This window comes from Flavobacterium sp. DG1-102-2, assembly GCF_033042555.1.
Taxonomy (GTDB): domain Bacteria; phylum Bacteroidota; class Bacteroidia; order Flavobacteriales; family Flavobacteriaceae; genus Flavobacterium.
In genome coordinates this window covers 114,553-229,895 of the sequence record NZ_JAWLIK010000003.1, presented here as the reverse complement: position 1 = coordinate 229,895, position 115,343 = coordinate 114,553, and the positions used below count along the sequence as shown (strand labels likewise).

Annotated in this window: 114 protein-coding genes, 1 other RNA gene and 1 riboswitch (2 of these 116 only partly in view); of the genes, 69 read left to right on the top strand and 46 right to left on the bottom strand. The window is 40.9% G+C overall.

What is annotated here, in order from left to right:
- From R1T16_RS06360 to R1T16_RS06330, 7 genes are all read left to right on the top strand, one after another.
- Positions 1–1,426, top strand: partial view of a hypothetical protein gene (locus R1T16_RS06360; RefSeq protein ID WP_317500260.1) — the 3' portion only. 434 nt of this gene lie to the left of the window's left edge; the window shows 1,426 of its 1,860 coding nt (coding positions 435–1,860); its start codon lies beyond the left edge, outside the window; it ends in the stop codon at positions 1,424–1,426.
- Between the two features lie 93 nt (positions 1,427–1,519).
- A complete protein-coding gene (locus R1T16_RS06355) occupies positions 1,520–2,425 on the top strand; it encodes an ABC transporter ATP-binding protein (RefSeq protein ID WP_317500259.1) in 906 nt (301 codons plus the stop codon).
- Between the two features lie 6 nt (positions 2,426–2,431).
- The gene (locus R1T16_RS06350) at positions 2,432–3,271 is read left to right on the top strand and encodes an ABC transporter permease (RefSeq protein ID WP_317500258.1); all 840 of its coding nucleotides are present in this window, start codon (positions 2,432–2,434) and stop codon (positions 3,269–3,271) included.
- A 132-nt stretch (positions 3,272–3,403) separates the two neighbouring features.
- Positions 3,404–5,002: a T9SS type B sorting domain-containing protein gene (locus R1T16_RS06345; protein WP_317500257.1), complete on the top strand. Its 1,599-nt coding sequence runs from the start codon at positions 3,404–3,406 to the stop codon at positions 5,000–5,002.
- Positions 5,003–5,042: 40 nt separating this feature from the next.
- On the top strand, positions 5,043–10,541 hold the full coding sequence (locus R1T16_RS06340) for a T9SS type B sorting domain-containing protein (RefSeq protein WP_317500256.1): 5,499 nt from the start codon (positions 5,043–5,045) through the stop codon (positions 10,539–10,541).
- Positions 10,542–10,579: 38 nt separating this feature from the next.
- A complete protein-coding gene (locus R1T16_RS06335) occupies positions 10,580–13,087 on the top strand; it encodes a T9SS type B sorting domain-containing protein (protein ID WP_317500255.1) in 2,508 nt (835 codons plus the stop codon).
- Positions 13,088–13,116: 29 nt separating this feature from the next.
- On the top strand, positions 13,117–13,527 hold the full coding sequence (locus tag R1T16_RS06330; RefSeq protein ID WP_317500254.1) for a hypothetical protein: 411 nt from the start codon (positions 13,117–13,119) through the stop codon (positions 13,525–13,527).
- Positions 13,528–13,689: 162 nt separating this feature from the next.
- Here the strand turns inward: R1T16_RS06330 and typA are convergent, their stop codons facing one another.
- Positions 13,690–15,489, bottom strand: a complete 1,800-nt coding sequence (typA, locus tag R1T16_RS06325) for a translational GTPase TypA (RefSeq protein WP_317500253.1) — start codon at positions 15,487–15,489, stop codon at positions 13,690–13,692.
- Between the two features lie 504 nt (positions 15,490–15,993).
- Here typA and R1T16_RS06320 point away from each other — a divergent pair.
- From R1T16_RS06320 to R1T16_RS06290, 7 genes are read left to right on the top strand one after another with little or no spacing between them, the layout of a single operon-like run.
- Entirely contained in the window at positions 15,994–16,905 is a 912-nt protein-coding gene (locus R1T16_RS06320; RefSeq protein WP_317500252.1) for a MerR family transcriptional regulator, read from the top strand.
- 42 nt (positions 16,906–16,947) lie between these two features.
- The gene (locus R1T16_RS06315; RefSeq protein WP_317500251.1) at positions 16,948–18,444 is read left to right on the top strand and encodes a phytoene desaturase family protein; all 1,497 of its coding nucleotides are present in this window, start codon (positions 16,948–16,950) and stop codon (positions 18,442–18,444) included.
- Complete coding sequence (locus R1T16_RS06310; protein ID WP_317500250.1) at positions 18,441–19,280, top strand: phytoene/squalene synthase family protein; 840 nt, start codon at positions 18,441–18,443, stop codon at positions 19,278–19,280. Before R1T16_RS06315 ends, R1T16_RS06310 begins: the two co-directional genes overlap by 4 nt.
- A 10-nt stretch (positions 19,281–19,290) precedes the next feature.
- Positions 19,291–19,737 (top strand): sterol desaturase family protein, encoded by a 447-nt coding sequence (locus R1T16_RS06305; RefSeq protein WP_317500249.1) that lies wholly within the window; start codon positions 19,291–19,293, stop codon positions 19,735–19,737.
- 42 nt (positions 19,738–19,779) lie between these two features.
- A complete protein-coding gene (locus tag R1T16_RS06300; RefSeq protein WP_317500248.1) occupies positions 19,780–20,382 on the top strand; it encodes a hypothetical protein in 603 nt (200 codons plus the stop codon).
- 34 nt (positions 20,383–20,416) lie between these two features.
- Complete coding sequence (locus R1T16_RS06295) at positions 20,417–21,193, top strand: hypothetical protein (protein ID WP_317500247.1); 777 nt, start codon at positions 20,417–20,419, stop codon at positions 21,191–21,193.
- Between the two features lie 23 nt (positions 21,194–21,216).
- Positions 21,217–21,759: a tetratricopeptide repeat protein gene (locus R1T16_RS06290; RefSeq protein ID WP_317500246.1), complete on the top strand. Its 543-nt coding sequence runs from the start codon at positions 21,217–21,219 to the stop codon at positions 21,757–21,759.
- A 145-nt stretch (positions 21,760–21,904) separates the two neighbouring features.
- On the opposite strand, the gene R1T16_RS06285 is transcribed toward R1T16_RS06290, so the two are convergent.
- Genes R1T16_RS06285 through R1T16_RS06265 form a run of 5 tightly spaced genes read right to left on the bottom strand, consistent with a single transcriptional unit; the run spans position 21,905 to position 24,520 of the window.
- Positions 21,905–22,444 carry a DUF4252 domain-containing protein gene (locus R1T16_RS06285; RefSeq protein WP_317500245.1) on the bottom strand — a complete coding sequence of 180 codons (540 nt, stop codon included), beginning with the start codon at positions 22,442–22,444 and terminating at the stop codon, positions 21,905–21,907.
- 5 nt (positions 22,445–22,449) lie between these two features.
- Positions 22,450–22,977, bottom strand: a complete 528-nt coding sequence (locus R1T16_RS06280; RefSeq protein ID WP_317500244.1) for a DUF4252 domain-containing protein — start codon at positions 22,975–22,977, stop codon at positions 22,450–22,452.
- A gap of 44 nt (positions 22,978–23,021) precedes the next feature.
- Positions 23,022–23,543 carry a DUF4252 domain-containing protein gene (locus R1T16_RS06275; RefSeq protein WP_317500243.1) on the bottom strand — a complete coding sequence of 174 codons (522 nt, stop codon included), beginning with the start codon at positions 23,541–23,543 and terminating at the stop codon, positions 23,022–23,024.
- Between the two features lie 4 nt (positions 23,544–23,547).
- Positions 23,548–24,024 (bottom strand): hypothetical protein, encoded by a 477-nt coding sequence (locus tag R1T16_RS06270; protein ID WP_317500242.1) that lies wholly within the window; start codon positions 24,022–24,024, stop codon positions 23,548–23,550.
- Positions 24,005–24,520, bottom strand: a complete 516-nt coding sequence (locus R1T16_RS06265) for a sigma-70 family RNA polymerase sigma factor (RefSeq protein ID WP_317500241.1) — start codon at positions 24,518–24,520, stop codon at positions 24,005–24,007. Before R1T16_RS06265 ends, R1T16_RS06270 begins: the two co-directional genes overlap by 20 nt.
- Before the next feature lie 117 nt (positions 24,521–24,637).
- Between R1T16_RS06265 and R1T16_RS06260 the strand changes: the two genes are divergently transcribed.
- Entirely contained in the window at positions 24,638–26,104 is a 1,467-nt protein-coding gene (locus R1T16_RS06260) for a S41 family peptidase (RefSeq protein ID WP_317500240.1), read from the top strand.
- Between the two features lie 82 nt (positions 26,105–26,186).
- Here R1T16_RS06260 and R1T16_RS06255 read toward each other — a convergent pair whose 3' ends face one another.
- Together R1T16_RS06255 and R1T16_RS06250 are read right to left on the bottom strand one after the other, a co-directional pair.
- Entirely contained in the window at positions 26,187–27,233 is a 1,047-nt protein-coding gene (locus R1T16_RS06255; RefSeq protein ID WP_317500239.1) for a DUF5074 domain-containing protein, read from the bottom strand.
- Between the two features lie 3 nt (positions 27,234–27,236).
- A complete protein-coding gene (locus R1T16_RS06250) occupies positions 27,237–29,066 on the bottom strand; it encodes a TonB-dependent receptor plug domain-containing protein (protein ID WP_317500238.1) in 1,830 nt (609 codons plus the stop codon).
- Between the two features lie 29 nt (positions 29,067–29,095).
- Positions 29,096–29,306: riboswitch (cobalamin riboswitch) on the bottom strand.
- A 53-nt stretch (positions 29,307–29,359) separates the two neighbouring features.
- On the opposite strand from R1T16_RS06250, the gene R1T16_RS06245 reads away from it, so the two are divergent.
- From R1T16_RS06245 to R1T16_RS06220, 6 genes are all read left to right on the top strand, one after another.
- Positions 29,360–30,496, top strand: coding sequence for an ABC transporter substrate-binding protein (locus R1T16_RS06245; RefSeq protein WP_317500237.1), 1,137 nt, complete (start codon positions 29,360–29,362; stop codon positions 30,494–30,496).
- A 5-nt stretch (positions 30,497–30,501) separates the two neighbouring features.
- Positions 30,502–31,533 carry an iron ABC transporter permease gene (locus R1T16_RS06240; protein ID WP_317500236.1) on the top strand — a complete coding sequence of 344 codons (1,032 nt, stop codon included), beginning with the start codon at positions 30,502–30,504 and terminating at the stop codon, positions 31,531–31,533.
- 3 nt (positions 31,534–31,536) lie between these two features.
- Positions 31,537–32,328 carry an ABC transporter ATP-binding protein gene (locus tag R1T16_RS06235; RefSeq protein WP_317500235.1) on the top strand — a complete coding sequence of 264 codons (792 nt, stop codon included), beginning with the start codon at positions 31,537–31,539 and terminating at the stop codon, positions 32,326–32,328.
- A 72-nt stretch (positions 32,329–32,400) separates the two neighbouring features.
- Positions 32,401–32,661: a hypothetical protein gene (locus R1T16_RS06230; RefSeq protein ID WP_317500234.1), complete on the top strand. Its 261-nt coding sequence runs from the start codon at positions 32,401–32,403 to the stop codon at positions 32,659–32,661.
- 2 nt (positions 32,662–32,663) lie between these two features.
- The gene (locus R1T16_RS06225) at positions 32,664–33,173 is read left to right on the top strand and encodes a hypothetical protein (RefSeq protein WP_317500233.1); all 510 of its coding nucleotides are present in this window, start codon (positions 32,664–32,666) and stop codon (positions 33,171–33,173) included.
- Between the two features lie 25 nt (positions 33,174–33,198).
- Positions 33,199–33,606, top strand: coding sequence for a hypothetical protein (locus tag R1T16_RS06220; protein WP_317500232.1), 408 nt, complete (start codon positions 33,199–33,201; stop codon positions 33,604–33,606).
- A 95-nt stretch (positions 33,607–33,701) separates the two neighbouring features.
- Here the strand turns inward: R1T16_RS06220 and R1T16_RS06215 are convergent, their stop codons facing one another.
- Positions 33,702–34,241 carry a YceI family protein gene (locus tag R1T16_RS06215; RefSeq protein WP_317500231.1) on the bottom strand — a complete coding sequence of 180 codons (540 nt, stop codon included), beginning with the start codon at positions 34,239–34,241 and terminating at the stop codon, positions 33,702–33,704.
- 318 nt (positions 34,242–34,559) lie between these two features.
- On the opposite strand from R1T16_RS06215, the gene R1T16_RS06210 reads away from it, so the two are divergent.
- Complete coding sequence (locus R1T16_RS06210) at positions 34,560–34,754, top strand: hypothetical protein (RefSeq protein ID WP_317500230.1); 195 nt, start codon at positions 34,560–34,562, stop codon at positions 34,752–34,754.
- Between the two features lie 17 nt (positions 34,755–34,771).
- Positions 34,772–35,242 (top strand): hypothetical protein, encoded by a 471-nt coding sequence (locus tag R1T16_RS06205; protein ID WP_317500229.1) that lies wholly within the window; start codon positions 34,772–34,774, stop codon positions 35,240–35,242.
- Positions 35,243–35,355: 113 nt separating this feature from the next.
- Here R1T16_RS06205 and R1T16_RS06200 read toward each other — a convergent pair whose 3' ends face one another.
- The 8 genes from R1T16_RS06200 to R1T16_RS06165 all read right to left on the bottom strand — a co-directional run bounded on the left by R1T16_RS06200 (position 35,356) and on the right by R1T16_RS06165 (position 40,675).
- On the bottom strand, positions 35,356–35,793 hold the full coding sequence (locus R1T16_RS06200; protein ID WP_317500228.1) for a DUF6526 family protein: 438 nt from the start codon (positions 35,791–35,793) through the stop codon (positions 35,356–35,358).
- Between the two features lie 13 nt (positions 35,794–35,806).
- Positions 35,807–36,424 (bottom strand): N-acetylmuramoyl-L-alanine amidase, encoded by a 618-nt coding sequence (locus R1T16_RS06195; RefSeq protein WP_317500227.1) that lies wholly within the window; start codon positions 36,422–36,424, stop codon positions 35,807–35,809.
- A gap of 84 nt (positions 36,425–36,508) precedes the next feature.
- Positions 36,509–37,066, bottom strand: a complete 558-nt coding sequence (locus R1T16_RS06190) for a YdeI/OmpD-associated family protein (protein ID WP_317500226.1) — start codon at positions 37,064–37,066, stop codon at positions 36,509–36,511.
- Between the two features lie 10 nt (positions 37,067–37,076).
- On the bottom strand, positions 37,077–37,766 hold the full coding sequence (locus R1T16_RS06185; RefSeq protein WP_317500225.1) for an HAD family hydrolase: 690 nt from the start codon (positions 37,764–37,766) through the stop codon (positions 37,077–37,079).
- 34 nt (positions 37,767–37,800) lie between these two features.
- Positions 37,801–38,187, bottom strand: coding sequence for a nuclear transport factor 2 family protein (locus tag R1T16_RS06180; protein WP_317500224.1), 387 nt, complete (start codon positions 38,185–38,187; stop codon positions 37,801–37,803).
- Between the two features lie 5 nt (positions 38,188–38,192).
- Complete coding sequence (locus tag R1T16_RS06175) at positions 38,193–38,753, bottom strand: putative glycolipid-binding domain-containing protein (RefSeq protein WP_317500223.1); 561 nt, start codon at positions 38,751–38,753, stop codon at positions 38,193–38,195.
- Positions 38,754–38,912: 159 nt separating this feature from the next.
- Positions 38,913–39,887 carry a hypothetical protein gene (locus tag R1T16_RS06170; RefSeq protein ID WP_317500222.1) on the bottom strand — a complete coding sequence of 325 codons (975 nt, stop codon included), beginning with the start codon at positions 39,885–39,887 and terminating at the stop codon, positions 38,913–38,915.
- A 134-nt stretch (positions 39,888–40,021) separates the two neighbouring features.
- A complete protein-coding gene (locus R1T16_RS06165; protein ID WP_317500221.1) occupies positions 40,022–40,675 on the bottom strand; it encodes a hypothetical protein in 654 nt (217 codons plus the stop codon).
- Positions 40,676–40,828: 153 nt separating this feature from the next.
- Between R1T16_RS06165 and rmuC the strand changes: the two genes are divergently transcribed.
- From rmuC to R1T16_RS06150, 3 genes are all read left to right on the top strand, one after another.
- On the top strand, positions 40,829–42,223 hold the full coding sequence (gene rmuC, locus R1T16_RS06160) for a DNA recombination protein RmuC (protein ID WP_317500220.1): 1,395 nt from the start codon (positions 40,829–40,831) through the stop codon (positions 42,221–42,223).
- A 3-nt stretch (positions 42,224–42,226) separates the two neighbouring features.
- A complete protein-coding gene (locus R1T16_RS06155; protein WP_317500219.1) occupies positions 42,227–42,778 on the top strand; it encodes an acyl-CoA thioesterase in 552 nt (183 codons plus the stop codon).
- Positions 42,779–42,852: 74 nt separating this feature from the next.
- Positions 42,853–43,935, top strand: coding sequence for a hypothetical protein (locus R1T16_RS06150; RefSeq protein ID WP_317500218.1), 1,083 nt, complete (start codon positions 42,853–42,855; stop codon positions 43,933–43,935).
- A gap of 13 nt (positions 43,936–43,948) precedes the next feature.
- Here the strand turns inward: R1T16_RS06150 and R1T16_RS06145 are convergent, their stop codons facing one another.
- The 7 genes from R1T16_RS06145 to R1T16_RS06115 all read right to left on the bottom strand — a co-directional run bounded on the left by R1T16_RS06145 (position 43,949) and on the right by R1T16_RS06115 (position 48,259).
- Entirely contained in the window at positions 43,949–44,647 is a 699-nt protein-coding gene (locus R1T16_RS06145; protein ID WP_317500217.1) for a TlpA disulfide reductase family protein, read from the bottom strand.
- A gap of 98 nt (positions 44,648–44,745) precedes the next feature.
- Positions 44,746–45,153 (bottom strand): hypothetical protein, encoded by a 408-nt coding sequence (locus R1T16_RS06140; protein WP_317500216.1) that lies wholly within the window; start codon positions 45,151–45,153, stop codon positions 44,746–44,748.
- Between the two features lie 77 nt (positions 45,154–45,230).
- Positions 45,231–45,551 (bottom strand): hypothetical protein, encoded by a 321-nt coding sequence (locus tag R1T16_RS06135; protein ID WP_317500215.1) that lies wholly within the window; start codon positions 45,549–45,551, stop codon positions 45,231–45,233.
- Positions 45,551–46,510, bottom strand: coding sequence for a zinc-binding alcohol dehydrogenase family protein (locus R1T16_RS06130; RefSeq protein ID WP_317500214.1), 960 nt, complete (start codon positions 46,508–46,510; stop codon positions 45,551–45,553). Before R1T16_RS06130 ends, R1T16_RS06135 begins: the two co-directional genes overlap by 1 nt.
- Before the next feature lie 74 nt (positions 46,511–46,584).
- The gene (locus R1T16_RS06125) at positions 46,585–47,073 is read right to left on the bottom strand and encodes a Crp/Fnr family transcriptional regulator (RefSeq protein WP_317500213.1); all 489 of its coding nucleotides are present in this window, start codon (positions 47,071–47,073) and stop codon (positions 46,585–46,587) included.
- 106 nt (positions 47,074–47,179) lie between these two features.
- Positions 47,180–47,641, bottom strand: a complete 462-nt coding sequence (locus R1T16_RS06120) for a GyrI-like domain-containing protein (RefSeq protein ID WP_317500212.1) — start codon at positions 47,639–47,641, stop codon at positions 47,180–47,182.
- Positions 47,642–47,719: 78 nt separating this feature from the next.
- Positions 47,720–48,259, bottom strand: coding sequence for a DUF2892 domain-containing protein (locus tag R1T16_RS06115; RefSeq protein ID WP_317500211.1), 540 nt, complete (start codon positions 48,257–48,259; stop codon positions 47,720–47,722).
- A gap of 179 nt (positions 48,260–48,438) precedes the next feature.
- On the opposite strand from R1T16_RS06115, the gene rpmH reads away from it, so the two are divergent.
- The 3 genes from rpmH (at position 48,439) to R1T16_RS06100 (ending at position 53,840) form a co-directional block, all read left to right on the top strand.
- Positions 48,439–48,600 carry a 50S ribosomal protein L34 gene (gene rpmH, locus R1T16_RS06110; protein ID WP_057669770.1) on the top strand — a complete coding sequence of 54 codons (162 nt, stop codon included), beginning with the start codon at positions 48,439–48,441 and terminating at the stop codon, positions 48,598–48,600.
- A gap of 167 nt (positions 48,601–48,767) precedes the next feature.
- The gene (carB, locus tag R1T16_RS06105) at positions 48,768–51,620 is read left to right on the top strand and encodes a carbamoyl-phosphate synthase large subunit (RefSeq protein ID WP_317500210.1); all 2,853 of its coding nucleotides are present in this window, start codon (positions 48,768–48,770) and stop codon (positions 51,618–51,620) included.
- A gap of 177 nt (positions 51,621–51,797) precedes the next feature.
- Positions 51,798–53,840 carry a CotH kinase family protein gene (locus R1T16_RS06100; protein WP_317500209.1) on the top strand — a complete coding sequence of 681 codons (2,043 nt, stop codon included), beginning with the start codon at positions 51,798–51,800 and terminating at the stop codon, positions 53,838–53,840.
- A gap of 71 nt (positions 53,841–53,911) precedes the next feature.
- On the opposite strand, the gene R1T16_RS06095 is transcribed toward R1T16_RS06100, so the two are convergent.
- Positions 53,912–54,805, bottom strand: a complete 894-nt coding sequence (locus R1T16_RS06095) for a lytic transglycosylase domain-containing protein (protein ID WP_317500208.1) — start codon at positions 54,803–54,805, stop codon at positions 53,912–53,914.
- A 15-nt stretch (positions 54,806–54,820) separates the two neighbouring features.
- Positions 54,821–55,489 carry an alpha/beta hydrolase gene (locus R1T16_RS06090; protein WP_317500207.1) on the bottom strand — a complete coding sequence of 223 codons (669 nt, stop codon included), beginning with the start codon at positions 55,487–55,489 and terminating at the stop codon, positions 54,821–54,823.
- Between the two features lie 117 nt (positions 55,490–55,606).
- Here R1T16_RS06090 and R1T16_RS06085 point away from each other — a divergent pair, with 117 nt between their 5' ends.
- From R1T16_RS06085 to R1T16_RS06065, 5 genes are read left to right on the top strand one after another with little or no spacing between them, the layout of a single operon-like run.
- Entirely contained in the window at positions 55,607–56,326 is a 720-nt protein-coding gene (locus tag R1T16_RS06085; RefSeq protein ID WP_317500206.1) for a pirin family protein, read from the top strand.
- Positions 56,327–56,328: 2 nt separating this feature from the next.
- The gene (locus R1T16_RS06080; protein WP_317500205.1) at positions 56,329–56,613 is read left to right on the top strand and encodes a GNAT family N-acetyltransferase; all 285 of its coding nucleotides are present in this window, start codon (positions 56,329–56,331) and stop codon (positions 56,611–56,613) included.
- A gap of 14 nt (positions 56,614–56,627) precedes the next feature.
- Positions 56,628–57,344: a 3-ketoacyl-ACP reductase gene (locus tag R1T16_RS06075; protein WP_317500204.1), complete on the top strand. Its 717-nt coding sequence runs from the start codon at positions 56,628–56,630 to the stop codon at positions 57,342–57,344.
- 6 nt (positions 57,345–57,350) lie between these two features.
- Positions 57,351–57,986 carry a class I SAM-dependent methyltransferase gene (locus R1T16_RS06070; RefSeq protein WP_317500203.1) on the top strand — a complete coding sequence of 212 codons (636 nt, stop codon included), beginning with the start codon at positions 57,351–57,353 and terminating at the stop codon, positions 57,984–57,986.
- A 24-nt stretch (positions 57,987–58,010) separates the two neighbouring features.
- On the top strand, positions 58,011–58,544 hold the full coding sequence (locus R1T16_RS06065; RefSeq protein ID WP_317500202.1) for a hypothetical protein: 534 nt from the start codon (positions 58,011–58,013) through the stop codon (positions 58,542–58,544).
- 70 nt (positions 58,545–58,614) lie between these two features.
- On the opposite strand, the gene mtaB is transcribed toward R1T16_RS06065, so the two are convergent.
- Positions 58,615–59,985 (bottom strand): tRNA (N(6)-L-threonylcarbamoyladenosine(37)-C(2))-methylthiotransferase MtaB, encoded by a 1,371-nt coding sequence (gene mtaB / locus R1T16_RS06060; protein ID WP_317500201.1) that lies wholly within the window; start codon positions 59,983–59,985, stop codon positions 58,615–58,617.
- An 88-nt stretch (positions 59,986–60,073) separates the two neighbouring features.
- Here mtaB and R1T16_RS06055 point away from each other — a divergent pair, with 88 nt between their 5' ends.
- The 5 genes from R1T16_RS06055 to R1T16_RS06035 all read left to right on the top strand — a co-directional run bounded on the left by R1T16_RS06055 (position 60,074) and on the right by R1T16_RS06035 (position 64,770).
- Positions 60,074–61,675, top strand: coding sequence for an ABC transporter substrate-binding protein (locus R1T16_RS06055; RefSeq protein ID WP_317500200.1), 1,602 nt, complete (start codon positions 60,074–60,076; stop codon positions 61,673–61,675).
- A gap of 121 nt (positions 61,676–61,796) precedes the next feature.
- Positions 61,797–62,216, top strand: coding sequence for a PepSY-like domain-containing protein (locus R1T16_RS06050; protein WP_317500199.1), 420 nt, complete (start codon positions 61,797–61,799; stop codon positions 62,214–62,216).
- A gap of 86 nt (positions 62,217–62,302) precedes the next feature.
- Positions 62,303–62,974 carry a response regulator transcription factor gene (locus R1T16_RS06045; RefSeq protein WP_317500198.1) on the top strand — a complete coding sequence of 224 codons (672 nt, stop codon included), beginning with the start codon at positions 62,303–62,305 and terminating at the stop codon, positions 62,972–62,974.
- Positions 62,974–64,251: a HAMP domain-containing sensor histidine kinase gene (locus R1T16_RS06040; RefSeq protein WP_317500197.1), complete on the top strand. Its 1,278-nt coding sequence runs from the start codon at positions 62,974–62,976 to the stop codon at positions 64,249–64,251. The genes R1T16_RS06045 and R1T16_RS06040 overlap by 1 nt, the downstream gene beginning before the upstream one ends.
- Positions 64,252–64,326: 75 nt before the next feature.
- Entirely contained in the window at positions 64,327–64,770 is a 444-nt protein-coding gene (locus R1T16_RS06035; RefSeq protein WP_317500196.1) for a PepSY-like domain-containing protein, read from the top strand.
- A 51-nt stretch (positions 64,771–64,821) separates the two neighbouring features.
- Here R1T16_RS06035 and R1T16_RS06030 read toward each other — a convergent pair whose 3' ends face one another.
- From R1T16_RS06030 to R1T16_RS06020, 3 genes are all read right to left on the bottom strand, one after another.
- Entirely contained in the window at positions 64,822–65,442 is a 621-nt protein-coding gene (locus tag R1T16_RS06030; protein ID WP_317500195.1) for a thermonuclease family protein, read from the bottom strand.
- A 37-nt stretch (positions 65,443–65,479) separates the two neighbouring features.
- Positions 65,480–66,658, bottom strand: a complete 1,179-nt coding sequence (locus tag R1T16_RS06025) for a GlmU family protein (RefSeq protein WP_317500194.1) — start codon at positions 66,656–66,658, stop codon at positions 65,480–65,482.
- A gap of 231 nt (positions 66,659–66,889) precedes the next feature.
- Entirely contained in the window at positions 66,890–67,162 is a 273-nt protein-coding gene (locus tag R1T16_RS06020; protein ID WP_317500193.1) for a type B 50S ribosomal protein L31, read from the bottom strand.
- Between the two features lie 251 nt (positions 67,163–67,413).
- Here R1T16_RS06020 and R1T16_RS06015 point away from each other — a divergent pair, with 251 nt between their 5' ends.
- The 7 genes from R1T16_RS06015 to R1T16_RS05985 all read left to right on the top strand — a co-directional run bounded on the left by R1T16_RS06015 (position 67,414) and on the right by R1T16_RS05985 (position 75,120).
- Positions 67,414–68,004: a DUF4199 domain-containing protein gene (locus R1T16_RS06015; protein ID WP_317500192.1), complete on the top strand. Its 591-nt coding sequence runs from the start codon at positions 67,414–67,416 to the stop codon at positions 68,002–68,004.
- Between the two features lie 6 nt (positions 68,005–68,010).
- Positions 68,011–68,961, top strand: a complete 951-nt coding sequence (locus tag R1T16_RS06010; protein ID WP_317500191.1) for a glycosyltransferase family 2 protein — start codon at positions 68,011–68,013, stop codon at positions 68,959–68,961.
- Positions 68,962–69,012: 51 nt separating this feature from the next.
- Entirely contained in the window at positions 69,013–70,740 is a 1,728-nt protein-coding gene (locus R1T16_RS06005; protein ID WP_317500190.1) for a phospho-sugar mutase, read from the top strand.
- On the top strand, positions 70,740–72,566 hold the full coding sequence (locus R1T16_RS06000; protein ID WP_317500189.1) for an ABC transporter ATP-binding protein: 1,827 nt from the start codon (positions 70,740–70,742) through the stop codon (positions 72,564–72,566). The genes R1T16_RS06005 and R1T16_RS06000 overlap by 1 nt, the downstream gene beginning before the upstream one ends.
- 142 nt (positions 72,567–72,708) lie before the next feature.
- Positions 72,709–73,683 carry a T9SS type A sorting domain-containing protein gene (locus R1T16_RS05995; protein WP_317500187.1) on the top strand — a complete coding sequence of 325 codons (975 nt, stop codon included), beginning with the start codon at positions 72,709–72,711 and terminating at the stop codon, positions 73,681–73,683.
- Between the two features lie 104 nt (positions 73,684–73,787).
- Positions 73,788–74,411, top strand: coding sequence for an HAD family hydrolase (locus tag R1T16_RS05990; protein ID WP_317500186.1), 624 nt, complete (start codon positions 73,788–73,790; stop codon positions 74,409–74,411).
- A gap of 10 nt (positions 74,412–74,421) precedes the next feature.
- Positions 74,422–75,120 carry a hypothetical protein gene (locus tag R1T16_RS05985; RefSeq protein WP_317500185.1) on the top strand — a complete coding sequence of 233 codons (699 nt, stop codon included), beginning with the start codon at positions 74,422–74,424 and terminating at the stop codon, positions 75,118–75,120.
- A 41-nt stretch (positions 75,121–75,161) separates the two neighbouring features.
- Here R1T16_RS05985 and R1T16_RS05980 read toward each other — a convergent pair whose 3' ends face one another.
- Genes R1T16_RS05980 through R1T16_RS05970 form a run of 3 tightly spaced genes read right to left on the bottom strand, consistent with a single transcriptional unit; the run spans position 75,162 to position 80,121 of the window.
- Positions 75,162–75,893, bottom strand: a complete 732-nt coding sequence (locus R1T16_RS05980) for a hypothetical protein (protein WP_317500183.1) — start codon at positions 75,891–75,893, stop codon at positions 75,162–75,164.
- 45 nt (positions 75,894–75,938) lie between these two features.
- Positions 75,939–78,392 (bottom strand): TonB-dependent receptor plug domain-containing protein, encoded by a 2,454-nt coding sequence (locus tag R1T16_RS05975; RefSeq protein WP_317500182.1) that lies wholly within the window; start codon positions 78,390–78,392, stop codon positions 75,939–75,941.
- A gap of 10 nt (positions 78,393–78,402) precedes the next feature.
- Complete coding sequence (locus R1T16_RS05970; protein WP_317500180.1) at positions 78,403–80,121, bottom strand: M23 family metallopeptidase; 1,719 nt, start codon at positions 80,119–80,121, stop codon at positions 78,403–78,405.
- Positions 80,122–80,298: 177 nt separating this feature from the next.
- Between R1T16_RS05970 and R1T16_RS05965 the strand changes: the two genes are divergently transcribed.
- The 5 genes from R1T16_RS05965 to R1T16_RS05945 all read left to right on the top strand — a co-directional run bounded on the left by R1T16_RS05965 (position 80,299) and on the right by R1T16_RS05945 (position 83,615).
- Positions 80,299–80,589: a hypothetical protein gene (locus R1T16_RS05965; RefSeq protein ID WP_317500179.1), complete on the top strand. Its 291-nt coding sequence runs from the start codon at positions 80,299–80,301 to the stop codon at positions 80,587–80,589.
- Between the two features lie 9 nt (positions 80,590–80,598).
- Positions 80,599–80,892, top strand: a complete 294-nt coding sequence (locus R1T16_RS05960) for a cell division protein ZapA (RefSeq protein ID WP_317500178.1) — start codon at positions 80,599–80,601, stop codon at positions 80,890–80,892.
- Between the two features lie 59 nt (positions 80,893–80,951).
- A non-coding RNA gene (gene ssrS, locus R1T16_RS05955) (6S RNA) lies at positions 80,952–81,057 on the top strand.
- Between the two features lie 51 nt (positions 81,058–81,108).
- Positions 81,109–82,671: a ribonuclease Y gene (gene rny, locus R1T16_RS05950; protein ID WP_317500177.1), complete on the top strand. Its 1,563-nt coding sequence runs from the start codon at positions 81,109–81,111 to the stop codon at positions 82,669–82,671.
- 344 nt (positions 82,672–83,015) lie between these two features.
- Positions 83,016–83,615 (top strand): outer membrane beta-barrel protein, encoded by a 600-nt coding sequence (locus R1T16_RS05945; protein ID WP_317500176.1) that lies wholly within the window; start codon positions 83,016–83,018, stop codon positions 83,613–83,615.
- Between the two features lie 72 nt (positions 83,616–83,687).
- On the opposite strand, the gene R1T16_RS05940 is transcribed toward R1T16_RS05945, so the two are convergent.
- On the bottom strand, positions 83,688–84,305 hold the full coding sequence (locus R1T16_RS05940; RefSeq protein WP_317500175.1) for a porin family protein: 618 nt from the start codon (positions 84,303–84,305) through the stop codon (positions 83,688–83,690).
- A 92-nt stretch (positions 84,306–84,397) separates the two neighbouring features.
- Here R1T16_RS05940 and R1T16_RS05935 point away from each other — a divergent pair, with 92 nt between their 5' ends.
- The 10 genes from R1T16_RS05935 to R1T16_RS05890 all read left to right on the top strand — a co-directional run bounded on the left by R1T16_RS05935 (position 84,398) and on the right by R1T16_RS05890 (position 98,003).
- Entirely contained in the window at positions 84,398–85,315 is a 918-nt protein-coding gene (locus R1T16_RS05935; protein WP_317500174.1) for a site-specific tyrosine recombinase, read from the top strand.
- A 75-nt stretch (positions 85,316–85,390) separates the two neighbouring features.
- Entirely contained in the window at positions 85,391–86,914 is a 1,524-nt protein-coding gene (locus R1T16_RS05930; RefSeq protein WP_317500172.1) for a PAS domain-containing sensor histidine kinase, read from the top strand.
- Positions 86,901–87,296: a two-component system response regulator gene (locus R1T16_RS05925; RefSeq protein ID WP_317500171.1), complete on the top strand. Its 396-nt coding sequence runs from the start codon at positions 86,901–86,903 to the stop codon at positions 87,294–87,296. Before R1T16_RS05930 ends, R1T16_RS05925 begins: the two co-directional genes overlap by 14 nt.
- Before the next feature lie 115 nt (positions 87,297–87,411).
- A complete protein-coding gene (locus R1T16_RS05920; protein ID WP_317500170.1) occupies positions 87,412–88,008 on the top strand; it encodes a TetR/AcrR family transcriptional regulator in 597 nt (198 codons plus the stop codon).
- Positions 88,009–88,207: 199 nt separating this feature from the next.
- Positions 88,208–89,353: an efflux RND transporter periplasmic adaptor subunit gene (locus R1T16_RS05915; protein WP_317500168.1), complete on the top strand. Its 1,146-nt coding sequence runs from the start codon at positions 88,208–88,210 to the stop codon at positions 89,351–89,353.
- 31 nt (positions 89,354–89,384) lie between these two features.
- A complete protein-coding gene (locus R1T16_RS05910; RefSeq protein ID WP_317500167.1) occupies positions 89,385–92,594 on the top strand; it encodes an efflux RND transporter permease subunit in 3,210 nt (1,069 codons plus the stop codon).
- 118 nt (positions 92,595–92,712) lie between these two features.
- Positions 92,713–94,125, top strand: coding sequence for an efflux transporter outer membrane subunit (locus R1T16_RS05905; protein WP_317500166.1), 1,413 nt, complete (start codon positions 92,713–92,715; stop codon positions 94,123–94,125).
- A 273-nt stretch (positions 94,126–94,398) separates the two neighbouring features.
- On the top strand, positions 94,399–94,944 hold the full coding sequence (locus R1T16_RS05900; RefSeq protein WP_317500165.1) for a porin family protein: 546 nt from the start codon (positions 94,399–94,401) through the stop codon (positions 94,942–94,944).
- A gap of 135 nt (positions 94,945–95,079) precedes the next feature.
- The gene (gene aroQ / locus R1T16_RS05895; protein WP_317500164.1) at positions 95,080–95,496 is read left to right on the top strand and encodes a type II 3-dehydroquinate dehydratase; all 417 of its coding nucleotides are present in this window, start codon (positions 95,080–95,082) and stop codon (positions 95,494–95,496) included.
- A gap of 8 nt (positions 95,497–95,504) precedes the next feature.
- Positions 95,505–98,003: a DUF5686 and carboxypeptidase regulatory-like domain-containing protein gene (locus tag R1T16_RS05890; protein ID WP_317500163.1), complete on the top strand. Its 2,499-nt coding sequence runs from the start codon at positions 95,505–95,507 to the stop codon at positions 98,001–98,003.
- Positions 98,004–98,116: 113 nt separating this feature from the next.
- On the opposite strand, the gene R1T16_RS05885 is transcribed toward R1T16_RS05890, so the two are convergent.
- From R1T16_RS05885 to R1T16_RS05875, 3 genes are all read right to left on the bottom strand, one after another.
- The gene (locus R1T16_RS05885; RefSeq protein ID WP_317500162.1) at positions 98,117–98,386 is read right to left on the bottom strand and encodes a hypothetical protein; all 270 of its coding nucleotides are present in this window, start codon (positions 98,384–98,386) and stop codon (positions 98,117–98,119) included.
- Between the two features lie 11 nt (positions 98,387–98,397).
- Entirely contained in the window at positions 98,398–99,156 is a 759-nt protein-coding gene (locus R1T16_RS05880) for an NYN domain-containing protein (protein WP_317500161.1), read from the bottom strand.
- Positions 99,157–99,441: 285 nt separating this feature from the next.
- On the bottom strand, positions 99,442–100,017 hold the full coding sequence (locus R1T16_RS05875) for a cytochrome b/b6 domain-containing protein (protein WP_317500160.1): 576 nt from the start codon (positions 100,015–100,017) through the stop codon (positions 99,442–99,444).
- A 204-nt stretch (positions 100,018–100,221) separates the two neighbouring features.
- Here R1T16_RS05875 and R1T16_RS05870 point away from each other — a divergent pair, with 204 nt between their 5' ends.
- The 3 genes from R1T16_RS05870 (at position 100,222) to R1T16_RS05860 (ending at position 106,908) form a co-directional block, all read left to right on the top strand.
- A complete protein-coding gene (locus R1T16_RS05870) occupies positions 100,222–102,693 on the top strand; it encodes a DUF5686 and carboxypeptidase regulatory-like domain-containing protein (RefSeq protein ID WP_317500159.1) in 2,472 nt (823 codons plus the stop codon).
- A 76-nt stretch (positions 102,694–102,769) separates the two neighbouring features.
- Entirely contained in the window at positions 102,770–105,244 is a 2,475-nt protein-coding gene (locus tag R1T16_RS05865) for a DUF5686 and carboxypeptidase regulatory-like domain-containing protein (RefSeq protein ID WP_317500158.1), read from the top strand.
- Between the two features lie 17 nt (positions 105,245–105,261).
- A complete protein-coding gene (locus R1T16_RS05860; RefSeq protein ID WP_317500157.1) occupies positions 105,262–106,908 on the top strand; it encodes a S41 family peptidase in 1,647 nt (548 codons plus the stop codon).
- A 55-nt stretch (positions 106,909–106,963) separates the two neighbouring features.
- Here the strand turns inward: R1T16_RS05860 and R1T16_RS05855 are convergent, their stop codons facing one another.
- The 9 genes from R1T16_RS05855 to R1T16_RS05815 all read right to left on the bottom strand — a co-directional run bounded on the left by R1T16_RS05855 (position 106,964) and on the right by R1T16_RS05815 (position 112,532).
- Positions 106,964–107,377 carry an SRPBCC family protein gene (locus R1T16_RS05855; RefSeq protein WP_317500156.1) on the bottom strand — a complete coding sequence of 138 codons (414 nt, stop codon included), beginning with the start codon at positions 107,375–107,377 and terminating at the stop codon, positions 106,964–106,966.
- Positions 107,378–107,407: 30 nt separating this feature from the next.
- Positions 107,408–108,112 (bottom strand): SIMPL domain-containing protein, encoded by a 705-nt coding sequence (locus R1T16_RS05850; RefSeq protein WP_317500155.1) that lies wholly within the window; start codon positions 108,110–108,112, stop codon positions 107,408–107,410.
- Between the two features lie 28 nt (positions 108,113–108,140).
- Positions 108,141–108,539 (bottom strand): cytochrome c oxidase assembly factor Coa1 family protein, encoded by a 399-nt coding sequence (locus R1T16_RS05845; RefSeq protein ID WP_317500154.1) that lies wholly within the window; start codon positions 108,537–108,539, stop codon positions 108,141–108,143.
- A 2-nt stretch (positions 108,540–108,541) separates the two neighbouring features.
- Positions 108,542–109,036, bottom strand: coding sequence for a hypothetical protein (locus tag R1T16_RS05840; protein ID WP_317500153.1), 495 nt, complete (start codon positions 109,034–109,036; stop codon positions 108,542–108,544).
- Between the two features lies 1 nt (position 109,037).
- Positions 109,038–109,520: a hypothetical protein gene (locus R1T16_RS05835; protein WP_317500152.1), complete on the bottom strand. Its 483-nt coding sequence runs from the start codon at positions 109,518–109,520 to the stop codon at positions 109,038–109,040.
- A 78-nt stretch (positions 109,521–109,598) separates the two neighbouring features.
- Positions 109,599–110,909, bottom strand: coding sequence for a UDP-N-acetylglucosamine 1-carboxyvinyltransferase (murA, locus tag R1T16_RS05830; protein ID WP_317500151.1), 1,311 nt, complete (start codon positions 110,907–110,909; stop codon positions 109,599–109,601).
- A 36-nt stretch (positions 110,910–110,945) separates the two neighbouring features.
- On the bottom strand, positions 110,946–111,638 hold the full coding sequence (locus R1T16_RS05825; protein WP_317500150.1) for a DUF4290 domain-containing protein: 693 nt from the start codon (positions 111,636–111,638) through the stop codon (positions 110,946–110,948).
- A 19-nt stretch (positions 111,639–111,657) separates the two neighbouring features.
- On the bottom strand, positions 111,658–111,942 hold the full coding sequence (locus tag R1T16_RS05820) for a DUF493 family protein (protein ID WP_317500149.1): 285 nt from the start codon (positions 111,940–111,942) through the stop codon (positions 111,658–111,660).
- A 293-nt stretch (positions 111,943–112,235) separates the two neighbouring features.
- Positions 112,236–112,532, bottom strand: coding sequence for a hypothetical protein (locus R1T16_RS05815; protein ID WP_317500148.1), 297 nt, complete (start codon positions 112,530–112,532; stop codon positions 112,236–112,238).
- 141 nt (positions 112,533–112,673) lie between these two features.
- On the opposite strand from R1T16_RS05815, the gene R1T16_RS05810 reads away from it, so the two are divergent.
- From R1T16_RS05810 to R1T16_RS05790, 5 genes are all read left to right on the top strand, one after another.
- Complete coding sequence (locus R1T16_RS05810) at positions 112,674–112,925, top strand: hypothetical protein (RefSeq protein ID WP_317500147.1); 252 nt, start codon at positions 112,674–112,676, stop codon at positions 112,923–112,925.
- Positions 112,926–112,945: 20 nt separating this feature from the next.
- On the top strand, positions 112,946–113,389 hold the full coding sequence (locus tag R1T16_RS05805; RefSeq protein ID WP_317500146.1) for a hypothetical protein: 444 nt from the start codon (positions 112,946–112,948) through the stop codon (positions 113,387–113,389).
- A gap of 81 nt (positions 113,390–113,470) precedes the next feature.
- Positions 113,471–114,082: an alpha-ketoglutarate-dependent dioxygenase AlkB gene (locus R1T16_RS05800; protein ID WP_317500145.1), complete on the top strand. Its 612-nt coding sequence runs from the start codon at positions 113,471–113,473 to the stop codon at positions 114,080–114,082.
- 143 nt (positions 114,083–114,225) lie between these two features.
- On the top strand, positions 114,226–114,531 hold the full coding sequence (locus R1T16_RS05795; protein ID WP_317500144.1) for a hypothetical protein: 306 nt from the start codon (positions 114,226–114,228) through the stop codon (positions 114,529–114,531).
- A gap of 87 nt (positions 114,532–114,618) precedes the next feature.
- On the top strand, positions 114,619–115,343 hold the 5' portion of the coding sequence (locus R1T16_RS05790) for a 1-phosphofructokinase family hexose kinase (protein WP_317500142.1). Its footprint extends 208 nt past the window's final position; 725 of the gene's 933 nt are visible here — the first part of the coding sequence; its start codon is at positions 114,619–114,621; its stop codon lies off the right edge, out of view.

Sequence of the window (115,343 nt, the reverse complement as noted above, 5' to 3'; positions counted from 1 at the left end):
ACCGCTGGATTCACTGCTCGTAAAAGAATCGGAACGTTTAATACGTAGCCAGCGTTATGTGCGCCGTGTAGTTATTAAACCTGTACCTGCGGGTAACAGCAAAGACTCGGTAGATATTGAGGTGAGGGTACTTGACTCATGGAGCCTTATCCCTAACGGTTCGTTCTCGGGCTCAAGGACTACTTTTGAGATTACAGAACGAAACTTTCTCGGTTTAGGCCATGAATTTCGCAATGATTTTGACAAGCGCTTTAACACCGGCGAAACATCTAACCTCTCGCGGTATACCATACCCAATATCATGAACACGTACATTAACGCCACCGTAAACTACGAGATATGGAAAAGCGATAATTACATAAAGAGCATTGGGCTTGAACGTAGATTCTTTTCGGCGTATACCAAATGGGCAGGTGGTGCCTATGCCGAATCACGTGTTGTGATAGACTCACTGCCGGATGTCAATAAAATATGGTCCATGCAGACCTTTAAGTCTGACGCGCATGACCTTTGGGCAGGTTATGCCTTTAAGATCTATGATGGTGAAAGCGAAGAAGAACGTACTACCCGCCTTGTCACCACAGGACGATATTTTTCGCAGCATTACAAAGAGCGCCCATCGGTGCTGTATGACTCTGTAGGTTATTATTCTAACGAAAAGCTGTATATGGCAAGTGTGGGTTTAACATCGCGAAAATTCGTTCAGGATAAATTTCTTTTTAACTATGACATCGTAGAGGATATCCCCATAGGTAAGGTGTACTCATTAACAGCCGGTATGCAGGCCAAGAACAGCGAGCGGCGAATGTACCTTGGTGGCCGCTATGCCTTTGGTAACTATTATAACTGGGGATATTTAAGCCTAAATACCGAGCTGGGCACTTTTTATTATAAAGACAAAACCCAGCAGACGACCCTGCGGCTTGACCTGCTTTACTTTACTAATATAAAAGACTGGGGTAACTGGCGTTTCAGGCATTTTATTAAGCCCGAACTTGTTTTTGGCGATAACAGAATGGGCATCATTAAAGACCAGCTTAACCTTAACGGCGACAAAGGCATACAGGGCTTTGACACCCGCACCCTGCTGGGCACAAAGAAATTTGTGCTTACTCTGCAAACACAGTCCTACTCCCCGTGGAATGTATTTGGATTCCGTTTAAATCCGTTTGCTAACTTCAGTATGGGAGTTATTGGCGATGAGCAAACCAAACTCTACGAGAGTAAGCTGTATACCAAAATTGGTGTAGGGCTGCTCATCTATAATGACTACCTCATCTTTAACAGCTTTCAGCTATCGTTTGCTTTTTATCCAAGCATCCCTGATCAGGGCAGCAACATCTTCAAGACAAATTCATTTAAGAACAACGATATAGAGCTGCCTGATTTTCAGGTTGCAAAGCCTGTCGTGGTACCATACGAATAAGCCTGTTAATTATTATTTGCCTTTTTTACGTTTTGCGGGTAACAAAACAACTAAGCGCTCGTCTTATAGTAAACAACCCGTAAATCAATTATTTTGGAAACGATATTAACCATAAGCAATCTTGACAAAAAGTTTGGCAGGATACACGCCGTAAAAAATGTTTCTTTTGAAATACACAAAGGCAATGTATACGGCATTCTTGGTCCTAACGGCAGCGGAAAATCTACCACGCTGGGCATAATACTAAACGTAGTAAATAAAACATCGGGCAGTTACAGCTGGTTTGGCGGTAAGATGGAAACTCATGATGCCCTGAAAAAAGTAGGTGCTATCATAGAGCGCCCTAATTTTTACCCATACATGACGGCTGCCACAAACCTTGAACTTGTATGCAAGATAAAAGGTGCGCCGCTTTCTAAAATACAGGAAAAGCTGGAACTCGTAGGCTTATGGGAAAGAAAAGACAGTAAATTCAGGACGTTCTCCCTGGGTATGAAACAGCGCCTTGCCATAGCCTCTGCCCTGCTTAATGACCCTGAAATACTTATACTTGATGAGCCTACCAACGGCCTTGACCCACAGGGTATCCACCAGATAAGGGACATTATCAAAAAAATTGCCGCAACGGGCACAACCATACTGCTTGCCTCTCACCTCCTTGACGAGGTAGAAAAAGTATGCAGCCATGTGGTTGTACTGCGCAAAGGCGAAATACTGTATACCGGAAGCGTTAACGGAATGATATCTAATGAAGGATTCTTTGAGCTTGAAGCCGATGATAAGGAACAGCTTCAAAAACTGCTGTCACAGCACCCTGCAGTGAGCAAGACCGAAGAAACAGAAGGCAGGATACTGGCTTACCTTGCTTCTCCCCTACAGCCGGCAGAGCTTAACCGCTACCTGTTTACAAACGGTGTGGTACTTAGCCGCCTGATACAGAGAAAACACAGCCTTGAGGAACAATTCCTTCAGTTAACATCTAACAAACCTTCAAACTAACGCATCATGAAACGACTTTTAAATATAGAGCTGCAAAAACTTTGGCTAAACAGGGCAAGTAAAGGGCTTATAATCACTTATTTTGTACTGCTATCCTTTATAGCTTTACTGGCATCGGTTAACTTCAGCTTTCTGGGGATGGATTTCCGCCTGGCAGATATGGGTATCTTTAACTTTCCGTTCATCTGGCATTTTAATACGTATGTTGCTACTTGGCTTAAGCTGTTTCTTGCCATAATAATAGTGTCTATGATGGCAAACGAATATACCTATGGCACGCTAAAACAAAACCTTATTGACGGATTGAGCAAAAAAGAATTCATTTTCTCTAAAACGCTTACCGTAGTACTGTTTGCTGTGGCATCGACCGTTTTTGTTTTCGTCATGTCTTTGATACTTGGCTACAGTTTTTCATCATACACAGAGGCATCTATAGTATTTACTGACCTGCAGTACATAGGCGGCTATTTTCTGAACATGATGCTGTTCTTCTCGTTCTGTCTTTTTGCAGGAATGCTTGTAAAACGTTCGGCTTTTGCCATAGGTTTTATATTCCTATGGTATGTGGCAGAAAGCATATTGCACGGAGTACTGCGTTTTGCAATAATAAAAGACGGTGCAATTTCTCAGCAGATCATGAACTTTATGCCAATAGAGTCTATGCAGAACCTGGTAAAAGAGCCTGTAACAAGGTTTCAGGCATATAAGGCTATAGAGAGCCAGGTATCAGGAAATCAAACCATTAAATTTTACGGTATACACTGGTATGAGGCACTAATATCAATATTCTGGATTGCTTTCTTTTTATACATGTCATACCGAATTTTAAAGAAACGCGACCTGTAATATTTTTTATACAACTACAACGTAAAAGGAAAGATTTTTAACAAAAAGTCTTTCCTTTTCTTATTTATCTTAATATTATGTTAACACAAATGAATATATTTACGTTGAAAAAGAAAATATTACCCGATTGCTATGAAATTTAAATTGACTTTTATGCTGTTGCTGTGCAGCATATTGTCGGTATTTGCACAAAGCGACTGTACCGACGCCATTACCGTATGCGGAAATACGGGCTATGCAGGGCTTACTGCTGCGGGAACCGGAAATAGTGAGGAACTTACATTTGGAAATAACGACTGCGAAGGTGTTGAGACAAATAGTTTATGGCTTCGCCTGCCTATACATACCGGCGGAACATTGGGTTTTATCCTTACCCCAAGCGATCCCGATATCATTATTGATTTTGACTTTTACATCTTTGGCCCTAATGCAAGCTGCAATAATTTAGGCCACGCCATACGCTGTTCTACTACCAACCCTGATGCAGCAAATTCTGCAAGCAACATAACAGGTCTTAACGAAACCGAAACTGACTTTTCTGAAGGGCCGGGATTTTTCGGTAATAATTTTGTGCAATGGCTTACCGTAAATGATGGTGATGTATATTTTTTAGTGATAGACAGGCCTATAGGCGCCAGCGATTTCTCTATAGAATGGACAGGAACAGCAACGTTTAACGAAGCACCGGTATTTAATAATCCGCAGGCTGCAACAACAGATATTGTAAAGTGTGATGATGATGCCGTAGATGACCAGATAACGGCGTTTGACCTTACCATAAACCAGGCAATGCTGTTAAACAACCAGTTTGACGCTGTACTTACCTACCATGAAAACATAAATGATGCAACATTGGGCATCAACGCTATTGAGGATCCAACTGCTTACACAAATACAAGCAACCCGCAAACACTGTACATGCGACTTCACAGGGAATCTACCGAGTGTTTTGAAGTACAGGACTTCACTATTGAAGTAACTAATCCTATCGTTGCCGGAGATCCTGATGATCTGGAACAATGCGACCTTAAGGAAACAGGCAGGCAGGTCTTTGACCTTTCTGTAAACAACAGCCTCCTGCAAAACGGCAATACCGAAACTGCAGTAACCTATTATACCTCTCAGGCCAATGCACAGCTTAAATTTAGTGCGCTACCTGAACAGTACGAAACGGCAACGGCTACGATATGGGCACGTGTAGAAAGCACAGGGCAGTGCCAGGGCAGCGACATAACCTCTTTTCAGGTAAGTGTAACACCGCTTCCTGTTATAGGGTACACATTAGACGTTGACGATTTTACTGCAAACGATAACTCTATTACTGTTGTAATGCCCGATGCAGAGGAATATGAATTTTCTATTAATGGCGGTTCATATTCTGACAATAACTCATTCAGGGGGCTGGAAGCGGGGCCTTATACGATTAGTATACGAGCAAAAAGCGGCTGTAAGACTGTTAGCGAAGACGTTGTTATACTAAATTACCCAAGATTCTTTTCGCCTAACAATGACGGAAAGAATGATGTGTGGAGAATACCTTACCTGAGCCTTCAGCCCCAGGCAGAAGTTACCATATATGACCGCTACGGAAAAGTACTTGGCGGTTTTAAAGGCAGCAACGGATGGGACGGATTGCTTAACGACCGTAAGTTGCCCGCTACCGACTACTGGTTTGTGCTACAGTTAGATAGTGGCCGAATTATTAAGGGGCACTTTGCAATGATTAGATAATTTTTTTTTTAATTTAGTGAAAAATTAACATTGCTATGCTGTGAGGGTTACCTATGCATTATTATTGCTGCTGTTTTTTGGCTTTGCTGCGCATGCTCAGAACGACTGTCCTGATGCAATAATTGTGTGCGGTGATGCAAATTACTATGACCTCGAAGCAGAAGGGCCCGGACAGGACGGGTTGGAGATTAATTCTGACAATGCATGTGCCAGCGGAGAAAACAATACCATTTGGCTTAAGATACAAATCAATCAGGGCGGCACACTGGGCTTTATACTTACACCGGAAGAAGATGATATGCAAATTGACTTTGACTTCTGGCTTTTTGGCCCCATAGAGAACTGTAATAATATTGGCACAGCCATACGCTGCTCAACTACAAACCCGCTCCAGGCACAGCTTGACTATATTACTACCGGTATGAACGAAGAGTCTACCGATACATCTGAAGGGCCCGGACCCGATGGCGATGCTTTTGTACACTGGATAACCGTTCAGGATAATGAATTTTATTACCTCGCAGTAGACCGCCCGCACGGCTTTGGTAATTTTTCCATGGAATGGACAGGCACAGCTACTTTTCATGCCGTACCCGTTTTCTTAAATCCCAATAATATTCCGCTGGACATGGAGCAGTGTGACAAAGATGGTGTAAACGACCAGTCCACTCCTTTTGACCTTACGGTGTATAACGATATGTTCATTGGCACACAAAGCCCAATGGCCATTACCTACCACGACGACCTTAACGGTGCTATTACAGGGCAGGATCCTATACTGACTCCCGAAGCCTATTCAAACATAAGCAATCCGCAGACAATTTACCTGAGGATGGTAAACACGGTAACAAATTGTTATTCTACACACAGTTTCAACATTTACATTACACCCTCTATGGTTACAGGCATACCGGAAGACTTGTACCTATGCGATATTGATAAGAACGGCATCCGTGAATTTGACCTTAGCCAGAATGACGATAACGTTAGGGGTACAAACCCACCGTCTACGGCAGTGACTTATCATACATCTTTGCAGGACGCCAGAAATGGCACAAATCCTGTTGGCCCGCTATTCACTAACACCACGCCATATCTACAAAACATCTGGACACGCCTTGAAGATACTGATGGTTGCTTTAGCTACAACTTCAGGAGGTTCAGGCTTCATGTAACACCGCTCCCCGCCTTTACAAATCCCGGTACTATTTCGCTGGATATATTTCAGTGCGACAGCGATGGGGTAAATGATAATACTTCGGTTTTTGACCTGACTACACATGCAGCGATGCTTACTAACGGGCAGGCTAACCTGAGCATCACCTATCATCTTACGCAGGATGATGCGGATAGCGGCAATAATGCAATTACCACTCCAGAAGCCTACGGTAATATCTCTGACCCGCAGACTATTTATATGCGGATGTATAATAGCGATACAACTTGTTACGATACGCTTCCGTTTACTATTGGGCTTTTACGCATACCTGTAGGCGTGCCTGATAATTATCTGCTATGCGATACAAATGAGAATGGTTTCAGGGAATTTGAACTGAACCAGAATGATGATCCTATAAAAAATGGAAATACAGGAGACGTAACCTATTACCTTACCGAAGCCGATGCTATTGCTGCTAATAACCCTATAGGACCGTTATACCAAAATGCTGCTGCTTATACAACCCAGACCATTTGGGCAAGGTTTCAGAAAGATACGGGCGATTGTGTAGGTTATGGCATAACTTCATTTACTATTGGCATCATTCCATTGCCGGAAATAAGAAATCCCGAGAATATATCCTTCGACCAGACCAAATGCGACCTGGACGAGGTTTACGACCTCTCTACTCCTTTTGACCTTACGTATTATGGCGTGATTATGAAAGGTAACCAAAGCGCTGTCTCCATAACATATCATACTTCGCAGCAGGATGCCGATGACGGGAATGCCATCCTGCAGTCACAGGCTTATGCTAATGTTACTAATCCGCAGACTATTTATTACCGGCTTACCGATGGCTTTACAGGCTGTTATAAAACAGGCACGTTTATGATTACTATACTCCCGATGCCTGTAATACCCGAGCTTCAGCCTGTTTACGTATGCGATTTTAATAACGACGGCTTTGCACAGTTTAACCTCGATGCCGTTTTACAGCAGGTGGGCGATGCCCTTGAGTATGAAACGGTACACATTTATGAAACTATTGAAGATGCCGGGAATGATGTAAATGCCATTATAGGTACCTCAAGCTACACCAATATTGGGCAGCATAATCAAACGCTGTATATCCGTGCAGAATCGGCGCTGGGATGTTTTGATGTTGCCGAGCTGCTGCTTATAGTAAATCCGGTTCCTGAAGCGGTTACCCCTGCCCCCTACCCACTGTGTGATAATGGCGATAACGATGCCGATGGTACAGCCCTATTTGACTTAACCACAAGGATTGAAGAAATACTGGGAGGACTAGACCCTGCACAGTATTCCGTTACCTTTCATACAACCCAAGAGGCGGCAGTTGCGGGAACGCCAATTATTATTAATGTAACAAGCTACAATTCTCAAAATGCCGTTGTATTTGGGAGAGTTACTAATACTACAACCGGCTGTTATGATGTCGTGCCGCTTGAGCTGATTGTTAACGGCCTGCCTGACCTTATAACCAACCAGTCGGTGTATTCACTGTGCGATATCACAGCACCCGCCGGAGATGAAAAAGAGGTCTTTGACCTTACCTCAAAAATACCCGATTTCATTGCAAACCAGGAAAACGTAGCCGTTAGCTTTCACCATACTTTTGCCGATGCACAAAACAATACCGCTGCTATTGAGGATCCCGCAAATTATACCAATGAACTCACGCCGGTAGAAACCCTTTTTGTACGCTTTACATTCGACGAAACAGGCTGCTACAGGATAGGATTTCTTGACGTAAGGGTAGTTCCGCAGCCAATTATACTTCCGCCCACACAGGACGAACTGACTGTTTGCGATACTAACGGACAGGGTTTTGGCAGGTTTAATCTGCTGGATCTGGTGGAAGGTATGAAAAACAATGAGCCAAATCTGGTTATTACTTTTCACGAAACGCCGGAGAATGCTCAAAATGGTGTGCTTCCTATCCCTAACCCTGAAAGCTACATGAATTCTGATGCTTATTTTCAGTTCATTTATGTTCGTGTTACAGAGCCCGAATATGGCTGTTACAATACCTACGCTTTACAGCTCATGGTTGAGCCTGCACCGCAGGCACCTAACCTTGAAGACCTTACATTTTGTGACGATAGTGACAACAACGGTCAGGACGGTAAGCGGAGGATAGACCTGACGGTACAAAACCAGGTCATTGCAGATGCTTTGGGCATTCCGCTAACCGATATTCCCACTGTTATAAACGTGGAATACTACACTACCGAAACAGGTGCAGACAGTGGCCTTACAAACAGGATCACCAATCCGCAGAGCTATATTGGCACCCACGAACAGGTTATATGGGTAAGGGTTGAAAATCCGGAAACGGAATGCTACAGCATCACGAGTTTCCAATTGATTTTCAATGCACCGTTTAAATTGAATATTCCTGCTATACTGGCACTGTGCAACGAAGCTTTGCCTAATGACAGCCAGACGGTTTTTGACCTTACTGTAAAAGAAGATGAAATACTTGGCCCTGATGGCGTAGGACAGGGAGCTGTATTTACCTATTATCCAAGCCCCGCCGAAGCACAGGCAGATATTAACGTCATTACTAACCCGACAGCGTATACAAACACCCCCGCACCGCCAAGTGTGAAGACTCTTGGCGTAAAAGTAACTACCCAAGACGGCTGCGTTAGCTTCACAACGCTTACCATAAAAGTATTGCCATTACCAACGCCAGATACAACACCGGATCCGTTAGTAGTATGCGATGATAACGGTAATGGCAATGGTAGCGAAACCTTTGACCTTACCCTCGCGGAAAATGATATAAAAGATAATGGAAGTAACTACGAACTAACATATCATGAGTCTGAAGCTGATGCTTTGGAAGGTATTAATCCAATACCTGACCCTAAGTCCTATGAAAGCACATCGGGCTTTGTTTGGGTAAGGGTTGCCCTTAATTCAGGTAATGCATTAGAGCCTAAATGTGCACAAATTGTAAAATTGGAACTTATAGTAAACCCGCTGCCTCCTGTGGGTGCCTCTGTAGATTACGCAATATGCGAACAAGATACCGACGGCTTTGCTACTTTTAACCTGAATACAAAAATTGAAGAGATACTTGGTGGCAACAATGAGGATTTATACGATATAAACTTCTATTTTGATCAGGCAGCGCTGGATGCAGATCAGGCACTGTCAAGGGTATATACTAATGTTGTTGCTAATGAGCAAACCATATTGGTACAGGTCACCAATAACGAGACAGGCTGCAGCGTCACCATCCCGATGATGCTATTGGTTGAAGAATATGCAACCGCCACTCAACCTGCTGACAGCAGCCTCGAAACCTGTGACGATGATGGCGTAAACGACGGTTTCCATAGTTTTGACCTTACAACGCTTGAGGATGAAGTATTGGGTATACAAGATCCGGCAATGTATGATGTTACTTATCACCTGAGCCTTGAAGATGCCGAAGAAGGCAATAACCCCATACCTGATCCGGCTGACTTTACTAACACCATAGCAGATACCCAGGATATATGGATACGTGTGGTCAACAACCAGTCTGTTGGCGAATGTGATGCAGTAGTACAAATTACCCTTATTGTACACAGGCTGCCCGAGCCTGAACTTAGCGGCGGAACAATTTGCGTTGATTTTATAACCAAAGATGTGATAAGACCGTACACGATAGATTCGGGGCTGGATAACACGCACCAGTTCCAATGGATACATAACGGAACGATAGTACCTAACGAAACAGGACCAACCATCATTATTGATGAAGAAGGTGAAGAGGGAGCTTATACAGTAATCGCGATTAGCAGTGACGGATGCCAGTCTGCGCCGATAGACCCCGTAACCATTATTAAAAGCGGTCCTGCAAGCCCTGTTGGGAACGGTTATTTTGTAACCAATGCTTTTAGCGATAATCAAACCATTACTGTACGCGTTGAGGGCTATGGCCAGTATGAATACAGGCTTGACGAAGGCGGGCAATGGCAAGGTACTAACGTGTTTATCAATGTGAGTCCGGGTACGCATAAAGTGTATGTCAGGGACATTACAGAAAATGGATGTGACGAGATAATCATTGACGGCGTAAACATTATTGACTACCCTAACTTCTTTACGCCGAATGGCGATAAATTCCGTGATACGTGGAATATAATAGGGCTGGATCAGCCCGATGCCAAGATCTATATCTTTGACCGTTATGGCAAGCTTCTTAAGCAGATAAGTGCCGTGGGCGAAGGATGGGACGGCACCTTTAACGGGCATGCCATGCCTGCATCTGATTACTGGTTTACTGTTACTTATAAAGAATTTGATGGTGCTGCCGAAACAACAAAGGAATTTAGAGCCCATTTTTCACTTTTAAGATAAAAGCAGTAACTTTAGGATTTTACTGTTTACCCGCTGTTATGAAGAAAATTACGTGCCTGTTTTTATTTTTTATCTCAATAAACCTGTTCGCCCAAAAGGAGGCCAGCAACTGGTTTTTTGGCATAAACGCAGGTATACATTTTCAGGATGATGGTTCAGTAAACGTACTTACAAACAGCGCCATCCAGACTAACGAAGGATGCAGTTCCATATCAGATTCCAGTGGCAACCTACTGTTTTATACCGATGGCAGGAACGTTTGGGACAGGAACAGCATACTTATGCCAAACGGGAATTATGCCGAAGGAACGGGACTAATGGGCGATCCGTCAAGTTCTCAATCGGCTATAATAATCCCTAAAATGGGAGACGCAAACATATACTACATCTTTACCGTAGATGAACCCCATCATGACAATGCTGCAGCATACCCTGAACAATTTGCAGGAACATATACCGACGGAGGAACAGTTCCGGCCGATGACGATGGTTTTAACAACGGATTCAACTATTCGGTAGTAGACCTGAGCATTACCGGCGAAAATGGCAGCATAGGCGATATAAGTTCGCGCAACAACCATTTGGTTACGTATGATCCTGCAAACCTAGAAGAACTCAGGTATAAATGTTCCGAAAAAGTTACTGCATTAAAGAACAATACAGGTACGGGCTATTGGGTAATTACCCATTTTATTGATAAGTTCTATGCTTTTTCTGTTACCGAAGCCGGTGTTAACGCCACTCCTGTAGTAACCCAGATAAGCCCTGTGGTATCGCTTAGCGGCTACAGGAGAAATTCCATAGGCTGCCTAAAAGCATCGCCAAACGGCAAAAAAATTGCCGTTGCGCACAATCAGCTGGGAACGCAGACAGGTATTATAGAAGAAAACGGCACAGCAGTATTGTATGACCTTGACAACGCAACGGGAATTATATCTAATCCTTTGGTAATTAGCCAGAACACCGTACCGTATGGCGTAGAATTTTCGCAGAAATCAAGGAAGCTGTATATATCTTATGATCCGGCTAACGGCATTAACGGAGTGCATCAGTACAATCTTTTAAGCGCAGACATTCCGGCTTCGGATGTGTTGGTAGCCAATACCAGCCAGTCAGGCACACTCCAGCTTGGCCCTAACGGAAAGATATATAAGGCAGTGGTTTCTTCTTCTAATCTGGATGTTATAAACAATCCCGAAGAAGACGGGGCACTGTGCAGCTACGGGGTAAACCAGCTGTCTTTAAATCCCGGAAAATCTTACTTTGGCCTGCCGCCTTTTATCACTTCTTATTTTTCAGTAAGCATAGTAGCGAAAAAATTATGTCTTAACGATGTTACAGAATTTACACTAAATATTGACGAGGAATTTAACAGCGTTGCATGGGATTTTGGGGATGGCACACCAATGACAGCCCCCTTTACCGGAACCACTGCTACGCATCAGTATGCTTCGGCAGGCACTTATACCGTTGTCGCAAAAATTACCCATCAGGGCGAAACTTCTTATGTAAATAGTACGGTAACCATTGCACTTGTGCCTGTTGCAAATGCAGCAACAGCAATAACAACGTGCGACCCTGACAATGATGGCATAACCGTATTTGACCTTACGCAAAATACACCTATGATTCTCGGCGCCCAAAGCAGCACGCTAAACAGCGTAAAATATTTTGGTTCCCAACTTGATGCAGAAACAAATGCAGGCGCTCTTAACGCCCAGGCCTATACAAACCATACCACTCCCGAAACTATATATGTAAGGATACAAAACAACGCCAGCCCTGAATGCTACCAGACAACAAGCTTTACTATACAGGCGCTTAGAAGCCCTGTAGTGAAAGGCATACAGGAGGTAATAATTTGCCGTAATGATCCTACCGGTACAACGCTAACAGCGGTATCTGGCCTAAGTTCTGCACAGCATACTTATCTATGGAATACAGGAGAGACAACAAACACCATAAGGATACATAGCCCGGGTACTTACAAGGTTACAATTACCAATGAGGCAGGCTGCAGTAATGACCAGACCTATCTTGCAAAACCGTCTGACCTTGCCGTGATTGAAGATATAATTGTAAGCGACTTCAGGGATAATAATACAGTAACAGTGATTGCTGGTCCGCCTGCCGGTGTTTCAACAAGTTATGTGTACGGCCTTGATAACCCCAATGGGCCGTATGGTGAATCTAATTTCTTTGAAAATGTATCGCCGGGCATACATACTATATACATTAGCGATGTATCAGGATGCGGAATTGTTTCTAAAGAAATTACCGTACTAACCGTACCTAAGTTCTTTACCCCGAACCAGGATGGTGTAAACGATACGTGGAATATTATAGGCGTAAACACCTTCTTTTACCCTAACAGCAAGATCTATGTTTTTGACCGCTACGGACAACTGCTCGCCGACATAGACCCCAAAGGCATAGGCTGGGACGGCAATTATCACGGACGCAGGCTGCCTGCGGATGATTACTGGTATGTAGTCGCGTTAGATGACGGCCGAACTATAAAAGGGCATTTTAGCCTTTTGAGATAAGAATATTTTAGCATCCTAACACCTCATAAATGAAGAAATCTTTACTTACAGCCCTCATTCTTGTACCGGTGATAGCACTTTGCAGCTGTACCGGTAAAATGAAAGAAATGCAGGAACAGGCAAACCAGCAATTTGGCGACCAGCATTTTAAGACCACCATATCACTTATTGAATTGTATAAGGTAAGGCATGGTGACTATCCATCCTCGTTAGACAGCCTTGATTTTATTGGAGACTGGGATAAAATTGCCATAAGTTCTACAGCTTATAAAAAACTGGATAACGGCTATGAGCTAAACCTCACCAATGGCTGGATAGGCAAACCGGACAGCATGAAATTCCCACCGGACTTTTGGAAAGGATTAGGACTTAAAAAATCAAATCTGAAAGCGTTTAAAGAAGACGCTAAAACAGATAGGTCTGTTAGAACGGCAAAGTAAACTTTCATTTATCTGTTAAATTTATTTAGCAGGGAGATTTTCCATTTCGCTATCGCTTTGGTCAAAATAACAGAACCGTATAAACTAAAAAAGCTCCCTGCAATTTGCGGGGAGCTTTTTGTATATAAATCTGACAACTGTCAACCGACAACTATCAACTATTTACGATATTTTAAAACGTTTCCTGTCAGTTTCAGTCAGGTAGATTTTACGTACACGTAAGCTTTTTGGCGTTACTTCTACGTACTCATCTTTCTGGATGTACTCTAACGCTTCCTCTAGAGAGAAGATGATCGGAGGGATGATCCTTGCCTTTTCATCATTTCCTGAAGAACGTACGTTAGATTGTTTTTTCATCTTGGTAACGTTAACAACCATATCATCACTACGGCTGTTTTCTCCGATAACCTGGCCTTCGTAGATCTCGTCGTTAGCGCTAACGAAGAATTTACCACGATCCTGTAGTTTATCGATAGAGTAAGGGATAGCCTTACCGTTTTCCATAGATATTAATGAACCATTGTTACGGCCAGGGATCTCACCTTTGAAAGGTTCGTACCCAATGTAACGGTGAGACATGATAGCTTCACCTGCAGTAGCTGTAAGCAATAGGTTTCTTAAACCGATGATACCACGTGATGGGATGTTGAATTTAACTATCATACGCTCTCCTTTAGCTTCCATTGAAAGTAATTCACCTTTACGGATCGTTACGAATTCAACAGCACGGCCAGAAAGGTTTTCCGGTAAGTCGATAGTTAATTCTTCAATCGGCTCACATTTTTTACCGTCAATTTCTTTGATGATAACCTGTGGCTGACCAATTTGTAGTTCGTAACCTTCTCTTCTCATTGTTTCGATAAGAACAGATAAGTGAAGTACACCACGGCCGAAAACCATGAATTTATCAGCAGAATCAGTTTCACCAAGCTTCATAGCTAAGTTTTTCTCTAATTCTTTGGTCAGACGGTCCCTGATGTGGCGTGACGTTACAAATTTACCTTCTTTACCAAAGAAAGGTGAATCGTTGATCGTGAACAACATACTCATTGTAGGTTCGTCAATAGCAATTGTCTGTAATGCTTCAGGATTTTCAAAGTCTGCGATAGTATCACCAATTTCAAAACCTTCAATACCGATAATTGCACAGATATCTCCTGCAACAACTTCAAGTACTTTTTTACGGCCAAGGCCTTCAAAAGTGTGTAGTTCCTTAATCCTTGATTTTATAACTGTACCATCTCTTTTTACAAGAGAGATAGGCATGTTTTCTTTTAAAACACCTCTTTCTAAACGACCGATAGCGATACGTCCTGTAAACGCTGAGAAGTCAAGAGAAGTGATAAGCATTTGAGGCGTACCTTCAGATACCTTAGGAGCAGGAATGTGCTCAAGTACCATATCAAGAAGCGGCTCAATGTTTTCAGTCTGGTTCCTGAAGTCTGTAGACATCCAGTTGTTTTTTGCAGAACCGTATACTGTAGGGAAGTCAAGTTGCCACTCTTCAGCACCAAGTTCAAACATAAGGTCGAATACTTTTTCGTGTACTTCTTCCGGAGTACAGTTTTCTTTATCTACCTTGTTTACAACAACACATGGCTTAAGACCTAGGTCGATAGCTTTTTGAAGCACAAAACGTGTCTGCGGCATTGGCCCTTCAAAGGCATCAACTAACAGTAGTACACCGTCGGCCATGTTAAGTACACGCTCAACCTCACCACCAAAATCGGCGTGACCAGGGGTATCTATAATGTTGATTTTAGTTCCTTTATACTGAACCGAAACGTTTTTAGAAGTAATTGTAATACCTCTTTCACGCTCAAGGTCGTTGTTGTCCAGGATAAGGTCTCCCGTGTTCTCGTTGTCACGGAACAGCTGGCAGTGGTACATGATTTTGTCAACCAGTGTAGTCTTACCGTGGTCAACGTGGGCAATGATTGCAATGTTTCTAATGGACTCCATTAATATATTGTTTTTAAGGGTGCAAAGGTACACATTATTTTGATAAAAAAAACATTAGCTATGAGCAAGTTAGCTTTTATTCCTATAAGTTTTTACACTTGCGGTTGAAAGTTATGCGCCAATTGCCGTATTAATTGCGAATAAAGCAGTTAAAAGCCTTTAAAATGAAGAGAATACAGTTTCTTTAGGAAAAGATTTCTTAAAGTTGTTGATGAAAATTTAATTTTATTTTTCGCAGGGAATGGCAACGTTTGGAAGTTGCAGCATTACAAAGTTTATAAGCAACACCAAAAAAAGAAAAAATCCCGCTTAATCTAAATCTTCAGTTGTACCTCTGAAATTCTAAAAACTCATAAAAAACCAAAAGCGCAACATTAACCGCAAAGCGCTAATTATCAAACACCTGCAAAAAGCCAATTTTAAGCCAAAATGTGCATTTGCGATACACGAAACGTAACATTAACCATAACTTTTACTTATATTTGTTTAACCTTTTTAAATCAAATGTCAAACAAAATAAAGAACGTATTTACTATTAAAGACCTTGAAAACCTCTCAGGGATCAAGGCACATACTATACGTATATGGGAGAAAAGGTATGCCATACTGGAACCCATGCGTACCGACAGCAATATACGTTACTATGACGCCCACAACCTTCAAAAACTGCTTAATGTAAGCACCCTGAATTCCTTTGGCTACAAAATCTCAGCCATTGCAAAAATGCCCGAAGAAAGCATTCCTGCACTGGTTAAGGAGGTGCTTTCAAACAAAAGCATGAACAACTATGTGCTGAATAATTTTAAGCTGGCCATGATGAATTTTGACCTGCCTTTGTTTGCTGCAACTTACAATACGCTTCAGGCAGAAAACACCTTTAGGGCTATATTTTACGAGTACTTTTTACCCTTGCTGGAAGAGATCGGGATGTTATGGCAAACAGGAACAATATCTCCTGCACATGAGCACTTTATAAGTTCGCTCATTAAACAAAAGGTAGCTGCTAATTCTGAAAAACTGCAGCTGCTTCCGCCCACAAAGACTGATAGGGTTTTTGCCCTTTACCTGCCCGAAAATGAGATCCACGAAATAGGCCTTATGTTCATCAACTACGAACTGCTTTTAAATGGATACAGAACCATATACATTGGCGAAAGCATGCCGCTGCATTTTGTAAAGGATGTGAAGAATTATTTTGACAACATAACCTTTGTTACTTACATAACTTCGCACCCGTATGCCGAAGAAATGAACCGCTATATAAAAAGCGCAAAAGAAGAAATACTGGATGACGGCGAATCTAAACTTTATATATTCGGGCGTAACATACAGTATATCCCTGCAGCGCTGCTGGACGACACAATAAAGGTGTTTGAATCTATTACAGGCTTTGCAGATCACCTACAGTTAACATAGATTTAGTACTTTTTGTTTAACAAATTGCTATATTTGTTAAACATGAAACAGAGAATCATTATATTAGGCAGCGGAATTTCCTCACTATCAGCAAGTTGCTACTTAGCGCAGCAAGGTTATGACGTTACAATTTACGAAAAAAATGCTACCGTCGGAGGACGTGCCCGACAGCTTAAAAAAGAAGGCTTCACTTTTGACATTGGCCCAACCTGGTATTGGATGCCTGATGTATTTGAACGCTTCTTTGCCGATTTTGGCAAGAAACCCTCTGATTACTACAATCTTAAGAAATTATCACCTGCCTACAGTGTCTATTTTGACACACTCGACTTTGTTACAATAGCTGATAATCTGGATGTTATAGCCCAAACCTTCGAATCTATCGAAAAAGGCAGTGGTGCACAGCTCAAAGAGTTTATAGACGAAGCAAAAAGCAACTACGATATAGCCATAAAAGAGTTGGTTTACAGACCTGGAGAGTCTGTTTTTGAACTGGTTACCACACAGACAATGACCAAAGTAGGTCAGTTCTTCGGTAACATCTCAAAGGATATCAGGAAACGTTTTAAAAACAAAAGACTGGTGTCTATTCTTGAATTTCCCGTGCTGTTTTTAGGCGCAAAACCCTCAGACACACCATCTTTCTATAGTTTCATGAACTTCGCCGACTTTGGCCTTGGCACATGGCACCCCGAAAATGGCATGTATAGTGTAGTTTTGGCTATGGAAACGCTGGCTAGAGAACTGGGCGTTAAAATAGTGACCGATGCAAACGTATCTAAAATTCTGGTAGACAATAGTATAGCTAAAGCTGTAATGATTAAAGGCCAATCTATTGAAGCTGAAATAATTGTAAGCGGCGCCGATTACCACCATACCGAAACACTACTTGATAATCAGTACCGTAAGTACTCTGAGAAATATTGGGATAAAAAGACCTTTGCCCCTTCTTCCCTGCTGTTTTACGTAGGTTTCGACAAGAAAATAGCTAACACAGAGCATCATACTCTTTTCTTTGATACCGATTTTGACCTGCATGCCAAAGAAATTTACGACAACCCAAAATGGCCCGAAAACCCTTTGTTTTATGCCAGTTTCCCGTCTAAGACAGATGCTTCGGCAGCTCCTGAAGGTAAAGAAGCAGGTATATTCCTGATACCGCTGGCACCTGGTATTGAAGACACTCCTGAACTTCGCGAAAAGTACTTTGAAAAAATAATTACGCGACTTGAAAAACTTACCGATCAGGATGTTAGAAAAAATATTATATTTAAGGAATCCTTCTGCCTGAATGATTTTGTAAATGACTATAACTCATACAAAGGCAATGCCTACGGACTGGCTAACACCCTGATGCAAACTGCCTTTTTGCGACCTAAGCTTAAAAGCCCCAAGGTAAAGAACCTTTACTTTACAGGCCAGCTTACAGTACCCGGACCCGGTGTTCCACCTGCCTTGATATCAGGGAAACTCGTTGCCGGACTGATAGAAAAACATACCCCTAAAAATGCTGAACCACCCCAAAAGCAACCTATATGAAAGCTATTTTTGATAAGATCTCGTTCGATTGCAGCAGGAATGTAACCCGTGCCTACAGCACGTCATTCTCCTCTGCTGTGCGTATGCTTGCCCCATCCATAAGGCAGGACATATACAACATTTATGGTTTTGTAAGGTTTGCCGATGAGATCGTGGATTCCTTTCATGACTACGATAAAGAGCAGCTTTTTACCCTGTTTGAAAACGACCTGGCAAAAGCGCTTAACGACAAAATAAGCCTTAACCCTGTATTGAACGCGTTTCAGCATACCGCTATTAAATACAATATAGACAGCAGTTTAACAGGTGCTTTCATGAAAAGCATGAAGCAGGACCTGGTAAAAAAAGATTATGCCTCGTTTGAGGAATATAACGAATACATTTACGGCAGCGCCGATGTAGTGGGTCTTATGTGCCTAAAGGTATTTACAGGAAGTGACACGGATAAATATGAAGAACTTAAGCCGTCTGCAATGCGGCTAGGCTCTGCATTCCAGAAGATTAACTTTTTACGTGACCTTAAAGCCGATACCGAAGACCTTGAGCGCAACTACTTCCCTACACTGAACCTTAAAGAAATGGATGATGCTACAAAAGCGCATATCATTGAAGAGATAGAAGCCGATCTTGCCGAGGGTTACAAGGGCATTGTCCGACTGCCTGCTGAGGCGAAGTTTGGCGTATATACTGCTTATGTGTACTATAAAAAACTGCTGAAGAAGCTGAAAAACACCCCTCCCCTGCAGATACGCGCAACCCGCATCCGCGTACCTGATTATGAGAAGTTTGGCCTTTTAGCCAAATGCTACCTCGATTACCGACTGAACATTATTTAAACGAAACATTATGTGGTTGTATATACTGGTTTTTGTACTCACTTTTTTCATCATGGAATTTATGGCGTGGTTTACGCATAAATATGTGATGCACGGCTTTTTATGGCACCTGCACGCCGATCATCACCGTAAGGACCATGACTCCTGGTTTGAGCGTAATGATACCTTTTTTATCTTTTATGCACTTATCAGCATTGGGTTTTTCCTGCTGTGGCGGTACGATATACTTGAAATTGGGCTTGCAATAGGGCTTGGTATTTTCGCGTATGGCCTTACCTACTTTTTAGTACACGATATCTTTATCCACCAGCGTTTTAAAATTTTTAGGAAAGCTGAAAGCCGCTATGGAAAAGCTGTACGACGTGCCCATAAGATGCACCATAAGCACATTAATAAAGAGCACGGCGAATGCTTCGGGATGCTCCTTTTTCCATATAAATATTGGAAAAATAGCTAAGCCAAAGTCGCATTTTTTGTACCTTTCCAAAAAAACCTTGCAATGGACCGCCTGATACAAACAACCATATTTACTAAAAAAGAGCTGGTAATACACGGTACGGGATTCTCATACAAGCAGTCAAAATTTGGCAATGAGACAGAGGTCATCATTCCGTTTGAAAACCTCAGCAATCAAAAAGTATCCTTTAAAAAGACCGAATTAGGTTTCCTGGCCAGTTCAGGGCTGTTCTTTTTGGTCGCACTCTCAAGTGTATGGTCATACATTGAGGGAGGAAAAGACAGTGCTACGCCGGATATGATCATAGGGTTTTCTGTAGTTTCTCTTTTTCTAATGGGTGCCTATATCTTTAACCGACAGGACTTATGGAAAATTATCCTGCTTAACCACGCTCCGGTACTCATACACAAAAGCAAGCCGGATGCCGAAACTACGTTTGAATTTTACGACAGCCTTATAGAAGCCCGAAACACTTATCTTAAAGAGAATTATGCTTTTTTAGATAAGGATCTTAACTATGAAGATCAGCTTAAAAACCTGAAATGGCTTAAGAACATGGGAGTGCTTACCAAAGAAGAATTTGATGATAAATATGCCGAACTAAAGAACTTTATTTACCTTATCTCTACAATCGGATATAATTGATACTTTAGTATATTTACCTCATTAACCGGTAAATATGAAACCATTACTTACTTATATCTTAGCATTATTAATCGTTGGGCTATTTTATCAATGCAACACCAATGCTACTCTCAAGACGGCTGCAGAAAAAGAATACGGCTTTGAAGCCGATTCAGGCTACATTCTAAAAAAACAGGCAATTGATATACTTGCTCAGGCTGGCTATGAATACTATTCAAATAAAGATCCTAAAGTTAGAGATTCTGTTGATCTCAATGCGGCTGACATCAAATTGACCGATACTATTGGTAAATTTTACAAGTTAAAAAATGGAAATTATCTGGCCTGTATAGAAGATATAATACATACTGACAGACCCGCAGTCAAGGTTTTAACTGAGTTAGATAAATCGGGAAAGGTTTTAAGAAGTGAAGGCTACTTTAGCGGAATGTACTTTTGCTGCTGGATTAATAAATATGAAGGCTTCAGAAAATATGGCTCCTATTTTAGTTTATCAACATGTTCTACCGGTTCTGCCTATTGCTCTGAAAGCACTCATCTTTTCAAAGCTATCACACCGCAGAATTCAGGTATTTACAGTTTTATCTTTTCAGGATGGTGTCCAAGCTTAGAAACCTCATGCCAGCTTACTTCAATAATGGAAATCAAAAACGATACCGTAACTATGCATTATAAAAATGAACAAATTAAAGAAGATGAGGATGGCAAAACTCAAATAATAAAAACCGAAAAATTTGATATAAAATATATTAACCAGGAAAATCAATGGATTGCACTTGACAGTACTAAAATTCGTGAATTCCCAATTTAGTATACTCGATACCAATTAAAATTATGAAATTTCTTTTCCTACTCTTTTTAGCGGCTCCAGCATTTTCACAGGAAGTTTCTAACGACGTTGCGCTTTATAACAGCGCACAGGCTTTACAGGAAGCAACTTATCACACTGAATTACAACACAACTATATTTCAGGAAAGGGAAAAGTAAAAGAAAAAGCTGCGGCTACGGTCAAAGAACTTAATTTGAAAGCTTTTGAATATTATAACAAACTGGTAAAAGAATATCCTGATTCTGACTACTACGCCGACGCACTCTACCAAAAAGGAATGATTGAGTTTTGGTACAAATCAAAATCAGAAGCTAAGGAAAGCTTTACAAAAATTTTATCCCTTCTAAATAACGACTCTTACAAGAATCAGGCTTTAGTAAAACTCGCTACCATTGCAATTGAAGAGAAAAATTATTCTCAGGCGATTGACTATCTTGATGAAAGCAAAAAACATCACAAATTTTACACTTGCGGTAATGAAATAGAAAGAGATAAGTTAGTATTAGAGAGACTTTACATACAGGCAAATAATGGATTGAAAAAATAATACCCACAGAGACTGCTTCGCCAGTTGGCTTATTGCTTGAATCTCAACTCCATTGCATTCCGGTCGACAGACAACACGCATTTAACCAACAAAAAATCCCCAACAGTTACATGATGGGGATTTATCTTAACTAACTCACTCAATTTTATTTTTGTCGCATCATATCCATTATCGGCTTAAGCTGTGCATTGTTAAGGTTAGACTTTTGCAGCAACCCTACCAGCGTCATAACATTCTTAGGGGTCATATCGTCGCCCAGTACGCGTATTACGCCAAAGCCGGTATCTTTGTTGTTAAGGAAAAGCACAAACTCATCTAAGTGTTCGCCCTCCCCTTTTGTATTTACCGAAAAACCGCCGCCGCCAAGGCTCATTTTCATCAGCTCATCATAGTTGTCTGATTTTAAAAGTGTGTTCACTTCTGCCTTTTGAGCATCATAGTCAGCACCATTCTTTTCATTCCTTTTAAAGATAAGGATGTTAAGCTTTTGCATGGATTCAAGTGCCTTGGTTTCTTCATCGGTAAATTTAAGTCCCTCGTTCTTAAGGAATCCGGTGCCTATATCTACGGCCATAAAGTTTTTAGCCTGGCTTTTTTCTACAAAATATTTTTGCAGTGACGGTTTCTGGTCGCACGACACCAATACCAGCATCAGCAGCCCTAACAGATATAAATTACGTTTCATGGTCATTATTTTTTAGATGCCTGTTTAAGTGCAGCACCGCCCGGCAGGTTCATGCGGTCTGTAAGGAACGATATTTCGCTAAGGTCAAAGTTACCGGTAAGCGACATCAGCACTGTGCTGTCTTTAGCGCCACCGCCTTCAATGAACATAAGCATTTCCTTAACCTGAGATGCCTTTGCACCGCTCTTTACATAGATCTTGATGGTCTTGCCACCCTCGTTGATGCGCATAAGCTCTTCAAGCGGGTTAGATTTCAGGTAGCCGGTTACCGTGCTCTTCATTTCGTTTACCACCTTTCCGTTTGTGGTACTGAACACCTTCAGTTTATCAAGTTTCTTGATAAGATCCAGGTACGGCTTGGCCGATTTGTCCTTTGGGTCCATTTTTATGTTGCCCATCAGCTCGAACATCTTTTTGTTCACTATTACCGCATCTACGCCATCCCGTTCAAATTTGTCAAACACTGTATTAGCCTGGGCAAATATAAGTGCCGGTAAAACTGCCAATAGTAATGTGATTATAAACTTTTTCATTTTCGTTGTTTGTTGTGTATTACTTTGTTTCTGTTTTGCGTGTATTATTTAGCGCCTTTTTCGCCCTTGTTTCCTTTAAAGCCTTTAAAATCTTTAATATCCTGAAGGTCTTTAAGATTAATATTTCCTGTAAACGATACCAGCACCGCTGCCTCTTTCTTATCGTCGTTGTCTATAAATATAAGGCCTTCTTTAATGATAGACTCTTCGCTGCCCTGTTTTACATATACCTTGATCTTAGAACCTTTATCGGTAATGCTTACAAGCTCCTGAAGCGGGTTTACTTTAAGGTAGTCTGCTGCAGCATCCTTAAGCTGTTTCTTGTATTTTTTCTCTAAAGTGGTGTATACCTTAACGCTTTCCACATCGCCGGCAAGGTCAAGATAGCTTTTTGTTTTCTCGTCTTTAGCCGAATCTTCAAGGCTGCTGAACATCTTGAACATCTCTTTATTGATGCTTATGCTTTCTATGCCGTCTACATCTTCAAATTTGCTGAAAGCATTGGTTTGTGCAAAGCCAATGAATGGCAAAGCGGCAAGTACTACGGTTGTTATGAATTTTTTCATGACTTTATTTTTTTGATTTTACTTTTTTTGATTGTGATTCTTTAAAAATAACTTTTGTTGATTTATCGTATTCTTTTGCAACATAGTGCACACTGCCCACACCCACGTTTACATTATTAGACAGCATGTTAAGCGCTTTCTGGGTTTCCTGGTAGGCTTCTTCAGGACTGCTGAAAGTGCCAAGGTCGTCAGTCTGCGATGGCTGCTGCGAGTTATATAGTGTAAGCATTCCGCCAAGGAGCGCAACACTTGCCGCCACCGACAGCCATGCACCATAACGTTTTGGTGTTTTAAGTGGCAGCGGTTTGTCAAATCGTTGTTCTTCCTGGCTTGATAAATACCCAAACAAAGGCCTGTATTGCTCCAGTTGCGGCGCCACACCCGGTGAAGAGAAGTAAAGCTTTAAATCCTTTTCTTCGGCAATAGTGGTTTCTCCGTCAAAATATTTATCCAGTAGTCTTTCAATTGTTTGTAATTCCATAGTTGTGTGTTTTTGTGAGTTCTTCCCTTAATGTTTTCCTTGCTCTTGAGAGCGCCACCCTAACGGCGGTCTCGTTCATATCCATAATTTTGGCAATCTCCTCAAATTCATATTGTTCTATGTCCCTCATCTGCAAAATAAGTTTTTGCTGTTCGGGCAGTGTTTCCATTATCTTTTCTACCCAGCCTAAGCTGTCGCGGTCTTCGGCCTGCTGCTGAAGCCCTGCCTGCCTGTCGGTATAGTTGCTGTGCACTATCCTCATCTCAGTAGCCCTTTTAGACTTTAACTGGTCCAGGCAGTAATTTTTTGTCATGGTCATTGCTAAGGCTTCCACACTGCTGTAAGACTCAAGCTTACCTTTGTTGTTCCATAGCTTTACCAAAACTTCCTGCGTAGCATCTTCTGCCTCCTCGGTGCTTACAAGCAACCGTTTAGCCAACCGGAATACCCGGTCTTTAAATGGAGTGATGACTTTCATGAAATCTGACTGATTCATAATCGGCCTGTTGGTTTGTGATTGGTTTATAAAAGGAAGACGAATAGTAACTATTTTTGTTACACAGATATTAAAAATAATTAAATTTACGTTCTTATTACTAAACAAAATTGCCCAATGAAAAAGATTAAACTACTGTTAGCGAGCCTTGTACTGGCCGCTTTTGCATTTCAGGGATGCGAAGATATGGATGATAATGCCGTTCCTGTTAATGATTTTATCTGGAAAGGACTTAATCTTTACTATTTGTGGCAGGAAAATGTGCCTAATCTGGCCGACGACCGTTTTGCAAACCAGGAACAGCTAAATACGTTTTTAGAAGGTTACTCAGGCCCCGAAAGTCTTTTTGAAAGCCTTTTGTACAGAAAATACCCGGATGGAACCAACGCCGACCGTTTTAGTGTTATATTCTCTGACTTTAATGTTTTGGAAAATACGCTTCAGGGCGTTTCTACCAGCAATGGTGTAGACTTTGCCCTTGTATATGCTGACCAAAGCAAAACAAATATCTTTGGCTACGTACGTTACATATTGCCTGATACCGATGCGGCTACTAAAAACATTAAGCGCGGCGACATATTTTATGCCGTAAATGGGACACAGCTTACCGTGAGCAATTATCAGCAATTGTTAGGGCAAAGCTCTTATACGTTAAGCCTTGGCACCTACACCGATGGTGCAGTTGTGCCTACAGGTGTAGATGTTACGCTGGCTAAAACACAGTATGCCGAAAACCCGGTATACAGCGTAAAGGTTGTAGAAAGCGGCAGCAATAAAATAGGCTACCTTATGTATAATGGATTTTACAATACCTATGATGCCGACCTTAACAATGCTTTCGCGGAATTATCGTCTGCCGGAGTGACTGACCTTGTGCTTGACCTTCGTTACAATGGCGGCGGATCTGTAAGTACGGCAACATACCTTGCCAGCATGATAACAGGCCAGTTTAACGGCCAGCTTTTTGCTAAACAGCAATGGAACTCTAAACTACAGGCTTACTATGAAGATAGGAATCCGGCAGCGCTTACTAACCTGTTCTCAGACAAGCTGGGTAATGGATTTACTATAAACCACCTTAACTTGAGCAGGGTCTACATTATTACTACCGAAGCTACAGCATCGGCAAGCGAGTTGGTTATCAACTGCCTTAAGCCCTATATCTCTGTAATACAGATAGGCGAAACAACTGTAGGCAAGAATGTAGGATCGGTTACTTTGTATGACTCGCCTACCTTCTCTAAAAAAGATGTAAACGGCAGCCACCGCTATGCCATGCAGCCAATTGTTATCCGCACCGTAAACAAAGAAGGCTTTGGCGAGTACAGCAGTGGTATAGTGCCAACAATAGAACATAAAGAAGATATAAGCAATATGGGAATTATCGGCGATGCCGCTGAACCTCTTTTTGCAGAAGCCATTGCAAATATTACAGGCACAGGCGGAAGGACTTCAGGCAGATGGGGAACCATCAATAAGCCAAGAGGCTTTAAAGATACCAGGACAATGAAACGTTTTGGTACAGAAATGTACATCAACGAAATGCCCGAAGGTTCGCTGGATCTCGTTAAGCTGCTTCAATAAAAAACAAAAGGCTTCCACTACAAATGGAAGCCTTTTTAGTTAAAAAATAAGCGGAGTCTAAACCTTTATTTTATAACAATTATTAGTCATTAAAGTAGAAACCGTTTGGCCCAACACCTACAGTGTATGTGTTAAGAAGCGCTCCTGAAAGTGAATATGTGTAGGCTTTGCTGTCTGAAGCAAAATCGCCGCCATCAGCTATGTAAATCTTACCATCATTTACATTAAAGCCATACATTGCTCCCCACGGAGAGTCAGAAGTATAAGTTAGTACCTTAGTTACCTGTGTAGCTGCTGTAGCATTTTTATCAAGTGAATATACCGATGTACCGTTAGTAAAGTAAATTTTACCATCTTCAACTGTAAGATGAGAAGAACCTTCAAGATTTTCTGGTAAAGCAATTGTAGCTGCTATCTGATTGTTAGAAAGGTTTATCTTGAAGATATTACTTATACCAAGTACATATAACGTACCGTCTTCTTCGTCAAAAGAGCCAGGAGAATCATCGCCAAGTTCTATAACTTTTTCTGCTGTATTGCTTGAAGTATTAAACACAGTTACAGATGTACCACTTCCGTAGTAACCGTTAGCTATGTATAATTTACCGTTTTCTTCCAGTACTTTTTCAGACCAGTTACCTAAATTAACTTTAGTAGAAGTGTAATCGTTAAGATTAACTACAGTAAGAAAATCGTCATCGCCGGTAGAATAGTCTGCATAGTTAGTAATATAAGCTTTACCGTTTACAACAGCACCATATCTTGGATTATCAAGGTTGGTATCAATCGTAGCGATGCTTCTAAAAGAATAACGGTCTACAATAGTAATTTTATTAGCCTGTCCTGAAATGATAAATACCCTGCTATCATCCATAAACATAGACTGTAAATAAGATCCTGTACCTGTAGCACCCGGATTTTCAAGTTTAAAAATGTCGGCTACAATTGTACCATCTTCTTTAATAAAGCTTACGCTTGCAGTTGATGGGTCACTGTTACCTTCATTAAGTACAAAAGTACCATTGTCATACGTTCCCTGAGGCTTGTTGTTTTCGTTGTCATCGTCACTACAAGATACAAAAAGTAACGAGCCTGCAAATAGAGCTAAAAATAGTCTGGTTAGTTTCATTTATTAAAAATTTAGAGTTAAATACACATTATAATTTCTTCCCGGCAGTGGCCTGCTTGCTACGCTCACGTAATCTTTATTAAATATATTAAGCACCTGGATGCCAAGAGTTGCCACATCTTTTTTGCCAAAGCTGTATTCCAGCCCAACATTACCTACAGTATAGCTGTCTATATTATATAGCGAATTATTGTCTGATCTGGTAAACACTTCCCCATTATAAAGGAACTGGTAGTAAGCACCCAGTTTTTTAAAACTGTAGGATAGTGATGCAGTTGCTTTATGATAAGGCACATAAATAAGCTGTTTACCTGTATCCTCGTTTTCAGATACTGTGTAACCGTAAGTACCGTTTATACCAATCTCGTTATCGCCAAATTTCTTTTTATAATTCAGGATAGCTTCAAGTCCGTATGTTCTTACCCTGTCAGTATTTACAGGCCTCCATACACTGCCTGCCGGAAGCCAGCGCAGCATATCTTTAAGTTTTATGTAATATCCGGTAATGGTAAGCGATACATCTTTATAGGTAAATGCATTGCCTATTTCTCCCTGCCAAGACGATTCGGGCTTAAGGTCAAGGTTGCCTGCGCCTTTCCAGTACAGGTCATTGAAAGTAGGTATCCTGAAATTTTTTGATGCATTAAGCTTAAGCGTGTAGAACTTTGAAAACGCATAGCGAGCTCCGCCCGAAAACAGTACAGGACTCTCGTAGTTAGAAGTAACTTCTTTCCTTACGCCTGCCTCATACGACAATTTCCCTGTCGCCTGATGTTTTATAAGTAAAGTCCCCGCCCCTATCTGTCGGTTTTTACCATCTATATCACTGCCAAAACCTTTGTTCTGCATAAAATCAAATACGGCATTTATCGTAAATCCTTTACCGGCGTTAAAGGCGAGGTCATACTTTCCTATAATGGATTCTACCTTACCGTAGGAATGGTTTGGATTGGCAATGTTGCCAAAATATTTATACTCTTCCTGAAGATAGGCCGCTTTTAGCTTAGATGTAAATTTGCCATACGTTCCCTCCCACTCCAGCATATTGCGGGTATTGGTATCCTGGTATTTTGTACGCACTTCAGACGGGAATATCAGCGAAAAATGCCTTTCGCCGTCAAAGAAATAGCTGTATAGTTTAAGGATGTTATTATCATTCAGCTTATAAGCAGCAGCAACATTTACGCTGTTGTTGTAGTACTGACCATTAAGGTTTTCGCCTTTTCCGTTTACATATTCATAGTTATTATCAGAACTGTTTCGTGTAACGCTTACCGATGCAGAAAATCTATCCGAACCTACGTTTGCTTTATAGTGGTATCCCTGCGTATTGAAACTACCATAATTAACACGCACCGTATTAGTGAATTTAGTGCCAAAGTTAAGGTCATTATTAAGGTGTATGCTTCCGCCTATGGCGCTTGTACCATAAATTACGCTGCCACCGCCTGCCTTTACGCTGATAGAACTAAAATCGCGGGTGTTGATGGTATTAAAATCGGTCTGCCCTAATAACTGCGAATTGATGTTGATACCGTTCCATAATACAGCCGTTTGCTGTGCGGTAGTTCCCCTGAACGATGGCGAAGAGACCATGCCCAGCCCATTTTCTTTAAAGTAAACTACAGAGTTATAATTAAGCAGCGAGGTAAGTGATGAGGCATTTTTGTTGATGACAGAATCGGTAAGCTTTAGCACCGACTGTGATGTGGAGTAATCGCGAAGCTGCGTGTCTGATATAATAACTTCTTTTAGGGCAATAGTATCATTCTGCGCCAATGCAAACTGGCACACCAAGATAAAAAACGGTAAGATGAGTCTTTTCAGTTTCATAATCCGTAAGCCTTTTTTCCCGAAGGCTTGCTAATAGTTACTCCTAAGGCAGGTCTCCTGGCTTGCGTACTGTTGTTTACCTTCCCGATGGCTAAGCCCCAGTGGTTTGTAGTTTACAACAGCCATCCCATTATGACGGGATAAAGCTTACAGTTGCGGGAACAGCTCAGGTGTTAAACCTGATTCCCTTTTAATGTGATGAAAGTAAAAAACATCACAACCTTAAGTGATGCAAATATAGTACTATTGTTGATATATATAATTTATACATTTGCATCTGTTGAATAATTATTATGAGAAACCTGTATTACCTTCTTTTTTTTGTGGCATTCTCAATTTCCGGATGCAAACAGGAAACTGCGCCGGCTGCTGCAAAACACACTAAAACAAAAAATACTATAGCCTATGCAAAAGGCCTGCAGCTCTACCGTTACGACGGCTATACTGTTGTAAAGGTTACCAATCCCTGGCCCGATGCAAAAGAGACATTCACCTATGTAATGCAAAAGAAAAACGGCGTTGTGCCTGATAGTCTTAAGCAGTATACTACAGTACAGGTGCCCCTTAAAACCGTTGTTGTAACCTCTACCACACACATACCCTCGCTGGAAGCACTTGGAGTTCAAAATACGCTTGCAGGTTTCCCGGGGACAAATTTTATTTCGTCTAAAAATACAAGGGCACTTATAGACAGCGGTTGGGTAATTGAGGCAGGTGCCAATGAAAACCTGAATACCGAAGTGATGATAGACCTTGCCCCCGATGCCGTGGTAGGCTTCAGCATAAGCAGCAACAATAAATCGCTTAACGCGCTTGAAAAAAGCGGACTTAAAATACTTTATAATGGCGACTGGACAGAGCAGTCCCCTCTTGGCAAAGCCGAATGGATTAAATTTTTTGGTGCGCTATATGACCAGGAAGACAAAGCCAACAAGCTCTTTACCAATATCGAAAAGAACTATAAAGAGGCACTTACACTCGCACAAAAAGCGACTACAAAACCAACCGTTTTAGGCGGCGCAATGTTTCAGGATCAGTGGTATTTGCCGCAGGGTAAAAGCTGGGCAGCGTTATTCTTAAAAGACGCAAAATCCAACTATCTTTGGGCTGATACTGAGGGCACAGGAAGCCTGAGCCTTTCTTTTGAATCGGTGCTGGACAAGGCAGAAAATGCAGATGTATGGATAGGCCCCGGGCAGTTTGTAACCCTTAAGGATATGGCAGATACCAATCCGCATTATGCACAGTTTAAAGCATTCAAAACTAAAAACGTATATTCGTACAGCAGTAAAAAAGGGCCAACAGGCGGGATACTCTATTTTGAGCTTGCGCCAAACCGCCCCGATTTAGTACTTAAAGACCTTATAAGCATTCTTCATCCTGAATTACTGCCTGGTTATGAAAAACATTTTTTTGAAAAATTAAACTAACAGCCTTGCACAACAAAAAAAGGAACATCGTTATTTTTACTTTTCTGGGCATTGCCTTGCTCTTCCTGTTTTTGGTTAACATAAGCGCAGGGTCGGTTAAGATTCCCCTTAAAGATGTATTCTTAAGCCTAACCGGAGGCGAAGCCTCAAAAAGCACCTGGCAGTATATAGTGCTGAACTATAGGCTGCCCAAAGCGATTACTGCCCTGCTCGTAGGTATGGGATTATCTGTAAGCGGACTGCTAATGCAAACGCTTTTCCGTAATCCGCTTGCAGGACCAGATGTATTGGGTTTAAGTTCGGGCGCAAGCCTTGGTGTGGCGTTTGTTATCCTTGGGGCGGGATTAATGCCTCCTTTCTTAGCACACTTTTTCCTATCCCCTTACGGGATCGTACTGGCATCTACCGCAGGAAGTTTTCTTGTATTACTGGCTGTGTTAGTCGTGTCACAACGCATGCGCGACACAATGGCCATACTAATCATCGGCCTCATGTTCTCCAGTTTTGCAGGGGCAATCGTTAATGTGCTTACCTTCTTCAGCAGTGCCGAAGAACTCCAAAAATATACGTTCTGGACCTTAGGAAGCCTTGGTAACCTTCCTTGGCAGCAAATTATCCTACTTTTTGTTATCTGTATTATAGGCCTGTTGTTGGCAGCAGTCTGCATAAAACCCCTTGATGCGCTGCTTCTTGGCGAACGCTATGCAAAGAGCATGGGTATCAACTTTAGCAGGACACGTATTATCATAATACTTGCTGCCAGCCTGCTTACCGGTACGGCAACAGCATTTACAGGGCCTATCGCCTTCATAGGGCTTGTAGTGCCGCACATTGCCAAATTATTCTTTAAGACCAGCAGCCATGTTATCTTATACGGCGGTACGCTGCTTTTAGGCGCCATTATCCTTTTGGTTTGCGATACTTTTACACAAATACCCGGCAGCCAGTTTGTACTGCCTATAAATGCCATAACATCTATTATAGGTGCGCCGATAGTAATATGGCTGCTTATGCGAAAACAAAAAGCCAACCTATAAGCCATGGCAAACGAGACAATAATATTATCGGCACATAACATGAGCATCGGCTATGCCTCGAAGCATACCCCCGTTGTAATTGCAGATGCAATCGACCTGGCATTCGCTAAAGGCAGCCTTATTGCCCTTATCGGTGCAAACGGGATTGGTAAATCTACACTTCTTCGTACTCTTACAGGAATCCAGCAGCCCCTCGCGGGAGAAGCCCTCCTTAACGGAAAAAATATAACCGCATATACCCAAAAAGAGCTTGCGCAAAACCTTGCCGTGGTTTTAACCGAAAGCCTTCCGCCAAGCAATCTAACCGTGTTTGAACTTGTTGCTCTTGGCAGGCAGCCGTATACCAATTGGCTGGGATCGCTAAGCCCAGACGACCTTGAAAAGGTAAATGAAGCGATTGCATTAACGCAGATAGGACACCTGCGCGATAAGAAACATTTTGAAATCAGCGACGGACAATTGCAAAAGGTGCTCATAGCACGCGCACTGGCCCAGAACACACCGCTTATCGTGCTCGACGAACCTACCACGCACCTTGACCTCCTGCATAAGGTAAACCTTATTCGCCTACTTAAAAAACTGGCGCAGGAAACAGGCAAATGCATCCTTTACTCTACCCACGACCTTGACCTTGCCTTGCAGTTAAGCAATGAGATTGTTGTCATGTCGCAAAATTCAATTACTCAGGATACACCGGCCAACCTCATCAAAAACAAAGCATTCGATGCACTTTTTAATGACGATGGCATTCGCTTTGATGCCGAAAAAGGCGGATTTACCATAACAGGTATTTAGCTTTAACAAAAGCTAAACACCAAACTGTTTTGTTTTTATTAAATTTACTAATCAACTTAAAAACAAAACACGATGGCAAGCAAATTTACACTTAACTATTCGGGTGATAAGAACCAGCTCCTTTCTAAGATCAGAAATGCCGTAGGCGATAAAGGGAGCCTTAGCGGAGATACCGAAATGGGAAACTTTAAAGGCAGCACGCCCCTTGGCAGTATAGAAGGTTCGTACAGCATTGACGGCGATACCATAACCGTGAACATTAGCGATAAACCATTTTTACTTTCAACAGGAATGATTCAGAGCGAATTTGAAAAAGCCCTGCAAAAAGCTTAACCATGCATAAACTATTTACCTTACTCTGCTTTATTGTTGCTATAACCGTTCAGGCGCAGCCTAATTTAGAACTCACATCCCGGGGTTTTGAACCCGTTGAGGCAGAAGTACCGTCTACACCTAACGAAAAACTCATTACCACGTCAGAAAATTGGGCAAGGGAGTTTAACCGCAGGCAAAAAGGTGTTGACATTACCGGTGTTACAGCAAACAGCATGTCTATAAGTGCCTTTAAAAAGAATGCCTTTTTTATTAGGAGCAAAGGCGAAATGTATGAGTATACCATTCACTATACCATAAAACTTAAGTTTAATGTAAGCTCGTACACGCTGCAGTTTAACGTGAACGACATTTATACCGATGCCGATAAGCTCGTAAAATATAAACTTCCGGATTACTTCACGTCAGACGGAAGCCTTAAAGAGGGCTACAGCGAACTTAAACCCTCGCTGGAGCGCACGGTAAACGAGATTGTAACCTCACACTATAATTACCTGATCAATTTCAGGTAACTACAACCAGCTAAAAAATACAGCTATGATATCAGGAACAGATGACCCAAAAGATCTTGGCGCGCAAAAAATGAATAACCAGGAGAAGCCCGGAGATAAAAATGAAGGCTTTAGCGGAGAAAACCTCCCTAAAAACTACGACCCAAGCACCGGCAAACTTAAAACAGAACAGGATAAAGACACAAACGGCGATACCGAAACCGTTAAGCGTGCCCGCGATGTAGACGAAAAAAAGGCGGCAAATGTAAGCCAGGGCGACAAGGCGACCCGTGATGGCGAAACCGTAAGTAAAAGCCGTGGCACAACCAGCGAGAAGGAAGATGTAGAAACTGCAGAAAATCGCGATTTCAATTCGGATACCGAGGAAGACCGCTACCCTGCATCGCACCCTGACAATAAAAAGCAACGAGGGAACATTAATCCTGGAAAATAAATTTAGGGCAGAACAAAAAAACTAAGCCACGAATTACACATATTAGCACTAATCAAATTAGTGAATCTGTGTAATTCGTGGCTAAATAATTATACCTATTCCGTTTCGTTTGTAAACTGGATATTAGCAAACATCTTTATCTCTTCTCCAAGAACGAGTCCGCCTGTCTCCGTTACATCGGGAGCATGAATACCAAAGTCATTCCTGTTGATTTTACCTGTAATCTCAAATCCGGCCCTGTTGATGCCAAAGCCATCCTTTGCCTCGCCGCCAAAAAGCGCATCAAGCGTTACGGTTTTAGTTATACCCTTTATAGTTACATTACCCTCAAGCTTGTACTTATCACCTTCTATATGTATAAATGCCGTAGATTGAAAATCAATTTGCGGATAGATATCGGCATTAAAGAAATCATCTGATTTCAGGTGTTCATCCCTTGTGGTGTTATTAGTATCAACGCTGTAAACATCAATCATAAAATTGATAGACGCGTTATTAAAGTTATCGTGCTCTTTTGTTTCCAGTGTCCCCGAAAAAACATTGAATGCTCCCGTTATATTTGCAATAACAAGGTGCCTTATCTTAAAATGTATCTCTGAATGTGCTATATCCAATACCCATTTATTTGTTGCCATAGTGTGTGTTTAAATTAGTGATAGCCTAAAGTTAAGCATAAAAGGTGTTTTGAAAAAACTTTTACGCGTAATGCCCTGTTAAACCTCAGCCAAATTAACCTGCGATATATCAATACGAATAAAAATTTACGTGAACGCTATGTTAAACTTCAGGAGGCCTATAAAAACACTAAAGTTCAAAACCCTATGATTCATTACCTATTCCGCTGATTGTTAAAGGTTTTTATAACGTTTTAGATAAAAGGGAACGTTAATTACAAGCTTACCCCTTCTCTACTCGTCCTAACTTTGTTTTATAACCTTCTAAAAACAATTATCATGGCTTCATCATCACAAACACCGGCACCAAAAGTTTCTGGCAAAACATTAGATAAAGATGTAAAACCATCTGAATCTAACCTTAAGAAAACTATGGCTGAGGCCGAAAAAGGCGCAGCTAAAAAAACAACAGCCACCAAAACCCCGCAAAAGATACAGGACGGTGACACAAAAAAGAAAAAAAGCGAATATTAACAACCAAACTATTCATTATGTCAACAGTAAACAACAATGACAATCGTGACCGGAATGATCGCGATCGCTCAAACAACAATGAAAATACAGGTAACTTAGGTAACCAGAACGAATCACAACGCATGAACAGCCGCGACAACGACAGTTCGTACGAAATAAACAGAACTTCATCTATGGGCCGTGATAACGAATCGCAAGATCGATACAGGGAATCTGATGTAGATTCTCATTCTATGGATTCAAGGGGTTCAAGGACTTATAATGAGGACGAACACACTTACGAAGACGAACAAAGAATGGGCAGCACAAGATCTAACCGCGGTACAGAAAATAACGACTGGGATCAAAACGACCAGATGCAGCGCAGCCCGGGAAGGTCGCACAGCGAAGACCAGCGTGATGCTTCATCAGGCAGCTATTACAGCGACAGGGATGAGCAGCGCCGCAGCGACAACAGTACCCGCAGCAACAACGGAGACGACTTTTAGGAGTACACGAAATTAAAATATTTTTTTGCGAATTAGAGGTACGAACCATTCCATTGATTCCGAACCTAATTCAAAAAGGGCAGCCTGATTATTTCAGACTGCCCTTTGTTTATTTATACCCTGTTGTGGTCGGGTTTCCAGTTTTCTATAGAACGCTTTATCGCATCGGCCGTAAGTTCTTCGTTTATTGCCTTCTTTATAAGGAAAAGCAGTTGGTCATCCTGTGCAAAACGCAGTGCAAACAGCTGACCTTCGCTAAGCATACCCTCATACATTTCCAGGCGTTCGCCGGTAGTGGCAAAAAAACGGTAGCGCAGCTCGAGCAGCACAACCCTGTTTTGCACCGTGAGAGCATAATGCTGACGCATCATATAGGCCACCCAGGTAATTATTGCAGAAAGAACACTTAAAAATATCCAAACCAGTTTACCGTGTTCCTGTAAAACTGCCTGAGTAACTGCAAAAGAGAGAACAGCAAGCATTAACGGGTAAAATACAAAATGATGCGGCGGATAAAAGCGTATGTGGTTCTTATAATTCTGTTCTGCCATAATAGGATTTACGTTATTTTATTTCTTTAAGGAATTCTGCAACCACACCTGCAATTTCATTTTGTGATGCATCGCCTGTAAGGTACTCCCTGTCAATTTCATTGGAAAGGTAACCTAATTCTACGACAATAGCAGGCACTTCTGATTTTTTAAGAGTATAAAATGGCGCAGACTGTAAATCGGCTACCCTATAGCCCTTACGTTCAAATTTATCAGACAGCCTGTTAGCATATGCTTCAGACTTTGCCCCATGTTTTCCATCCTTATAGACAAAGAATTCCATACCCGATTTTTCGTCGTTTTTAGTATAATTTACATGCAGCGATAGTACAAGGTCCGGCTTAACCGTATTCATAGCCTCCACACGCGAATTAAGGTCAACAAACTCGTCGCCCTCACGTGTAAAAAGCAATACGACCTCTTTATCGGTATTTAATGTTTTTATCTTTGATGCGATGGCATCGGTAATTTGCTTTTCGGTAAATGCCTCGTGTGCAGCACCATGATCTTTACCTCCATGACCAGCATCTATAACAACATTAATGCGTTTTGGCTCTCCGGTTTTTGGCAGGGCAAATGCAAAACATACTCCTACTGCAAGCAGCGCTAAAAATTGAAACGTTTTTTTCATAACTATTGGTTTTAGAATTTAGTTGGCCTACTTTCTTTAAACTCAAATATAATTAAAAAACTGTAATACTAAACGTATAAATTTTCACAACCGCTTACTTTCGGCACTGGCAGTCAATAGTTTCTCAAAACGGAACCTTCTTGTTTTTTCCTGTTTGGCAGAAACAATAAGATGAAGCACCATTTTACGGTACGATGGCGCCTGTTTCATAAAAAATTCCCATGCTGGGGCATTAGCTTTAAACTCTTTTTCCATTTCTGCAGGAAGCACAGCATCCTCAGTACGCTCATGAGAATAAACGCGAGATTTGCTTTCAGTTCGCTTTTTGTAGGCTGCAATTCCGGCAGGCTTTACAAGGCCTTTTTTAAGCAGCGTTTCTATTTTATCAATGTTTATTGCACTCCAGATGCTGGTGGGTTTTCTTGGCGTAAAGCGTATCGTGTAGCTTTCTTCGTCACGCGATTTGCGCACGCCGTCTATCCAGCCATAACACAATGCCTGATCTACCGACTGAGGCCAGGTAATCGTTGGCCTACCGGTGTTGGTTTTGTAGAAGCCAACAAGCAGTTCGGATTCCTTATCATGGTTTTTGTCGAGCCATTTACGGAATTCGGCAGGGGTTATAAAAAAGTGCGGTTCCATCCTTTAAAAATTATGAAAGCAACAGTGGCAGTAACTTCGAAATATTTTCTGCTTCTTTAAAGTTTTCATGCTCTATAGTGTGGTCAATCTGCTCGTGCAGCCAGGTGGTATGAAACGGTATATGGCACGCATGCCCTCCTATCTCTAATACAGGCAATACATCTGACTTTAGCGAATTTCCTATCATCAAAAATTCTGACGGTTCTACCTCAAGGCGTTTCAGCATCTTTTCATAATCTATCTTCTGCTTATCTGACATTACCTCAATATGGTGAAAATAGTGCCCAAGGCCCGAATCGTGCAGCTTGCGGTGCTGGTCCTTAAGATCCCCTTTTGTAGCTACTACTAGTTTGTATTTGCCATGAAGTGCCTTAAGAGCATCGTCAACACCTTCAAGCAATTCTACAGGCTTTTCAAGCATTTCTTTGCCATAGTCTATGATCCTGGAAATGGCTTCCACGCTTATCGTGTTTTCTGATATTTTGATGGCCGCCTCTATCATGCTCAAAATATAGGCTTTGATGCCATAACCGTACACATCAAGATTATCTATCTCAATCTTAAACAGCTCCTTGGCAATGCTGTGCTGCGGAAGATAGGCTTCCATAAGGCTGTAAAATTTATGTTCGGTTTCCTGGAAAAAAGGCTCGTTTACCCAAAGGGTATCGTCGGCATCAAATGCAATAACTTTAATATTCATCGTGGCGATTTTATTCAAATATAAGAAAGCTCAATTAATCCAGCTGTACCTGTTCCCTAACGGCTTGTGTAGAATGTGCAGCTATAACCTGCCATTTGCCGTCGTGGTCTTTCCATACCCTGGTAAAGCGGTAAAAGCCTACTTCTGTATTGCCAAAGAACGATCCGCTTATTTCAAGCAGTACCGATACGATGGCTACGTTGCCTTCTATCCTTATTTTCTGCTCATGCGGCTCAATACTGAATATCTCAATGTTGCCCGATCCGTGAGAATCAAGATCATCCTGTTTTGTAAACAGCTGGCCGGTATGCGAAGTGAATATCAGGTCGTTGGCAATAAGGGCGTCAAGTTCCTTAACATTGCTTGTTTTCATGGCTTCAATAAGCCTGTTTTCAAGTGATTGAATTTGCTGGGTATCCATAGGGGTTATTTAGGTTGAATCATAGTAAACAGTTCGGGGTAATCGGTCACAAAACCATCATCATCAACGGTAATGTCGGCGGTAAAGCTGGCATCCGCATTCTCAAAATGATAATTATGGTGTCCTGCTTTAGTATATTTTTGGTGTTCTTTTCGAATTTCATTGGCAACAATATCCATATAAACCAAATCGAAATCGCTGCTTTCGCCATGTGGCAGAAAGAGTCCGTTTATCGGCAGCGAATTGGTGAAAGGCGTAAGCGAAATATCGATAAAACGGCAGCCTTCAAATTCGGGATGAGATCTGCCTGAAGCGTCAGTCCAATTATTATTGGCGTCGCGCAAAAGCGTGTACTGATGCTGTGTATCCTTCACATGAAAATTGATCTTAAATTCCTGTACTTCCCATGCAGGGGTAAGCTTAAGGGTATAGTCGGCATATATAGGCATACCCTGCGCCCAGCCTTCAATCTCCGACCGCACCATGATGGCATCCGATAGGAAATTTACATTGCAGTGCTCATCGGTATCGTTAAGCAGGCCATCCCACAAAATAGTCTTTTGCATATCAGGAATTTTACTGCAATTTAGTTAAAAAAAAGGTTGCACTACAGTGCGATATGTTAAAGCGAGGTTATATTTTAACATAAAAAAAGCCTCTATGAAGAGGCTATTCTTTTGCCGCTTATCTTTTTAATAAGCAGCAGCGTTAAAATGATCAGCATGTTATTTTCTTGATTTAAGGTATCCTATCTTCTTCCCGTAATTGTTTACCAGCATTCCTCCTGACCCGACGTAAATTGTATTAGAGTCAATGTCAGTCAACATCATTTTGTAACCGGGCTTGTTAGACGCCGTAAGGCTGCCTACAAGATATACCTTATCCCTGTCTACCTGTACAAGGTTACCTTTTGTGGTAACATAATACTTTCCCTGCGGGTTAGAAGCAAAATACGCTTCAGAGGCCACATTTTTATTATACGTTGCGCTTTGGGCTATTTTTTCGGCGCGGGTTAATAGTTTTGTTTCTGTCTTCTGCTGTTCCACAATAGGCGCTGCAGTTATTGTCCTAGGCTTTTCCGGCGCATAGGCAGCCATGGCTGTCTCGCTAAATTTACCTCCTGCTCTGCTCCATCCAGATGCGATTGCACTAAGTCTTTGGCTCTTGGGCGGATGCGTGTGCGAACCCTTAATCGAAGCTATGGCAGCCATGGCAGCCTGTGCATCAGTTAAAGCTGCACCCATTTTTTGGAGCACAAAGCCTGAGAATTCATCAGCTTCCAGTTCGGTGGCCGGTTTGCTGGTTTCGTTGTCCAGCGTATGCCCGCTCAGGTGATGGCCAATCTCGTGTGCCATGATACTCACAGCAGCCCATTTATTTCCTGTAGAACTAATAATATTATTCATAAACTGCGTATTGTACAGTATATAGCGCTTGCCCTGTTTTATTACTGCGGCGGCAGTAGGGACATTAGCAGAACGCAATTCAAAATTAGCACGCAGCCCTATAACCGCCATAATATCCTGCACCACTTTTTCGGCGGCGGGTGCCGGTGCGTGCATTACAATATAAGCTGTATCGGACTCGCCATAGTAGTGGCACATGGTGGCATACTTTTCTGAACCAAATGCTTTTTGTGCCCGGGCAGGCAAGGTGCAGCCCCATGCTGCAAGAACAAAAAATACCCCGATGCTTTTCATATAATTAAGGCGTGATTTAAATTATAAACTACACATTACAATAGCCTTAACGCAAACGCCCTGCCAAAAAGTACATTACTTTACCGGCAGGGCGTGTTAAATATTTTTTTACGAATGCTTTTCTTAATAATACATTATTGTTCCTTAGTAAAAAGCCACAAACCAATAAACGCAACAAGCACTATGATACCGAGTATCATTATATTCTTTCCTTGTGTCCTGTCCTTTGCACTGTAAGAATACACCATTTTTCCGTTAGGCAGCGTCTTTTGTGCGCTCCATAAAACATATCCTGTGATTATCCCAAAGAAACCACCCAGAATAGCAAACAGGTATCCGGCAGCAATCCAACTCTTCTGGTCTTTTTCAGGTTGTGCCAGTTCGTTTATCCTTTCATTTCGCATGGACCTAAGGTGTGCCTCATCAATTTCGTGGCCTCTTTCTGCCAATAGCCTGCGCGCGAGCATATAGTCAAATTCACTCCATTCGTCGTGCTTCAGCACAACATCATGCAGCTCTTCGTTTGTAAATGCCATAAGGTAATAATCTTCAGGCAGGTCATTAAGCATAGATTCGGCATCCTTTTCAAGCAGCTCTTCTGCTTTTTCAAAATTTTCAGGGTGCAGCTGCAATTCAAATTCCTGAGACAAATCGCCCGAAAGGCTGCCCAGCTGCGAAGCCGCATTTACAAAAATGCATTCAATGCCATTTTCTAATAATAGTTCCTGTTGGGCGCGTGCCTGTTTGGCATCGGGATATTTTTTAAAGGTTACGTAGTTGTGAGACATGCGTTATATAATGTTTATGCTTTGGTGTTAAATCAATCTTCTTTGGTTCCGTAAATTTAAAAAAACAGAAATACAGGAGGTTTCATTTAAAATGTTTAGTTTTCAAAGATAGAAGTATTTTACGTATTTTTACCTCTTACAAAAATCACTTCAATGCCCGATACCTTATCCATTTTACTCGCCTTCATTATTGCCCTTGCCATAGGCACTTACATTGGCAAGATCGTATTTTCGTCTAAGGCTGCTGCCGATAAAAAAGTTTCTGAAGAACGGGTTAACAGTCTTCAGGCGCAGATCGAACAGCTGAAACAGCAATCACAAAACGAGCTTCTTGGCCTTGAAAAACAGCTTGTTCAGACGCATGCCGAACGCGACAGCCTGCGCCAGGCTAAAGATGCGCTTTCTATCCAATTGACAAAAAAGGAAACCGATTTTGATAACCTGCTTGAACGCATGCGTGAGCAGCGGCAGGAAACCGATGAGCTTCGCGAAAAATTCACTAAAGAATTTGAAAACCTTGCTAACAAGATACTTGAAGAAAAATCGAACAAGTTTACAGAGCAGAACCGCGAGAACATGAAAAACATACTTTCGCCGCTACAGGAAAAAATCCACCTGTTTGAAAAGAAAGTTGAAGACACCCATAAAGAAAGTATTGATTATCATGCCGCACTCCGCCAGCAGATCCTTGGCCTGCGCGACATGAACGAACAAATGAGTAAAGAAACACTTAACCTTACCCGCGCCCTTAAGGGCGATACTAAAATGCAGGGTAACTGGGGCGAACTCATACTGGAACGCGTACTTGTAAAATCGGGGCTTGAAAAAGACCGCGAATATTACGTACAGCAAAGCCATGTAAACGACGAAGGCAGCCGCGTGCAGCCCGATGTTGTGATCAACCTGCCCGATGGCAAAAAAATGATCGTCGATTCTAAAGTTTCGCTTGTGGCGTATGAACGTTATATCAATGAAGAGGATGATCCGTTAAAAATGGTACACCTTAAGGAACACGTTAATTCAATCAAGCGCCACGTAGACCAGCTCAGCGATAAGAATTACCACGACCTATACAAGATTGAAAGCCCTGACTTCGTATTGCTTTTTATCCCTATGGAACCTGCTTTTGCAGTAGCCCTAAACGAGGATACAACATTATACGGCAAAGCCTTTGAACGCAACATTGTAATCGTTACGCCAAGTACGCTATTGGCAACGCTGCGCACCATAGACAGTATGTGGAGCAACCAGAAACAACAGGAAAATGCCTATGAGATAGCACGCCAGGCAGGCGCTTTATATGATAAGTTTGAAGGCTTTGTAAGCGACCTTACCAAGGTAGGCAACAAGATGAAAGACGCTCAGGGCGAATACCAAAATGCAATGGGCAAGCTTATTGAAGGCCGCGGTAATATTATTACCAGCATAGAAAAACTTAAGAAAATGGGAGCCAAAGCTAAGAAATCGCTGCCTGAGAATATTCTTAACAGGGCGCTTCAGCAGGAAGAAGAGGCTGAAGACAACACCCCTAACCTACTAAACCCCTAAGTAATGAGTACCATTAAATATAAAAAAGTAAGCAGCTCTAAAGTTACCATATCAGAGCTTATGCTGCCATCACACACTAACTTTAGCGGAAAGATACACGGCGGCTACATCCTTATGTTAATGGACCAGATCGCTTTTGCTGCTGCCTCTAAATATTCTGGCAGTTATGCAGTAACGGCATCTGTAGATACGGTAGATTTCCTTAATTCTATTGAGGTTGGCGAATTGGTTACCATGAAAGCATCAGTAAATTATGTAGGCAATACCTCAATGGTTGTGGGTATACGCGTAGATTCAGAAAACATACAAACAGGTAAAGTAAAACATTGTAACTCATCTTATTTTACCATGGTAGCTAAAGATACCGAAGGGAAGAACGCCACTGTGCCGCACCTTACATTGTCTAACGATGATGAAGTGCGACGCTTCTGCAAGGCGGTCATTCGCATCAATCAGAAGAAAGAACACAGCAAACATGCACAGACCTTTGATTACACATCTCCCGAAGCACTCGAAGAACTGTCTAAATACAATGTAAGGCTGGATTTGAAATAATCCGGCCTTTTTTTTGCCACTCCATTAATTACTATATATTTGCGGTCTGTTTAGAAAATATATAAGGATACCGCATGAAAAGACACTACTTATTAGCAACGCTTTTACTTTTATCTGTTTTCACTGCATTTTTATCATGTGGATCAGACGATCCTGCCGAGTATAAAGAACTTTCGCCCGTGGTCATGGATCTTACTACTGTTCCGTATCCAAAACTATCCGATTATAAATTTTTTACCGGCGAACTTAAAAGCCTTACACCGGCTCATAAAGTGCTGCCTTACGACCTGAACAGTTCCTTGTTTACAGACTATGCCCTTAAAAAACGATTCGTCTGGATGCCCGAAGGTGCACAAGCATCTTATGGTACCGATGGGGAGGTCCTTAACTTCCCTGCCGGAGCTGCGCTCATAAAGAATTTTTATTACGAAAATGTGCTTCCTGAAAATCTCACTAAAATTATAGAGACGCGCATTATGATAAAAAAAGCAAACGGGTGGATCTTCGCCAACTATGTTTGGAACGACGAACAGACCGAAGCTTTTCTTGACCTTAACGGAAGCGTCAAAAATATTACCTGGTTAAAAGATGGTGAAGAAAACACGGTTACTTACAGTATACCTGATAAGGATGAGTGCCTGCGCTGCCACAACAGCAATAACACGCCGCTGCCGATAGGGCCTAAACCCCAAAACCTGAATAAGCTATATAACTACAATGGCATAATAACAAATCAACTCGCCCACTGGAAAAACCAGGGCTACATAAGCAATGTCCTGCCACAAACAATAAGCAGCACCGTTGACTGGAAAGACACATCATATCCTCTTGATGTAAGGGTACGCTCCTATCTTGATATCAACTGTGCGCATTGCCATAATCCGGCAGGAGACGCTAACGAAATGCATATAAACCTTGCCTTTAATCAAACAACCGATCCATCAAATCTGGGAATTTGTGAAATTGTGCACGACGTTACGCCTGGACAGGCTTATATAATATCCGGGCAGGACACAGAAGATTCATGGCTTTATTACAGAATTGGCGACAGCCGCAACAAGGCTGACATGATGCCCCCTGTTGGAAGGTCTGTTACCGATAAAGACGGAAGGGCATTAATCGAACAATGGATAAATTCTTTAACACCCTGCCCTTAAAAACTTTATAAAACTATTTAGTGTCGTCGTCGGCATCAGGATTTTTTATCATAATGGTAGATAAGCCTTCGAGGTAGGAATTATAATTAAGGTCAAATGATTTTTGGTACTGCTGCTTTTCTAACGTTTTGAAAACCCCACAGCGCCTGATATCAACAATTTTACGGTTGGCGTCAAGAAAATATGATGTAGGAAAGCCCAGTGTATGTTTTAGAGCTGCCACTATCCGTGCATCTGTTTTATAATATTCGTGTGCATAGCAAATGGTTATCCTTCCACTGAATTTTCGGGCAATCTTTTTCATCTTATCTTTCCTGTCCCAAAACAACACGACGATCTTGACATCCTTTCCATATTGCCGTGCCAGCTTGTTAATTGCAGGAATCTCTCCCTGATTGGGTACGCACCATGACGCATAAGTAAGCAGGAACAACGGTTTCTTTACAGAACTTAGCCTGAGCCTTGGCCCTGACGATTTTTTTAGCGAAATATTGTCAAATGTAGTGCCTACAAGCCGATTCTGCACAAGCGAATCAAACAGGAACTCCCCCCTCTCTAAATCCCCCAGTGCAAAAGCGAGCGTACTTTCTTTTTTATACTGTGCAAAATTGATTTTTATGGCATTAGAGAAATAAAGTGTATCATCGGCTGCCTGGCTTATGGCAGTTGACGAAAACAGGAGAAATAGTATAAGGTGCAATAAATTTCTCATTGTATTGGCTAAATTGATGAGTAAATTTAGTTAAATTTTTAACATCAAATGTAATAATTAAATGATATTTACGTTTAGCACGTGTAAAAAATCTTACATCAATCCAGGATCTCATCTACCCCATCATATATAAAATCGTTAGAGATGGGATCTAATGAAAAATTCAGGTTCTCTAATAAGGTATGTTCATACCCTTTTCCCTTATTTGCAATTACATCGGCAATAATGTTGTCTGGTTTAGTAACAGCGATAACTGCTTTAGCGCACAATTTATCGCCATAAATATCGACACTCAACTGCGGAACACCATTTTCCTCCTGATACCCCGATAATGTAATACTGACATTTTCAGCAGCCTTAATTTCTTTAAGGAGCTCCTTTTTATAAGTTTCAGTATCGGGTTTTCCACTGCTAAGCATAGGGTTAGCATTAATACATTCGTCTTTGTTACATGATGTAACAGCCGCCAAAATTGCGGTAACAAGTACAAGTTTTACAATTTTCATAATGGTGATTTTTATGAAAAACGCAATTATAGGTATTATATTACAAAATATATTCAAAAAAACACCTTGGCTATAGATTAAAGGCTGTTTAAAAATTCCTGGGCTTTAAAACCTACCAGCCGGCGTCCGGCGTTGTCGCCATTAATCCATTCACCAATACTGAAAAGATCAAATAAACCTACTTTCACTAGTGTTGGTATAGCTGCTTCAAGCTGTGACACTATTTCGCCGCGTTCTCCATCATTATATAATCTTACATTGTGCAGCATCGCAGCGACCGTACCCGTCTGCACGGCAGAACCGTCTTTAAGCTTTACAAGCGGCAGTTGCTCGCCTGCGGCTACGATCTTTTGGTTGATTTCCGAAAGATCAGCATTGTTCTCCTCTTTTTTCATCATTATATTTTAATTACGATTCGGCTTCCCGGCTTTTCGGTTTGCGACCATACCGTTTCTACATCTTTAAGTTCAGTCATCTCAAGGTCAATTTTTATTTTACCTTTTGCTGCAAGTTCAAAAACTTTTGGCAGTTCCTGTTCCATATAGTTATGGATATCGGCAAATGGTATACTCCCTATACCTGAACCAAGAAACTCAATTTGCGTGCTCCTTAACAGTGCAGATTGCAGGCTGATGTTCGCGCCAGCCATATTACCTATCGTAACGATCTTTAGCCTGCGCGGAGGCAGCGACTTAAAAGCATCAAGGATAAGCTCAACAGGATGCCCCCATACATAATCAAGTACAATATCTATGGGAGTCTGAGCGTGCGATTCCTGTATCTGTTTAATTATGGCACTATCCTCCTGACTAAGCGAAATAACCTCATCGGCTCCAAGGGCTTTCAGTTCTTCAAGTATGGCTTGGTTACGCCCCGTAACAATAACTTTTGCAGCTCCTCTTAACTTAGCCATTTGTATAGCAACCTTACCTGTAAACCCGGTTGCGCCGTTTATAAGTACAGTCTGCCCAGGCTGAAAACCTGCCCTGTACAACAATGCAGCATCAGAACCTACGAGGGCGTTGGGCAGCGCCGCGGCCGTTTCAAAATCCAATCTATCCGGAATAATGGCCCACTTTCCGTTTTCTACCAAAGCCTGTTCGGCAAGCATTCCGGTTTTACCCCAGGCATATGTCTTAGTACCATCTTCTAATATTCCTGCGCCATCTATACCCACAACTACAGGTAAAGACGGATAAGAAGTGTAGTGCTTTCCCGCAGCCTTGCCTTTATCCAGATTTTTAAGCGAGAATGCTTTTACGTTTATCAGAACTTCATTTTCACTATTTGGAACAGGAGCATCAAAATCCTCGTAAACGGGATTTCTGCCCAACTGATGTAAAACTGCTGCTTTCATAATTATTAATTTTAAAGCAAAGTTCGGCAGCCGCCAACGGTCAGGCGATAACAATTGTTAATAAATAAAAATAGTTATTTCCTGTTGCGGATTCGGCTCAACGATACGGGAGTAATACCAAGGTAAGATGCAATATAATGCTGCGGTACGCGCTGCAAAATATGCGGATGATTTTTAAGGAGTTCGTAGTAACGTTCCTGCGGTTTGTTCTTAAGATACGAAAGCATGTGCTTGGAATAGTAAAAGAAACGTTCCAGCAGCAGCTGATCAAACCAATTCTTGAAATCGGCATCCTCTTCAATCAGCTTCAGGAAAAGTTCCTTACCCATAACATAGAGCGAGCAGGGCTCAAGGCTTTCCATAGTAAATTCGCTGGGCTGTCCTGTTAGCAGGCTCTCCATGGATGCTACGCCTTTGCCTTCAAAAAAGAACTGAGTGGTTATTTCGTTACCATTATGGTTGGTCCACATCCGCAGGCATCCCGATTGTACAAAGTACATAAACTTCGAACTTTCGCCTTCTTTCAGCAACACGGTTTTCGCCGGAATGGTTATCTCTTCCAAATTGTATGTTTGGATAAGGGAGAGTAGGTTTATAGATTGGGGTGCGGACAAGGTTTTTTATTTTCAAATATACTAAAAACAAAAAACCGCCATAAGGCGGTTCCTGTTATTTTACAGAAAGATAAATGTCAATTTCGGCATTCATCCAGTCTTTGCTTTTAGAATCATATACTTCAAAGTCGAAGCCATAAGCACGGTTACTGTCGTCTTTTTTCCAGATCTCCTGCCACGCATCGGCAACACAGGTAGGCATCTGTCCTTTTGCCACTTCTATCTCATAGGTTTGCTCAGGTATGGTAATGGTTTCCATGCCGGCAGGCACTTCGGTATCATCGCCCACAGGGCAGCCAATGAAATACGCATACGGTTTGGTATAATCACCATCGTAGTCATAATACACTGCATAGATATCTTTATTAAGCTTGCCTTTTATCCTTGGCGCCATAAAACTGCCGCTAAAGTGCTGCCATAGTGCGCCGCAGTCTTCTGCTGCTTTTCCGTTTTCGTTTGTAGTTTTAAATCCAAGGGAAACCCCTATAAGCTTTACAGCCGGTTTTGTGATTGTCATTATTTGATTTGATTGAATTGATGTAAAAATAATAAAAAGCAACTAAACAAAAACCGCCCTCATGGGGCGGCTTGTGTTTTAATATCTTCTCTGCTGAACCTGCGGCCCTTTTTTCATTTGCGCCTTCATCATGGTGATCTGTTCTTTTAGCATTCCCTGTTTATCCAGCCTTTTAGCCTCAGCAAGCAGTTTCTCAGCTTCTATCTTACGGTTCTTGCTCATTGCAATACCGGCGAGGTTCAGTTTTGCCATAGCAAGATCCTGATCCATGCTTAATCCAAGCTCTACCGCTTTCTTAAGGTATTTCTCGGCAGCATTAAGATTAGTCTGCGAAAGCATCAATCCGTTAAGGTAGTTATAGTAGCCCTGCTGTTTGCGCACGAGTGCCGTTTCAGGATTCTTTATCTTATCCAGCAGTTTTTTAGCGCCGTCAAAATCCTGTTTCCTTAACTTAAGGAATGCCAGCAGTATGTATTCGTTTTTAAAGTATAATGCAACAACAACAAGTGTTATAAGGAGTATAAAAATACCATTTCCTATATTACCTTCTGTAAACTGCCATACGGCAGTGATAACTAATAAAGCTGCAATTGCAAGCTTAATATTTTTATTGAACATATTTTTGTTTTATTTTTGCGGCACAAAGGTAAGAAAACGTAATAAAAGGAATTGAAAATATTTTTTTAAAAACTTCTTGCAGACAAAAAAAACCTTTGTATATTTGCACGCGGTTTTGGAAAGACGGTCTTCCTGATGCCCGAGAAAAGATATTCACTAAGATTTAAAGATACAAAGCAATGAGCAAGAGAACATTTCAACCATCGAAAAGAAAAAGAAGAAACAAACACGGGTTTATGGACAGGATGTCTTCTCCTAACGGAAGAAAAGTACTTGCTCGCAGAAGAGCTAAAGGAAGACATAAATTAACTGTATCTTCTGAACCAAGACATAAAAAATAATGTTTGTATAAAGCATACATAAAGGTGTTACTATTATAGGTAACGCCTTTTTTTATACCTAATCAGGAAATGGCCCCGCTCACAAAGGGGCATTTTTTTGAAAATAAAACACTAAATTTGCAAACGCTCCCACAGAGCAAACATTAATACAACTTTCAAAAGATACAATGCCTAAAGACACTTCAATTAAATCAGTTTTGATCATCGGTTCAGGTCCAATCGTAATTGGACAGGCCTGTGAGTTTGACTACGCCGGATCGCAGTCCGCACGTTCAATCAGGGAAGAAGGTATAGAGGTTATCCTGATAAACTCTAACCCGGCTACCATTATGACAGACCCTTCAATGGCTGACCACGTGTACCTTAAACCTCTTACTACAAAATCTATTGTAGAGATATTAAAGGCACACCCAAATATTGATGCGGTACTTCCTACAATGGGAGGACAAACGGCACTTAACCTTTGCCTTGAGGCTGAGGAAAAAGGCATCTGGGCCGACTTTAATGTAAGGCTTATAGGTGTAGATGTTAATGCAATTAATATTACAGAAGACAGGGAGCAGTTTAAACAGCTTCTTGAAAGAATAGAAATTCCTGCTGCACCGGCTAAAACAGCCAACTCTTTTCTTAAAGGTAAAGAGATAGCACAGGAGTTTGGCTTCCCGCTGGTTATACGCCCTTCTTTTACGCTGGGTGGTACAGGGGCAGCTTTTGTACACCACAAAGAAGATTTTGACGAACTGCTTACACGCGGTCTTGAAGCTTCACCTATCCACGAGGTACTTATTGACAAGGCCCTTTTAGGATGGAAAGAATATGAACTTGAGCTGCTTCGAGATAAGAACGATAACGTGGTTATCATCTGTTCTATCGAAAACATGGACCCAATGGGTATCCACACCGGAGACAGTATCACTGTTGCGCCTGCAATGACCCTTTCTGACAAGACATTCCAGAAAATGAGGGATATGGCAATCAAGATGATGCGAAGCATCGGAAACTTTGCCGGAGGATGTAACGTACAGTTTGCTGTAAGTCCTGACGAAAAAGAAGATATCGTAGCTATCGAGATTAACCCTAGGGTATCAAGGTCTTCAGCGCTTGCTTCTAAAGCTACAGGCTACCCAATCGCTAAAATCGCCTCTAAACTGGCTCTTGGTTACAACCTTGACGAACTGCAAAACCAAATAACAAAATCTACCTCAGCTTTATTTGAGCCAACGTTAGACTACGTTATCGTTAAAATACCACGCTGGAATTTTGACAAATTTGAAGGTGCCGACAGAACTCTTGGACTACAGATGAAATCGGTAGGAGAGGTTATGGGTATCGGGCGCTCGTTCCAGGAAGCGCTTCACAAAGCAACACAATCCCTTGAAATTAAACGTAACGGACTTGGTGCCGACGGTAAGGGATATACAAACTACGAGCAAGTAATAGAAAAACTTACTAATGCAAGCTGGGATCGTGTGTTTGTGATTTATGATGCTATCGCAATGGGAATCCCATTAAGCCGCATTCACGAAATTACAAGGATAGACATGTGGTTCCTTAAACAGTATGAGGAACTTTACCTTCTTGAAAAAGAAATATCTACCTTTAAAATAGACGATCTTCCTAAAGAACTGCTTCTTGAAGCAAAACAAAAAGGATTTGCTGACAGGCAGATAGCGCACATGATGGGATGCCTTGAAAGCCAGGTGTACAACAAACGTGAAGAAATGGGCGTTAAGCGCGTTTATAAACTGGTTGATACCTGCGCCGCAGAATTCCAGGCTAAGACGCCTTACTACTACTCTACTTTTGAAGCTGAGATAGAAAAAGCTGACGGAACGAAGTACGTAAGCAATGAGAGTGTAGTATCAGACAGGAAAAAAGTTGTGGTACTTGGATCTGGCCCTAACAGGATCGGACAGGGTATCGAGTTTGACTACTCTTGTGTACACGGTGTACTTGCCGCGGCAGAATGCGGTTATGAAACCATCATGATCAACTGTAACCCTGAAACAGTTTCAACTGACTTTGATACAGCTGACAAGCTGTACTTTGAACCTGTATTCTGGGAACATATTTACGACATCATTCGTCACGAAAAACCTGAGGGTGTAATCGTTCAGCTTGGTGGGCAGACTGCCCTTAAGCTTGCCGAAAAACTTGACAGGTATGGCATAAAAATATTAGGAACAAGCTTTGATGCGCTTGACCTTGCTGAAGACAGGGGCCGTTTCTCTGACCTGCTTACCGAACTCGGAATTCCGTTCCCACAGTTTGGTATCGCAGAAAGTGCAGACGAAGCTTCTAAACTGGCAGACACACTGGACTTCCCGCTGCTTGTTAGGCCATCGTATGTACTTGGCGGACAGGGAATGAAGATTGTTATCAACAAGCAAGAGCTTGAAGAGCATGTTATAGACCTTCTTAAGAGCATACCGGGCAACAAACTGCTTCTTGACCACTACCTTGACGGAGCCATTGAAGCAGAAGCTGATGCTATCTGCGACGGAGAAAATGTTTACATCATTGGCATCATGGAGCACATAGAGCCTTGTGGTGTACACTCGGGCGACAGTAATGCTACACTGCCTCCATTTAACCTTGGAGAGTTTGTGATGCAGCAGATAAAAGACCATACTAAGAAAATCGCTATAGCGCTTAAAACAGTAGGCCTTATCAACATACAGTTTGCAATAAAAGATGATACGGTTTACATTATCGAGGCTAACCCAAGAGCATCACGTACGGTTCCGTTTATTGCAAAAGCATATGGAGAGCCTTATGTAAACTACGCTACAAAAGTAATGCTGGGCCACAACAAAGTGACCGACTTTACCTTTAACCCGCAGCTTAAAGGGTTTGCCATCAAACAACCTGTATTCTCTTTCAACAAGTTCCCTGGTGTTAACAAACAACTTGGCCCCGAAATGAAATCTACAGGAGAAAGCATCCTTTTCATAGACGATCTTAAAGACGACCAGTTCTACGAACTGTACTCAAGAAGAAAAATGTACCTGAGCAGGTAATATTGCTTACAGTATAATCTATAAAGCCCTTTGTAATTACAGAGGGCTTTTTTATTAGCTTATCCTAAAATACAATAATACAAGTAAAAATGTCTGAATCGCAAACAGTGTTATGGTAATGCTACGTTTATGTAAATGAATTAATTATATATTTGTTAAAAAAACACGAAACACTCAATGGAAAAACATTTACGTATTGCAAAAAAGATTACGGTTCCATTTTTACTTTTGCTTGGAACTATTTGCTCTGGACAGGTCAACTTTACCGATAGCAACCTGCCAATCTTTATCATCACTACAGATATTGACCCCGCTACCGGTCAGCCGATGGAAATTCCGAATGACCCAAAAGTATGGGCAGACCTTAAGATCATTTACCACCCAGACGGAAGCCGTAACTACGTAACGGACCAGGATTCGCCTGAATTTCTGAATTATAATAACCGTATTAAGATTGAACTTAGGGGATCCAGTTCTCAATGGATTGAAAAAAAGCAATACGGATGGACGACCTATGACGCTGCCGGAGCAAAACAGAAGGTAAGCCTTTTAGGCATGCCAAAGGAAAATGACTGGATACTTAATGGCCTGGCGTACGACGCTTCGCTCATGCGTGATTACATAAACTACAACCTTACGCGCGCGCTTGGCCAGTATGCTACCCGTACACAATACTGCGAAGTGGTTATTAACGGAGACTACAGGGGACTGTATATCCTTCAAGAGAAAATAAAGGATGCATCGGAACGTGTGAATATTGAGTCTATCTCTGAAGATGATACAGAAGGCGTTAACCTAACGGGTGGCTATATAACCAAGGCAGACAAGACAACAGGTGGAGACCCTGTTGCATGGACAATGGACTCTTATGCAGGCTTGACCGATTTTATACATGAACTGCCAAAACCCGAAGACGTAACCGACGAACAACAGGATTACATACACGCGCAATTTACAAGCCTTGAAACAACCGCAGGTGCAGAAAACACCAATCCCGCAAACGGCTACACGTCTATAATTGATGTACCTACATTTGTAGATTTCATGATTATGAATGAGTTTTCATCTAATGTGGATGCATACCAGATAAGCACCTATTTTCACAAGGACAGAGGAGGCAAACTAAGGGCAGGTCCGGTATGGGATTTTAATCTGTGCCTTGGCCTTGATGTTTTTGGAGACAGGAGCCTTACTAATGTATGGCAGTTTGATAATAGTGATAACACCGGTGCAAAATTCTGGAGGGACCTGTTTGACGAGCCAACTTACAAATGTTATTTCTCAAAACGATGGAGCCACGCTACAACGCTGGGACAGCCATTAAACCCACAGAGTGTTAATGCTTTTATAGACGCAACAATTGAACTTATTGAAGAAGCCGCCGTGAGGGAACAACTTCGTTGGGGAACCGTACCGGATCTTCAGGGTGAAGCGGATGCCATTAAAGATTTTGTTGCAGAACGAATTGAATGGATAACGGATAATACCGGAGGCTTTACAGGCTGTACTAGTCAGCTGCCTTCGTTAGTAATTAGCGGCATTGATTATAATCCAGGTGAAGACGATACTTTCCCTGAATCAGACAATCAGGAGTTTATAGAAATTACAAATACAGGTACAACAACAGTAGACCTTACAGGTATCTACTTAAAGGAACTGGGGGTATCCTACCAGTTTTTACCTAACAGCGCTATTGCTGCAGGGCAAAAAATATATATTGTCTCCAATACATCTGTATTCGAGTCTAAATACGACTTAACTGCTTTTGGACAGTTTGTGCGTAATATGCCAAACAGCAATCACGACCTAGTGCTTGCCGATGCCTTTGGCAACAATATTGACGAAGTACATTATTACGACAGCGCGCCATGGCCTAACGCCGATGGCAACGGAAGTTTTCTTCACCTTACAGATAACGGTCTTGACAATGCACTGGCCTCAAGCTGGACTGCAACAAATACAGCTGCACTTTCTGCAAAAGCATTTACTGCCTCTAAGGTAAAGGTGTATCCTAATCCTGTGGGCGATGTACTGAACATCACTTCCGACACAACAATTACAAATATAGAAGTGTACGATATTTACGGAAAACTGTTGCTGCGTTCGAGCGCAGGCGGCCAATATGAATCTTTAGCTTTTGGCAGCTATGCTTCGGGTATTTATTTTATAAAAATTCACGGAGATAAGGGTACAAAAACACAGAAAGTGATTAAAAGATAAGATATATTAAAACGAAAAAATCCTGCCATGCTGCAGGATTTTTTCGTTTTATAGAAATATATCCAATAAATTTAATAGCCTTTGGTTGGTATTTCAAGAACATATTTTTTACCGCCGGTAACATCAAGTTTCTTATCCCTTAGCCACGGGTTATGTATTTTTAATATTTTGTAGTTGATGCCCTGTTCTTTTGCAAACACAGCAAGATCTGGGATGGAAGACGTAACCTCTACGGTGCGCGAAGGCAGGGTTTGGTACAATTCCTGTGGCTGCATTATAAAGTTATACTGCTCAGGGTGCTTCATAATTTCCTTAAGTGCAAGTATCCTGAAAACGTAACGCGCAGTCTCGTCAGTAAGCAGCAAATCATAATAATTTGTTACCCCCTGAAAAGTGATCTGCTTATTTACCCCCCCTACTCCGCCATTATAAGAAGCAGCTGCAAGAGTCCACGAACCAAATTTTTTGTAGGCATCATTAAGGTATCGGCAGGCAGCCTCAGTAGATTTTTCAAGATGGTAGCGTTCATCTACAATCTCGTTAACTTCCAGTCCGCGCTCCTTCCCTGTATCAGGCATAAACTGCCATACACCCCTAGCCCCAGCCGGAGACACCACATTAACAAGTCCGCTTTCAATAACAGCCAAATACTTAAAATCATCAGGGATGCCATTGCGTTTTAGTATGGGTTCAATAACAGGAAATGCACGGTTAGCACGTTTAATTATAATTTTTGTAGTAGCGTCAAGGTTAGCATTTACAAGTAATTCCCTGTCAAAACGCTCTTTTACGTCAGATATATTCAATGGAGTCTTTTCGCCTGCAAAATCAATTTCAGCAGGAAAACCATACTGCTTTCTTACCGTTGTAGATTTTTCCTCCTTCGTAGAATATGCTGTATGCACCACCATGCCGCCCATAAGCATCGCAGATGTTATGATTCCGGCTTTTTTAATCAGTTCCATTGTATGTGTGTTTTTTTAATTTTTGTCTTCTAAAATAATATCCGGCAAATTCTCATTAAGCCATTTGTACTTATTGATGATCATAATATGCTTTCCTCCTTTTACAGGAATAAATCCCTTAATATACTTTGGAGGAAAAACCTCATCGGCATCACCGTGAATGTGCACCACGTTATCATCGGGCTCACACCTGTTCCAGTTTATAATTGTTTTAAACGCCCAGTCAAGGTATTTCTTATCCCTTACTGCCATAAATTTTTCGTACAGGTTAAGCCTTCGCGTTACAGCATTGTTGCTCACAAACATCTGCGAAAGCCAGCCTATCTCCTGCATAAGCCGCGTAGGGAACAAATAGTAAATACGCGTACGCTTTGCAAACCGCATCCTTCTTGGAAATTCAGCATTACATTTTACGCTCGAGATGATAATTACTTTTCTCGTCTTTACAAGCTTTGCCATTTCCTGCACCAGCACACCGCCAAACGACACTCCTATAAGCACCGGATTCTCATGTTTGATATTCTGTACTATGCGAGCTGCATAATCTGCTATGGGTTCATTCTTATTCGGTATGCACCATTCCAGATAGAACATTTCAAAACGATCGTCAGGCAGTTTTATATTTTCAAAAATTAGAGGGCTTGCCGCCAGCCCGGGCATAAAATATACAGGTATCCTGTCCATTTACTGTGTTTTAACGCTTAGTGGGTACTAACAATCAATTTTTATTCCGAAATTTGTATAAAATTAAAGTTTTTCCGGCAGATGTAACCGGCAGGGATTTTAATTTACCAATAACTTATGAAGACAAGACTATTTCCTAAAAGCGAGAGAGGTACGGCAAACCATGGCTGGCTTCAGGCGAACTTCTCTTTTTCTTTTGGCCCTTACCATAATCCTGGTATGACACAGTTTGGCATGCTGCGCGTGCTGAATGATGACACTATTGCTGCCGGAATGGGTTTTGGTACCCATCCGCATGATAATATGGAAATCATTACCATACCTTTAGAAGGTGGTTTAACACATCGTGACAGTATGGGCAATGAAGCCACCGTCAGGTTTGGTGAAGTACAGATAATGAGTGCAGGTACTGGTGTACAACACAGCGAATTAAATGCCAGCCAGTCCGAGCAGGCAAAAACATTGCAGCTATGGATATTTCCTGATATGGAAAATGTTACACCAAGATACGGCCAAAAAGGCTTTAACCTTGACGACAAGCGCAATAGCCTTGTAAATATAGTATCTCCCGAAGATAAAAATGATGGTAATGCCTTATGGATCCATCAGCAGGCATTTTTACACCTCGGTGTTTTTGATGCCGCACAGCATATACAATACGATGTAAAAATTCCGGGTAACGGACTTTACCTCTTTTTGATAGAAGGCCAGCTCGAAATTAATGGTCAAACCGTTAATGAGCGTGATGCCTTTGGTGTAATAGAATTCGACAGCCTTGCTATTGAAACTAAAACGCCTGCCAAAATATTAACCATAGAAGTACCAATGAAGTTTTAATTATGGAAATCAAAGACAACGAATTTTCAAGACAGTTTGAAACCACGGCCGACGGCAAATTGCTTACGATAGAATATTCTGTGCAGGAGCGCAAACTGTTCCTTACAAAGGTAAACCTGCCGGATGGATTTGATAACGATGAGCTTTTATCTGAATTCATTAAAACTATTCTGGACACCGCCGAAGAAAGAAGGTTCAGGATTGTGCCTACCCACCCTAAGGTGGCTGCTTTTTTCAGGAAAAATCCAAAATATAAAGAATTGCTTCCTCCGGGAATCCGTTTATAATAAATCAATATACAATGCAAAGTTTAAAAAATAAAACTGCACTTATAACGGGTGCAGGAAAAGGTATTGGCAAAGCAGTAGCCATTGCCCTTGCGCAAGAAGGCGTAAACCTGGTTTTGACAGCACGTACTAAAGCTGATCTTGACCAGACTGCTGCAGAAGCAGCTAAATTTGACGTAAAAACACTTGTCGTCACTGCCGATATCGCCGATATTAACTCGGTAAACGAAGCTGTAGCTTCGGCAATTAATGAGTTTAAAACCATAGACATCCTTATTAACAATGCAGGAATAGGCAAATTTGGTAAATTTCTTGACCTTACACCAGATGAGTTTGAGAACATCATAAAGATCAACCTATTTGGTATTTATTATGCAACCCGTGCCGTACTACCGGGAATGATAGAACAAAAAAGTGGCGATATCGTAAACATATCTTCTACAGCAGGCCTTAAAGGCGCACCGCTTACCAGTGCTTACAGCGCTTCAAAGTTTGCCGTATTGGGCCTTACAGAATCGCTAATGCAGGAAGTGCGTAAACACAACATAAGAGTAACAGCGCTTACACCAAGTACCGTTGCAACTGATATGGCAAAAGACCTTAACCTTACTGACGGAAACCCTGATAAAGTAATGCAGCCTGAAGACGTTGCTGATCTTATCGTGCTTCAGCTTAAGCTAAACAAAAGAGTTGTCGTTAAGGAAAGTAGTATTTGGTCTGTAAATCCGTAGCCATAAATGGAAAGTATTGACTGCCCGCTATGCAGCGGAACATCCAGCCACTACCATACACAAAGGCAGAGGGAATTTTTACAATGTTCCCTTTGCCTTTCGGTTTTTACGCATCCTGATAATTACTTAACCTCAGATGAAGAAAAGGCACATTATGAATGCCATAATAATGACCCGGCCGACATCCGCTACCAAAATTTCCTTAGCCCGGCCATCAATGCTGTTTTAAGGGACTATAACCAAAGTGAGAAAGGCCTTGACTTTGGATCAGGAACGGGTTCACCTATTGTAAAAGTCCTCTCAGACAACGGTTATAATATTAACCAATATGACATTTTCTTTCATAACGATCCTGAAAAATTAAACTTTAGCTACGACTATATCACCTGTACCGAAGTTGCCGAGCATTTCAAGGAGCCCCTAATCGAGTTTAAGGCATTGCGTAATATGCTTAAACCAAACGGAAAGCTGTATGTAATGACAGATATGTTTGATGAAAACCGTGACTTTGCTACCTGGTATTACAAAACCGACCTTACTCATGTTTTTTTATATCATCCTAAAGCTTTTGAATGGATAAAAGACAACATCGGTTTTAAAAATGTTACTTTTGATAAACGGCTGATAGTCCTTGAATCATAAACTAAAACCAACCCATCGCTACCTATGAAATTTGATAAGATAATTGTGTCTGAAAATGCGTTTAAAAGCGCTGAAACAACTGATATAATAAACTCTAACATTGCTATTGTAAACGTAATGCGCGAAGAAGGCATTAAAGATGAGGACATACATGAAGACGCGTTACTGAGCTACTACCTTGATTATTATACCTCGCAGGTACACAACAGCGGCTTTGCACAATTTGTGCATCACTCTAAATGGACAGAAGATCTGAACACTATACTTGAGAAAGCTTTTGTAAAGGTGGGATCTCAAGAACATCTCGACTTCTTTTTAGCCCAAACTGAAAAGATCGATGCGCTTACCCACAAGGAATTTGACGGTTTTCTGGATCAGGAATTTGGTAAAAGCCCGGTTAAGCAAAAACTGGACGACGATGCGTATTTTGAAATTAAAGAAGGCCTTGTTGCACTTAATGCAGCTTTTCTAAGAAATCACCCTGACTTAAAGGCACTGCCTATAGAGGCAATTTATAAGGAAATTGAAAATGCTGTAGGTAAAGAGATCAAACGATAAATACGCAGCATTAAATTAGAAAGGCCTCTAAAATTTCTTTTAGAGGCCTTTCTAAATAATTATTTCTGACTTAAGCCGAAATATCTTTAAAAATACTTGTAGTTATGGCTTCCTGCTGCGGATTAACAAACTCCATTCTTACCATGCCATCTTCATCTATGGTGGTAAGCTTAATTTCATGGAGGGTATTTACCAGTTCAGGATTCCATGGCGTTTTTACTTTCACATAGTTCTCTGTAAATCCGTGGATGTAGCCTTCCTTGTTTTCGCTTTCAAAAAGCACAGTGCGAGTTGTTCCCAACTGGCTTTCGTAAAAAGCACGGCGCTTTTTAACCGACAGTCCCCTTAGCATCTTACTTCGCTTAGCGCGAACATTGGCAGGTACTTCGCCCGGCATGCTTGCAGCAGGCGTATTGTCCCTTTCAGAATAAGTAAATACGTGCAGATAAGAGATGTCCATTTCATTAAGATAATTGTAGGTCTCAAGGAAATGCTCATCAGTCTCTCCAGGGAAACCAACAATAACATCTACCCCGATACATGCATGCGGCATAACCTCGCGTATCTTATTTACGCGCTCAGTGTACACTTCACGAAGGTAACGGCGGCGCATCAATTTAAGGATATCATTACTCCCTGATTGAAGCGGAATATGGAAATGCGGCACAAACGTGCGGCTTTGCGATACAAATTGTATAGTCTCATTTTTAAGCAGGTTTGGCTCAATAGAGGAAATACGTAAACGTTCTATTCCTTCTACCTTATCAAGCTCCTGAACCAGCTCATAAAAAGTATGTTCGTGTTTTTTATTGCCAAATTCACCCTTACCATAGTCACCTATGTTTACACCGGTAAGCACTATCTCTTTAATATTTTGCTGGGAGATTTCTTTGGCATTCTTCAATACGTTCTCTAATGTATCGCTTCGTGAAATACCACGTGCCAGCGGAATAGTACAATAGGTACATTTATAGTCGCAGCCATCCTGTACTTTAAGAAAAGCACGGGTACGATCGCCTATCGAGTAGCTGCCCACATAAAAGTCGGCCTCAGATATTTCGCAGGAATGCACCTCTCCCATATCGTTCTTGGAAAGGTCATTGATATAATCGGTAATCTTAAATTTTTCGGTAGCGCCCAGAACAAGGTCAACGCCATCTACGGCGGCAAGTTCTTCGGGTTTTAGCTGTGCATAGCAGCCTACAGCGGCAACGAATGCCTTATCGTTTTTTTTAAGTGCCTTTCGTACAATCTGCTTGAACTGCTTATCGGCATTTTCGGTAACCGAGCAGGTGTTTATAACATAAATGTCTGCCGCCTCGTCTTCAAAATCCACACGGTCGAAACCGTCATCCTGAAAACTGCGGGCAATGGTAGATGTTTCTGAAAAGTTCAGTTTGCATCCAAGCGTATAAAAAGCGACTTTTTTCTTGTTTTCCATTGTACAAGCTACTTGTAAAGTAGTAACTTTAATTATATTTACCCTCTGTAAAAAAGAGGTTGCAAATTTACACACAAAAATCGACTTGATGAAATCAATAATACACTATATATCAATTTGTTGCTCATTATTATTTTTCTCTTCATGTAGTAAAACAAACTCTGACACCCGCGACAGCCTCGTTTTTCGCTATAACGAAAATGCCGCCGTTAATTCCCTTGACCCGGCATTTGCTAAAATCCGTCCGTCAATATGGGTCTGCAACCAGTTATTTAACGGACTGGTACAGCTTGATGACAGCCTGAACATTAAACCCGATATTGCCAGAGCGTGGACTATCTCGCCTGACGGCAAGACTTATAGCTTTACGCTTCGCAAGGATGTCTATTTCCACAAGAATATCTTATTTGGCAACGACAGCACGCGTACTGTAAAAGCATCCGACTTCACCTACAGCCTTAACCGCCTGCGCGACGAGAATGTTGCCGCACCCGGAGGCTGGATATTGCAAAATGTAGACACCTTCAAGGCCATAAACGATTCGGTTTTCGAAATAAAACTTACTAAAACCTTTCCCGCTTTTTTGGGATTGCTGACTATGAAATATGCGTCGGTAGTGCCGCATGAGGCATTCGACAAAAAAGGCTATGACTTTAGGTCAAACCCTATTGGCACGGGTCCGTTCCAGTTTAAGATATGGGAAGAAAATGTAAAGCTGGTACTGCGTAAAAACCCAATGTATTACGAAACGGACGAACAGGGCGTCCGGCTACCCTACATGGAAGCCGTCGCAGTTACCTTTTTGCCCGATAAGCAAAGCGGATTCCTTCAGTTCGTTCAGGGCAAGCTTGATTTTGTGTCGGGGCTTGACCCATCGTATAAAGATGAGATTCTTACGCCAAAAGGCCAGCTTCAGCCTAAGTATGCCAAAGATGTGAAAATGATTACCGGTCCCTATCTTAATACAGAATATATGGGTTTCAGGCTTGACGGTCCTGATAAAGCTGTGAAAGACAAGCGCATACGCCAGGCATTGAACTATGGGTTTGACCGTACCAAAATGATACTTTTCCTTCGAAATGGTATGGGTACCGCCGCTACAGGTGGTATGATCCCGACGGGATTGGGTGGTTTTGGTGCCAAGGGCTATGATTTCGACATTGAAAAAGCCCGAAATCTCGTTGCAGATTATAAAAAACAAACCGGAGACAGCAACCCAAAGATACAGATGAGTACCAGTGCCTCTTACCTTGACATTGCCGAATACCTGCAGCGCGAATGGCAAAAAACTGGTCTAAATGTAGAGGTAGATGTAAATCCTCCTTCTACGCTTACGCAATCCATATCTACCGGAAAGGTCTCATTCTTTAAAGCCAGCTGGATTGCCGATTATCCTGATGCCGAAAATTATCTTTCTTTATTCTACAGCAAAAACTTTTCACCGGGCGGCCCTGATTATACTCATTTTAAAAATGAAAATTTCGACAAATTATATGAAGCCGCCTTTTTAGAGACCGACGATAAAAAACGCAACGAACTCTACAAACAAATGGATGCCCTAATGATAGAGGAAGCGCCTGTTATCCCGCTGTTCTATGACAAGGCTTCGCGCTTTACCCGTAGCAATGTTTCAGGCTTAGGAATTAATCCGTTAAACCTACTGGTATTAAAGAGGGTAAAAAAATCCTGACACACTTTCGCAACATTTAAGTTAAATTCTGTAGTATTATGTTAAACATGCTGCAAAAAATTACAGCACGTGTATTTCGCGCGCTTTTTTTGGTACCTTAGGAATATAAAAAAATGCTGTTATGAAAAAATTGCTATCTCTTATCGCCTTTATGGCTATTACACTTACGATGCAGGCGCAGGAAACAGTATACAGGTCTGAAATGCCATCCGGGGCAAGATCACTGCTATCAAAATTCAGGAGTCCTTTTCATCATGCTGTAAAGATGGATACTGATGATGCAACAATATACAGCATTACCCTAAACGATAATACAGAGATAAAATTTGCCGATAATGGCAGTCTTACCATTGTAGATGGCAAAGGAAAACCCATTCCTTATAAATTCCTGAACAAACCCATTGCCGAGTACGTAAGGACTAATTATGCTAATGACAGCATAACAAGAGTAGAGATGTGCGACTCAGAGTGCAAGCTTGCCCTTAGCAACGGTAAAGCGCTTAAGTTTGACAGCAAAGGTAAATTTATCGCCAATAACTAAACTACTTTTCCTAAATCTTTCCAGAATTGAACAATACCTTGCAGGCATAATCTGTATATTTGGTATACAATGCAATGCGCTGTAGTATGAAAATTCTAATCATTGAAGACGAACAGGGACTCAGGGAAGTGATCCAGCAATCACTTGAAAAAGAAAAGTATATCGTAGAAACTGCCTATGATTTTATATCCGGTATGGATAAGATAGGCGCATACGACTATGACTGTATCCTGATAGATATTATGCTTCCGCACGGAAGCGGCCTCGACCTGGTTCGTGAAGTAAAAAAACTCCGAAAAAAAGAGGCGGTAATTATCATTTCTGCTAAAAATGCGGTAGACGACAAAGTTGCCGGACTTGACCTCGGTGCCGATGATTATCTTGCAAAGCCTTTCCATCTGGCAGAACTGCATGCACGTATAAAATCGGCTATTCGCAGAAAAAGCCACGATGGCGACACCGCTATTACATGGAATAACCTCAGATTGTCTCCTGAAGAAAGAACCGTATTAGTAGACGGTACACCACTTACACTGAACAGAAAAGAGTTTGACCTCCTATACTATTTCATTATAAACCCTAACCGCCTTATCAACAAGACTGCTTTAGCAGAATCGGTATGGGGAGATTACATGGACCAGGCCGACAATCTTGATTTTGTATATTCTCAGATAAAGAACCTTCGCAAGAAATTAAAAGATGCAAATGCCGAAGCCGATATACAGGCAGTATACGGCATGGGCTATAAAATGAGCTGATGAAACTTCGCAATTATACACTTCGCTATCTGATTATTGCTCTTTTAGGTGTTATCGCCATTTGGGCAGGGCTGTTCTATGCCGTTATACTGGACGAAGTGTACGACAATATAGATGACGGACTCAAAAACTCCAAGATACTCATAATCCGTGAGGCATATGCCAATGAAAAAGTATTGGAAACCAAGGAATTTGGTATCAATCAATACAAGATGACACCCTTACCGAAAGGAACACTTTATGATTTCTCCGATAAATTCATCAGCACGTTTGAGTTTATGGAATATGATGATGATAACGAACCGGTGCGCCTGCTGGAAACTGTTTTTAATGACAAAAATGGAAATCCGTATAAGCTAACGATAAGAGCATCCATGGTCGAGGAAGATGAATTGCTCGAGGACCTTCTTACTGCTCTCGTTGCTTTGTACATCATGCTGGTAATAAGCATTGCCATTATAAACCAGATCATATTGCGTAAAGCATGGAAATCATTTTATGAGATGCTAAACGGGCTTAAAAACTTCAGGCTTGGCACAGGCAATTCTTTTACAGCACCTCACTCTCCTATTTCAGAATTCAAGGCCTTAGGCACTGAGCTGGAAGATCTTTTAAAACGCAACGAGGCCATTTATGCCAGCCAGAAACACTTTATTGAAAATGCATCGCACGAGCTGCAGACACCTCTCGCCATAAGCCTTAATAAACTGGAGCTGTTTGCCGAAAACAATACCCTTCCCGAAGACCAAATGATGGAACTCGGTAGGATAAGTGATACCCTGAACAGGCTAGTACGCCTTAATAAGTCGCTCCTAATGCTTTCTAAAATAGAGAACAGGCAGTATGCCGATGAAGAAAAAGTAAATTTTAATGCGCTTGCAGAACAGCTCGTTGAAGACTACCAGGACCTTACTGAATACAAGGACATTAAACTGAATATTAATACACAGGAACAGCTAACATTCAGTATGAACAAAGGACTTGCGCTCACCCTCATCAGTAACCTGCTTAAAAATGCTATTGTTCACAACCATAACGGCGGCACAGTAAACATTATACTTGATACCCGCAGCCTTACCATCAGCAATAGCGGCAGCAGCCAGTCATTGGATAAAGAAGCCGTTTTTAAACGTTTTTACAGAGATACAACTAATGAACAGTCTACCGGACTGGGGCTCTCTATCGTAAATTCCATCATTATAAATTACAGGCTTACTGTAGATTACAGCTTTAACGGATTACATACTTTTACAGTAACCTTTCCTGAAACAGCCTAAAAAGTTTTTATTTTTCCTAATTGTTTCCAGATTCAGGATATAAGTTTGTAGTAGAAATTTAAAACAATATATATCATGAAAACGAAATTTAATTTTTTAGCAGCACTGGCTTTTACCGTAGCATTAAGCTTTACGGCATCAGCTCAAAAAAGAAACATAACCCTTAAAGAACTTCCCGCACAGGCACAAACCTTTCTCGCCAAGCATTTTCCTAACCAGGCTTCATCGTATATAATTGAAGACAAAGGCTACATTAATACAGATTATAAAGTAATGCTGACAGGCGGTACAGAAATTGAATTTGACGGCAAGGGTAACCTGGATGAAGCCGACGGAAACAAAAAAGCGATTCCTCTAAGCATACTTCCTAAACCTATAGCTGCTTATATTACTGCCAACTATAAAGGACAGGAAGTAGAGAAATTTGAGAAGGAAAAATGGGGCTACAAAGTTGAATTTTTAAATGACCTTGAACTGAAGTTTGACAGCGCAGGTAAATTTATTGGAATTGATGATTAATCTGTTACACCTACATAAACACAAAAGGCGCTTAATGAGCTCCTTTTGTGTTTATTGATTAGAAACCTGCTGTTTCTTTGTACGTTTTTCTTTTCGCCATTCCCAGGGCGCCTGCGCATGGGCATCGGCCCAAAGGCCTGCATGGGCTTCGCGGGCTTCATCCTCAATCTGAGACAATTCTTTACTTTTAGAGTACTGCTTGTAGTGCCAGGCATAACCTGCTTTTATCATTTCGCGGTTTACATTTATGCTGTCGGCCGTAATAATGGTACCCACTACACGCTTGTAACGATCTCTTTTTCCTGTTGAGATGACAGTAACTTCTTTGCCAAAACACAGGTCTGACGCATATTGTTTGGCATTTTTACCAAAAGCCTGCGATTTTTCGGGGCAGTCAATGTCTGCAAGGCGCACTTTTTCGGGCTGTCCGTCAAAAAGTACTTCAAAGGTATCACCGTCTTTAATTGCGGTAACTTTTCCCGTAAAGGTAGTAAGCTCCCGCAAAGGCGTGTTATCTTTACTTGATTTAGCCTCATTATTTTTTATTTCTGTATCCTGGCGCTTAGGCTGATGCCTGTGCCTGCCCGGACCGAATACCATATAAAAGCAGAAAGCCAGCAAAAAAAGCAGGCTTCCTGAAATATATTTTTTTTTAGATTTATTCTTCGCCAATTGAAATTGTTACATTAAAAATTAATGAAGCATTACATTAATCTTCTTTTCTCCATTTTTTGCTTTCTTCAAAAATATGCTCCATGATAGCGGCATCTTCATCGGTAAACTCAACATCGCGTCGCGACATAACAATCTTAGCGGTATCAAAAGCTTTTTTAGTTACATAAGTCGTAAAGCCCGATGCACCGCCCCATGAAAAACTCGGCACATAATTGCGCGGGAAGCCGCTGCCAAAAATATTAGCGCTTACACCTACCACTGTACCAGTATTGAACATGGTATTGATACCCGACTTACTGTGGTCGCCCATCATAAGGCCGCAAAACTGAAGTCCGGTTTTCACGAAGCCCTCTTTTTCATAGCTCCAAAGCTTAACTTCCTCGTAGTTATTCTTAAGGTTAGAGTTGTTGGTATCGGCACCAAGATTGCACCACTCGCCAAGGACTGAATTTCCTAAAAATCCGTCATGCCCTTTATTAGAATAACCAAACAGTACAGAGTTGCTAACCTCCCCGCCAATCCTGCTGTGAGGGCCAACGGTTGTAGCGCCATATACTTTGGTTGCAAGCTTAACCTGTGCCTCTTCGCAAAGTGCAAATGGCCCGCGGATAACAGAATTCTCCATTATCTCTGAATTCCTGCCAATGTATATAGGTCCGGTTGATGCATTAAGGGTAACAAACTCAAGTTTTGCACCCTCCTCTATAAATATGTTTTCAGCTGCGATAACATTCACGCTTGACGGAATTGGCTGCGAAGTGCGCCCTTCGGTCAAAAGTTCAAAATCTTCCCGTATTGCTGCATCGTTCTTTTTAAATATATCCCACGGATGCTCTATCTTCAGGCATTCCTCAGTAAAATCTATGATCTCATAGGTATCAAAGTCAACTTCCTCCTGAGAATCCTCAGTATAGAAAGCAATTACATCCTCTCCCTGAAATATAGCCTGGTTCACCTCAAGCGCTATAACCATTTCGGCAAGTACCTCGTTAGGCAGGAATGATGCATTTATCATGACATTCTGCTCCATCTCTATCATTGGGAACTTTTCCGAAAGGTATTCTTCAGTAAGTGTCGTGGTGGTATAACCAAGGTATTTCTCCCACTTTTCGCGGATGGTAAGTATACCTACACGAATATCGGCAACAGGTCTTGTATATGTAAAGGGAAGCAGGGCATTGCGCACCGTTCCGTCAAAAAGGATATAGTTCATTGTATCGGTTGTAAGTTAACGTTTCAAAGTTACAAAGTTTAAAAATGAATTTAGCCACGAATATTAATAAAATATACAGTCACGAATTGCACTAATTCTGTACTCTCAAAACAATTGTTTATGGGTCTAATAAAATCGTTTGTGAAAATTAGTGTAATTTGTGGCTGGAAACTATCCACAAAAAAAGCCTTCCGTTTCGGGAAGGCTTTTAGTATAATGTAAAGAGTAAAACTATTCTTCAGTTTTAGTCTCTGGCTTGCTGAATTTAGCATATTTAGTTTTGAACTTGTCAATACGTCCTGCAGTATCGATAAGTTTAGATTTACCAGTGTAGAAAGGGTGAGAAGTTCTTGAGATCTCCATTTTCACTACAGGGTATTCAACGCCTTCGTGTGTAATTGTTTCTTTAGTGTCAGCAGTAGATTTAGTGATAAAAACGTCTTCGTTAGACATGTCTTTAAAAGCAACTAATCTGTAATTTTCCGGGTGAATACCTTTTTTCATCTTGATAAATTTTTATTGTTTTGGCTATACCTCATTTTGAAGCTTCCTTTACGAAAGGTGTAAACAGTGTTTAGCTTTTTGTTTTTTAAACTTTTAATTGAGAGTGCAAAAGTACATTTATTTTTTTAATAACAAACACTTACTTTATTTTTTTTAAGTGTAACACAACTACATTTTTGTAGACCTATAATAACGGAATTAGTATATTTGTGGATTATTTTAAGCAACCAATCAAAAATCAAAAACAAGACATGGAAAAAACAGTAACTATTGAGAAGCCGAAGCCTGCAAAATCAATCACCCAATTTGGGTTGATATTCGGTGTTATAATGATCGCTGAACTTTCAATAATGTATATACTTAAGCCTGATCCTATCGAAAATGGCTGGGTAGGCACTATGAATAATATACTTAACTTTTTTGTATTTACAAGTTTATTTATAGCACTTGCCTGCACAAATTACAAAAAGGCAAACGGTGGGTATATCACTTTTGGCCAGTGCTTAAAGATTGGTGTTGGCGTATGTGCACTGGCAGCGTTAATCTATTCTGTTTTCTATTTTATATTTACGCTTATCTTCCCTGAATTTATACCTGAAATGTTAGAGCAGGTTAAAAGGGTTACAATTCACAACAGTCCGCAAATGACTTCAGAACAGTTAAAAATGTCAATGTCTATAATCGAAGCTACAATGCAGCCTTATGCCGCAGCACCTCTTACAATAATCATGTATTCGTTTATGGGACTTATCATATCATTAATCGTAGGCGCCATCGTTAAAAAAGAAAATCCTTATGGCGACTTTACACCACCAAGTGTAGACAATATAGGAGCTGAATAATATTAAATGAATATATCTATCGTAATCCCTCTTCTTAACGAGGAGGAATCTTTGAACGAATTACACCAATGGATCGTAAGGGTCATGGCAGAGAACAATTTCAGCTATGAGGTTATCTTTATTGATGACGGAAGTACTGACGGTTCATGGAACACCATTCAGCAGCTATCTGCACGAAATCCTGATATAAAAGGCATACGTTTCCAGAGGAACTACGGAAAATCGCAGGCGCTGCATGCCGGATTTGCCAAAGCTCAGGGAGATGTTATCATTACTATGGATGCCGACCTTCAGGACAGCCCTGACGAAATACCGGGATTATACAACATGATAACAGCCGACAACTATGACTTGGTTTCAGGCTGGAAGAAAAAGCGTTATGACTCTGTCGTAGCAAAAAACCTTCCGTCTAAATTGTTCAACTGGGCTGCCAGAAAAACATCAGGCGTTAAGCTGAATGATTTTAACTGCGGACTGAAAGCCTACAAAAATGTTGTAGTAAAAAACATAGAGGTATCCGGCGAAATGCACCGCTATATCCCTGTACTCGCTAAAAACTCGGGCTTTGCTAAAATTGGCGAAAAAGTGGTTATCCACCAGGCGCGTAAATATGGGTCGACTAAATTTGGCATGGAACGTTTTGTAAACGGCTTCCTTGACCTTATCACCATCTGGTTCCTGTCACGTTTTGGTAAAAGGCCTATGCACCTTTTCGGCGCACTGGGGGCGTTGATGTTCTTCATCGGTTTTGCTTCTTCTATATATATAGGAGCAGTTAAGCTGTACAGGCTGGCGCAGCACCAAAAGTCGATACTGATTACCGATAATCCGTGGTTTTACATTGCGCTTGCCACAATGATTATTGGTACACAGTTGTTTTTAGCAGGATTTTTAGGCGAAATTATTCTTCGCACAAAAAATAATGAGGAGCGCTATAAAATTAGCGAAATTTTATAAGTTAATTCCTGTTACATCAGGTAACTTAGGTTCTCTAAAATTTAAACAAAAATGAACATCGAAAAATCTATTCTTGATAAAGTAAACGTTTGGTTAACTCCTGTTTTTGATACAGATACACACAACGCTATAAACGAAATGATGACTTCTTCTCCTAAAGAGCTTGAAGAATCTTTTTATAAGAACCTTGAATTTGGAACGGGCGGTATGCGCGGCGTTATGGGTCCGGGTACAAACCGTATCAACCGCTATACACTTGGAAAAGCTACACAAGGCCTTTCTGATTACCTTAAAACATCATTCCCCGGCGAAGAGCTCAAAGTCGCCATTGCCTACGACTGCCGTCATAACAGCGACACCCTTGCTAAAGTTGTTGCCGATGTATTTTCAGCAAACGGCATCAAAGTATTCTTATTTTCTGAACTGCGCCCTACTCCTGAGCTTTCGTTTGCGGTAAGGCACCTTAACTGCCATGCAGGTATTGTGCTTACCGCTTCGCATAACCCACCGGAATACAATGGTTACAAAGTATACTGGCAGGATGGCGGACAGCTTGTACCGCCACAGGACGGCGAACTTATCGAGATTATCGAAGCATTAAACTATGACCAGATAAAATTTGAGGCTAACGAAGGCCTTATCGAATATATTGATGACGCAGTAGACAAGGCTTTTATACAGACTTCACTTCAGGCGGCCACATTTAACACGCAGCAGGAAGAAAAGGATGCGCTTAAGATTGTTTTCACGCCACTGCACGGCACGTCAATAACGCTTATACCTGACCTTCTTGAGAATGCAGGATATAACAATGTACACCTGGTGGCAGACCAGTCTAAACCTGATGGGGATTTCCCGACCGTAAAATCGCCAAACCCGGAAGAACCGGAAGCTTTAGCCATGGCTATAGCACTGGCCGATGAAATAAATGCTGACATCGTTGTAGGTACAGACCCTGATAGCGACCGCCTTGGCGTTGCCGTGCGTAACGGAAACGGTATCATGACACTGCTTAACGGCAACCAGACAATGGTACTTATGACGCATTTTCTTTTAGAGCAGTGGAAAAAGAAAAACCTGCTTAAAGGAAATGAATTTATTGCTTCGACAATAGTATCTACACCTATGCTTGCCGAACTGGCTACAGATTATAATGTAGGCTTTAAAGTAGGACTTACCGGCTTTAAATGGATTGCCAAAATGATAAAAGACTTCCCGGATGAAACATTCATTGGTGGAGGAGAAGAAAGTTTTGGCTATATGGTAGGCGATGCAGTACGCGATAAAGATGCTGTTACCTCTACCCTTTTGCTTTGCGAAATTGCAGCCCAGGCAAAAGCCAAAGCAAGCTCACTATACCAGGAACTTCTTAAGCTGTATGCAGAATACGGATTCTATAAAGAATACCTTATTTCACTGACTAAAAAAGGCATGGACGGCGCTGCAGAGATCAACCAGATGATGATTGGCCTGCGCGAAAATCCGCTTAAAGAAATAAACGGCCAGCGTATTGTAATGGTAGAAGATTACAAGGCGTCTACGGCACGCAACTTGTTTACAGACGAAACCGAGGAGCTAACACTGCCAAAATCTGACGTATTAATATATTACCTTGAAGACGGCACTAAAATTTGTGCGCGCCCAAGCGGTACAGAACCTAAAATCAAATTCTACTTTAGCGTAAACGAAAAACTTGGCGACGTTAAGAACTTTAAAGCCGTTGAACAATCGCTTGACGATAAGATTAAAAACATCATCGAGGAGATGAACCTTATTTAATGAGTAATTTTAAAAAAATTCTTCGCTTCGCGAAGCCTTACAAAAAGTACGCATACCTGAATATTTTTTTTAATATTCTGTATGCGCTTTTTAGTACATTATCCTTCATTGCATTAATTCCAATGATCTCGGTCATTTTTGATGACACAAAAAAAGTACAGGCAGAACCTGTATACACAGATATAGGTCATCTTAAAGATTACCTTGGAGAATATCTTAACTATTATGTAACGATTACTAATGAAACCAAAGGTGTTGAATACACCCTTGCATCAATGGTAGTTGTAATTATAAGCATATTCCTTTTAAAGAATTTCTTTAACTACCTGGCATTGTTCTTTGCGACATTCCTTAGAAACGGAGTTTTAAAAGACTTAAGGGATGCTATGTATAAAAAGATAATAGAATTGCCGTTATCATTTTATTCTGAAAAGCGAAAAGGCGATGTTATCGCACGTATGTCATCTGACGTAAACGAAGTTCAGTCTTCTTACCTGTCAATATTAGAACTTATCATTAAAGAGCCGCTTACCATTATATTCTCTATTGCAATAATGGTAACCATAAGCCCTAAACTTACCCTGTTTGTTTTTGTTTTTATTCCGCTTTCCGGATTTATAATATCTAAAATTGGTAAATCGCTTAAGAAACAGTCAGGAAGAGCCCAACAGGAACAAGGAACATTTTTATCTATCATAGAAGAAACTCTTGGCGGCCTGAAGGTGATCAAAAGCTTTACTGCTGAGAATTATTTTTCTAAGAAATTCTACGGTTCTACCGAAAGGCATTATAACCTGTCTAACAGAATTCTTAACCGCCAAAACCTTGCTTCACCGTTAAGCGAGTTTATGGGAATATTAGTAATCGCAATTCTTTTGTGGTACGGAGGCCACATGGTACTTGTTGAGCAATCACTTAAAGGGTCGGCATTTATAGGCTACATGGGACTTGCTTATAACATCCTTACGCCGGCAAAGGCTATATCTAAGGCTTCTTACGACATCAAAAAAGGTAATGCAGCAGCAGACAGACTTATGGATGTGCTTGAGCAGCATAATCTTATTGCCAATAAACCAAATGCAATAGAAAAATCGACTTTTGAAAGCAACATTTCTATAGAAAACATCAACTTCCGTTATGAGCAGGAAAATGTATTAAAAGATTTTTCGCTTATTGTTCCTAAAGGACAGACTGTTGCACTTGTAGGCCAGTCAGGAAGCGGAAAAAGTACAATTGCCAACCTGCTTACCCGTTTCTACGATGTACAGGAAGGCAGCATTAAAATAGACGGTACTGACCTGCGCGACATGAAGCTCGAATCAGTAAGGGGCATGACCGGGCTTGTAACACAAGACAGCATCCTGTTTAACGACACGGTAAGAAGCAATGTTTCTCTTGGAAAACCTGATGCCACAGACGAGGAAATTTATGCCGCACTTAAAATTGCCAATGCCTATGAGTTTGTAGAAGGACTGCCTGATGGCATCAATACAAACATCGGCGACAGCGGTAATAAGCTGTCAGGCGGACAAAAACAACGCCTTAGCATTGCACGTGCCGTACTTAAGAATCCGCCTATCATGATACTGGATGAAGCAACTTCTGCCCTGGACACCGAAAGCGAAAGACTGGTACAGGAAGCACTGGAAAACATGATGCAGAACAGGACATCGGTTGTTATTGCCCACAGGCTGTCTACTATCCAGAAAGCTGATAAGATCGTGGTAATGCAAAAAGGCCGCATTGTGGAACAAGGCACGCATGATGAGCTTATAGCTCGTGAAGGCACCTACAAAAAACTGGTAATGATGCAGTCGTTTGAATAAGGATAAAAATACTACAAATAAGCAAGAGCACTGTTACGGTGCTCTTTTTTTATTATAAAATGTAACCTAATTTAGCCTCATTGTACGGTTACTAAAAATAAGTTTATTATATTCGGCACAATATCAACAATAACAGCCTTTTATGAAAAAAATTACTTTCCTTACATTATTCTGCCTTGCAGCCTTGGGCACTAACGCCCAAAATTTTTACAATTTTACCAAATCACAAGCCGAATATGCCAATCTCGAAAACAGCATATCTATTAATAACGGCCAGGTTTGGGATTATGATACTTTTTCAACTATCAATATTCCTTTTAGTTTTTCAATAGGTGGGCAAACTGTCAACAGATTTCTTTTCGAGGATGATTACTTTGCATTTGCAATCCCAAATGGAAGTTTTGAAGCAGGCAACGGCATCTTTTATTTCTATCCCTCGGTGGCTTTAATTCAGGATAGAACGTACAGTACTAATGTTTCGACTTCACCCCTGAGCTATAAGATAGAAGGCGAAACAGGGAATCGTATACTTAAACTTGAAATAAAAAATGCCGGGATTGAAGACGCGGTAAATCTGGGATTCAATGAAGATTTTTTTTATATAAACATCCAAGTTTGGTTATATGAAGCTGATAACACTATAGAAATAAGATATGGTGCAAACAACATTACTGATATAGCTTACGTAGCTGATCCTAATGACCGCCTTTTTGCAGGAATTGAAGAAAGTGACACCAAAATTTATGTAATTTATGGTGAAAATTTAGACCCAACTTATGGAGAATTTGTAGAAGCAAATTTACCTGATCAACTTGGGGCAGATGCTTTCCCATCTAACGGCACTGTTTACAGGTTAGCACCAACTTCTGTTGCAGGCGTGCCACAATTTGTAACGTCAACTACAAGACTATATCCTAATCCTGCGTCGAATGTAGTAAATCTAAAATCAGATAATGTTATGGTTTCAGAATATGCAATTTATAACATTCTTGGAAAATTGGTAGCGGAGAGCAAAATTACCGAAACCAATAATGCACAGATAAACATAGAAAGTTTAGAGAAAGGTATATACTTTGTGAAAGCAAACAACCACTATTTAAAGTTCATAAAGAACTAACACTACATGACAATCGTATATAATAATATTTGGTTAAGGATAGCTGCATTTTTTGCAGCTATTTTTTTATGCCGTAACTTTAAACTTTAAATCCGAATTTATATATGCCCGTAAAAGCTATTATCTACGACCTTGACAATACCATATTCCCTGTCAGCTCTATAGGAGACAAGCTATTTGGCCCGTTGTTTGACCTTATCGCGCAAAGCGGTCAGCATAATGACCGGATGGGCGACATACGTTATGCCATAATGCGGACACCATTCAGAATAGTAGCACAGCGCCATAACTTTAGCGATGAACTTACACAAAAAGCAATAGAACTACAGGATATCATCGAGTATACAGGCGAGATACTACCTTTTGAAGACTATCCTGAGACCAGAAACATTCCCGGAGAGCGCTTCCTTGTCACTACCGGTTTTAAGACCATGCAGCTAAGTAAAATAAGGCAATTAGGCATTACGGCAGACTTTAAGGAGGTGCACGTTGTAAATCCTGTAGAGAGTTCAAAAAAAGAAGTTTTTGCAGATATACTTAAACGCTACGATTACAAACCTGAAGAAGTCCTAGTTATAGGCGATGACCCGGAATCTGAAATTGCTGCTGCAAAGGAGCTGAACATTCCCACTGTTCTATATGATAAAACAAGTACCTTTAGCAAAGACGAAGCAGACTATACAATTGATCATTTTTCTGCCTTAAAAGACATTTATCTAAATTCCTGATTTAAAAGTAATGTACATACCTAACTCTGAGATAAACCTTCCTGATAACGACACCATAGTATGGAAATACATGGATTTGTCTAAATTTCTGGATATGCTGTTGTGCCGCCAGCTTTTTATGTCGAGGTCAGATAAATTTGAAGACCAGTATGAAGGTACATTCAGCGAGCCCACGTATGAGGAACTAAAAAAATTATCCGAAAACAATCAGGAGTTTCTTAACTACCATAAGCACCATCGTAAAAATGTCGTTATAAACAGCTGGCACATCAACGAATATGAATCTTTTGCTATGTGGCAGATATTCACAAAAAATAATGAAGGGCTGGCAATACAGTCCACTATTGGCAGGCTTCAGGAAGCGCTGGGACCGGAGAACCGTTATAACCAGTACATAGGCGCTGTAAAATATATCGATTATAAAAAAGAATATGTTCCGCTGGATAATCCTTTTTTTCCCTTCCTTTTCAAACGAAAAAGCTTTCAGTACGAACGTGAGGTGAGAATAATATCTGACCTTTCAGATCAGAATACCTACATAAATGAAGGTGTTAAAACCAACGTAGACATCAAAAAAATGATTGACAAGATTTACATTCACCCAAAATCAGAGAACTGGTACAAAAATCTTGTAATACAGCTTATGCAGCAGCTAGGCTTTGATTTTGAAATTGAAAAATCTGACCTGGAGAGCGATATTTTTGTTTAGTAGTATAGATGACAGATAAAAAACCTGGACGCAGCTTTAAGCTAGTTTACCGGCTCATAATTGGTAACCGGCATATCCGGCTGAAGCAGGCTTACATAATGATAATGCACCTTGTCGTTTTTATCAAAAGCACCATTCTTGTTTATATCCTCTATAGTACGAAAGTATATCCTGCCCTGTGCATCTATAATATTCCAGTCGATAAGTTCCTGAACATCGTCAGACAGTTTCCTGAAACCCTGTCCGCTGGCATCGCTAATATATAATGACCTGATATCATTCGCATCTACCTTGCCATCCTGATTGGTATCTGCATCTACGAGTGTGTAAAGCAACAGGTTCTTTTTGTATTTATCGGCAATTGTATTAAGATATGTGGCGGTCTGGATCTGTACTTTCTTATCGGTCAGCGAATGTAGGGCCGTTGAATCTATGTGCTGAAATTTAAGGTTCTCAAAGTAACCTGTAATTTCAAAGCGGTTATAATTAGAGATGGCATAACTTACAGAACTATTGGTACGGCTGCTGCCGTAGCTCCTGTTACTGTCGTCGTATACGCGTATATCACCTATCGGGTGGATAAGGTATTTGGTACCTTCCATGTGCACAGGAAGATCCGAAACCTTTATCTCAGTAGAATCTACTTTTTTAGCCTGTCCTTTAGCCGCAGGTGTATTGCCGTCATAAATTACTTTAGGCTTTTCGGTTTCATTCTTACAGCTTACAAATAATATTGCAGATATAGAGAATAGGGCTATCAGGACTTTTTTCATTTTATAAAAGATATAATACCAAAAATACGCAAAAACTTTCAATAACTATATGCTTACGTTCAGCTTAAGGCTAAATACGCGACTCGTAAGATAATTAGGAATCCCATACTGGCTCTTTGTATACGCATCACGAACCCATGTATTGGTTATTGCATTTTGGTTATTAAACAGGTTAAATATCTCTAAACCAAGAGACAGGTCCCTGAATACAGAAAGCCAGTGCCCTTTTGGATACTCCATTTTAGAATCTTTAAATACATACGAGAATCCGGCATCTACACGGCGGTAGTCGTTAAGCCTTGACTGGTATTTATAGGAATCAGCATACGATGGCGAACCACCCGGCAATCCTGTATTATATACCAGGTTAAGATACAGCTTAAGGTTAGGTATGCTAGGCACATAATCCTGAAAAAGGATACCAAACTTAAGCCTTTGGTCTGTTGGCCTTGCAATGTACCCCCTGTCATCTATGTTTTCTTCTGTTTTCATGTAGCCAAAGCTCAGCCACGATTCTGTACCCGGCACAAACTCACCGTTCATCCTTACGTCAAGTCCGTAAGCATAAGCAGTAGCGTCATTATTGGCACGGTAGCGCATACGCACATTTTCTAATGTATACGAATTTACGTTATCCATTTTTTTATAGTAGGCTTCAGATACAAGCTTAAATGGCCTTTCCCATAATTTAAAGCTGTAATCGTTACCTAACACCACGTGAATGGATTGCTGTGCTCTTACGTTAGGCCTTACCTGCCCTAAAGAATCACGTAATTCCCTGTAAAATGGCGGCTGGCTGTATAAACCTCCCGAAAGGCGGAACAGCATATCCATTTTCCAGGCCGGTTTTAACGTAAGCTGACCTCTCGGGCTCACAATCGTTTGTCCTTTGCCTTCTACATCTCCCCCTACTTTCCAGTAATGGGCACGTACACCTGCATTAATAAACAAATCGGCAGCGCCAATTTTTGTCCTGTGGCTCCACTGCGTAAAGCCTGAGAAACGGTTTATAGTCACAAAATTCGTAGACCTTATATTGCTATATGGAACAAGTTCGCCTGTATACGGGTTGTACGGCTGGTCATTTCGAGGCAGATCTACAACAGGAGGCCTTATCGAGAATCCTGCCGAATCTATAACTTCGTATTCGTACAAACGGTCACGAATATCTTCACGGGTATATTTAACACCCCACTCCAGCCTGTCTTTATTTATAATATGGTACCCTTTTACCTCTGCATTGGCAATAAGCGCATCAAGGTCGTTGCGGGCGTGTGTAAGCTGAGAGCCTACTGCACGGGCAAACCTGATATCACCAAAGGTTTCAGAACCTATATTAGTGTCAACTTCTCCAAGATTATATTGTGCAAGTATATCAAAATGCTCCTGCTCCTGCGTATGGTACAATGAACCTATAACTTTTAACTGAAACGTTTCAGATACCGTATAAGTAGATTTTAAGGCGCCGAAGTAAGTAGTATACTCATCTTTTTCCTGCCCGTCGTAAAATATCTGCAGGGCAACAGGATCGTCTATAGTACCAAAGTTAGTCTGCCTTGTGAGCGGCTGGTAATGATATTTATTCTGCGATATGTTACCCAGAAAACTTATTTCCCACTTTTCTGTTGGGTTAAAGTTGATCATCGTTTGAATATCGGCAAAAGTAGGCTTAAAGTTAGATGTTGTCTCCTGGCTGTTAACCAAAAGACTGTTATCCCTGTAACGGGCACCTATAAGCCCGCTCCATTTCTGGTTTTTAGAAATTCCTTCAGCTGTTATGCTTCCGCCAAGAAAACTAGCTTCAGCCTGAAGTCCGTTTCTATAAGGTCTTCTATAAGTAATATCTAACACCGAAGACATTTTATCGCCATATTTTGCCTGGAATCCACCCGCTGAAAACTCAACGTTTTCTACCATGGCAGTATTCGTAAAACTCAAACCTTCCTGCTGTCCTGAGCGGATAAGAAAAGGACGATAGATTTCAATATCCTCTACATACACAAGGTTTTCATCATAGTTACCACCGCGCACAGCATACTGCGTACTCATCTCATTATTAGAATTACCCCCCAGCAGCTTTACGATATTTTCAACACCGGGATTTGCACCGGGAATGTTTTTTATTGCCTCTGGCGAAATTCTCGTAAGCCCCTGTATCCTCTGCCTGCTGGTTGTACCATTTATGGTAAGACCACCCATTTCTTTACTTGTACCTATAAGTATGGCGTTGATCTCTCCCTTACTGTTAGCCGGTAAATTAATCACTGCCGAAGCAGTAACAAAAGTAATATGCGAATATTGGATCGTAACATCTTTATCTGCCGGAATCTCAAGTTTGTAAAAACCTGTTTTATCTGATACTGTCTGGCCTTTTACGCCATTATCATCATAAAAAACGGTAACGGCGTCTACCGGCTGGCGGCCTTCATCTAAAAGTACACCATATATAAGAGCTTTTTCCTGGGCAAATGCGGTTGCTCCTATTAGTAACAGAAGCAAGGTAAAAATTTTATTTATCGTTTTCAACAGAGGTTGGGTTTTGTGTTCTGAAAAAATGCGTTTCAAAGGTAGCAGAATTTCCCACACTATCAGTAACTGTAACTTTTAAATCGTTACGCCCGTCGGCAACTACGCCATCGCTGAAGTTGTGGTATATAATCTTTGTCTTGTAATCGTAATGCATAAGTATCCATTTCCCGTTAAGCCATGCGTCAATGGTTGCAATCCCGGAACGGTCGTCACTTATCTTCAGGCTGAACTGTTTGTTCTTAGTAAGCCATTTCCCTGCTGTAAAGCTCGGGCTGTAAATTTTTGGCGGATTATAATCCTGAACCAATTTAAAATCGCCAAGTACTTTTACTTTGGCTGTAAGCCTGCCTGCATCCATATAGCTTGAGTTATACGAAATACGTTTTTCTGTAAAACCTGCGATAAATGTTTTTTGCAGTACGTCTTTAGGTATTCCGGTTACGTCAAATGAAACCGTGAGCGGCGAATGCACCGGGATCGTCGCATTGTGCAGATGCAGCACCGAATCTTTTACATCAAAATCCATGTAAAAATCTTCATAGAATGCATTAGCAGGAATAAATACCGAAACGTTATTCTTTGTATAATTACTGTCGTTGCCTGCTTTTACGAGGTATGGGGTAATATTTTTTGTTTCTTTTATTGCAGCGGCTGCGTCGGCATATTCTATGCTTCCGTTGATTATCTTTTTGTTGCCGTGATAATCGCTTACCTCAATCCTATAGTTTTTAACCTCACCGGGGGTGATATCAAACTGCCCATTAGACGTATTTTTTTTGATTACCGAAAAACCATAAGGCGTTTTAATAAAAAGCTTCTGGAAACGCTGGCCTGTGCTGTAAAACTTCTGGTAATCTATAAAGTTGTTGATATAACGCGATTCGTCAAACGCGAAGGTGTTAAAGGTGTACTGGAAATATGGATTTCCGTTAAAAAATGTTTCAACGTGGTAAATGCCGTTATTGCCCACGCTGCCCTCTGATTTATCAGAAGCATTTATAGCCAGCCCAATCTTACCCCTTGCTACAATCTTATCGGCAAGGTACGTACCGTCTGCCTGTAGCTTTAAATTAACAAGCGACGATTTTTCAGATCCGTCTGCAACAGCCCCATCACTCAGCGGATAGACCATCATACCAAAAACAGAGGGCACCTTTGTATCCTGCATCTTTTTATCCATACCGAATAGCAGCGGATTAATAACCCATTCTGTTTTTGTATCCCTGAATTCAAAGTGAAGATGAGGCCCGCCTGAACCACCGCTATTGCCCGAATAGCCTATAAGTTCCCCTTTAGTTACTTTTATCTGGTCCTTAGCCGGAAACAATTCAATGTCAAAAGATTTTTTCTCATACTGTCTCGCCCTTACATAGTCATCTATCCTTGCAGAATACGCCTGAAGGTGCCCGTAAAGCGTAGTAAAACCATTTGGGTGGTCTAAATACAATGCTGTTCCGTAACCATACGATGATACCCTTACGCGCGACACATAACCGTCGGCGGCGGCATAGACCGGCAAGCCTTCGCGTTGCTGTGTTCTGAAATCCAGGCCTGCATGAAAATGGTTTGTACGTAACTCGCCAAAAGTACCCGATGGATTTATGGGTATGTCCATTGGTGAACGGAAATAATCCTGTGGAAATGGCTGCTGCGCCCAAAGCGAGGTAATAAATAATAAAGTAAAAAACAGTAATCTCATAGGGCTAAAATATAAAAAAGCAGCTGAAAAACAATTGGCATTAGCTTAAACTTATAACTGTTTCCCCTACAATTTATCACGCCGTTACGAAATTTTTCGCATAAATTTTACACAAAGTATTGTTTCTAATTAAAGTAATATTAACTTTGTAAAATCATGTAATGAAAGTTGACTGTTATGAGCGGATTATCCCAAATAGTTGATGCTCTTGAGATTAAAATAGAAAAGCTCGCCCAGAAACTGGACAGGCTGCAAAAAGAGAATCAGGAGCTGGAGAATGAGGTTTCCCGGTCAGCTTTGGCCTTAAGCAGGCAGAGTGAGGAGGTTACATTGCTTAAACAGCAAAACGAATCGCTAAGAATGGCCAATTCATTACTGGGCAGTGACGACAACAAAAGAGAGACAAAACTCAAAATAAATTCATTGATTCGCGAAATTGATTACTGTATAGCACAGCTATCTGATTAAAAAAAGAAGATGGACGACAAGCTTAAGATCAAAATATCAATTGCAGACAGGGTTTACCCGCTAAACGTAGATCCGTCGCAGGAAGAAGGGCTTAGGAGCGCTTCTAAAAAAATTGATGCCATGATGAGGCAGTTCGAAGAAAACTATGCAGTGCGCGATAAACAGGATGTTTTAGCCATGTGTGCATTACAGTTTGCAGCACAGGTAGAACAAAAGCAGCTGGACAAGTCTGCCGATCTTGACACAGCCTTTGAAAGGCTTAAGCAAATGGATGAAAAAGTGAGTGCGCTTCTCGAAAAATAATAAAAATACGTTCTTTACATACGTCAAAAATACTGCCTACATTAGTACCAATTTGATAAACTCAACGCCAATATTTTAAAATGGATGAATCGTCGCTACTATAGCATGCTGCCCTGAGCAGATCCTTGAACAGCTTGTTAGTCCAAAACTTGTCTTTACGAGTTTATACAATTCTTCTGATGTAGGCTTTTTTATTTAAACATACCAAACAAATCTATGGATATTACTTTAATTATAATTATTGCACTGGTAGGAACCGCGGTCGGTTTTGGAATCGCCAAGTTCCTCGAGAAGAAAAACGTATCAACCCTGATAAAAAACGCTAAAAAAGAAGCAGGTTCTGTACTTAAAACTGCACAAATTGAGGCTGAATCGATAAAAAAAGACAAATTACTGCAGGCTAAAGAAAAATTTCTTGAACTAAAAGCAGAGCATGAACAGGTTATCTTAGGCAAAGACAAGAAAATCGCCGAAGCAGAGAAAAGAACAAGGGACAAAGAATCTCAGATATCAAACGAATTAGCGAAGACAAAAAAGGTTAACGATGAGGCTGAAGCTAAGATCGCTGACTATAACTCGCGTATTGATTACCTTGATAAAAAACAACAGGAGATAGACAGGCTTCACAAAAGCCAGGTAGACCAGCTTGAAGTTATTTCAGGACTATCTGCAGATGAAGCTAAGAACCAACTTGTGGAAAGCCTTAAGGCCGAGGCTAAAACAAGTGCAATGTCTCACATACAGGACACTATTGAAGAAGCAAAGCTTACTGCGCAGCAGGAAGCTAAAAAGATAATCATCAGCACTATCCAGCGTGTGGGTACAGAAGAAGCAGTAGAAAACTGTGTATCTGTATTTAACATCGAATCTGACGATGTGAAAGGGCGTATCATTGGGCGTGAAGGACGTAACATCCGTGCGCTTGAAGCAGCTACAGGTGTTGAGATCATCGTTGATGACACACCGGAAGCTATTATCCTTTCATGTTTTGACCCTGTAAGAAGGGAAATTGCACGTCTTGCATTGCACAAGCTTGTTACTGATGGTAGGATTCACCCTGCACGTATTGAAGAAGTTGTTGGAAAAACAGCAAAACAGATAGAAGACGAGATCATTGAGGTAGGTAAACGTACTGTAATTGACCTTGGTATCCACGGACTCCACCCTGAACTTATTAAAATTGTGGGAAGGATGAAATACCGTTCTTCTTACGGACAGAACTTACTGCAGCACTCAAGAGAAGTATCTAAGCTTTGTGGTATCATGGCGGCAGAACTTGGCCTTAATGTTAAGCTTGCTAAAAGAGCAGGTTTACTTCACGATATAGGTAAAGTACCGGATGCAGAAAGCGACCTTCCTCACGCACTACTTGGTATGCAGTGGGCCGAAAAATATGGTGAAAAAGAAGAGGTTTGCAACGCGATTGGTGCTCACCACGACGAGATAGAAATGAAGTCACTTTTATCTCCTATCATCCAGGTATGTGATGCTATATCTGGTGCAAGGCCGGGCGCAAGGAGACAGGTTCTTGACTCTTACATTCAGCGTCTTAAAGACCTTGAAGACATCGCTTATGGATTCCAGGGCGTTAAGAGTGCTTATGCCATCCAGGCAGGACGTGAGCTTCGTGTTATTGTAGAAAGCGAAAAAGTAACCGATGATATGGCTGCTAACCTTTCATTCGAAATATCGCACAAGATACAGACTGAAATGACTTACCCGGGTCAGGTAAAAATTACCGTGATCAGGGAAACAAGGGCGGTTAACATTGCCAAATAAAACGCTTAATTATTGAGAAACTTATATTCTCAGGCTTTAAATATAAACTCCGGAGGTAACTTCGGAGTTTTTTAGTTTAAAAACTTGTTTTGATTTTGTAAATTCTTACATATATGCCCATATTAATAATACATTCTGTATAATGATATGCTGATATACTGAAATGTAAGATCACGGTTTATTTTTGCAAATACCTGGATTTTCAAACAATTTGAGTTCCAGTTTTTTATGGCTTATCGATATTCTCAATAGTTAAGCTTTAGTTAAAATCACCATTAGTGGGTATTTCACTTGTTAAAAAAAGTCATAATTTTGCGCCAACAATAATCAATTATCACAATCAAATGAAAAAAATTTTATTATCAGCTATCGCAGTAATGGCTTTTGGTTTTGCTAACGCACAGGAATCAACAGGAACTGTAGGTTTTAAACAAGGAGACATTTTTGCTACCGGATCAATAGGATACGGATCAGAAAAAACCGGAGATTTTAAAACTAACCAATTCAACTTTTCTCCAAAAGCGGGTTTTTTTGTAACTGACAACATTGCTATTGGTGTACAATTAGGCTATACTTCAAGCACTGAAGAGCAGCCAGGTGAAGGTGACGTTAACTCAAACACGTTTGAGGTTGGAGCTTTTGGTAGATACTATTTTACTCCTGCAAGAAACTTTTCTTTCTTTGGCCAGCTTTCTTTAGGTTATGCTACACAAAAAACGGATCAGGATGGTGTACCTGGAGAGTCTAAATCTAACGGTGTAAACGTAGGTCTTGCTCCTGGTATTAGTTATTTTGTATCTGAGCATATCGCTCTTGAGGCTACTTTCGGTCTTTTAGGATACAACACGGTTAAACCGGACGTTGATGGTGCAGAATCTACAGATTCTTTCAACATTGGTGCAAACCTTACTGATATCAATTTTGGTATAGTTTACAAATTCTAATATAATTAGTTTTTCAAATAAGAAAGCCCCATGCGTTGCATGGGGCTTTTACTTTTATAAGATGATAAGGTCTTAGAATTTGTAACCGATACCAATCTGGAAAACCGAATTTTTAATATCCTGGTCTTTTACAACATCTGTTATACCTAAGTTATAACGACCTGTTGCAAATAATCCCATTTTTGTTTGGAATGTAAGGCCTGCAGCCACGCCAAATTCAAAATCTTCTGCTTCGTTAACGTCAAGGTCTCCCCCATCTGCATTTGCATCAGCATCAATCTCTTCATTTACCTTAAAGCTGAACTGTGGACCTGCTTCAATACTTAATCCTTCTATCAGATACACCTTAGCAAGTACCGGCACATTAATGTAATCTAGCTGGTACTCTACTTTTCCTTCTCCACCAAAGATACCTCCGTTTACATCACTTTTAAATCCCTGTCCTGAATACAGTGCCTCTACTTGTAAAGAGAATATCTCTGCAAGCGGAAATTCGGCTAATAAACCAACATGGAAGCTTGTTCTTGAATCAGGGCTGTCAAAATCATCGCCTGTTACTGTTGCAAAGTTAACCCCACCTTTTACACCAAAGCTTGGTGACATGTTAGTGTTGCTTGGATCCTGTGCATATACTGTTGCTCCTGCAAATAGTAATGCTGCTGCTGAAAGTGTTTTAAATAGATTTTTCATTTTTATAGGTTTTAGTTTTGTATTTCAAAATTATAGCATTAAAATTGGCGTAATTCCGAAAGGATTCTTAATTCACATAACTTTAACCACGTATGAAAAGTTGGATTAAATTCATAAGCGACTATAAATCATACCTTAAGATAGAGCGCGGCCTCTCTGTAAATTCTGTAGAAAATTACTGTTTTGACGTGCGAAGACTGGTGGAATACCTTGATAATAATGCAATTGAGGTTTCTCCGCTTGTTATAGATGAAGAAATAATCCAGCAGTTTGTTTACCATATTGCGTCAGAGTTGAATCCGCGTACAAGGGCAAGGATAATTTCGGGCCTTAAGAGTTTTTTTAACTATTTAATCTTTGAAGATTATAGGAAAGATACCCCTATGGAGCTTATTGAGGTGCCAAAAATTGGCAGAAAACTACCTGATACGCTTTCAACTTCAGAAATTGATGCGCTTATTGGTGCAGTTGAAATGAATAAAAGAGATAAGGAAGACAGATCTCAGGGAGAGCGCAACCGTGCCATGCTAGAAACATTATACAGTTGCGGGTTGCGCGTATCTGAATTGGTTACCTTAAAATTATCTGACCTTTATTTTGATGAAGGGTTTATCAAAATTACAGGAAAAGGCAATAAACAGCGTTTTGTTCCTATTGGCAGCTTTACACAAAAATACATCAACATATATATAGAAGCTGAACGCAATAAGCTTACCATACAAAAAGGGCATGAAGATACCCTGTTTCTAAACCGTAGGGGCAAGAGCCTTACCCGCGCTATGATCTTTACCATAATTAAAGACCTAGCGAAGAAAATTGGACTTACCAAGACAATAAGCCCGCACACTTTCAGGCATTCGTTTGCCACGCACCTGCTTGAAAACGGTGCTGATTTACGGTCCATACAACTAATGATGGGCCATGAATCTATCACGACGACAGAGATTTATATGCACATTGACAGAAAATTTCTCAGTAACGTACTCAATACTTACCACCCAAGACGATAATAATTAAATAAAAGACCCTTTTTTTTAATAAAAGTTATTAATTTTAAGACTTGCATTAAAACAGAAAATGGGGAGATGAAGGTTTTTGATAATCCTGATATTGTTGATGGTGAAAGCCTGAGTGATTTTTATGAAAAGCTTTTAAGTCAGGTTCCGGATCTTATATTTAAGATACGCTGGAACAGTGACTCAAAACGCTATGCCATTATATTTTTAAGCGAGAGTATTAATGACTTACTCGAAACGCCCTCTAAGGTGTTCATAACAGATCCTACTAAATATTTCCGCGAGCGAATCTTTGAAGAAGACCTGCAGCCATTTATAAGCAGCCTTGAAAAATCGAGAAAAACCATCTCTCAATGGGACAATATATTCAGGGTAAACCTGCCCATTAAGGGGCTAAGATGGATGCAAATAACAGCGAAGCCTGAACTTAAGCCCCATGGCTCAGTGAGCTTTTATGGCAGGGTAACCGATATTACCGAATTTAAGCGCCAGGAACAAAAACTTCACTTATCGGAAGAGCGTTACCACTATGCTCTGAAAGCGGCATCGGAAGGAATATGGGATTGGGACATGAAGACCAATGTGGTATACCTCTCTGCACAGCTAATGAAAATGCTGGGTAAAACAGAGGTGCCTGCTTATTTTCCGAATACTTTTTGGTTAAGCCGCATCCATCCTGATGATATGGAGGCATATAATAAAAGTAAGACCGATTATTTTAAGAAGAAGAATGCAACTTACGAAAGCATTTATCGTGTCGTTACCGACCAAGGCAAATACCGCTGGGTGCTTAGTCGCGGCAGTGTTGTTGATTATGATGCCAAGGGTAAGCCTGCAAGGGTTATAGGTACGCTAAAAGACATTAACCTGCTTAAGGAGAAAGAAGTAGAGCTGGGCAACACCATAAATATAATTGTAAGCCAGAATAACCGCCTTAATAATTTTGCACATATAGTTTCGCATAATTTAAGGTCGCATGCAAGTAACCTTAAAATGCTGCTGGATTTATTTAAAACTGCAGATGCAGAAGAACGTGAAGAGATGCTGGAGCACCTGGAAGCTATCTCAAACGGGCTGAGCATTACCATAAGCCACCTTAAGGAACTTGTAGAGATACAAACAGAGATAAAGAATGTACGTGAGCAGCTGAACCTGAGGCACTACCTTAAAAACATACTCAACATACTGCATAACGAAATTAAAAAGCACAATGTAGATATCGAAATCAACATACCGCTGGATGTTACAGTAAACTATAATCCTGCCTATCTTGAGAGTATATTGCTTAATTTTACAACGAATGCCATTAAATATTCAAGTCAGGAAAGAAAGCCGATGCTTTCGTATGATTTTGAGATCATTGACGGCAGGAAGATATTATCCATTTCTGATAACGGATTGGGTATAGATCTTAAAAAACATAAAAACTCCCTTTTTGGGATGTACAAAACCTTTCATAAAAACCAAAATGCCAGGGGAATTGGCCTTTTTATTACTAAAAACCAGGTTGAGGCAATGGGAGGAAAGATTGAAGTGACCAGTGAACTAAACAAAGGAACGACATTTAAAATTTACTTTGATGAAGAAGATTAGCAACCTTTTTGTAATAGATGATGATAAGATTTATCATTTCCTGCTAAAAAACCTGTTTAAACAGAACGGAATAGACGTTGCATCTACTTTTTTTATTAATGGTCATGACGCCATAGAGCATATTAAGACAAATCCGTCAGGCGAAGTTTTGCCGGATTTAATACTATTAGATGTAAATATGCCGATAATGAACGGCTGGCAGTTTCTTGAAGAATTTAATAAAATATCGGGCTCTCTCGCTAAAAAGCCCACGATATATATGATAAGCTCGTCTAATAACGAGGTTGATATCAACAAATCGAAAGAATTTGACGGGGCTGTAAAGGGATATTTTTTAAAGCCTATTTGCAAAGAAGACCTTGAAAAGATCTTTCTTTACTAGGGTATAAGATATGTCTATGACTATTATAAGAAAAAATGATGCAAAAAATTTGCGTTGATAAAAATATACACCTTACCTTTGCTTAACGCTGTTAAGTAATTTAAAAGCTATAAAAATGGGAAGTAAAGAGAGAATTTTAAGACAGAAGGAAGAAACCCGTTCTAATATACTTAAGGCTGCCAGAGAAATCGTAAAAGAAGAAGGATGGCAGGGCCTGAGCATGCGTAAGATTGCTGACAAAATTGAATATACAGCTCCGATTATTTACGAATATTTCTCTAATAAAGAGGCTATACTACAAGAATTGACGTGTAAAGGCTTTATGATCTTAACAAAAGACCTTGAGGCTGCAAAGGCAGAGTCTGAAGATGCTGCTGCGCAATTAGAGGCAATGTGGCTTGCTTATTGGAATTTTGCTTTAAAGAATAAGGAAATGTACCAGTTGATGTACGGCGTGGAAATGACCTGCTGTGCCCAACGAAATACGGATACAGACGCACCATACGTGTTGATAACATCTGTAATTTCTGAGATCATGGGACTTAAAGAACCTAAACCGGAAGTAATTAAACAGAAATACTTCCTGTTCTTTTCGGTTATCCACGGACTTATTTCAATAAACATTGTAGGTAACGGATTATCTGACGAGATCAATAAACAAATATTAAAAGACGCAATCGCCGGTATTGTACGGTATATAAAAGAAGAATAAAAAAATTTGCCAATCCACTTAACACCATTAAATAATCTAACTCAATTATATCATGAATCTACATCTTTAGCAATTTTGCTTTTTTTTACCGAATTACTTAACACCGTTAAATGGTTTAAAAGCATAAAGTCAAACACATCATTATTATTTTAATTTTTTTGGACTATCACTTAACATCATTAAATAATCTAACTTCATTATGAAACGCATAATTTTAATCATAGCTATTGTTCTTGTTGCCGGCATAGCTTTTTATGGCTTCACTAAAAGCTCAGACGAGCAGGCCCCTGCCGCACAGGCAGTGTCGGTACCTGTATTCACTGTAGGCTCCGGTCAGGCCGTAACCTATCAGGAATATCCTGTTACTGTAGAAGGCAGGACTAACGTAGAGATACGCCCGCAGGTAGACGGCTACCTTGATAAGGTATTTGTAGATGAGGGTGCCTTTGTAAAAGCAGGCCAGCCGATCTTCAAAATAAACGAAAGCCGTTACCGCGAATTACTTAATAATGCTCAGGGAGCGCTCAACAGTGCCGAAGGTGCACTTATAAATGCCAAACTTGAGGTTGAAAAAATGACCCCGCTTGTTGAAGGCAAGGTAATTTCGGAATTTCAGCTTAAGAATGCTAAAGCGTCTGTTAAGATTGCCGAAGCAAATAAAAATCAGGCGCAGGCTGCCGTAGCATCAGCAAGAATCAACCTTGGCTACACATTAATAACTGCACCTGTAGACGGTTATATTACACGCCTGCCTAAAAAACAAGGAAGCCTTGTTTCTGCTGCCGACCCTACTCCACTTACGTTACTATCTGACATTCAGGAAGTACATGCATACTTTTCTCTTGGGGAAGCTGATTTTATAGCATTCAAAGATAAATTTGAAGGCAATACATTAAACGACAAACTTAAAAAGCTGCCTCCGGTTGCTTTAGTATTAGCTGATAACAGCGAATATGAGCAAAAAGGCAAGATTGATATGGTAGACGGCCAGTTTGACAGAACTACAGGTGCCATAACTTTCAGGGCTAGTTTTCCAAATGCAAAAGGGCTATTACGCTCAGGTAATACAGGAAGGGTTCGCGTTGGCATAAACCACGATAATGTAATACTTATTCCGCAGTCTGTTACGGCAGAAGTACAGGATAAGGTATTTGTATATGTAGTGGATAAAGACAATAAAGTTACTAAGAGCCCTATTACTATTTTAGGTAAAAGCGGCACTGATTATCTTGTAAAAGACGGAATTAAAGCAGGCGACCGATTAGTATTTAAAGGCTTTGAAACGCTACAGGACGGAACAGTTATCGTTCCTGAAAAAGTTCAGCCTGAAGTTGCTGCTAAATAATTACAAACTAACAATTTAAGCAAAACCAAACATGTTTAAAAAATTTATAGACCGGCCGGTTCTGGCTACGGTCATATCCATCCTATTGGTAATTCTAGGTATATTAGGCCTCGTAAATTTACCTTTACAACAGTTTCCTGACATTGCCCCGCCGGCGGTACAGGTAACCGCTCTTTATCCTGGTGCTAACGCAGAGACCGTACTTAGGTCGGTTGCGCCATCGCTGGAAGAGTCAATAAACGGTGTAGAGAACATGAGCTATATGAGCTCTACAGCAAGTAACGACGGATCGCTTGTTATTACTGTATACTTTAAACTGGGAACAGATCCTGACCAGGCTGCGGTAAATGTACAGAACAGGGTATCGCAGGCCACAAGCCAGCTTCCGTCTGAAGTTATACAAGCAGGTGTTACTACGGCAAAACAGCAAAACAGCCTTATCATGGTACTTTCTATGTACACAGAAAATGATAAAGCATATGACCAGACGTTTCTTGCCAACTATGCGCAGATAAACATCATTCCTGATATTAAAAGGATTCCGGGCGTAGGCCAGTCAATGATTTTTGGTGGTAGTAAAGACTACTCCATGAGGGTTTGGCTTAAGCCATCTCAAATGTCTACCTACAATATTACACCAAGAGAAGTTACAGCAGCTATACAAGACAAGAACTTAGAAGCTGCACCGGGTAAATTTGGTGAAAGCAGTAAAGAATCTTTTGAATACGTTATTAAATATAAAGGTAAGCTTAACAAGCCTACCGATTACGAAAACATAATTGTTCGTACCAACGCCGATGGTTCTATACTACGCCTTAAAGACGTGGCAAGGGTAGAATTTGGAGCTTACACCTACGGTAACTTTACAAGGGTAGACGGTAAACCGGGAGTAAATATTGCAGTAATGCAGCTACCTGGTTCTAATGCAAATGACATCCAGGTTTCAATTGCACAACTAATGGAAAAAGCGTCAAAAAACTTCCCTAAAGATGTAAAATACCTGACGCTGTATAACACTAAAAGAATGCTTGATGCTTCTATCGAACAGGTAGAGCACACTCTTATAGAGGCGTTTTTACTTGTATTTATAGTAGTGTATCTCTTTCTTCAGGATTTTAGGTCAACCTTAATTCCAGCCATTGCAGTTCCGGTAGCAATTTTAGGAACGTTCTTTTTCATGTCGTTGTTTGGTTTCTCTATCAATATGCTAACACTGTTTGCTTTGGTACTGGCTATTGGTATCGTTGTGGATGATGCCATCGTGGTCGTAGAGGCGGTGCACTCCAAACTGGAGCGGGGCTATCAGCCAAAACAGGCCACCACATCTGCCATGAGCGAAATTACAGGAGCTATTATCTCTATTACACTGGTAATGTCGGCAGTATTCCTTCCGGTAGGATTCATGGAAGGTTCAACCGGGGTATTCTACAGGCAGTTTGCATTAACATTGGCTATAGCAATCGTTATATCGGCAGTAAATGCATTAACCCTGAGCCCTGCGCTTGCAGCATTGTTCTTAAAAGGACATGATCATAACCACACCCATAGCGATGTTGATAAAGATTATGAATATAAAGCGCCTAACTTTAAAGAAAGGTTCTTTAAAGGCTTCAATGTGGGTTTTGATAAGATCACAAACCGTTACATGGGCAGCCTTAAGTTCCTTATAAAATACAGGTGGTTTAGCCTTGGCGGGCTTGCAGTAGTAGTACTTGCAACTGCGTGGATGATAAAAACTACGCCGTCAGGATTTATCCCGTCTGAAGATCAGGGCTTCATTGCCATATCTGCTTCGATGCCTGCGGGTACATCACTTGAACGTACAACCCAAGCTCTTGCCGAAGTTGAAAAAGTATTAAGGCCGGCAGAATATACTCGTACTCTTAACATACTGGCAGGTTTCAACATGCTTACGCAGTCGTCAAGCCCATCATTTGGTGTAGCATTCGTACTGCTTAAAGAAGATAAAGAACGCGGAAGCGTAAAGAACATTGACCAGATCATGAACGATGTACGCCAAAAGCTTTCAGCGGTAAAGGGCGCTAACTTCTTCGTGTTTACCTTCCCAACCGTTCCGGGTTTCAGTAATATCGACGGTCTTGATTTTGTACTTCAGGATCGTACCGGCGGTAAACTGGATAAATTTAGCGGTATTGGTAACAACTTTATCATGGAACTGATGAAACGTCCTGAAATAGCCGTTGCATTTACACCTTTCAGGGCAGATTACCCTCAATATGAAATGGAGGTTGATGATGTTAAGGCAGAACAACTTGGCGTTAGCGTGCGGGAGCTTATGTCTACCGTCCAGTCCTATTATGGTAGTGCACAGGTATCTGACTTTAACCGATTTGGTAAATACTACCGTGTTATGGTTCAGGCCGATAAAGATGACCGTTCTACATCAGAATCATTAGGTGGCGTATTCGTTAGAAACAAAACCGGCGAAATGGTTCCTGTTAGCACACTGGTTAAACTGCAAAGGGTTTACGGACCTGAAAATGCATCACGATATAACCTTTTCAACTCTATGGGTGTAAATGCAATCCCTAAACCGGGATACAGCTCTGGTGCAGCCATTAAAGCTGTAGAAGAAGTTGCTGCTAAACACCTGCCGCCGGGTTACTCGTATGAGTTCTCAGGTATGACAAGGGAAGAGATAATCTCAGGAGGCCAGTCGGCAGTAGTATTCATGATGAGCTTACTGTTTGTGTACTTCTTACTTGCAGCACAATACGAAAGCTACATATTGCCAATGGCCGTAGTACTATCTATACCTACAGGAATATTTGGTGTATTTGCCGCCATAGGCATGACAGGCATCTCTAATAACATTTATGTACAGGTAGCACTTGTAATGCTTATAGGACTGCTTGCCAAGAATGCGATCCTTATTGTAGAGTTTGCCGTTCAGCGACGCAGAGCCGGTAAAACTTTGTTATCTGCAGCGCTTGAGGCAGCTAAACTAAGGCTTCGCCCTATCATTATGACATCACTTGCCTTTATCGTGGGACTTATACCAATGATGGGTGCCGTAGGGCCATCTGCACAGGGTAACCACTCTATCAGTATAGGTGCGGCCGGAGGTATGATAACCGGGGTAGTATTAGGATTGTTTATCATTCCTGTATTGTTTATCGTGTTCCAGTACCTTCAGGAAAAAGTATCGGGTGTGCCATTTAAAGCAGCAGGCGCCGAAGCCGTAGAGCACCTGAAAGAAGAATTGCATTTAGTAAAATAAATTTTCGAGCCTTAATTATTGTGTTTTTTATCTGCCCGCTCCCCTCTCCTCAAGGGAGGGGCCGTGGGTAAGGTACTACCAAATTTTGGGCAACTTAAAATATATAGCACCACATAAAATGAAAACGTATAATATTTATCTTCTCTTTACTGCATTCCTGATACTTACAGGCTGTAAAGTGTCTAAAGATATAGAAACACCACAACCGGAACTTCCGCAGGCGTACAGAAATGCCCCGGCAAGCAACGACACCACAAGTGTTGCAACCATAGAGTGGAAACAGTTTTTTCCTGATGCAAACCTTCAGGAGCTTATAGGCAAAGCTGTTACCAATAACTATGATATGCAGACTGCACTTAAAAATATTGAAGCGGCACAGCTTCAGCTAACGCAGACAAAATGGAATAATGTACCGCAGCTTAACTTTGGGGTTACTGCAAATACTACTATCCCATCACAAAACAGCTTAAACGGCATCAGCCTTAGCAGCTTTTTGAATACAAGCCATATTGAAGACTACAATGCCAGCGGATCACTTTCCTGGGAAGCCGACATTTGGGGTAAACTAAGAGGCCGTAAAAAAGAAGCGCTTGCACTTTACCTTAAAACAGAGGAAGCAAGAAAGCTGATCCAGACAAACATCGTGGCAAGCGTGGCACAGGGTTACTATAATCTGCTTATGCTTGATGCGCAATTGGCCATAGCTAAAAAGAACCTTGCACTTAATGAAAACACAGTGCGTATTGTAAAGATGCAGTTTGATTCAGGCCAGGTAACGGCACTTGCATTACAGCAAACCGATGCGCAAAGGCTTAGGGCTGCGCAAATTTTACCCCAGCTTGAAAAAGAGGTAACGCTTCAGGAAAATGCTTTAAGCATACTTACAAGTGTACTGCCCGGCGAAATCGCGAGAAATACAACCTTAGATCTTACACATCTTCATAAAGAACTTTCTTCAGGAGTTCCATCATCAATCGTTAGTCACAGACCCGATGTAAAGTCGTCAGAATATGATCTGGCTGCTGCCAATGCACGGGTAGGTATAACTAAAGCATCAATTTATCCGGCGCTGAATATTACAGCTGCAGGCGGGCTAAATTCTTTTAAATCAAATAACTGGTTTAATATGCCTGCGTCTTTATTTGGTATGGTGGCTGGTAGCGTTACGCAGCCATTGTTGCAGAGAAAGCAGCTTAGGACCCAATATGAGGTTGCCAAAGTAGAGCGCGAAAAAGCGGTGATTGCCTTTAGGCAGTCGGTGCTTAGAGCTGTAGGAGAGGTATCTGATGCTTTAGTAAAAGTAGAGAAGCTTAAACAGGAGCAGGAGTTTGCGGCAGAAAGAGTGGCCAACCTGCAAAAAGCGACAACCAATGCCGACAAGCTGTTTCAAAGCGGCATGGCCAATTATCTGGAAGTGATTACAGCACAAAGCAATGTGCTGCAAAGCGAACTGGACCTGGCGGCATTAAAGAGAGACCAGCTTAGCGCTGTGGCCCAATTATACAGGTCACTGGGTGGTGGCTGGAAGTAATGGTGTTATTGTTTTAAGTGGAAAAACCCTCTTCTGTTAATTCAGAAGAGGGTTTTGTTTTTACAATACATTTTACAATAAAGAAATTCAGAGTTTTACATATATAATCGCACTTTCAACACATTTACTTATAGCTCACAAAACGAAGCTGTTAGCATATAACAGCCAAAAAACGGTTAAAAACATTTATATTAGTACTACTTTTCTTTACTTTTGTGGGGTAAATAATGACCTAAGTATTTTTAATCAATCATTAATAAAAATTCGTAACCAATGAAAAAGATCATTTTTTTATTTGCAGCGCTGGCGGGAAGCTTTGCAATGCAGGCACAAGGCATAGACTTTGGTATCAAGGCAGGTGCTAACTTTGCTAACTTTAGCGGTGATGTTAACACCGACGGAATTACTAACTTTCATGCAGGAGCGGTATTAGAACTCAACCTTGTACCCACTTTCTCTGTACAGGCAGAAGGTTTATTCTCTTCACAGGGTGCAACTTACAAAGACACAGCTTTAGATATCGCAGAGGATATCAATCTTGATTATATCGCTGTACCGGTAATGGCTAAGTTTTATATCTTACCAGACAGGTTTAGTGTAATGGCAGGTCCTCAGTTTTCTTTCCTTGTAAGCGATGCCGATGATATCCTTGAAACCAAAAAATTTGACCTTGCAGCAGCAGGTGGCGTAGAATTAAAAATTATAGCAGGCCTGTTTGCACAAGCTCGCTATACAATTGGTCTTAATAATGTATCTGACGTTTCAGAAGTTGATGTTAAGAACAACGTATTTCAGTTATCTGTAGGGTACTATTTCTAAAAATATTAGATAATATTCAAAAAGCCGGTTTGTCTTTAGGACTTAACCGGCTTTTTTATGGGTAATAGTGTTAAATTTTTTATTAAACCGAATACAGACTGCCTTGCTTATAGCTAAATTTACAAAAATATACTGATGAACATTATTATCATAAACGGCCCTAACCTTAACCTGCTGGGCACACGCGAGCCGGAGATTTACGGAGGCCGGACTTTTGAAGATTACCTCGCCGAACTACAGCTTAAATTTCCGGGAATTATGCTGGAGTACTACCAAAGCAATATTGAAGGCGAAATTATTACCAAAATACAGGAAAAAGGATTTGATTGCGATGGCATTGTGCTTAACGCAGGAGCTTACACGCACACCTCTATAGGCATTGCCGATGCTGTAAAAGCAGTTACTGCCCCTGTGATAGAAGTGCATATATCCAATACATTTTCAAGGGAAACATTCAGGCACCAGTCGTACCTCTCTCCTGTTTCGGCAGGCGTGATAGTAGGATTTGGCTTAAAAGGTTACGAATTGGCGCTACAGGCGCTTTTACCATAAACAACTACATGAAAAAAGCCATTATACTATTCTTCCTGATTGCAGGCCTGCCGCTGCTGGCACAGGTAAAAGGACGCATAACTTCTAAAAAAGGGGAGCCGATTCCTTTTGTGAGCATAGTTGTGGCTGATACATACAACGGAACATCGTCTAACGAAGATGGAAGCTATACGCTTAACATTAAAGAGAAGGGCCAGTATACGCTTATCTTTCAGTCAATAGGCTATAAGACACGCAATGTGGTTACCGATATCGCTTCGCTGCCGCACACCCTTAATGTAACCCTGGAAGAAGAACAGTTTAACCTTAACGAGGTGGTTGTTTCCAGTAAAGACAATCCTGCCGATGATGTCATTAAAAAAGCCATTGAGAACAGGAGTGCAAACGCACAAAGGATCACTTCTTTTGACGCTGATTACTACTCCCGTGGCGTTTTCAGGCTTAAGAATGTCCCTAAAAAAATACTAGGGCAGAATATAGGTGACCTTGGGTCGTCGTTAGATGGTTCCGGTAATGGCATACTCTATTTATCGGAAACCGTTTCGCGTGTAAAATACCAAAGCCCTGACCATATAACCGAACGTGTTATAGCCTCTAAGGTAAGCGGCGATGATGCAGGCTTTAGCTTTAACAATGCCTCGGCTGCTGATTTTGATTTTTACGATAACTACATCCCTTTTGAAAGGAACGCTGTTTCGCCAATTGCAGATAATGCCTTTGGCTACTATGACTATAATCTGGAAAGTTCGTTTTACACCAATGACAAACAGCTTGTGAATAAAATAAGGGTTACACCTAAACGGGAAAATTCGCCTACGTTTAATGGATACATTTATATCCTTGAAAATACCTGGCAGCTGTATGCTGTAGACCTTACCATAAAAGGCAGCCAAATGGAGCAGGAACTTATTAACTCGCTTAACATAAAGCAAAATTACGGCTACAACGCTAAAGCTCAGGTGTGGACAAAAAACACGCAGGTACTGAATTTTGAAGCCGGACTTTTTGGCTTGAGCAGTTCAGGTACTTTTTCATCGGTGTACAGTAACTTCAGTATTAACCCTGAGTTCAAGCCAAAAACATTTACAGCCGAGATACAATCGTTTGAAGACGGTGCCAATAAAAAACCTGATTCCTACTGGAGAAGCGCACGCCCTATTCCGCTTACACCGGAAGAAGCAGGAGATTACAGGCGCAAAGACAGTCTTCAGGAGATAAGTAGCACACCTGCTGCTATCAAGGCATCTGATAAAGAGCGTAATAAATTTAAATGGACCTCTATACCTGTGGGGTATGCCTACCATAACAGTGAAGAAAACTGGGACATAAGCTATACGGGAATCATACGCAGGCTGGCTTTCAACTCGGTACAGGCGTATCACTTATCGCCCGGATTTTACTTTACGCAGTACAATGCCGACAGGACCGCCTATACAACCTTTGGTACCGACCTAAGCTATGGCTTCGCCGAAAAACGCTTCAGGATCACAGGTACGATTGCACATAAGTTCAATAATTTTTCGAGACGAATAGTGACACTTAACGGAGGTACTGCCATTGAGCAATACAATCCTGAAAAGCCCATAAACAAGATCGTAAACAGTATCAGCACCCTGTTTTTTAGGGATAACTACATGAAACTGTACGACAACCAGTTTGTGCGCTTAAGTTACGAAGAAGAGATCGTAAACGGCATACAACTAAACGGTAGCATTGAGTATACACGCAAGCGTTCGTTGTTTAACAACACCAACTTCTCTACGCTTAAAGATGCTTACAAGCCGTATACATCAAACAATCCGCTTTTATTGTATGATCCTGCAACAGAAGCCGACAACATAACGCATGCATTTGAAAAGCACAATATGTTCAGGGCATCTATAGGTACACGCATTAGCTTCGGCCAAAAATATATCACTCGCCCTGACGGCAAAGAGAATATTGCCAACGGCAAATACCCGCGATTGTTCCTTAAGTACGAAAAAGGATTTGCATCAAGTATAAGCGACTACAATTTTGACCATATATCTGCTAAGGTAAATTATGACCTTACACTGGGTAATGCGGGCGAACTGGGCTTGAGTTTCAGGGGTGGTAAATTCTTTAATTCGGATAATATTGCCTTTACCGATTACAAGCATTTTAACGGAAACCAGACACACATAGGCAAATCTGAACGCTACCTTAACGTGTTTAACTTTCTGCCTTACTACTCACACAGCACAAACGACAGCTACCTTGAAGTGCATGCCGAGCATAATTTTAAAGGCTTTATCACAAATGCCATTCCGCTTATGAACAAGCTTAATTATTACCTGGTGGCGGGTTACCATGCATTAGCCATACCGGATAGGGATCCTTACATGGAGTTTACTGTAGGGCTTGATAATGTAGGTTGGGGAAAAGCCCGTTTCTTAAGAATAGATTATATCCGTTCATATAACGGCAGCGGCTTTATAAGCGACGGAGTGATTTTTGGGCTTACGTTCCTGGATATACTTGAATAATATTGAGTCTCAGTCTCAATTTACAGTCTCAGTTCTCAGTTTGCAGTTTACTTTTAACAGCTAATTTGCACGTATCTAATCATAGCTGAACACTATAAACTGTTAACTAAATACTAACTCTTCTTTCTGTTCTTCAGTACACTTCCTCTAAAACCTTCTACCGGATCTTTGTGCAGAAAACGCTCAAGGTCTTCCCAGGTGGTACATTTCGTTGGATATTTTACATCATCAAATACAATAGGCAGCGTAACCGATTCTATTCCGGTAAGGTCTTCGTTAAGGTAATCCTCAAGATCTTCTACAGAATAAAACCATTCCTTATCAAACTGTATCTTGTTTACCGTGGTATCTTTTTGCAATACTGCTTCGGTCAGCTTTTTCATTAGTAGTCCTCTTATTTATTTTTTACAAATACGTGTTTGATCTTGCTCTTTCCGGTATCCCTTTCATCAACTTCAAAGCGATTAATGCTTTTTATAAGTGCCAGCATCTTTGGAAAACCATAGTTACGGGAGTCAAAATCAGGTTGTTTTTTTAGGATGAAGTTACCCAGATCTCCCAGGTAAGCCCATCCGTGCTCGTCCGCAAGGTCATTAATGCTTTGGCGGAGCAGCTTTATAAGGCGTGGGTCAACTTTGCTTATCGTTTCTTTTTTAACCGGAGCCGATTTCTGTTCTTTAGTATCGTCATCATGTTCGGTATCTGATTTTCCGCCGCTCAATATCTCAATATAGATAAACTTATCGCAGGCCGATATGAACGGGATAAGCGTTTTCTTCTCCCCTATCCCTATCACCTTCATTCCTGCTTCGCGCAGACGGGTAGCAAGTCGGGTAAAATCGCTATCGGACGAAACAATGCAAAAGCCGTCTACCTTACCGGTATACAATATATCCATCGCATCGATAATCATTGCGCTGTCGGTAGCGTTCTTTCCTGTAGAATAGCTGTATTGCTGTATGGGCGTAATAGCATTCTCAAGAAGTACCTTTTTCCATCCGGCAACGGTAGGTTTGGTCCAGTCGGCATAAATACGCTTAAAGGTTGGCGTACCGTATTTTGCAATTTCCTCAAACATTTCCTTCACGTTAGCGTATGGCACGTTATCGGCATCAATCAAAACAGCAAGCCTAAGATCCTGTATGGTGGTCATAATAATTTATGTTTAACCCAAAGGTAGGGACAAAAGCGATGCAGGTGTTATAATTTGCATACTATTTAGATAAATATGCCTACAATAATTGCATACAAAACACAGGAAATTAAAAGGTTTATCCCAAAATATCGATCTCTGATTTCTTTAAAAGAAAATCTATTTTCTCTTAAGTGCCAATGGATATATGCACCGGGATAGTCTATAAAAGACAGAATACCCTGAACAATTACTTCTGCTGTAACTTCAAAAATAAATTCTCCAATCACCGTGTATTATTTTAGATTATAACGGCTTATCCCCACTAATTATTTTAGAGATGATGCCCCTGTCACTTCCTGCATCTGCAATAAGTACACCAAAGGTATGCAGCACGATAAATGGTACAGCAAAATAAAGCGATAATACATGTATTTCTTCCATGATATGTTCGGTGCTTTCAGGGCCTAAAACCTTCATAAGCCCGGTAAACAGCGATGTGCCTAAGAACAGGTAGAACACGATATATACCCACGACTTAAATTTTTCATACTGAGATACGCCCGCTTTAAGCGGATTGGCAAACCCCATCCCCTGAATCCAGGTAAGAATGATCCTTATCAAAAAAAGCCCTGTCATTATATAGCCCGCAATAATATGGGTTTCCCACATGGGCTTGCGCACTTTTTTACCAATTGAAGCAGCATCGTCACTGCTAAGCGGAATATTTTGTTCAGCGAGGTTCTCGTGGATTATGTTACCCATGTTTCCTTTGTTCATCCACCCCATGCGAAGGAACACCGTTAATAAGATATACAAAAATGTAAAGGCAATAGCCCAATGCAGCAGCCTGCTCGCAAGGTTAAATCTTATTTCTCTCATAATTGCAAATTTAAATCGTATTTACAGGTTATCGCTATTAAAATTTAAAGTAATTGTTATTATTTTTTCAGAAGAATTGTAAGAAAACACAATCAAACACGTTATTTTAAGGATAACCAATATTTTTTAGCCCATGATGCAACCATAGTAAGCCTTATTTCGTCTTATATTTAGTACAACTTAAACCTTAACTATAACTAACCAATGCACAAATTATTAACCGCAGTTTTTTTACTGCTGGCTGCTGCTGCACATTCGCAGATAAAGGGAATTATCACTTCGTCTACCGGAGAGGGTATTCCCTTTGTAAGCATCACTATAGAAAATACGTATACAGGCACTACCGCTAATGAAAACGGCCAGTATGAGCTAACCGTAAAAAATCCGGGGACATATACCATCATTTTTCAGTCGATAGGTTTTAAGACAAAAAAAGTACCTGTAGATGTAAAGTCATTTCCACACCAGCTTAATGTTGTGCTGGCCGATGAAAACTACGAACTTAAAGAACTTACCATTTCTAACGCTGAAGACCCGGCGTATGCCGTAATTAGGCAGGCGGTTGCACACAGGAAAGAAAACTCGGCGAAGACAGGACGTTTTGAAGCCGACTTTTATTCTAAAGGTATCTTCAGGGTAAAAGACCTTCCAAAAAAAATAATGGGCCTCAAGGTAGAAGTACCCGATGGCATGGTAGATTCTACCGGAAGCGGTATCCTTTACCTTTCTGAAACGGTATCGCACATTACTTTTGAGCAGCCCGATAACCTGAAGGAACGTATCATCGCCTCTAAAGTAAGCGGTAACGACAATGGCTTCAGCTACAACACTGCCATGAACACCTATTACAACTTCTATGACAACTATGTAGATTTTGATGACATACAAATGATATCGCCTATTGCAGGCAGTGCCATGAACTACTATAAATACAAGCTGGAGGGTACATTTTTTGACGAGAACAACAACCAGATCAATAAGATAAAACTGATTCCGCGCCGTGATAAAGAGCCTGTTTTTGAAGGCTATATTTATATTGTAGACGACAGCTGGGCCATATATGCCGTAGATGTTGATATAAAAGGATACAGGATGCAGCAGCCGTTCCTGGAAACCATGAACCTGCAGCAAAACTTTACTTATAATCAGACCAATGGCATCTGGGCAAAAAACTCACAGACATTTGATTTTAAAGCCGGAGGATTCGGGATAAAATTCAGCGGTAAGTTTTCTCATATCTATACCAATTATGTTTTTCATGACAGATTTGAGAAAAAGACCTTTGGCAAAGAAGTCATTGTAATTGAAGACGAGGCCAACAAAAAAGATTCTGTATATTGGAACGCCATGCGCCCCATTCCGCTTACCGAAGAAGAAGCAACCGACTATACACGGAAAGACAGCATACAGGAACGTAAAAACTCTCAGGTTTATAAAGACTCCATTAACCATAAGCTTAACAAATTCCACCTTGCCGATGTGCTTACCGGCTATACCTACAGGAATGGCAAAGATGCGAGGTTTACTTATGACGGTGTGCTGAAATTACCGGGCTACAACACCGTACAGGGATGGAACCTGGATACCAAAGTTGCTGCTGCCATACCACTGAATCCTGAAGAAAAAGACGAGTCTAAGAAAAAGAGCTTTACGGCAGTAGCGAACTTTAATTATGGCATAGCCGAAGAACGCCTGCGTGTAAACGGATATGTAGGCGCTTACGGTTTCTGGCTATCAGGTGGTAATAGTATTGAGCAGTTTAATCCGTCAAATATCAGTACGCTTGTTAACTCAGTCAGCACGCTGTTCTTTAAGGATAATTACATGAAACTGTTTGACAAGACTTTTGCAGCGCTATCCTACAACACCCAAATAGGTATTGGCAATACCATCGGTGCCAGCGTTCAGTACCTTCGAAGGAGGCCGTTATACAATAATGCCAACTGGACATTTATTAAAAATGACCACGATTACACGTCAAATGATCCGCTAAACCCTTATAATTATGAATCGGCACCATTCCAAACCCACACACTATATAAAGCAGCTGTTAGCGCCAACTTTAACTTTGGGCTTAAATACAAAAGCTTCCCTAACGGAAGAAAAAGCGTGCTGAATTATGGCGAGTATCCAACCCTAAATATGAGGTATGAAAAAGCTTTTGGCAGCAGCATTAAGGATTATGAATATGATTATTTTACCCTTGGCGGCTCTTACAAAACAAACTTTGGCAACAAAGGCGACTTTGGTGTTGCACTTAAAGCGGGCTTGTTTTTAAATGGCGATGATATTGCTTTTACAGATTACAAACACCTTAACGGTAATGAAACCCACATATACAGTGGTGCGCAGAACCTGAGCAGGTTTAATAACCTTCCATATTACAGCCTGTACACCAATACCTCTTATGTTGAGCTGCACGCAGAGCATAACTTTAAAGGGTATATAATGAACAAGATACCCGTGCTTAATTACCTGCAATGGAATCTTATTGTGGGCTTTCACATGGCTTCTTCTCCCGATTTCAAGAATTACCAGGAGTACACCGCAGGTTTTGACAACATAGGCATAGGCAATTTCAGGATGCTGCGTGTAGACTATGTGCGTTCGTACCAGGGCGGCTTCCAGTCAGATGCTATTGTTTTTGGGCTTAAATTCTTAGATCTGTTCGAATAAATATTTGGTTAATTACCAAACCAATTTTCCTCTCTCTACAGAGAGGCCACCATAACTATAACCAATTTACAAATCCATGCACAAATATTTAACCTTACTTTTATTGCTTTTTACCTTTGCAACACATGCCCAGATAAAGGGAAAAATAACCTCAACAACCGGAGAAGGCGTGCCTTTTGTTAGTGTAAGCATACAAAACACCTACGTAAGCACAACCGCTAATGAAGATGGTGCTTATGAACTGCCTGTAAAAAACCAGGGAAGCCATACCATAATCTTCCAGTCATTAGGCTTTAAGACTAAAAAGATTACCACTAAGGCAGACAGCTTTCCGCATACACTAAACATAACGCTTGAGAATGATAATTATGAGCTGAAGGAACTGACCATTTCTAAAGGTGAAGATCCTGCTTATGCCATAATCCGCAATGCGATTGCAAAACGAAAATACAATGCCGAGAAAAGCGGACGCTTTGAAGCCGACTTTTATTCTAAAGGTGTGTACAGGGTAAAGAACATTCCTAAAAAAATCATGGGAATGAAGGTAGAAACCGAAGAAGAAGGCCTTGACTCTACAGGGAGCGGCATGATATACCTTGCCGAAACCGTATCACACATTACAGTAGACTATCCGCAGAAGATAAAAGAGCGTATAATAGCTTCAAGGGTAAGCGGCAGCGATAATGGCTACAGCTACAACAATGCCCATGAGAACAATTACAACTTCTATGACGATTATATTGAAGTGGAAGATGTAAAGATGATATCGCCTATTGCTAAAGGTGCCGCCGGCTACTACAAGTACAAGTTTGAAGGCAGCACTTTTGACGAAAACAACCAACAGATCAATAAAATAAAGATAATAGCCCGCCGTGACCGCGAACCGGTTTTTGAAGGCTACATTTATATCGTGGAAGACAGCTGGGCTATTTACGCAGTAGACCTTTCTACCAAAGGATACAGGGTACAGCAGCCTATTATAAAAGAGTTTAACCTGCAGCAAAACTTTAGCTATAACCAGACCACGGGTATCTGGGCTAAAAACTCGCAAAACATAGATTTTACCGCCGGGATTTTCGGGATGACATTTAATGGTAAATATACCCACGTGTACAGTAATTATGTATTCCAGGAAAAGTTTGAAAAAGAAATTTTCAGCAAAGAACTAACTATCGTAGAAAAAGAATCGGCTAAAAAAGACACTGCATACTGGAACACGACTAGGCCTGTACCATTAAGCATAGACGAGGTAGCCGACTACAAAAAGAAGGACAGTATTCATTCAGTAAGGAAATCTAAAGTATATCAGGATTCGGTAATAACTAATGCCAACAGGTTTAAACCTTTTGACGTGATTAGCGGTTACAGGTATTATAAAAATGATTCTATACGACACATGGTGTTCAACTATTCGGGACTTTTAGATAAGCCTGCGTACAATACCGTCCAGGGTTGGAACCTGACATCTGATGTTGCTTTTAGCTATTATAATCCTAAAACGAAAAGGTCATTCTCGGCGTCGGCTAAGTTCAATTATGGCTTTGCCGAAGACCGTTTGAGGGTAAGCGGGCAAATTTCAAAAAGTTTTGGCAAGCTGGGCTATTACACTTTTTCGGGAGGTAATACCATTGAGCAGTTTAATCCTAACGAACCCATCTCCCCTTTTATCAACAGTATCAGTACCCTGTTTTTTAAAGACAACTACATGAAGCTGTATGATAAGGCATTTGCCAAAATAGCTACCTCAAGGACACTGTTTAAAAAAATCCTTATGAGCGGAAGCGTTGAATACCTGCGCCGAAGGCCGCTTTACAATAATGCCGACTGGGTATTTATTAAAAACGACCATGATTATACCTCAAACGACCCATTTCAGCCGTATAACTATACCTCGGCACCTTTTGAAAAACACAATATGCTAAAGGCATCTGTTTACGGCAAGATTTTATTTAAAAAAGACGCTCCTGTCTATTACGGCAGCTATTTGTCGTATGATTACAAGAACAGTGTTCCTGAAATTTCGTTCCTATATGAAAAAGGATTTGCTGCAAGTAACAGCAGCTATAATTATGACCTGATATCGGCACAGGCATCTTACAAGACAGAGATAGACAATAAAGGGAACTTTGGCATCAGCCTTAAGGCCGGCAAATTCTTTAATGCCGATGGGATAGCCTTTATGGACTATAAGCACTTTAACGGTAATGAGACTCAAGTAGGCACAAAAGAAAGTTACCTTGATATGTTCAATTTATTACCCTACTACAGCCACAGTACAAACAATGCTTATTTTGAAACCCATATAGAGCATAACTTTAAAGGCTATATAATGAACAAGATACCATTGCTTAATGTATTGCAGTGGCACCTTATTGCAGGCTATCACAGCATTGCCACGCCCGATTATAAACCGTACCATGAAGCAACCATCGGTTTTGACAACATTGGCTTTGGTCCGTTCAGATTTTTAAGGCTTGATTACGTGCGCTCTTTCCAGGGCAGTGTGCAAAAAGACGGAATTGTATTTGGGCTCCACTTCTTTCTTGACTAATTAATTTTATAACGTATATGAAAGCTACTATAACATGTATCGCATTATTACTGCTGCAGGCTGTTACAGCACAAACGCTTACCGAAACCCAAAAACTGGAGGCTACCGCGCGCATTTGGGGATTTTTAAAGTACTACCATCCGCAGGTAGCAGCAGGAAAATACAATTGGGATGACAAGCTAATCGAACTCCTGCCTGTCGTAGAGCAGGTAAAAGACAAACAAGAACTAAGCAAGGTGTATCTCAACTGGATTGATGGCCTTGGCAAAGTGCCTGTATGCAAAAAATGTGCAAAGCAAAAAGGCGAACGTTTTGAAAAAAACTTTAGCATGGCATGGATGGAAAATGATGCTGTTTTTACACCTGAACTTACTGCGAAGCTTAAGTATATAGAAGCAAACCGTAAACAGGGAAAACAACATTATGTAAAAAATGGAGGAGCCGGGCAGATAGCCGTAAACAATGAGCCTGAATACAAGGACTTTGCGTATCCTTCTGAAGGGTACAGGATGCTGACACTTTTCAGGTACTGGAACCTCATTGAATATTTCTTTCCGTACAAATACCAGACCGATAAAAAATGGGGCGATGTACTTACAGAAATGATTCCTAAGTACAAAAACGCACAGGATGCGCTTGAATACCAGTTAGCAATAACTGAAACTGTTGCTGATATCAATGATACCCATGCCCAGATCAATCCACCGCACGTAACCAAACACTATGGCTACTACTGGGCACCATTTAAATTTAAGCTTATAGACGATAAAGCTGTCATAACAGGCTTTTACAACAAAGAATTGGCAGATAAAGATGGAATAGCTATTGGTGATGTTATTACACATGTAGATGGCATCGACATCAAAAATATTTTCCAGAAGAACTATAAGTATCTGTCGGCATCTAACGAGGCGACAAAGAAGAGAGGCGCCTACTACAGCATATTTAACGGCAGCAGCACTAAGGCAAAAATTACCCTTGAAAAAAATGGAACTGTATCGCAAAAAGAAATAAACCGTTATTACTACCGTGATCTTAAATACAAGTGGGGAGACGACAGTAATAAAACATTGTACAAAGTTTTAGACGGAAACATTGGCTACGTTAATATGGGAGCCCTTAAACACAAAGATGTAAATGCCATGTATGACAGCCTTAAGCATTGCAAATCGTTAATACTGGATATACGCAATTATCCAAATGGGACCATGTATCATGTAGCGAGGAATATTATGTCTGAAAGAAAACCATTTGTAAAATTTACACAGCCCGACTTTAATTATCCCGGCAAGTTTATATGGACAGATGATTTTAAAATTGGGATGAAAAATAACAAAAATGCGTTTAAAGGTAAAATTGTCGTCTTGGTAAACGAAGAAACGCAAAGCCACGCCGAATTTACCGCTATGGGTATGCAGGTGGCAGATAACGTTACGGTTGTAGGCAGCCAGACAGCCGGAGCAGATGGCAACATAACCAACTTTTTTGATTTTCCCGGAGGCTTCAAGACGTGCTTTACAGGGCTTGGCGTCTTTTATCCTGACGGACGCGAAACACAGCGCATAGGCATAGTACCGAATGTAGAAATTCATCCTACAATAGCAGGCATTCAGGCTGGAAGAGATGAAGTACTCGATAAAGCTATTGAGATTGCAAAACAATAAATAGTAAAGGGCTGTACTTATAATAAGACAGCCCTTTATATTTTTTACGGAAAAATTAATTTTCTTCGGTGTACTTTTTAAAGTTATCCAGTATGGCTTGCCAGCCGTCTTTCTGCATTTCTACTGGGTTTTGGTTTTCGGCATCAAAGGTCACATCTACGGTTGTACTATCGCCGTCCTCTGTAAATACAACTATTACCTCTCTTCCGTCGGGCATAGTATAAGTAAAGTCTTTACACTCATGAATCTCGTTGTAAACAGCTTCAAATTCAAAACCGAAACTTCCATCTTTTGCCTCCATCCTGGCACTGTATTTTCCGCCCACGCGCATATCGTTCAAAGCCCACGGGCATTGCCATGATTCATGGGCAAAGTTCCATTTTGTAATATGTTCAGGGTTCGTATAATAATCCCAAACCGTCTTAACATCTGCATTTATTGTTGCAGCAACAGTTATTTTATTGCTCATATTTATACTGTTTATAGTTTGTAGTTGCTTTTATTTTATGCTGTATTTTATAAAATATTCAAATACTATCTTGATCTTTTTAAATTCAGTATTTTCTTCTGCATCTCCTCCACCTATGGAGTAATAATTTACACTATTTGACATATTTGAAGAGCCTGAATTATAACCTACCTGTCCTTTTTCGGTTATTTCAAGGGGTTTGCCAATTTGTTCACCTATAGCCTCTAAAAGATAAGTTGCTTTATCTTTTGCCGCCTTAATAGCACTAATGCGCGTTTCTTTATTCAATTCAACAATCCTGGTATGATCTACCTTTGTTACCCTGGCATCTTTAATCTCATTATTATACAATCCTTCAAACAGCTGGTTTACCTGTCCTGCATTAGAAAGCTTAACTATATATTCTTTACGTTGTGCAACACCTTTTTCTTTTTCCTTTTTCACTATAGTGTTTGTAGAAGCACTTGCAAGAACAAGATTTGACATATCTATATTTAAGCCTGCAATCAATTTTTTCAGCCTGTTTTCCTGCTCACCTATAGTATATTCAGCTCCTTTGCCTGTAATTTTGTCTGATAGTGTGATGCCAACATAGATAATATCGGGCGCCACTTCTTTTTCAGCCCGCCCTGTTACTTCAATAAAAGGTATATCTGCTGATTCGGGTGTATTTTTTGATTGTGCGTTAGTATGAACAGCAGCAAACAGCAAAGCCACCAATAATAATTTTTTCATGATATAATGTTTGTTAGGTTGATACATTTTACTCTTCGCTAACCTCAAGCACCTTCCACTCTCCGCCTGAATGTTTTTCAAGATACATGGTAAGTTTAACGTCTTTTTTTATGCCTTTTACATCTATAGTCAGCAACGCTTTACCATGTCCGTTTACCGTATTTATGTTACCCGAAGGAAAAGCACCCAGTTCTTTTATACCACCTGTTTCTTTGTTTATCTGCGGGTCGTGCATTATATAATATTCGGCAGCGGTATAGGCATCAGAATTTTTCATAACAGAAAATACCAGCGCGGCAATTCCTGTAAAAAACACGATTACACAGCATAAGATAATGATAATCTTCTTCCTGTTCTTTCTCTTTTGCTCTTGTCTCAGGCGTTCAAATTCTGCCTGCGGATTGTTAGACTGGTAATGATTTTCCATAATTATAGTTGGTTAAGTGTTTGTAATACCTGTTGCATCTCCTCTGTCTTCCTCGTTCCTATCATAAGTTTTGGCTTGCCGCTTTTAAAATGCAGCAGCAATCCACTGTTGCCGGACACGCTGTTAACGCCCGGGCGAATGCCCCAGCCGCCAAATTCAAACGTAGGATTGTATTTTTTCAGTTCACAATGCGCTATCCTTTGCCATTCATACAGCCGCCACTTTTTATGGTAGGGGCGAAATTTAATGTAGATTCCCCTTTCATCTATTTTGGTAATCATCTTTTGCATATAAAAGAATATCGTCAGGGCTATTATGCAAACAGAAAATATAATGAGCCCAACATCGCCCATTGGCTTATCGCCAAAGGTCTCTCCCATAAAAACCTGAGTGATTACTCCGTATACTCCCGTTCCACACATACCGGCGAGCAGTATAAAAATCCACCACTGCCTGAAATATTGTTCTTCGTAAAAAAGAGGTTCATTTTGTTCCATCCTATTTTAGCTTGCCTGTTTTAAGTAATGCTCTTTTAAGTTCCGAGGGCTTTTGCGTACCTATCAAAAAATGTTTTCCGTTTGTAAACCGTATAAAAAGCGCTTTATCGCCAGATGTGTTGTATGCACCGTTACGCAACCCCCAGCCTCCGTAATCAAGCACAGGGTCATACGTTCCTACATCAAGATTCCTGATATGATCCCATGAGTAAGATTTCCCTTCATTGTCAAAAGGAAAGAATTTTACTTTGATACCTTCTTCGTCAATCCTGGTTTCAAGCCTGCACAGGTTAAGCATAAGGAACGGAACCGGCAGACATAAAAGCGTATAGAGGATAACCTTATAAAGCGCCGTGTTTACAGGCCTGCCTTTGCGATGCCTGCGTTTTGTAAAGACGTAAAAACCGGCAATAAGAATCATCAGGACAACAAATATGTCCCAAAATTCAAAATGCTGCGTTTCTGTAAAAATAATGCCTTTCATAAATCAGAGGTTGCCTTACAAATCTACATAAAAAAAGGCTGCACAATGCAGCCTCTTTAAGTATGGTAAACAACTAAATTAGTCGAAACGTTCAATTTTAGCACCAATGGCACGAAGCCTTTCGTCAATTCTTTCATAACCGCGGTCAATCTGGTCGCTGTTCTGAATGGTACTTGTACCTTTGGCCGAGAGCGCAGCGATAAGCAGCGATATACCGGCCCTGATGTCGGGTGAAGACATCATTATACCTTTTAATGTAGACTTAAAGTCATGCCCTATAACAGTAGCCCTGTGCGGGTCGCAAAGAATGATCTTAGCCCCCATATCTATAAGGCGGTCTGTAAAGAACAAACGGCTTTCAAACATTTTCTGGTGGATAAGCACCTCTCCTTTTGCCTGTGTAGCTACAACAAGAACGATACTTAAAAGGTCTGGCGTAAAGCCCGGCCAGGGAGCATCTGCAATGGTAAGGATAGAACCGTCAATGTAGTTCTGAATCTCATAACCGTCTGTGTGAGCAGGAATATAGATATCATCTCCCCTGCGCTCTAATGTAATACCAAGTTTCCTGAAGGTATTAGGTATAACGCCAAGGTTATCCCAACTAACATCCTTGATGGTGATTTCGCTGCGCGTCATAGCCGCAAGGCCAATCCAGCTTCCTATCTCGATCATGTCTGGAAGTATGCGGTGGTCACATCCGCCAAGGGTATCAACACCTTCTATTACAAGCAGGTTAGAACCTATTCCTGTAATTTTTGCCCCCATGCGGTTAAGCATGTTGCAAAGCTGCTGCAGGTATGGTTCGCAGGCAGCGTTATATATTGTAGTAGTGCCTTCGGCAAGTACGGCAGCCATCACGATGTTTGCAGTACCGGTTACAGATGCCTCGTCAAGAAGCATATACGTACCTTTTAGCCTCTTAGCTTCTACACCATAAAAATGGTCCTCTTTATTGTAACGGAAAGATGCGCCCAGGTTAATAAAACCTTCAAAGTGCGTATCCAGCCTTCTGCGGCCTATCTTGTCGCCACCCGGCTTAGGGATGTACCCTTTACCAAAACGGGCTAATAACGGACCTACGATCATGATAGATCCCCTTAGCGATTTACCTTCTTCTTTGAAGGCTTCAGACTCAAGGTAAGCAAGATTTACCTCATCTGCCTGGAAACTGTAAGAGCCATGAGCAAGCTTTTCTACCTTAACACCCAGATTGCGTAATAAAGTAATAAGCTTATTTACGTCTATAATATCAGGAATGTTAGAAATGGTTACTTTTTCGGATGTAAGAAGCACGGTGCACAACACCTGCAATGCCTCATTTTTTGCGCCCTGCGGCGTAATTTCACCTTTTAGCGGTGCTCCTCCTTCAATTTTAAATGTTCCCATGCAGTGTAATAATAGAATTTTATGTTTTTGGTTTTGTTATTGTTGTTTTGGCCTTCTCTTGATGTTTGTATTGGTTTTGTGCTGCATTTTTTGTTTTGGGTTATTAAACTGGGTCTTGTTGCTCAGTTTTTTGTTAACCCTCATCAGGTCTGTAGACGTAGAAAGTTCTTCTTCGGTAGCCTGAAGATTCATCGTTCCTCCGGAAAGTTCGTAAAGATGTTCAAAGATCACATCATCCTTAACGGTATCTTTATTCCAGCTCAGGAATGATTTTTTCATGTGGTTTGCAATCACCATTACCAGCGCGTTCTTCATTTCGCCATCTTCCCATTTGTTAGCCACATCAATCATATATTTGATGTTGTTGCCATAAAAACGATATTTCGGGAAGTTTTGAGGATATGCAAGCCTTTCCGGCTTTTGCTGCAATAATTCCCTTGATGGTGTAGGATATGGAGAATCTACATCCAGTTTAAAATCAGACATGATATAAATCTGATCCCAAAGCTTGTGCTGAAAATCGGGCACATCGCGAAGGTGCGGATTAAGGCTCCCCATAACCGATATGATATATTTTGCCGCTTTGTTGCGTTCGTCCCTGTCTTCCAGCGCTACTGCCTGCTCAATAAGTTTTTGCAGGTGGCGCCCATACTCAGGTATAATAAGATGGGGCCTTTCGGCATTGTATTCAAGAAAGTTAACGGCTTCTTCAGAATTGTATCGGATCATGTGTTGTTTTCTGGTTTCTTTATAATGATATAATACCCTCTATTGTAGAGAGCTCAATATATTTATCTATAACAGATTGTGCACTTACCATTCTTACATTTACAGAAACAGCTGTGTATTTACCGGTCTTAGACTGGTTTGTTTCTATAACTGCGCCCAGGTTATCAAAAGCGTCTTCCACTTTTTCTACATTGCCTGCAACAGACGGCACAATAAATTTAAATAAATATTCAGAAGGCCACAGGGTAGAATCGGTAAGTTCCTGTTTTAGCCTTGCATAAAATTCTTCTGTTTTCTTATCCATTCGTCATAAAATAAACGCAAATATACATATATAGAACCAAGTATCCATAAAAATGTATGTGTGTAATTGCGCAATTAGGAGATTAGTATTTTTTTACTGCTTTTGGTCAAAATGCTGCTGGTATTTTGCACGTTACAACTTTACCTGGCATCATTAGTTTTCTTAAAAATAAAAAAAATTACAGTACCACGCAACCTTTTTGTTTTTTAGCGTCTATAAGGTATAGGTTTAGGTTATGAATTGGTTATTTAGAAGATCCACCGGCACTCCATGTCAGGTGGATTTTCTTTTTTTTATTCAATAAGCAATACAACCACTATAGCGGAAATTGCCATAAAAAAATACGTGTAAAGTATTATTTTGTCCAGCAGCGTCCTGTTCCTGAACAGGCGTATTACAAGGAACAGGATAAGCCCCATTATAAAATTAGTAAAGATCCAGTTTGTAAATAACGATGCAAGCACTGCATCTGCATTGCCGTATGCATTAAAAAGTGCCATACCCAGCAGCGAGCCAAAAACCGCCATCCATAAAAAGTAAAGGGCTACCAAAACGTGAAATACGATGTGCCTGTTGTCTATCTTTCTCATACCGAAATTATCTTCTTGTGTGCTATAACGCAACTTTATGTACATTTATTGAAATCTTTAACAGGCAAAAATCGGCAAGAATCGGGTTACTGCCGCCAGTGCTGCAAAGTACCTTTGTGATACAATAAAGGCATATAAACCATGAAAGAGCAAAATAGCATAAATTTTAACAGGATAGCACAAGCCATAGGTTATCTTAAGGATAATTTTAAAAGGCGGGCGGCCTTTAAGCTGGTAGCAGTCAGGTACAAAATATTCAATAAATTTTATGCTTTTTCAAAATACCCATCAGCAGGTATTTCATTACAATCAAAAACAGGTATTTTTGCTTATATAATAATGCCTCCACAAATATATATTTGCATTACAAGGTGTATTGTCATCTTAACTTAAGAAACTTATAAAAACAAACAATGAAAAAAATAGCTCTATTGTTATTAACTGTCATTACCATAAGTTGTGGCAATGACAGGCATGAACTTACATCTGCGGATATGCAAGGTCAATGGAAAACCCTTCAGGGAAAGGCAAGCAGAAAAACGCCGCTTCGTGATGTAGAGCCCTGCGAAGGGGGGAAATTTAAAGGTGAAATATACACCTTAAATGCTGATGGAAGTTTTTCTACCAAAGAAATTTGTTCAGGAAAGCCTCCTGAAGATACCCAAAAAAACAGATGGAAATATGAAGACCATATTTTGACCATGGAACATACTTATAAAGGCTCTGACACAAAAAATGTATATTCTGTTTCAGATATGGGAGATGGTAAGGTAAAATGGAAACTATTATATTCCAGATACAATTATGAATATAATTTAGAAGACACAGGATATTATCTTGTCATGAAAAAACAGTAGATATAATCCTAATTTTATAAGGACAGCCTGTAACTTTGCAGGCTGTCTTTTTGTTTATAGCAAGACCTTAAAACTAAATTAATGAACCTATTTGATACCGAACAAGAGCAAAACCTGCTGCCGTATGATGGCGAGGTTATTTACTACGGACACATACTTACCGAAACCGAAGCAAAGCATTACTATGAGGTGCTGCTAAACAAAATTCCGTGGCAGCACGACGAAGCCATAATTTATGGCAGGAAAATTGTAACCAAACGAAAGGTAGCCTGGTATGGTGACGATACTTATGATTACACCTATTCGCGCACCACAAAAACGGCATTGCCGTGGACAAAAGAGCTGCTGGAACTCAAAAAAAAGGTGGAGAAAACCAGTGGAAAAATGTTGAATTCGTGCCTTTTAAACCTTTACCATGACGGCACCGAAGGCATGGCCTGGCACAGCGACGATGAGAAGTCTTTAGGAAAAAACACCGTGATTAGCTCTTTGAGTTTAGGCGCTGTAAGAAAATTCGTTTTCAGGCACAAGAAGACCGGTGAGAAAATAGAGACAGTTCTTGACAACGGAAGCTTACTCGTAATGAAGGGAGAAACGCAGGCCAACTGGCTGCACATGTTACCTAAATCGGCTAGAATTAAGCATCCGCGAATTAATCTTACCTTCAGGACTATTGTTGGTACTACATCATAAATACATCAAATAAAAATAATACTATCAAAATTAATTACACATATAAATTATATCTATATTTAACTCGTTAAATCTTTGTTATTAAAGAGTTACGGCCTGCCCCGGCTAAAAATACTTGTACCAAAAATTAATACCTTACTCAAATGAAGCTAAAAGAATTAAAGCTATGGCTGAACAATTTGTCTGAAACGGAACTGGAAAAAGAATTATTGTATAATTCCATGGACTACGGAATTTCCGGCCCGGTTGCTGAAATAAGCAAAACAAATGACAATTTGTATTACGTAGGTGATGAGCCAGTGCTATTGCACACAAAAGATGAATTGAAACAGCGCGGATTTAGCGACAAACAGATTTCGCAGCTGGATGTTGAAATCCCTGAGGGATGCTACTACATTGAATTAAGCAATGAATACAGCATTCTTGAACGATTTTTAGACCAGGCCTAATACTTCACGGCCTTACTATTAACAATACCTTATGCAGCATATAAAGTAAAAAGCGGTACATTTAGCTTACCAACACTTTATATCGCAATGACCTTAAAAGTACTTACCATAACATTTAACCCTACTGTAGACAAAAGCAGTACGGTAGATAAGCTACAACCCGAAAAAAAACTTCGCTGCTCTATGCCTGTTTATGAGGCCGGAGGCGGTGGCATAAATGTATCCCGAGGCCTTGAGCGCCTTGGGATTTCTTCTGTTGCGCTGTATCCATCAGGTGGCAGGACGGGCGAACTGCTTCAGGAACTGCTTAGCAAGGAAAACATAAATTCTGAACCTGTACCTGTAGCTGCCGAAACAAGGGAGAATTTTATAGTGGTAGATACGTCGCACAACAACCAATACCGCTTTGGGATGCCCGGCGAACCAATTACAGATAAAGAAGCCGATGCCCTGCACAAAGCCATATTCGCTATTGATCCGTTACCGGAAATTGTCGTGATAAGCGGCAGCCTGCCAGAAGGATTATCCACCGACTTTCTGATAAACCTTGTAAAAGAGCTTAAAGCCAAAAAGATAAAAGTCATAGCAGATACATCGGGCGATGCGCTTACCGCTATCCTTAAGGAAGGCGTATATCTTGTAAAGCCCAATATTGGTGAACTGAGTAAATTTATTGGCAAAGAAGAACTGGATAATGAGTCGGCAGATGAAGCTGCAAGAGAGCTTGTAGACAAAGGCGCTGCCGAGATCGTTGCGGTATCAATGGGGCCGCAGGGTGCTTATGTTGTTACTAAAGATGAGTGCATACATGT

Bases quoted from the DNA above. Each gene is read 5' to 3' on its own strand.
- mtaB (WP_317500201.1), bottom strand. From the start codon at position 59,985: ATGGAAAACAAGAAAAAAGTCGCTTTTTATACGCTTGGATGCAAACTG.
- R1T16_RS05865 (WP_317500158.1), top strand. From the start codon at position 102,770: ATGCACAAATATTTAACCTTACTTTTATTGCTTTTTACCTTTGCAACA.
- rmuC (WP_317500220.1), top strand. From the start codon at position 40,829: ATGCCCGATACCTTATCCATTTTACTCGCCTTCATTATTGCCCTTGCC.
- R1T16_RS05945 (WP_317500176.1), top strand. From the start codon at position 83,016: ATGAAAAAAATTTTATTATCAGCTATCGCAGTAATGGCTTTTGGTTTT.
- R1T16_RS05800 (WP_317500145.1), top strand. From the start codon at position 113,471: ATGAACCTATTTGATACCGAACAAGAGCAAAACCTGCTGCCGTATGAT.
- R1T16_RS06015 (WP_317500192.1), top strand. From the start codon at position 67,414: ATGGAAAAAACAGTAACTATTGAGAAGCCGAAGCCTGCAAAATCAATC.
- R1T16_RS06150 (WP_317500218.1), top strand. From the start codon at position 42,853: ATGAAAAGACACTACTTATTAGCAACGCTTTTACTTTTATCTGTTTTC.
- R1T16_RS06345 (WP_317500257.1), top strand. From the start codon at position 3,404: ATGAAATTTAAATTGACTTTTATGCTGTTGCTGTGCAGCATATTGTCG.
- R1T16_RS06280 (WP_317500244.1), bottom strand. From the start codon at position 22,977: ATGAAAAAGTTTATAATCACATTACTATTGGCAGTTTTACCGGCACTT.
- R1T16_RS05840 (WP_317500153.1), bottom strand. From the start codon at position 109,036: ATGGAACAAAATGAACCTCTTTTTTACGAAGAACAATATTTCAGGCAG.
- R1T16_RS06220 (WP_317500232.1), top strand. From the start codon at position 33,199: ATGATATCAGGAACAGATGACCCAAAAGATCTTGGCGCGCAAAAAATG.
- R1T16_RS05905 (WP_317500166.1), top strand. From the start codon at position 92,713: ATGAAAACGTATAATATTTATCTTCTCTTTACTGCATTCCTGATACTT.
- R1T16_RS06050 (WP_317500199.1), top strand. From the start codon at position 61,797: ATGAAAAAATTGCTATCTCTTATCGCCTTTATGGCTATTACACTTACG.
- R1T16_RS05915 (WP_317500168.1), top strand. From the start codon at position 88,208: ATGAAACGCATAATTTTAATCATAGCTATTGTTCTTGTTGCCGGCATA.
- R1T16_RS05820 (WP_317500149.1), bottom strand. From the start codon at position 111,942: ATGGATAAGAAAACAGAAGAATTTTATGCAAGGCTAAAACAGGAACTT.
- R1T16_RS06270 (WP_317500242.1), bottom strand. From the start codon at position 24,024: ATGGAATTACAAACAATTGAAAGACTACTGGATAAATATTTTGACGGA.
- R1T16_RS06065 (WP_317500202.1), top strand. From the start codon at position 58,011: ATGAAATTTGATAAGATAATTGTGTCTGAAAATGCGTTTAAAAGCGCT.
- R1T16_RS05855 (WP_317500156.1), bottom strand. From the start codon at position 107,377: ATGAGCAATAAAATAACTGTTGCTGCAACAATAAATGCAGATGTTAAG.
- R1T16_RS06310 (WP_317500250.1), top strand. From the start codon at position 18,441: ATGAAAGCTATTTTTGATAAGATCTCGTTCGATTGCAGCAGGAATGTA.
- R1T16_RS05995 (WP_317500187.1), top strand. From the start codon at position 72,709: ATGAAAAAAATTACTTTCCTTACATTATTCTGCCTTGCAGCCTTGGGC.
- R1T16_RS05845 (WP_317500154.1), bottom strand. From the start codon at position 108,539: ATGGAAAATCATTACCAGTCTAACAATCCGCAGGCAGAATTTGAACGC.
- R1T16_RS06205 (WP_317500229.1), top strand. From the start codon at position 34,772: ATGTCAACAGTAAACAACAATGACAATCGTGACCGGAATGATCGCGAT.
- R1T16_RS05985 (WP_317500185.1), top strand. From the start codon at position 74,422: ATGTACATACCTAACTCTGAGATAAACCTTCCTGATAACGACACCATA.
- R1T16_RS06350 (WP_317500258.1), top strand. From the start codon at position 2,432: ATGAAACGACTTTTAAATATAGAGCTGCAAAAACTTTGGCTAAACAGG.
- R1T16_RS06165 (WP_317500221.1), bottom strand. From the start codon at position 40,675: ATGTCTCACAACTACGTAACCTTTAAAAAATATCCCGATGCCAAACAG.
- R1T16_RS06000 (WP_317500189.1), top strand. From the start codon at position 70,740: ATGAGTAATTTTAAAAAAATTCTTCGCTTCGCGAAGCCTTACAAAAAG.
- R1T16_RS05965 (WP_317500179.1), top strand. From the start codon at position 80,299: ATGAGCGGATTATCCCAAATAGTTGATGCTCTTGAGATTAAAATAGAA.
- R1T16_RS05920 (WP_317500170.1), top strand. From the start codon at position 87,412: ATGGGAAGTAAAGAGAGAATTTTAAGACAGAAGGAAGAAACCCGTTCT.
- carB (WP_317500210.1), top strand. From the start codon at position 48,768: ATGCCTAAAGACACTTCAATTAAATCAGTTTTGATCATCGGTTCAGGT.
- R1T16_RS05850 (WP_317500155.1), bottom strand. From the start codon at position 108,112: ATGAAAAAATTATTATTGGTGGCTTTGCTGTTTGCTGCTGTTCATACT.
- R1T16_RS06045 (WP_317500198.1), top strand. From the start codon at position 62,303: ATGAAAATTCTAATCATTGAAGACGAACAGGGACTCAGGGAAGTGATC.
- R1T16_RS06040 (WP_317500197.1), top strand. From the start codon at position 62,974: ATGAAACTTCGCAATTATACACTTCGCTATCTGATTATTGCTCTTTTA.
- R1T16_RS06145 (WP_317500217.1), bottom strand. From the start codon at position 44,647: ATGAGAAATTTATTGCACCTTATACTATTTCTCCTGTTTTCGTCAACT.
- R1T16_RS06005 (WP_317500190.1), top strand. From the start codon at position 69,013: ATGAACATCGAAAAATCTATTCTTGATAAAGTAAACGTTTGGTTAACT.
- R1T16_RS06115 (WP_317500211.1), bottom strand. From the start codon at position 48,259: ATGTTCAATAAAAATATTAAGCTTGCAATTGCAGCTTTATTAGTTATC.
- R1T16_RS06180 (WP_317500224.1), bottom strand. From the start codon at position 38,187: ATGGATACCCAGCAAATTCAATCACTTGAAAACAGGCTTATTGAAGCC.
- R1T16_RS06290 (WP_317500246.1), top strand. From the start codon at position 21,217: ATGAAATTTCTTTTCCTACTCTTTTTAGCGGCTCCAGCATTTTCACAG.
- R1T16_RS06295 (WP_317500247.1), top strand. From the start codon at position 20,417: ATGAAACCATTACTTACTTATATCTTAGCATTATTAATCGTTGGGCTA.
- R1T16_RS06305 (WP_317500249.1), top strand. From the start codon at position 19,291: ATGTGGTTGTATATACTGGTTTTTGTACTCACTTTTTTCATCATGGAA.
- R1T16_RS06195 (WP_317500227.1), bottom strand. From the start codon at position 36,424: ATGAAAAAAACGTTTCAATTTTTAGCGCTGCTTGCAGTAGGAGTATGT.
- R1T16_RS06080 (WP_317500205.1), top strand. From the start codon at position 56,329: ATGGAAATCAAAGACAACGAATTTTCAAGACAGTTTGAAACCACGGCC.
- R1T16_RS06010 (WP_317500191.1), top strand. From the start codon at position 68,011: ATGAATATATCTATCGTAATCCCTCTTCTTAACGAGGAGGAATCTTTG.
- R1T16_RS05815 (WP_317500148.1), bottom strand. From the start codon at position 112,532: ATGAGAAAGATAGACAACAGGCACATCGTATTTCACGTTTTGGTAGCC.
- R1T16_RS06210 (WP_317500230.1), top strand. From the start codon at position 34,560: ATGGCTTCATCATCACAAACACCGGCACCAAAAGTTTCTGGCAAAACA.
- R1T16_RS06255 (WP_317500239.1), bottom strand. From the start codon at position 27,233: ATGAAACTAACCAGACTATTTTTAGCTCTATTTGCAGGCTCGTTACTT.
- R1T16_RS06155 (WP_317500219.1), top strand. From the start codon at position 42,227: ATGAGTACCATTAAATATAAAAAAGTAAGCAGCTCTAAAGTTACCATA.
- R1T16_RS06090 (WP_317500207.1), bottom strand. From the start codon at position 55,489: ATGGACAGGATACCTGTATATTTTATGCCCGGGCTGGCGGCAAGCCCT.
- R1T16_RS05960 (WP_317500178.1), top strand. From the start codon at position 80,599: ATGGACGACAAGCTTAAGATCAAAATATCAATTGCAGACAGGGTTTAC.
- R1T16_RS05860 (WP_317500157.1), top strand. From the start codon at position 105,262: ATGAAAGCTACTATAACATGTATCGCATTATTACTGCTGCAGGCTGTT.
- R1T16_RS05970 (WP_317500180.1), bottom strand. From the start codon at position 80,121: ATGAGATTACTGTTTTTTACTTTATTATTTATTACCTCGCTTTGGGCG.
- R1T16_RS06250 (WP_317500238.1), bottom strand. From the start codon at position 29,066: ATGAAACTGAAAAGACTCATCTTACCGTTTTTTATCTTGGTGTGCCAG.
- R1T16_RS06085 (WP_317500206.1), top strand. From the start codon at position 55,607: ATGAAGACAAGACTATTTCCTAAAAGCGAGAGAGGTACGGCAAACCAT.
- R1T16_RS06320 (WP_317500252.1), top strand. From the start codon at position 15,994: ATGTCAAACAAAATAAAGAACGTATTTACTATTAAAGACCTTGAAAAC.
- R1T16_RS05900 (WP_317500165.1), top strand. From the start codon at position 94,399: ATGAAAAAGATCATTTTTTTATTTGCAGCGCTGGCGGGAAGCTTTGCA.
- R1T16_RS05940 (WP_317500175.1), bottom strand. From the start codon at position 84,305: ATGAAAAATCTATTTAAAACACTTTCAGCAGCAGCATTACTATTTGCA.
- R1T16_RS05990 (WP_317500186.1), top strand. From the start codon at position 73,788: ATGCCCGTAAAAGCTATTATCTACGACCTTGACAATACCATATTCCCT.
- R1T16_RS06285 (WP_317500245.1), bottom strand. From the start codon at position 22,444: ATGAAACGTAATTTATATCTGTTAGGGCTGCTGATGCTGGTATTGGTG.
- R1T16_RS06300 (WP_317500248.1), top strand. From the start codon at position 19,780: ATGGACCGCCTGATACAAACAACCATATTTACTAAAAAAGAGCTGGTA.
- R1T16_RS05875 (WP_317500160.1), bottom strand. From the start codon at position 100,017: ATGAGAGAAATAAGATTTAACCTTGCGAGCAGGCTGCTGCATTGGGCT.
- R1T16_RS06275 (WP_317500243.1), bottom strand. From the start codon at position 23,543: ATGAAAAAATTCATAACAACCGTAGTACTTGCCGCTTTGCCATTCATT.
- R1T16_RS06020 (WP_317500193.1), bottom strand. From the start codon at position 67,162: ATGAAAAAAGGTATTCACCCGGAAAATTACAGATTAGTTGCTTTTAAA.
- R1T16_RS06035 (WP_317500196.1), top strand. From the start codon at position 64,327: ATGAAAACGAAATTTAATTTTTTAGCAGCACTGGCTTTTACCGTAGCA.
- R1T16_RS06260 (WP_317500240.1), top strand. From the start codon at position 24,638: ATGAAAAAGATTAAACTACTGTTAGCGAGCCTTGTACTGGCCGCTTTT.
- R1T16_RS06170 (WP_317500222.1), bottom strand. From the start codon at position 39,887: ATGAAAAGCATCGGGGTATTTTTTGTTCTTGCAGCATGGGGCTGCACC.
- R1T16_RS06025 (WP_317500194.1), bottom strand. From the start codon at position 66,658: ATGAACTATATCCTTTTTGACGGAACGGTGCGCAATGCCCTGCTTCCC.
- rpmH (WP_057669770.1), top strand. From the start codon at position 48,439: ATGAGCAAGAGAACATTTCAACCATCGAAAAGAAAAAGAAGAAACAAA.
- R1T16_RS06335 (WP_317500255.1), top strand. From the start codon at position 10,580: ATGAAGAAAATTACGTGCCTGTTTTTATTTTTTATCTCAATAAACCTG.
- R1T16_RS05870 (WP_317500159.1), top strand. From the start codon at position 100,222: ATGCACAAATTATTAACCGCAGTTTTTTTACTGCTGGCTGCTGCTGCA.
- R1T16_RS06130 (WP_317500214.1), bottom strand. From the start codon at position 46,510: ATGAAAGCAGCAGTTTTACATCAGTTGGGCAGAAATCCCGTTTACGAG.
- R1T16_RS06055 (WP_317500200.1), top strand. From the start codon at position 60,074: ATGAAATCAATAATACACTATATATCAATTTGTTGCTCATTATTATTT.
- R1T16_RS05880 (WP_317500161.1), bottom strand. From the start codon at position 99,156: ATGACCACCATACAGGATCTTAGGCTTGCTGTTTTGATTGATGCCGAT.
- R1T16_RS06230 (WP_317500234.1), top strand. From the start codon at position 32,401: ATGGCAAGCAAATTTACACTTAACTATTCGGGTGATAAGAACCAGCTC.
- murA (WP_317500151.1), bottom strand. From the start codon at position 110,909: ATGGGAACATTTAAAATTGAAGGAGGAGCACCGCTAAAAGGTGAAATT.
- R1T16_RS06175 (WP_317500223.1), bottom strand. From the start codon at position 38,753: ATGCAAAAGACTATTTTGTGGGATGGCCTGCTTAACGATACCGATGAG.
- R1T16_RS06185 (WP_317500225.1), bottom strand. From the start codon at position 37,766: ATGAATATTAAAGTTATTGCATTTGATGCCGACGATACCCTTTGGGTA.
- R1T16_RS06330 (WP_317500254.1), top strand. From the start codon at position 13,117: ATGAAGAAATCTTTACTTACAGCCCTCATTCTTGTACCGGTGATAGCA.
- typA (WP_317500253.1), bottom strand. From the start codon at position 15,489: ATGGAGTCCATTAGAAACATTGCAATCATTGCCCACGTTGACCACGGT.
- R1T16_RS05795 (WP_317500144.1), top strand. From the start codon at position 114,226: ATGAAGCTAAAAGAATTAAAGCTATGGCTGAACAATTTGTCTGAAACG.
- R1T16_RS05910 (WP_317500167.1), top strand. From the start codon at position 89,385: ATGTTTAAAAAATTTATAGACCGGCCGGTTCTGGCTACGGTCATATCC.
- R1T16_RS06245 (WP_317500237.1), top strand. From the start codon at position 29,360: ATGAGAAACCTGTATTACCTTCTTTTTTTTGTGGCATTCTCAATTTCC.
- R1T16_RS06100 (WP_317500209.1), top strand. From the start codon at position 51,798: ATGGAAAAACATTTACGTATTGCAAAAAAGATTACGGTTCCATTTTTA.
- R1T16_RS06235 (WP_317500235.1), top strand. From the start codon at position 31,537: ATGGCAAACGAGACAATAATATTATCGGCACATAACATGAGCATCGGC.
- R1T16_RS05980 (WP_317500183.1), bottom strand. From the start codon at position 75,893: ATGAAAAAAGTCCTGATAGCCCTATTCTCTATATCTGCAATATTATTT.
- R1T16_RS05810 (WP_317500147.1), top strand. From the start codon at position 112,674: ATGAAAGAGCAAAATAGCATAAATTTTAACAGGATAGCACAAGCCATA.
- R1T16_RS05805 (WP_317500146.1), top strand. From the start codon at position 112,946: ATGAAAAAAATAGCTCTATTGTTATTAACTGTCATTACCATAAGTTGT.
- aroQ (WP_317500164.1), top strand. From the start codon at position 95,080: ATGAACATTATTATCATAAACGGCCCTAACCTTAACCTGCTGGGCACA.
- R1T16_RS06200 (WP_317500228.1), bottom strand. From the start codon at position 35,793: ATGGCAGAACAGAATTATAAGAACCACATACGCTTTTATCCGCCGCAT.
- R1T16_RS05885 (WP_317500162.1), bottom strand. From the start codon at position 98,386: ATGAAAAAGCTGACCGAAGCAGTATTGCAAAAAGATACCACGGTAAAC.
- R1T16_RS06095 (WP_317500208.1), bottom strand. From the start codon at position 54,805: ATGGAACTGATTAAAAAAGCCGGAATCATAACATCTGCGATGCTTATG.
- R1T16_RS06120 (WP_317500212.1), bottom strand. From the start codon at position 47,641: ATGACAATCACAAAACCGGCTGTAAAGCTTATAGGGGTTTCCCTTGGA.
- R1T16_RS06215 (WP_317500231.1), bottom strand. From the start codon at position 34,241: ATGGCAACAAATAAATGGGTATTGGATATAGCACATTCAGAGATACAT.
- R1T16_RS06190 (WP_317500226.1), bottom strand. From the start codon at position 37,066: ATGGAACCGCACTTTTTTATAACCCCTGCCGAATTCCGTAAATGGCTC.
- R1T16_RS05930 (WP_317500172.1), top strand. From the start codon at position 85,391: ATGAAGGTTTTTGATAATCCTGATATTGTTGATGGTGAAAGCCTGAGT.
- R1T16_RS06315 (WP_317500251.1), top strand. From the start codon at position 16,948: ATGAAACAGAGAATCATTATATTAGGCAGCGGAATTTCCTCACTATCA.
- rny (WP_317500177.1), top strand. From the start codon at position 81,109: ATGGATATTACTTTAATTATAATTATTGCACTGGTAGGAACCGCGGTC.
- R1T16_RS05925 (WP_317500171.1), top strand. From the start codon at position 86,901: ATGAAGAAGATTAGCAACCTTTTTGTAATAGATGATGATAAGATTTAT.
- R1T16_RS06135 (WP_317500215.1), bottom strand. From the start codon at position 45,551: ATGATGAAAAAAGAGGAGAACAATGCTGATCTTTCGGAAATCAACCAA.
- R1T16_RS06225 (WP_317500233.1), top strand. From the start codon at position 32,664: ATGCATAAACTATTTACCTTACTCTGCTTTATTGTTGCTATAACCGTT.
- R1T16_RS05835 (WP_317500152.1), bottom strand. From the start codon at position 109,520: ATGAAAGGCATTATTTTTACAGAAACGCAGCATTTTGAATTTTGGGAC.
- R1T16_RS05825 (WP_317500150.1), bottom strand. From the start codon at position 111,638: ATGATCCGATACAATTCTGAAGAAGCCGTTAACTTTCTTGAATACAAT.
- R1T16_RS06070 (WP_317500203.1), top strand. From the start codon at position 57,351: ATGGAAAGTATTGACTGCCCGCTATGCAGCGGAACATCCAGCCACTAC.
- R1T16_RS05890 (WP_317500163.1), top strand. From the start codon at position 95,505: ATGAAAAAAGCCATTATACTATTCTTCCTGATTGCAGGCCTGCCGCTG.
- R1T16_RS06265 (WP_317500241.1), bottom strand. From the start codon at position 24,520: ATGAATCAGTCAGATTTCATGAAAGTCATCACTCCATTTAAAGACCGG.
- R1T16_RS06140 (WP_317500216.1), bottom strand. From the start codon at position 45,153: ATGAAAATTGTAAAACTTGTACTTGTTACCGCAATTTTGGCGGCTGTT.
- R1T16_RS05935 (WP_317500174.1), top strand. From the start codon at position 84,398: ATGAAAAGTTGGATTAAATTCATAAGCGACTATAAATCATACCTTAAG.
- R1T16_RS06075 (WP_317500204.1), top strand. From the start codon at position 56,628: ATGCAAAGTTTAAAAAATAAAACTGCACTTATAACGGGTGCAGGAAAA.